We start from the raw sequence: 115,343 nt of genomic DNA, 5'->3' as shown, positions 1-115,343 counted from the left end.
GCTTATTCAAAATCTGTTTATACAGCGGTAACCTATACAGGAAATACAGCAATTATGAAGACTTACAGCTCTGATCCGTCATTTAATGTTCAATTGAATGAAAGGAAATTTGAATTTGATAATCAGGGTAGAATTATTAAAGTAGTTATTCCACAGGTTAATAATTCATATATGGATAAGTATTTGACCTATACTTATGATGCTTCAGGAAAGTTAACTGAGATCTTAACTCAATATCCTAATGTTCCATACGATCCGACTGATCCACAAGATTATATTCTAACCTACGTAGAAAAGTTTATTTATAATACCTCAGGAAATTTAGAAAAGGCAATTAAAACTGAAAAGCATAATAATATTGATGCTTACATTACGAATGAAATTACATTTGATAACTTTGATTCTGCACAAAATCCATTTAAGAATTTAGGTATTTTTGAAGACTATTTCTACTTTTCATTATCAAAAAATAACCCTCAAAGAAGAATTTCAAAAGAGTATCAACCTTATAGCTCCGAATTTTTTCTGGGCCAATCAAATTGGACTAATCAATATAATTCCAATGGAAGCCTGAAGCTTTTTTACTAAAGAATTATTTAAAATAAAAATGAAGACTGTCTCAAAACCGAGATGGTCTTTTTTCATTATAAGCAAAAATCAATTTTGCTTATTTCAAAATAATGTCTAACTTCGTTCCCAACTTTAGGGGTGTCTGTATCAACAGACTGAGACTTTACCCTTTGAACCTGATCTGGATCATACCAGCGTAGGGAAAAGTAGATGACTTTTGCTGTACATTCTATTGTACAATAACGGCCATTCCTAAAGTATATTTAAAATATTAGGAATGGAACTTATAATCAACCACACCCGAAAAACATTTGATGTACTTCCTGCCAACCTGGAAGCATTACTGGCTATTGAGCTGCCCGGAAAAAAGAAAGGCATTGCTGTAGCCCTCAATAATCGCATTATTCCCCTGTCAGTCTGGGCGGAAACCATTCTCAACAACAACGATTCAGTTTTAATCATTACTGCCACTCAGGGCGGTTAATTCTCATATTTAATACCAAAAACTTATGGCTCACTCCATTACATGTTCGCCATTTCCGAACTCAAAGAAAATCTATATTGAAGGTACATTACATCCTATCAGTGTAGCAATGCGTGAAATACAGCTTAGCCCCACAAAACTGACCAATGGCGGCTTTGAACATAATGCTCCGGTAACGATCTATGATACTTCAGGACCTTATACTGATGAAAATGCAGTTATTGACATTCAGAAAGGACTTCCAAGAATCAGAGAACAATGGATTCTGGACAGAAATGATGTGAATATTCTGGAAGGCATCACTTCAGAATACGGAAAAGCCCGTTTAGCCGATCCACGTCTGGATGAATTAAGGTTCTCTTACGATCATAAACCTAAAGTAGCACAGGAAGGAAAAGAAGTTACACAGCTTTACTACGCCAGGCAGGGAATCATCACTCCCGAAATGGAATATGTGGCGATCAGGGAAAATCAAAGAATAGAACAGCTTGATTCTGTATCTAAAGAAATGGCCTTTCAACATCCCGGCCATAGCTTTGGAGCGAATACTCCTAAAAGTAAAATCACTCCGGAATTTGTAAGGGATGAAATTGCTGCCGGAAGAGCTATTATTCCTAATAACATCAACCACCCGGAAAGTGAACCGATGATCATCGGAAGAAATTTCCTTGTAAAAATCAATGCCAATATCGGAAACAGTGCTGTTTCATCAAGTATTGATGAAGAAGTGGAGAAAGCAGTATGGGCCTGCCGATGGGGAGCGGATACCATTATGGATCTTTCCACCGGGAAAAATATTCACGAAACAAGAGAGTGGATCATCAGAAACAGTCCGGTTCCAATTGGTACTGTTCCTATTTATCAGGCTCTGGAAAAAGTGAAAGGTGTTCCGGAAGATCTGACATGGGAAATTTTCAGAGATACCCTGATTGAACAGGCAGAACAGGGAGTTTCTTACTTTACGATCCACGCAGGAGTTTTATTGAGATACATTCATTTAACCGCAAAAAGAGTGACCGGAATTGTTTCTAGAGGAGGATCTATTATGGCGAAATGGTGTTTATTCCATCATAAAGAAAGTTTCCTGTACACCCATTTTGAGGAGATCTGCGAGATCATGAAAAAGTATGACGTTGCGTTCTCTCTTGGTGATGGTCTTCGTCCGGGATCCATTGCAGATGCCAATGATGCGGCTCAGTTTGCAGAACTGGAAACTTTAGGTGAACTGACAAAAATTGCATGGAAACATAATGTACAGGTCATGATTGAGGGCCCGGGACACGTTCCGATGCATATGATCAAAGAAAATATGGAAAAGCAATTGGAAGAATGTCATGAAGCTCCGTTTTATACCTTAGGCCCATTGACTACTGATATTGCGCCTGGTTATGATCATATCACTTCTGGAATCGGGGCGGCAATGATCGGATGGTTTGGCTGTGCAATGCTTTGCTATGTAACACCAAAGGAACATTTAGGGCTTCCGAATAAAGATGATGTAAAAGTTGGGGTAATAACCTATAAACTGGCTGCTCATGCCGCAGATTTGGCAAAAGGTCATCCGGGAGCACAGTACAGGGACAATGCATTGAGTAAAGCCAGATTTGAATTCAGATGGGAAGATCAGTTCAATCTTTCATTAGATCCTGAAACGGCAAGAGCTTATCACGATGAAACCCTACCGGCAGAAGGAGCGAAAATTGCCCATTTCTGTTCTATGTGCGGGCCAAAATTCTGTTCCATGAAAATTACACAGGAAATCCGTGAATCTGCAGAACAGGGAATGCTGGATAAATCACAGGAATTCATTGAGAAAGGCAAAGAAATTTATATATGATCCTCGTTATCACTCCTGAGCTGATGGTTCCAAAGGAAACTGATCATATCAATCACATGTTTCAGGAAGGGCTTGATTTGCTTCATATCCGAAAACCATGGATCAGCAGAAATGAAATGACTGAATTTATTACCCAGATTGATGAAGATTTCTATCCACAGCTGGTACTGCATACGCATTACGATCTCGGAAAGGAATATAATATTTCAAGATTTCATTTCAGAGAGATTGACCGAGAGCAAGGGAAATATAAATCTTTTGCAGGAGAAAATAATATTTCAACTTCAGTACATGATATCACAACCTACAATACGTTGGATAAAGAATGGGAATATGCATTTATAAGCCCGTTCTTTCCAAGTATATCAAAGAAAGGTTATGGATTGAATTCAACCATTCAGGAAGAAATAAAACATCGGAACAATCCGGATGTGAAATTGATTGCTCTTGGAGGAATTGATCAGGATAATATTCATGAAGTTTTCGAAGCAAATGTAGACGGAGCAGCTTTATTAGGTGCCATTTGGGAAAGTGAAGAACCTTTAAAAGTATTTAAAAAATGCAGGACCGCCCTTATGTCATAAGTATAGCAGGCTTTGATCCAAGTGGTGGAGCAGGTTTATTATCAGATTGTAAAACCTTTGAACAGTCGAAAGTGATGGGGCTGGGAGTATGTACAGCACTAACATTGCAAACCGCTTCTCAATGTATTAGTCTTGAATGGCGTCTATTGGATGAAGTGATAAAAGCAATTCAGGTGTTGATGGAAAATTATCCTGTTTCAGCAGTGAAAATCGGAATTGTGAAAGATGCAGAGTTTCTGGATGAAATTATAAAAACGGTAAAGAATAACGATCCTGAAGTAAAAATAGTTTGGGATCCTGTTCTTAAAAGCACTTCCGAATTCACTTTTTTTGACCTTGAAACCCTTCCTCAATTAAAACCGGTTGTTAATAAACTCAGCTTGATAACTCCCAATTACAATGAATACAGTGTTTTAAAGGAAAATAATCTGTTACCGGATACCAATAAATGTTCATTGCTGATCAAAGGAGGACATAGAGAAGATCATTTAGGAACGGATATTTTAGTTGAAAATGAAAAAGAAACTCTTTTACTTCCAGTAGAAGACTGTCAACTACTTTTCCCTAAACATGGATCGGGCTGTGTTTTATCATCAGCCATTACAGCAGAACTCGCCAAAGGTGAGAATATGGAAACTGCCTGCCGGAATGGGAAATTATACATCGAAAAATTTTTAAAAAGCAATCCCTCTTTGCTGGGAACGCATTCATAGAAAACATGGAAAAATTACAATACATATCACAGGGAAACACAATACAGGAACAGGAATTTCATATCCGAAAAGCCCTTGATAACGGAATCAAATGGGTGCAGGTAAGATGGAAAAATGCACCTGAAAACGAATTAATCAACCTTTGTGAAATATCAAAACAACTTTGTTCAGAATATCAGTCGGTTTGCATCATCAATGATCATGTACAAATAGCGAAAGAAATTGACGCGGATGGTGTGCATTTAGGATTGAACGACAGTGCCATCGAAGAAGCAAGATTGATCTTGGGAGAAAATAAAATCATTGGTGGAACAGCGAATACCCTTTCAGACGTTATCCGGAGAATTAATGAATCTTGTGATTATATCGGATTGGGACCATTGAGATTTACTACAACCAAAGAAAAACTAAGTCCTGTTCTAGGGTTTGAAGGATATCAGAAAATCATAAATGGGCTAAGAGAGCAATCAATTGACATTCCTAAAATAGTTGCAATCGGAAGTGTTGGCCTTGAAGATATTTTGCCGTTACAGGAAATTGGAATTTATGGTGTTGCCGTTTCCGGGCTCATTACAAAGCAACCATCAATTATTAATGAATTAAAAAAAGTAATGATATGAACCATCAGAAATTAGAAATAGCAGGAAGAATCTTTGAATCAAGACTGTTTTTAGGAACAGGAAAATTCGGAAGTATGAGTGATATGGTACAATCTGTCATCGCATCTGAAACCAATATGGTAACGATGGCGCTAAAAAGAATTGATGCACAATCCAATGAAGACAACCTGCTTGACTCATTAAGAGAAACCCATGTTCACCTTCTGCCTAATACCTCCGGAGCGAGAACAGCAAAAGAAGCTGTATTGGCAGCACAATTAGCGAGAGAAGCACTGGAAACAAACTGGGTAAAACTGGAAATTCATCCGGACCCTAAATATTTACTGCCGGATCCTATTGAAACTTTATATGCAACTGAAGAATTGGCCAAACTGGGATTTGTTGTCATGCCTTACATCCATGCCGATCCTGTTTTGTGCAAACGTCTTGAAGATGCCGGAACAGCTGTGGTAATGCCTTTGGGAGCACCCATCGGAACAAATAAAGGATTAAGAACCCAGGACTTTCTGGAAATAATCATCAGTCAGAGTAATGTTCCTGTAGTGGTAGATGCGGGAATCGGGGCGCCATCAGATGCTGCAAAAGCCATGGAAATGGGAGCAGATGCCGTTCTGGTGAATACAGCCATTGCCGTTGCTGGTAATCCGCTGAATATGGCTTTAGCTTTTAAAGAAGGTGTCATTGCAGGAAGAAGAGCTTTTGAATCAGGACTGGGAGCAATTGCTAACCATGCCGAAGCTTCAAGCCCGCTTACTTCGTTTTTGTTTGAATAAATCAAAATTATGAAAAGCTTTAAAGATGTTTTTGAACGTTATCAATGGGATGAAGTAAAGAATAAGCTTGAAAAAGTAAGCCTGGCTGATGTAAGAAACAGTCTTCAGAAAAAGACTAAAACCCTTGATGACTTTCTGAATTTGCTTTCACCAGCCGCTTCCTATGAACTGGAACTCATGGCGAGAATGACGCAGATGCTTACCCAAAAGAGATTTGGAAAAACCATTCAGCTGTATGCACCATTGTATCTCAGCAATGAATGTCAGAATATCTGTACCTATTGCGGATTCAGTTTGGACAATCAATTGAAAAGGAAAACACTTTCCGATACGGAGCTTATGATAGAAGCATCAGTATTGAAATCAATGGGAGTGAATCATGTATTGCTGGTAAGTGGTGAAGCCAATAAGATCGTGGGAGTTCCTTACTTTCAGAATGCTGTCCGTAAGTTAAAACCTCATTTCTCTAATATTTCCATTGAAGTTCAGCCCTTAATGGAAGAAGAATACAGATTGCTGCATGAGGAAGGAGTGCATTCCGTATTGGTATACCAGGAAACCTATCATCAGGATGTTTACAGAGAATATCATCCGAAAGGTAAAAAATCAAATTTCCATTTTCGGCTGGAGACTCCGGACAGAATAGGACGAGCTGGAATTCATAAAATCGGATTAGGAGTCCTTCTTGGGCTTGAAGATTGGAGAGTGGATAGTTTTTTCAATGCCTTACACATAGATTATCTTCAGAAACAGTACTGGAAAAGTAAATTCTCTGTTTCCTTTCCAAGGCTAAGACCAGCAGAAGGAATCATTGAACCCAATTTTATTATGGAAGATAAAGACCTTCTTCAACTCATTTGTGCTTACAGAATCTGGAATGAAGATCTTGAAATTTCCATTTCTACCAGAGAAAATGAAGTCTTCAGAAATAATATAGTATCTCTGGGGGCTACAGCGATGAGTGCAGGCTCAAAAACAAACCCGGGAGGCTATGCTGTAGATAAAGAATCTTTGGAACAGTTTGAAACCAGTGATGAACGAAGCATGGAAGAGATTAAAATCATGATCAAAAAAGCAGGCTACGATCCTGTTATGAAAGATTGGGATTCCGTGTACAGTGGATTTTAAATTTTTTAAACCATTAAGGACTTAAAGAATTGAAGTTTAATTAAGATAAAATCAAAGATTCCTAAGATAACATCTTTTTAAAGCGAGGCTTAACTTTCCTCAAAGACTTAAAGAATCTTAATGGTTCAATTATCATAAAGTATGAAAAAAGAAGATCATTTTTCACGGTACAGCCGGCAGATATTTATTGAAGAAATAGGATTGGAAGGGCAGAAGAAAATATTAGCTTCAAAAGTTCTAGTCATAGGAGCCGGGGGCTTGGGAAGTCCCATTATTCAATATCTGGCCGCCGCAGGGGTAGGAACTTTGGGAATTGCAGATTTTGATGAGGTTGAACTTCATAACCTGAACCGACAGATTATTCATACTGAAAAGACAGTTGGGCTCTCAAAAGTGAAGAGTGCTAAAATATTTGTAGAAAATCTTAATCATCAGATTTCACTGAATGAGATTGAGGGAAAAATAAATGAAATAAATGCTGAGGAAATAATTTCTCAGTACGATGTAATCGTGGATGGATCAGACAACTTTTCTACAAGATATCTGGTAAATGATACCTGTGTGGAACTCAATAAGACTTTAGTTTACGGAAGCATCTTAGGATTTTCGGGACAAGTGGCAGTTTTTAATTATAAAGGAAGTAAAAATTTGCGGGATATTTTCCCTGAACCACCTTTCGATGAAGACATGCCGGATTGTGACAGTCTTGGCGTACTGGGAGCTCTTCCCGGAATAATAGGCAGCATGATGGCTCTTCAGGCATTAAAAATTATCACAGATCTTCCGGTGAGTGTGAATCAGCTTACCTTAGTAGATACGATGAACTGGAGATTTCAGACAATAGATTTTTGATCTAAACACTAATATCACAAATTTTTTCACAAATAACACCATTTTACTATCAATAGGAACGGGCTTTAGTCCGTTTTAATTTTTATTCATCCATTGGCTTTAGCCAAAACCTAAAAAAAAAACAGGCGGTAAAAATGATTACCACCTGTTTTATTTCTATTGTAAAAAAAAATTATTGTGCCTGCTGCATTACGCCACCGTTATCCTCTTTTTTAGTCTGGTTAAGGATATTCGGATCCTCTTTTGCCAGTTTATTTCTTGTCGGAATTTTGTAGTTGATAGAAAATCCGAAATTTCTTGTATCATATTTACTGCTGATCATTACAGGAGTTCCTGATGGAGGATTAGAACGTACCTGCATCATCTGTCCGTTGAAAATATCATTCGCAAAAACAGAAAGCGTCAGACGGTTGTTCATAAACTTTTTCGTCAACGTAATATCAAGTGAGTTGTTGAACGGTTTTTCTGCCGTAAAGTAGAAATATCCTGCTTTGGGTGTCAGATAGCTGTAATTGGCTGTCATTTTGATGTCCTTAGGCAAAAGAATCTGTGTCATGATATTGAAGATCCAGAACCCTTTATTATTCAGATTGTCGATTTCATGCTTCTGATAACCGGCATACAAGTACATGAAGTTAATTTTATCAGGGTTGAAATCAAACTTCATAATCTCACTCATAGGCTTACTGAAAATCATGAAAGGAACAGGCAATCCCACGTTGAAGTTGTGAATTTTCATGTTTGAAATATTCACCTGCTCGTTGTAGAGTTTTCTTCCGTCTTTTCTGATAATCTGTGCCACCTGATTATTTGCTGAACTTACACTATACCCGATAAATGCATAATCAAAAGCTGAAATTTTCAATTCATAATTATCAAAAATAGTAGGCTGTAGATTCGGGTTACCGTTTACTTCTGTACTGGGTCCGGAAAATGTTACGTTATTCGGGTTCAGAGCAGAAATACTTGGCAGACTGATTTTTCTGTTGTAATTCGCCGCAATATAAACCTGATTCATCATGTTATACTGCACGCTTGCATTAGGGAAAAATTTAAACTTATTGAAAGGGATCAAATTAGCCTCAACCAGTTTTGCATCTTTATCAAAATATCTTGTTACCCCGGAAATATCATAGTTTTCAGCACGGGAACCCAATGTGAAATCAAATTTTTTCAATTTAGCCTGAAACTCTAAGTAGGTAGAAGCTGTCTGTCTCTGATATTCCAGATTGGTCAGTCCAAAACTTTTTGTATCATAATCCTGTCTTTCATATAAACCACCAAAACTTACTTTTCCGCCGTCAAGAAGTTTGATAGGCTGGGCATAATCTACTTTCAAATTCGCGATATTCATCACAGATTTATTGTTCAGAATATCTTTTAATCCGTTGGTAGGGCTATCAAGAGGTTCATTGGGATAGTTTACAAATGTTCCATCCTGAAAGTAATTATCCTGAGAAAACTTGCTGTCTGATTTTGTATACCCAAACTGGAAATCAAGTTTTTGAGATTTATCAGCAAAACGTTTCTGATACGTTACCACGGCTTCCTGTCTCAAAGTATTGGTATGGGCAACATCCGAAGAAGTATAAAAAGCTTCTCTTAGATCCTTCAGATTTCTCTTGAAAGGCAAATCTCCGTGTCCGTCACTTAAAGTATAGTTATCATTATTATTGTGATAAATATCGTAGTTTAATAATAGTCTGTCCTGTCCAAGATCAAAAGTCAATCCGGATTTTGCAAAATATCCGCGGGCATATCTATCGGTATGGCTGCTCAAAAGTTCATCTTGTTGGCCATTAAGCATACTTTCACGGTAGTTCTGTCCCACATTCAGCTGCCATCCGAAATATTTATTTCTGGCATTTAAATTAACGGAATTTGTAGTTCTGCTTCTATACTTGTCATAATTTGTGAAAGAATAATTTCCCGAATAGGTAGCCGTTAAATACTTATTGGCATTTTTATTAGTGATGATATTCATAATTGCACCTCCGGAAGTGGCCGGAAACTCAGCACCGGGCTGAGTGATCACTTCAATCCTTTCTACAGAATTGGCAGGCATTCCTTCCAGGAAGGAGTTCAATTCATTGGACGTAATGTTCAAAGGTCTTCCGTTAAGATATACTTCCAGCATTTTTCCCTGATACATCATCCCTGCGATGTCGGTAGATACAAGCCCCGGTAGTTTTTTAATTCCTTCCAGAACGTTTCCGTTATTGAGCTGAGGTTGTTCAGAAAAATCAAAAATAGTACGGTCCGCCTTTTGTTCAACGGCTTTTTTAGTTTTGGTGATTACTACACCTTCAATTTGTTTCTCTTTAGAAGTGCTATTGGTCTTTTCCTGAGAGAAAACCAGCATAGAACTTACCAGAGATAAAGCGAATATAGTTTTTTTCATAATGTTTTTACTACTATCCGGTTAGACGATGAAAAATAAATTTTGTTACAGTCAGCACAGTAATTTATTTATTTTAATGAAGAAAATTCAATAAAATCATATTCTGCAGAAGAAGTAAAAAGTTGTCTTAATACTGCCGCATGACCATTTCCTGCAATAACAAGAATTCTGTCTTCATTGTTATGAGGAATGTTTTGAATATTCCGGAACATTCTCAGATTCCTGCTGTACCAATAGAGAGCAAGCATATCTGCACCATCATATTCTCTCAGCTTAAAATCTCCGCTCAGATAAGCCCCATATCCATATTGATGGCTCTCCTTGGAATTCATATAAATAAAAGTGTCTAAGAGCGATTTGAAATTCTTAGGTTCAGAACTCTTGAAAAAACTGTTAAACTGTTGAGAAATCGCATCATCACTTCTAAAATCATACTCTTTGCTGAGGGTATTAAAAAATGTAGAATCGCTTTTTCCAAACTGCTTCTGAAGGTCATCCCAAATGGATTCCGCATCAATGCTGAACAGTTCTTTTATTTTAAGTTCCCTGGCGATTCTCATAGCGAGCTGATAACGCTCGTCTCTTTTGTCCCTGTGTTTGCCGTCATTGTATTCCTTAAGCTTTTCATTAGCATTCCAGCTTGGCCAGGCCTCAATTGCAATTTTTGTTGGCTTAAATCTTTTGATATATTCTACGAGCTCGGTGACTTCATGTGAAGTTTTAGGAGAAAGTACATCTATCTGATCTTCTGTATTGGTTTTATTGGCATCAAGATTGGGGTAGTCAAAATGAAATGATCCGACAACCAAAACTTTTGTCTTTGGATTTTTAAAATAATCGGAGGGCTTTTTTTGAGCAAACACTGATGTAGACATGCATACAAGAAAAATATAAATTAAAGTTTTCATGAGTTTATTTTTTTTAATTACTATTACATTATTATTGTGCACGGTTTTTTTCTTCGAAATTCACCGGTCTGTTTTTCGATTTGAGTTTCTGATTCCCCAAATTATAGGTGACGCTGAGTGTTAATCTTCTTGCATCCCAATAGTTGTTGAAGGACTGCGTATTATCTGTAAAATACATATCTGCCTTAAAACCAGACTGCCTGAAAATATCACTCACTGAAACGTTGACCTGAACCGCCTTTTGCGCAAAACTCATCTTCACTCCTGCATCCAGGCTTGCCATGCTCTTCACGGAAGAATATCCGTCACGGGAAGGCAGATTGTTCCAGTAGTTAACAAATAGCATGAATGTTTTCGCCTTGTTAAGCTGAAAAGTATTATTAAGGGAATAATAAAACGACTGCCCGTTTTTAGGAACCAGATTGAACTTTGTAATCTGAGTTTCATTAAAGCTGAACGAAGTTGATATATTACTTTCCCAGATTTTGAAATAGGTATCTGTGTAATTCAAATTGATGCCATAAACACTCTGGTTGTAATAATTTTCATACGTGCTGACAAGCTTAATCCCATTGAGAAATGAAATCTGATCAAAATTATTCATGGTTCTCTGATAATAAAGATTAGCAGAAAATTTACTTTTAAAAATATAATTGAGTTCGATATTATGATTGAATGATGGCTGCAGGCTTGGATTTCCGGTATAATACGTGTTAGGATTAGAATACCATCGGAAAGGATCTAATGCCCGGAAATAAGGACGGTTGATTCTTCGGGAATAATTAATGCTGAACTGATTATTTTCATTGGCTTTATAAGATACATAGGCTGTTGGAAAAAATTTCCCGTAATTATTTTCGGAATTCGACAGTGTAGTAGCGGAGAAACCGCTGGTTTGCGAATATTCATAACGGAGTCCTGCCTTTAGAGACCATTTTTTGCCAAGATCTTTGCTGGCACTGATATAAGCTGCATAATTCTTTTCATCATAATCAAAAAGATTACTCTTTGCCGGATCTATGATATAATTCCCATTGGTGAAATTAAAATATTCTATATCCGAATTATTAGAAAACCGGCTATACTTCACTCCGGTTTCCAATTGAATTTTTTTGAAATTTAAAGTTAAATCTGCCTGCCCTGAATAGATTTTATAATCTACCGAAGAAATATTTCTAACGATTTGAGCTGCATTGCTGGCGACATTTTTTGTTGTAAAATTAACTTCCGTATCCGGTAAATTCCCATAATAATTGGCTCCAAAACTGAGTGTATGTTCGCCCAATTTCTGATCAAAATAGAGATTAAGCATCTGGGTTGTAAAAGGAGAACGATGCTTTGAATCCGTCACTGTTTCTAAAGTAGAAATACCCTCTGTAAAGTAAGTTTGTGTTGAACGGATATCCATATTGGTATGCCCCTTTGTAATATCATAAACCAATCCGATATTGGAGTTTTTAGAAAGTGAATAATCAAAACTGGTATTCAGACCCAGTCCGTCATTCATATCCCTTCTGTCATCCTTGCTTACAGAAGAACTTTGGCCGATAATATTATATTTTTCTACCGATCTTTTATCTGCGTCATACCCTATCAGTTTTACAGAAGCTTTTATTTTTTCATTTTGATAATGTATTCCGGCAGCACTGCTGAAACCAGCATATGTTTTTTGAGTATAAGTGGTCGTGAGATAACCGCTCCATCCCAGATTCTGGTTCTTTTTAAGAACGATATTAATAATTCCGCTGTTTCCCTGCGCTTCATATTTGGCTGGTGGGGTGGTGATCACCTCAATTTTCAGGATGTTTTCAGAACGGATATTTCTGAGATAATTGATCAGTTCGGATCCGGAAAGATGCAGCATCCGGTCGTTCACCATCACAGAAACACCATTTTTACCTGCAATGGAAAGAAGTCCTTTATTTTCATCAACCTGTAATAAAGGAGTGGCAGCCAGAACTTCCGTCCCTGAGCTCCCCTGTGAAAGCATGGAATTTTGAACATTATAAACAAGACGGTCCACTTTACGTTCTACCAAAACTTTTTTGCCGTTCACCGTAACTGCTTCAATCTTTTTGATAGCAATAGTGTCTTTAGTTTGAGCAGCCGTTAAAGAACAAATCAGAGTGGCTATAAATAAAATATGTTTTTTCATGGTAGAGATATAATAGATTAATTGACTATTGTGTTGAAATTTCTCTGACAAAAGTATAAGAGGAGCCTTCAATTGGAAATAGCATTTAGACGAATCAAAAGATTATACATATCAAAATAGTTTCGTCGGAAAAAAACAGGTTTTTATCGAAAAGAGTTAATGAATTATGCCTGCATAGATTTATATTTGAATATGAATAAAAAGCAAATTATCTGGCTGCAGGTTTTGTATTGGAGTTTCAATTTTATTGGAAATAACATAACGCCTTACTTCTTTTTTCCTGAGAGGAGGGGACTTGAAACGTATGTGCTGAACTTTACTTATTTTATTACAGAAATCTCTACCTTTTATCTTTTATATCTGGTTATTATTCCCAAGGTGTTTAGCCTTGAAAAACTTTATTCTGCAGTTTTTGTTTTTTTGATCTCAATTTTAAGTTTTGGAGTCATCCGGTATGGAATAGAAGAGGTTCTACTTCCTGCCACCCTTGGATTCAGAAATTATAATAAAGATACCGGACTTCTATATTACCTGACAGATAATATTTACAATGCTTCTCTGACAGTTTTTATCGCTGGGATTCTATGGATTCTTGAAAAGTATGGAGTCGCTGAAAATGATAAGAAGCAGCTTCTGATCGAAAAAAAACAGGCAGAACTGCAAGCCTTGAAAACCCAGATCAATCCTCATTTTATTTTTAATTCGTTGAATAATATCTACTCCCTGGTTTATCAGAAATCTGATAAAGCGCTTCCAGCTATTGAAGAGCTGGGACAATTGTTGAGGTACAGCACAAAAGACCTTGAAGAAGATTCTATTTCTCTGGATAAAGAAATTGGATATATCGACAGCCTCATTGCATTGGAGAAGCTTAGAATCAGAAGTCCTGAACTGTTGAGTATACAAAAAGATATTCAGCATCCTCATCTTAAGATCTCACCCATGCTGTTGGTTCCTTTTGTTGAGAATGCCTTTAAACATGGAGACTTCCGGGATAAAGGTTTTGAAATGAAAATCTCGGATCATGATAAGATTCTGCATTTTTATCTTTTAAATTTTAAAACACAGAAAATGAAAGATACTGTATCAGGAATAGGAATTCAGAATGTGAAGAAAAGACTGGAAATTTTGTATCCCAGACATCAGCTCGAGATAAAAGATTCAGAAACGGAATTTATTGTAGATTTAAAAATTGATTTAAGGGATGAATAAGATCAAATGCATTATTGTGGATGATGAGCCGCTGGCTATCTCTCTTCTGGAACATTATGTAGAAAAAATACCTTTTCTGGAGCTGGTTTTCTCAACAGAAAACCCCATTCATGCCCTTGAATACCTTCAGAAAAATGATTCGGATCTTATCTTTCTGGATATACAGATGCCGGAACTTACTGGAATCAATTTTATGAAGATTGTAGGAGCCCATCAGAAGTATATTTTAACAACCGCTTATTCCGAGTATGCATTGGAAGGCTATGAACATAATATTGTTGATTATCTTCTAAAACCCATTTCTTTCGAAAGGTTTCTAAAGAGCGCATTGAAGGCTCAGGAACGATTTTCTTTTCCCCAGGAAGAAGACACTCATTTCTTTGTTAAATCTTCAGGGCAAAGACATCGAATTGGTTTCCATGAGATACTGTATATTGAGAGTATCAAAGATTATGTCAATATCCGAACAGAAAATGATGAATATATCGTTCTGGATACTCTTAAATCGATGGAAAGCCAGCTTTCTGAAAAATTTGTTAGAATTCATAAATCTTTTATTGTCAATCTGGATAAAATCAAAACTATCGGGGCAAAAAAAGTAATTCTTCCTGAGTTTGAAATTCCTATCGGAGAAAGCTATAGAGCAGGTCTTTTGGATAGATTAAAGTGATGGAATATTATGATATTCATTTGAGAGGTAAACCTTACAGGTTTCTAAAACCTGTAAGGTTTGGAATAGTTACCAAAGTTCAACAAAGAATATTTCAATACGGGTAAAAAAAAGACGACTTCAATTGAAGCCGCCTTTCTATTAATTAATCTAACAATTAATCTTATTTTTCCTGTTGTTTGATCAGGTTAAGCGCTGAACCAGCCTTAAACCAATCAATCTGCTGATCATTGTAAGTGTGGTTAGCCATAATGATATCCTTAGTTCCATCAGTATGAATGAATTCTAAAGTCAGCTGTTTCCCTGGAGCAAACTGATCAAGATCTAAGAAGTTCACAACATCGTCTTCAAGAATCTTGTCATAGTCTGCTTCATTAGCGAATGTAATTCCAAGCATTCCCTGTTTTTTAAGGTTAGTTTCGTGGATTCTCGCGAATGATTTTACCAAAACAGCTTTTACACCAAGGTGTCTGGGCTCCATGGCAGCGTGTTCTCTTGAAGAACCTTCACCATAATTCTGGTCTCCTACAACGATGGTCGGAATACCTGCCGCTTTATAAGCTCTTTGTACAGCCGGAACTTCACCGTATTCACCGGTTAATTCGTTTTTAACTTTATTGGTTTCCATGTTGTAAGCATTCACAGCTCCAATCAACATGTTGTTTGAGATATTGTCTAGGTGACCTCTGTATTTCAACCATGGTCCAGCCATTGAAATGTGGTCGGTAGTACATTTTCCGAAAGCTTTGATCAATACTCTTGCTCCAGTAATGTTTTTACCATCCCATGCAGGGAATTCTTCCAATAACTGAAGCCTGTCTGAAGTTGGGCTTACGTTAACAACAACGCTTGAACCATCTTCTGATGGAGCCTGATATCCGTTGTCATCTACAGCAAATCCTTTTGATGGAAGTTCGAAACCTTTTGGTTCGTTAAGTTTTACCTGTTCACCCGCTTCGTTAGTTAAAGTATCTGTAATTGGGTTAAAGTCCAGTCTACCTGAAATTGCTACGGCAGCAACCATTTCCGGAGAAGCTACGAATGCGTGGGTATTCGGGTTACCGTCAGCTCTTTTGGCGAAGTTTCTGTTGAAAGAATGGATAATAGAGTTTTTCTCTCCTTTATCTGCTCCTTCTCTATCCCATTGTCCGATACATGGTCCACAAGCATTGGTAAAGATTCTTGCGTTTTCAAATTTTCTGAAGGAATCTAAGAAACCGTCTCTTTCCGCTGTGAATTTCACCTGCTCAGAACCAGGGTTGATTCCTAAGATTGCTTTAGGTTTTACCCCTTTTGATACTGCATCCTCTACAATGGAAGCTGCTCTTGATAAATCTTCATAAGAAGAGTTGGTACAAGAACCGATAAGCGCCCATTCAACTTCTAAAGGCCATCCGTTAGCCTCAGCTTTAGCTCTGAATTCAGCAACTGGAGTCGCTAAATCCGGAGTGAAAGGTCCGTTTAAGTGAGGTGTCAGTTCAGAAAGGTTGATTTCTATTAATTGGTCGAAATATTGTTCAGGGTTAGCATATACTTCAGCGTCACCTGTTAAGTGTTCAGCAATTTTATCAGCAGCATCTACAACATCCTGTCTTCCTGTTGCGGAAAGATATCTTCTCATAGAATCATCATATCCGAAAGTAGAAGTGGTAGCTCCGATTTCAGCACCCATGTTACAGATGGTACCTTTACCTGTTGCAGAAAGAGATTGTGCACCTTCACCGAAATATTCTACGATGCATCCGGTTCCTCCTTTTACGGTAAGAATTCCGGCTACTTTTAAGATAACGTCTTTTGCGGAAGTCCATCCGTTCATTTTACCGGTTAATTTTACTCCGATAAGTTTTGGCATTTTAAGCTCCCAGGCCATTCCTGCCATTACGTCTACTGCATCAGCTCCTCCTACACCAATAGCTACCATTCCTAATCCTCCTGCATTTACCGTGTGCGAGTCTGTACCGATCATCATTCCTCCAGGGAAGGCATAATTTTCCAGTACAACCTGGTGAATGATACCAGCTCCCGGTTTCCAGAACCCGATTCCGTATTTATCACATACAGAACTTAAGAAGTTGAATACTTCGGAGTTTTTGTTGATACCTTCCTGTAAATCTTTGTCAGCACCTACTTTAGCCTGGATCAGGTGATCCGCGTGTGCAGTTGATGGAACCGCTACCTTAGATTTTCCTGCCTGCATGAACTGTAAAAGAGCCATCTGTGCTGTGGCATCCTGCATCGCGACTCTGTCCGGTGCGAAGTCTACATAAGAATTTCCTCTTTCATATGCCTGTGTAGCATTTCCTTCCCAAAGGTGGGTGTAAAGAATTTTTTCTGAAAGGGTAAGAGGTTTTCCCACGATTTGTCTTGCTGCTGCAATTCTTTCAGGGTAACGCTCGTACACTTTTTTGATCATATCAATATCAAAAGTCATATCGTATTTTAATTTTGTTCTTTTTCCGTTAACGCTTCTTTTTCTTCTCTCTGAAAAGAAAAATCACTTTTTTATTATATCAAAAAACGTTCCTATAATCCATAAAAAGGGGTGTTTTTGACTTCAAAATCAATAGATTTTATAACTTTCAATTTAAGAAAAATTAGAATTTGTTTCCCAGATTTTATCGAAAAAAAAACGTAACTATCTTAAAATAGAAACGTTCTAAACAAAAAATTGGAAGATCTTAAATCCTAAAGGACCAAAATCTTCCAATTATATAGTTTTTTAATAAGTCTTTCGACGTATTTGTTACCCTCTTAGTGAGCGCTTGTACTTGTTAATTCTTTAATAGAAGGTACAAAAGTAGTAAGGTCAATGCCTTCCACTGCAGCTTTGTACTCATCAATACTAGGAATTCTTCCGATAATCGCAGAAAGAACAACAACCGGAGTTGAAGCAAGCAGAGATTCTCCTTTTTTACGTTCAGAATCTTCCACCACTCTTCCCTGGAAAAGACGCGTAGAAGTAGCTAAAACAGTATCTCCTTTAGCAGCTTTTTCCTGGTTACCCATACAAAGGTTACATCCCGGACGCTCAAGGTACATTACGTTTTTGTATTCAACACGAGCTTCTCCTTTTGGAGCATTATCATCAAATTCAAAAGCTGAATATTTTTCTAATAATTCCCAGTCTCCTTCTGCCTTTAGCTCATCAATGATATTGTAAGTAGGAGCTGCTACTACAAGAGGAGCGCTAAATTCTACTTTACCTTGTTGCTTTTCAATGTTTCTAAGCATTTGAGAAACGATCTTAAGGTCTCCTTTGTGAACCATACAAGATCCTACAAAACCAAGGTCTACTTTTTTCTCACCACCATAATAAGAAAGGTCTCTGATGGTATCGTGAGTATATCTTTTAGATACGTCGTCGTTGTTTACATCCGGGTCAGCAATCATAGGTTCTACAATTACATCAAGATCTACAACTACTTCAGCATAATATTTAGCATTTGAATCCGGAGTCAAAGCAGGTTTTTCTCCTGATCTGATCTCTTCAATTCTCTTATTTGCTTTATCAATTAATCCCTGAAGAACTTTATTGTGGTTATCCATACCCTTGTCGATCATGATCTGGATTCTGCCTTTTGCAATTTCCAGTGATTCAATCAAAGTATTATCTTCAGAAATGTTGATAGAAGCTTTTGCTTTCATCTCAGCTGTCCAGTCTGTAAAGGTAAATGCCTGGTCAGCAGGAAGCGTTCCGATGTGAACCTCAATGATTCTACCCTGGAATACGTTTTCTCCTCCAAACTGCTTCAACATCTGAGCTTGTGTTGCATGAACCACATCACGGAAATCCATATGCTCTTTCATGTTTCCTTTGAAGGTTACTTTTACAGATTCCGGAATTGGCATTGATGCTTCACCTGTCGCCAATGCAAGAGCAACCGTTCCCGAGTCAGCTCCGAAAGCTACCCCTTTAGACATTCTTGTGTGAGAGTCTCCACCGATAATGATAGCCCACTCATCTACTGTAATATCGTTAAGAACTTTGTGGATAACGTCTGTCATTGCGTGGTATTCACCTTTCGGGTCACGGGCTGTAATCAAACCGAACTCATTCATGAACTTCATTAGCTTAGGAATGTTAGCCTGAGCTTTTTTATCCCAAACAGAAGCGGTGTGACATCCTGACTGGTAAGCGCCATCAACGATTGGAGAAATCACTGTTGCTGCCATAGATTCCAATTCCTGAGAAGTCATAAGACCTGTTGTATCCTGAGATCCAACAATATTCACCTGTACACGAACATCAGAACCTGCATGTAATACTTTTCCTGGAGTTGTTCCAACAGCATTTCTGTTGAAAATCTTTTCTACAGCAGTAAGCCCTTGTCCTTCGTGAGAAATTTCTTTTGATGGAGCAAAAACAGCCGGAGCCTCAATTCCTAAAAGCTGAGCGGCAAATGTCTGTAGTTTTTTACCAAATACGATCGCGTAAGATCCACCTGCTTTGATGAATTCCATCTTTTGCGGAGTGAAAGATTTGGTAAGGTCGATCAATTCTTTATCGCCGTTATATAATTTCTTTTCTTTTGTATTAATCGTTAAAACAGTACCTGTTGCAACTGAATACGCTTCTTCAAGAACGATATCACCGTTTTCATTACGAACAGGGTTTCCATTTTCGTCAACTTTCTTTACCCAGTTTTTAAGGTCGATACCAATACCTCCGGTAACGTCTACTGTTGTAAGGAAGATCGGAGAAATACCGTTTGTTCCTCCTACAATTGGAGCAATATTTACGAATGGTACATATGGACTGGCCTGTTTTCCTGTCCAAAGAGCAACGTTATTTACTCCGGACATTCTTGATGAACCTACACCCATTGTTCCTTTTTCAGCGATCAGCATAACGCTTGCATCAGGATGTTTTGCCTGTAAAGCTTTGATTTCTTCCTGAGCTTCAGGAGTGATCATGCATTTACCATGAAGTTCACGGTCTGATCTTGAGTGGGCCTGGTTACCCGGAGAAAGTAAATCTGTAGAAATGTCTCCTTCACCAGCAATAAATGTTACTACTTTAATTTCTTCAGCAACTTCAGGAAGTTTTGTGAAAAACTCTGCTTTTGCGTAGCTTTCAAGGATTTCTTTTGCAATTTCGTTACCGCTGTTGAATGCTTCTTTCAGACGGTTGGTATCTGCTTCATAAAGGAAAACCTGAGTTTTAAGAACGTTGGCAGCTTCTTTAGCAGTAGCTGCATCATTACCTAAAGCAAGGTCCAGCAACACCTCAATAGAAGGTCCGCCTTTCATATGAGATAACAGTTCAAAGGCGAAAGCCGGGGAAATTTCTTCTACTATGGATTCACCCAGAATAATTTCTTTTAAAAATTTTGCTTTCACTCCCGCTGCACTTGTTGTTCCGGGTAGTGTGTTATAAATGAAAAATTGAAGAGAATCTTTTCGGTCAGCATTACCTGAATCTTTAATTTGCGTAATGATTTCGCTTAGTAATTCAGCACCATCAATTGGCTTTGGATGAAGCCCCTGGGTTTTTCTTTCTTCAATCTCTTTGATGTAATCCTTATAAATACTCATAATAGAAGGTCTTTCAAAATTAAAGGTAGGCCTGCTTTTTCTTTACCGGTGTGTATAAATACAATTAATGACATTTTGAGTTCTCGCATTTTGATGCAACATTAACCGAATAAAGTCAGCATAATCTACACTTTTCCAAAAGTTTTTTAAAATTATCAAACATTTCAAAATGTTCCCAAAATTACGAAATTTTACAATTTTATAAGAATGAAATTATTTAGATTCTTTATAAATATGAATTTTATAATATCTATTTTTGGTCGTATTTTTGTAAACAAATGGAGAATATGAAAAATATCCTGAATGTTTTATGTGTTTTTATTTCGATTTTCGTTTTCTCGCAGACCAGATCTGTGAAGAAAATCCCTGCGAAGAAAGGAACAAAAACCATCGTTAAAAAAGGAACTTCAGCCAGCAAACCTAATGCTGATCTGGTAGTGATCAATAAAGATCTTCCTGTCCTGATTCCTAAGAAGAAAGGAGATCAGTTCGGCTATGTCAATCAAAACGGGAAATTTATTATTCAGCCGGAATATCATATTGCCGTATTTTTTTATGAAGACTGCAATCTTCTGAATTCACCCAATGAAAAAGTGAGAAAATTTGGAACAAAAGACTATGCAACAGTAGAGAAAAATATGATTTCTTACCGTATAGATCAGTCTGGAAAGCGAGTATATCAGTTCAAAGATACCGATTTTGGAAAATGTAAATTCGAAGAATATAAACAACAGTTATTCCAGGCTTATATCCTCAATGGTTTTTACGGAATCATTGAAAAGTCAAAATTTGTAAATGCAGCCGACTACAGACAATATCAGATCTATCCTCAATATCAGTATCTGTTTATTCTTGAGGGTGATGATGTGGCCAATCCGATGATTGTTGCTTCCAATAATGATAAATTCGGAATCATTGATGTTAACAATAAAATTATCATTCCGTTTGAATATTCCAATATTAAAAGAAACTTCAGCTGGAAACTGGGGAAGATGTTTGAAGTGACAAAAGACGGCTCGAATTACTACTATATTGACGCCAACAACAAAACGTACTAGGAAATATAAATGATAAATGATAAATGATAATTGATGATTGATGATTGATGATTGATGATTGATGATTGATGATTGATGATTGATGATTGATGATTGATGATTGATACATCTGATAATTCCCGTTTTTTCATGGTATTTTTATCCCGCAGCCCAATATCCCGCACTCCGCACCTCGATATCATATATTTTTTGTAATTTTGCGGCTGAAATAAAGGGGTGCTTTAACAGGCTGAGATTATACCCAATGAACCTGGAACAGGTAATGCTGTTTAGGGAACCATTTAAATAATTGATGGATGAGTAACGATCAGTGATCGATAAACATCAGTCGTCATTTGCTATTTATCAATTATCTCATAATCACCCCTTTTATTCATTAAATGTTAAAGATTTATAGAATGAAAGGATTATTTTTTTTAGGGCTTAGCGTAGGCTCAGTAGCTTTTATACAGGCTCAGAATAAAGATTCCCTAAAGATCAGGGAAATTGAGGCCGTCAGCTTTACCAAAAGACTGCCGGTAGCAAAGGAGATCATCAATGTGCAGAAAGATCTGGACAGTAAAAATCTGGGACAGGATCTTCCTATTCTTTTGAAAAATCAAACCTCTGTTATTTCTACTTCCGATGCAGGAAACGGAGTAGGATATACCGGTTTCAGAATCCGTGGTGTTTCGGGAAGTGCCATCAATGTGATGATGAATGGTGTTCCTTATAACGACTCTGAAAGCCAGGGAACATTTTTTGTCAACGTTCCGGATTTAACAAGTTCTGCGTCGCAGATTGTCATTCAGAGAGGAGTAGGAACTTCCAATAATGGGGTTTCTGCCTTTGGGGCAAGTATTAATGTACTTTCTAAAGATCCGGAAGAGAAGTTTTATTTTAAAACAGACGACAGCTACGGATCATTCAATACCTATAAATATTCAGCAGAAATAGGCTCAGGGAAATTCTGGAAAAACCGTCTTTCCGTGATGGGAAGATATACCCATATTCACTCTGATGGGTATATAGACAGGGCTTCATCCAACTTACATTCTTATAACTTTACCGCTTTATTTGAAGAAGGGAATACGAAATTACGTTTAATGGCTTTCGGTGGAAAAGAAAAAACGTATCAGGCATGGAACGGAATAGACCGTAAGACGTGGGAAACTGATCCTAAATTCAATATTTCAGGAGCGATCTATGATGCCAATTGGGAAAATATTGTAAGTTTCTATGATAATGAAACGGATAACTACAGACAGAATCACTATCAGTTGCTTTGGGAACAGAAATTCAGTGACCGCTGGAATCTTGAAACTACATTCCATTATACAAAAGGAAAAGGATATTACGAAAATTACAAGCAGGGAGATCCTTTTTCAAGATATAACCTTCCCAATATAACAGAAGGAGGACAAACGATAAAATCTTCAGACTTTATCAGAAAAAAATGGCTGAATAATGATTTCTACGGAATGGTTTCTACATTATACGGAAAGTTTGAAAATTTAGATCTGAACTTTGGTGCCGTTGTGAATCAGTATTACGGAAGACATTACGGAAATGTAACGGGAGTATTTTTTCCTCAGATTGATGAAAGCGAATATTACAGAAACCGCTCTGTGAAGAATGAGGTGTCTGGTTTTGCGAAAGCTTTATTAAGAGTAGATAATTTTGAATTCTTTGGTGATTTACAGCTTAGAAAAATCAATTACAATACAAAAATTCTGACGGCTGGTGATGATGAAGGGGCAGATTTAAGTAAAAACTGGCTGTTCTTTAATCCTAAAGCAGGAATGAATTACAGAATTGACGGAGGTAAAATATTCCTTTCCTATGCCCACGCTCACCGTGAACCCAACAGAGACGACCTGATGGCGAATAATGATGTGAAAGCCGAAAAACTTCACGACATTGAAGCCGGTTTTGAAAAACAGTTCGGGATCGTATCTTTTACTGCGAATGTTTATTATATGTATTATGTGAATCAGTTGGTTTTGAACGGTGAACTTAATAATGTAGGAGCATTTATCAGAACAAACTCAGGGAAAAGCTACAGAAGAGGTATTGAGGTTGGTGCTTTGGCAAAACTATCCAAGCAATGGGAGGTTTCCGGTAATGTAACCTTAAGCCAGAACAGAAACCAGGATTTCAATATTCAGAATGGCGATGTGCCTAAAAGTCTTGGAAATACCCAGATTTCATTCTCTCCGAATGTAATTGCCAATGTAGGCTTGAAATTCAATCCTACAAAAAATTTCCAGTTTGCTTTAATGAACCAGTATGTTGGAAAACAATATCTGGATAATACCGAAGATGCCAATCTGCAGCTTAAAGATTATTTCCTGACAGATTTCAATGCTCAGTACCAATTTAAAATTGCCAATAATGAAATTGCTTTAAAGCTACTGTTGAATAACCTTTTCAACAGGAAATATGTGAATAACGGATCTGTTTATGATGGGCAGCCTTATTATTTTTCACAGGCAGGAACGAATTTTATGTTTGGGGTGAGTTGGAAAATTCAATAATTGACAAATCGGTCTTTTTGATTTTTTAACAGTTTTGACGTTTTTAAGATTAATAAAAGCAGTTTGAATAACAGTATATCTATTTTACTGCAGAATAAGTAAAAGACTGTTTCGGCAGTCTTTTTTATATCCGTTAAATATTACAAAAAGTCATGAAAAAGTTATAAATTTGCTGCCAAATGAATATTTCAGCATATATTTTAGAATACTTAAAACAATTTGGAACTGCCACAGTTCCAGGCTTTGGGGTGTTTTCACTGAAAAATTCTAAGGCAATTATTAATTCTGAAAACGGTAGCATTCTGCCTCCGGCCAGTCAGATTGAGTTTACAATTGACTACGAAGTACAGGCTGAAGACCTTACTGCTTTTATTGCAGAACAAAAACAGATGTCTCTGGAAGCTTCAAGAAGCGATCTTAAAATTCAGACTGATTTTTGGAAGAAAAAACTTCAGGCCGAACAGGTTCTTGAAATTCAAAACCTTGGAACAGTCTTCATTGAAGAAGGGCATACTCATTTCAAGGGCAAAAGAATAGAATCCGGACGTCCGGACTTTTATGGGTTGGAAGAAATCAGATTTTCAGATATCAACAACGGAGAAAAAGTAAATGCCTCGGTGAATCGTGAAAAAGATTTTAAATTCAAAAAAACAATTCTTTGGATTTTCCTTCTAATTATTCCGGTTCTTGGAATTTTATACCTGGCGTTTACCCAGCAGGAACTTCTCTTTGGAAAAAAATCTTTCAATAATGTTTCTGTACAGACCTCTACCCATAGAATTGTAAAAGATACGGTGAAGGTGATGGTACATACTCCGGAAACCCCCGTTTCAGATTCTTTGAAAAAAGATTCATTAGTAAAACCTGCCGGAAAAGGAGTAAAAACTGCTCCGGCTGTTCCAAACAACACTAAGACTAGATGGCAAAAATAAAAAAAGCGTCAGAATCTCTGACTATTATGACCAATATCGTTCTTCCGAACGAAACCAACTCTCTAAGAAACCTTTTCGGTGGTGAGCTTTTAGCAAAAATGGACCGTTGTGCGTCTATTTCTGCAGCAAGACATTGCGAAAGAAGAGTAGTAACTGCTTCTGTAAACCACGTATCTTTCAACCATCCGATCCCGGAAGGCGGTGTTGTGGTGTTGGAATCCAAAGTATCCAGAGCATTTTCCACTTCCATGGAAGTGTATGTAGATGTATGGTTGGATGATCCTATCAATCAGAAGAAAGTTCATACAAATGCGGGGATTTATACTTTTGTTGCAGTAGATGAGTTCAACCGTCCGATTCCTATTCCGGAAATGATTCCTGAAACAGAAGAGGAGAAAGAAAGATTTGCCGCAGCATTCCGTAGAAAAGAACTTTCATTAATTCTTTCCGGAAGAATGAAACCGTTGGAATCTGTAGAACTGAAAAAGTTATTCCAGGAGCCGCAGGAGCCTAAGAAAGATAAAAAGTAATACTTAAACACAAAAAACACAAATGGCTGGCACAAATTTTCACAAATGGTTGTGCTCAGTCAGATGAAAAAAAATAACCAAAATGGATATTTCAGAAAATGATATATCAAAAATTGTTTACGAAGCTGGATATATAGTCCATAAAGCATTAGGACCGGGACTTTTGGAAAGTGCTTATGAAGAATGCCTGTTTTATGAATTAAATAAACATGATATTCTTGTAGAAAGACAAAAACCGATGCCATTAATCTATGATGAGATTAAAATGGATGTGGGGTACAGGCTTGACTTTTTGATTGAAGAAAAATTTGTGCTGGAAATAAAATCTGTAGAATCTTTGCATGATATTCATCTGGCGCAGATACTCACTTACCTTCGTTTAAGCAATTGTAAGCTTGGTATGTTGATCAACTTTAATACAATCCAGTTTAAAAATGGAGTAAAAAGAGTTATTAACGGTACCTTATAACTTGTGTTATTTGTGAAATAAATTAGTGTCATTTGTGTTTAAACTATGAAAATACTTCTTTTAGATAAAAATCATCCTCTTATTACTGAACAGCTTTTGGCTCAGAATTTTATTTTGGAAGAGGATTTCACGTCGTCCTATGATGAGGTTTGTGATAAAATTGAAAATTACGACGGAATTATCATCAGAAGCCGTATTCCATTAGATCAGAATTTTTTGGAAAAAGGTAAAAACCTGAAGTTCATTGCCAGAGTAGGAGCCGGAATGGAGAATATTGATATTCCTGTTGCAGAAAAGCTGGGAATTCAACTGATCAATTCTCCGGAGGGAAACAGAGATTCCGTAGCAGAACACGTTGTGGGAATGCTTTTAGTGATCATGAACAGACTTTTTATTGCTTCTCAGGAAGTGAAAAACGGAATCTGGAAACGTGAAGAAAACAGAGGAGACGAGTTGTTGGGAAAAACAGTAGGATTGATTGGCTATGGAAATATGGGAAAAGCTACTGCAAAAAGGCTTTCAGGGTTTGGATGTAAAGTGATTTTCCATGATATTCTTCCCGGTCTTTCTGATGAATATGCAACACATGTTTCATTGGATGAATTGAAGCAATCTGCAGAGGTTGTAAGCTTACACATTCCTTTAACTTCGGAGACCCATTATCTTATAGATGAAACATTCATTGCAGAAATGAAAAATGAATTTTATTTTGTCAATACGGCAAGAGGAAAGAATGTTGAAACTAAAAGTTTAGTACAAGCATTGAAATCAGGAAAAGTGAAAGGTGCATGCCTGGATGTTTTGGAATATGAAAAGTCTTCCTTTGAGAATATTGAATCCGAAAATGAAGATTTAAAATATCTTCTTGATTCCGAAAAAGCTATTGTTACACCTCATATTGCCGGGTGGACCCATCAAAGCAAAGAAAAACTGGCTCAGTTTATTGTTGATAAAATTGTAACTTCACACTGTTAGATAAATATTGTGGAAAACATAAAGATAAAAAAGACGAATTTGCAAAAAGTGAATTCGTCTTTTTTTTATTAATTTCGGATTAATAACTTGTATACAAATATGATCTGGACACCAATATCCATTGAAGAAATTTTTGAAAAAATTTACTCTACAGAAAAAGACTTAAATGGAAATCTTTTAAACTTCTGGGATTTAATCAAAATATACCCTGAAAAATGGTACGAAGAAGAGTATGGACAAGAAGGAGGAGGTTTTTGGGTAGTAGGATTAATGGGTAGAAGAGTAATTTATTATAACGACATTGAAGAAGGATTTAATATTTCAGAGTATACAGCATATGGAACCATTGATAATTATTATTGTAACCAGGATGATTTGAATATTACAATTTTAAATCTGTATAGTCTTATTACATTTGGAGGAAGAATAACCGGGCAGGCGGGGCCTCCTATTGGATTCTAAAAAGAAGTTTACTTTCTCTTTAATTTTTTTTAATCTTTTTGCGGTTTAGCGATTCCATATTTTTACATAGCCACTCATTTATGTTAAATAATTCATAATGTCCACCTCTTGTTTATTATTTATTTTGAGTTTTATTAAATTGCCGCTCATTTTTGAATCTCATGACGACGCGTAATTTTCTACTTATCTTAACTGTTTTATTATCGATATTTTCCTGTAAAAAAAAGGATGAAGCTAAAGAAGCCTCTGCTGAAAATGCAACCAACCTGCCCAACTATGGAAATGTAGATCTGGGTGATATTTTTACAAAAGGAGACGGACAGCTTCTGAACAGACAGACTACTGTAAGCTATATAGACCAGTATTACAAAAAAATATGGGAAGGAGGAGATCTTAGCGGTGGAATCCTTGTTGCCAAGGGTGATGAAATCCTATACGAAAATTACAGAGGTTTCGGAAGAGCGGGAAACCAGATGCCAATCGATAAAAATACACCGTTACATGTTGCTTCAGTTTCCAAGACTTTAACGGCAATGGCTATGATGAAGCTGATAGAGGCAGGGAAAATAAAATTTACGGATCACCTTACTCAGTTTTTCCCAGGATTTCCCTACCCGAATGTTACCGTTCAGACTTTACTGGATCAGAGGAGTGGTCTTCCGAAATATGAATATTTTATCACCAAAATACAACCAGCTCCGGCAGAACTTTCAAAACCTTTTATTACCAATGAAGATATTTTGAATATGATCATCAAATATAAACCAGATCTGGCAAGAGATACGGATACAGGATTTATGTATTGCAATACAAACTTTGCTTTATTGGCCTTAATAATTGAAAAAGTGACCAAAACTCCTTTCCCTCAGGCGATGAAAGAAATGGTTTTCACACCATTGAAAATGAATAACACATACATCTTCCAGGAAAAAGATATTCCAACTGCTTCCCAGTCTTTTTATTACGGAGGAAGCAAGCTTTATCCACTAGATAGGCTTGATCTTATTTACGGAGATAAAAATGTGTACACAACACCAAGAGATTTGTACAACTTTTCAAAAGCAATGTTTTCAAAAAATTTCCTGAAACCCGAACTGATGCAGATGGTATTTACTCCCTACAGCAACGAAAAAGCAGGAATGAATAATTACGGATTAGGATTCAGAATGAAAATATTCGATAATGGTGAAAAACTGACTTATCACAATGGATGGTGGCATGGCACAAACTCAGTTTTTGCCCACCTTTTAAAATCTAAGGTTACGATTGTAGCTATCGGTAACAAATATTCAACGAAAGTTTATACCGCTCTTGCATTATCGGGATTATTTGAAGATTTCCCTTTACAAAAGGAGAAGCTGCATACCGTGATGCATGACAATAAAGATACTTTAAATTCCGGACAGGAAGTTTTTGGAGAATAATGTTTACTTTTGCCTAAACATTTTCATGAAAAGGTTTCTTTTATTACTCGTTATCTGTTTTCTTGTACATTCGTGTGCAAGAGTAGGATCTCCTGTTGGTGGGCCTAAAGATACTCTGGCACCAAAGTTTTTAAGTTCAAACATTGATACAACAAGGATTAATGTCAAAAGAGATATTCACCAGCTCCGTCTGGACTTTGATGAATATGTGACATTGAAAGATATCAATAAAAACCTGATTATTTCACCTCCCATTAAAGGGATAACGAGGATTCTTCCTTCCAATATTGCCAATAAGTTTGTTCTGATTCAATGGTCAGATACCCTTCAGGCTAATACAACGTATAATTTCAATTTTGGAAATTCAATTGTTGATAATAATGAATCCAATATATTAAGGTATTTCAATTTTGCTTTTTCTACAGGTGATAAATTGGATGACCTTTATATCAGTGGTGAAATAAAAGATGCACTGGATACTAAAAAGAAAACAGGAACTATATCCACTGAAAATAAGCTTGTGGTGGGATTGTATCAGGTAAAGGATACAATGGATTACAAGAAAAAACCGTACTATATCACGAAGGTAGATGAAGATGGATATTACGAATTAAACTATCTGACTCCCGGAAAATATAAAATTATTGCTTTTGAAGACGAGAACGGAAATTCTATGTATGATCCGGGAAAAGAAAAGGTAGGATTCCAGAAAGATCCCATCAATTTTGAGAAATCTATTTCAGGATTAAATTTAAAAGTGTACCCTTCCAAAAAACCTGTGAAATACCAGGAAATGAAAGAAATTGCAGGAGGAATTTTAATGACCTTTGAAGGAAATCCTGATGAGGTGAAAGTTCAGTCCCTGAATGAAAAACTAAAGGATATAAAAATAACCCATAATCCGAAATCAGACTCTGTGAGAATCTGGTTTGATGCTGTAAAGGATAATGTAGGGCAGGAAGCCAATGAAAAACTCATATTCACCCATAATAAAGGTCCGAAAAAAGACAGTGCGTACAGTGTATCTTTATTTTACAGATACAATAAAAAGAATGTGATGGACATTAACAGTGATAATGGCGGTGAATCATTAGCTCCAAAGTCAGATTTTAAAATTTCTTCCAATTATATCGTTGATAAAATTGATCCTTCAAAATGGACACTCAAGATGAAAGGAGACAGTTTAACAACATTACCATTTACCGCTAAAATTTCAGAAACAAATCCATACCAGATTCAGGTTCAGTCAGATTTTGTAATGGGTAAAAGTTACGAACTTACTGTACCTAAAGAGACGATATCCTCATTCTACGCAAAAAATACTCAGTCTAAGCGTTTCGATTTTGACGTTGACAAAGTAGACCAGTATGGAAATGTTGAGTTCTCCATTTCAAATGCACCTGAAACAAATTATTGGATTCAGCTGATAGATTCTTCAGATAAAATTGCCTATCAGAGGTATATAAAAGGAAATAAAGTGAAATTTGATATCCTGAAACCTGGAGAATATATTGTGAGAATTCTGGTAGACAATAACGGGAATAAATATTGGGATGAAGCAGATTTTGCGAATGATGTTTTTGCTGAAGATGCATATGTTTTCTATAAAAAAGTGATCGTTAGAGGTCTATGGGAAACCAGAGAAGAATGGGATCTGAAAGATACCAGAACACTTGATAGTCCGAAGTCAGCAACAGTAACCCCGGCTGTAACTCCAGCAGTACAGACGCCACCAGCTGCGACTGAAGTGAAAGAAGAAGCCAAGAAAGAATTAAAATCTTCCAACGCCGTTTTAACCCCGGTAAAGTAAGCTGATGAAAATGGCTAAGAAAATAGTATTTTGGACATTGGTGGCATTTGCCCTGGTTCAGTTCTTTCCTATTGACAGAACCAATAAACCTGTTGATTCTGCAGTAAATTTTGTTGAGGCAAGGAAATCACCGGCAAAGATCAGAACCCTGCTTAAAAATGCATGTTATGACTGTCATTCCAATGAGACGGTGTATCCGAAATATGCTTTTATTGCCCCTGTGTCATGGTCTGTAAAAAGTCACGTGAATGAAGGGAGGGAACATCTTAATTTTTCTACCTGGCAGACTTATAATAAGGATTTGAAGGAAAATATGCTGACTAAATCCATCCAGACCATTCAGAACAAAACAATGCCGATGCCTGGTTATATTGTGTATCATAAAGAAGCTAATCTTTCAGAAGCAGAAAGAGTATTGCTGATTCAGTATTTTGAAGAAATGCTGAAGTCTAAAACCTATTAGTTTCTACCATAAAAAACTCCCGCAGATTTCGCAAATCCAGCAGATGAATGTGTTGTACCGTCTGCTTAACCTGCAAAATCTACGGGAGAATATTTTACAAAAATTATTTCTTTAAATAGCTCTCGAAAAATCTCTTCTGAGAATCAAAAGCGATATCTTCAAGATCCAGATCCTGTAAAGGAATCCAGACCGCCTCCGAGATTTCGGAGAGTTCAAGATTGACCTCAAATTTTTCCGAAACATTGTATTCATAAAAGAGATCGATCGTATTGTAATCAATTTCCTTATATTGATAGATGTTAGGAAGGCTGGTAAGGTATTTCAGGTTAGAAATATCGATATCAAGCTGAAGTTCTTCAAAAAGTTCTCTTTTACAGGTTTCCTCTGCACTTTCTTTGGGATCAACAAATCCTCCGGCCAGGTCTAGTTTCCCTTTTTTAGGGTCTCTGTTTCTTCTGGTAAGATACATTTCGTCTCCACATCTGATGACAACTGCTACAGCACCTGCCACATTATTATACAAAGTAAAACCACATTCCGGACAGCTCCATTTCTTTTCACCATCCCAGTGTAAGGACTCTTTGCCACAGCTTGGACAATATTTCAATAGTTTCATTGAGTAATATTAATATTTCTAGGGTGATAACTCAAAATAACATCCCTTAATTCCTCCGTTTTCAGGTGCGTATAGATCTCCGTTGTTGTAATACTGGAATGTCCCAGCATTTCCTGAATATACCGTAGATCTGCTCCATTCTGTAATAAATGGGTAGCAAATGAATGTCTGAATGTGTGTGGTGATATTTTTTTGTTAACCCCTGCTTTATCTGTAAGTTCTTTAATAATAAGAAATACGATTACTCTGGACATAGAAGTCCCACGGCTGTTCAAAAACAGAGTATCTTCATATTTCTTATTGATTTTACCTTTAGAACGAACCTCTTTGATATAACTTTCAAGCAGATCTGCAGTATAATCAGCTAAAGGAACAAAACGGGTTTTATTTCCTTTTCCGTGTACCTTGATGTATTGCTCTTTAAAGTTGATATTGGAGATTTTCAGGTCTATCAGTTCGGAAACACGAAGTCCGCAGCCATATAGTACTTCTATAATGCATTGGTTTCTTTTTCCAAGATCTGTATTCACCTCAATAGCAGCAATAATTTTGTTGATATCAGGCAGGCTTAAAGTATCAGGTAGATATAATCCCAGTTTAGGGCCTTCAAGTAACGCCGCAGGATTGTCTTCACGATATTCATCTTCCAGCAGAAATTTGAAGAAAGCTTTGATGGAAGATATCCATCTTGCCTGTGATCTCTCACTGAATTTCTGTTTGGAAAGATTGAAAATGTATTCCTGCAGGTTTTCGTAACCGATGGAGTCTGGACCGACATTTTCCAGATCCTCTTCTGCGTAATCTTTTAATTTCTTAATGTCCCGAACATAGGCGTCGAGTGTGTTTTCTGAAAAATTTCTTTCGAAACGAAGAAATATTTCAAAATCTTTGATCTTTTCATCCCAAGTCATTTGTGCTTATTTTTTTAGTTCACAGTCCGATATTTGTTCTATTTCAATGTTATGGTTCCTCAGGAACGATATTCCATCGTCATCCGAATACTCATTAATATACACCAGTCTCGTAATCCCTGCCTGCAGAATCAGCTTGCTGCATTCTTTACAGGGCGACAGCGTTAAATATAACGTTGCTCCTTTTGCAGATTGGGTAGAGGCCGCCAGCTTTAATATAGCATTGGCTTCCGCATGCAATACGTACCAGTGTGTTTTCCCTTCTCCATCTTCACAGCAGTTTTCGAATCCCGAAGGAGTCCCGTTGTAACCATCTGAAATAATCATCCTATCTTTTACGATAAGAGCTCCTACCTGTTTTCTCTTACAGTAGGAGAGTTTTGCCCATTCCTGGGCCATTTTTAGATAAGCTTTATCAAACTTATTCATACCGCAGCATTGTTTTTTTTCGAAATAATTTGGATTAAAATCTTTTAGAAAGATTTAGAAGTTAGGCTTTCTCTTCTCTAGAAACGCAGTAACTCCTTCTTTCTTATCTTCCATTTCAAAAAGTTCTCCGAAATATGTAATTTCAGCCTCAAAACCTTTCTCCGTATCAGATAAATTCACGGCGTTTATAGCCTTGGATATTGCCATTGGTGAATTGTAGGCAATCGTGTTTGCTAATTCTTTCGTTTTGGTTAATAATTCTTCAATAGGGTATACTTCGTTCACCAGTCCGATCTCTTTTGCTTTTTGAGCAAGGATCATTTTGGCAGAGAAGATCATTTCGTTGGCAATACCTTTTCCTACAAGCTTGGGAAGCCTCTGAGTTCCTCCATATCCCGGAATTAATCCAAGTGTTACTTCAGGAAGCCCTAATCTGGCGTTTTCCGATGCATATCTGATGTGGCATGCCATAGCAAGCTCCAAACCTCCTCCTAGTGCAAAACCGTTTACGGCTGCAATGACAGGTTTAGACATGTTTTCAATTTTATTGAATAATGTATTTTGTCCGTTTCTTGCAAGTTCTTCAGCTCTTTCCTGTCCAAAGTCACTGAATTCCTTGATATCAGCTCCCGCTACAAAAGATTTTTCTCCACTTCCGGTAAGGATAATTACTCTGCATGAAGTGTCAGCATTAAGCTCATCCAGTGCGGTACTGATTTCCTGAATTGTTTTTGCATTTAAAGCATTTAAACTCTCAGGTCTGTTTATGGTAATGATAGATAATTTATCTTCTTTTTTTAATAATATGTTCTCGTAACTCATTTTTCCACTTTAAAATATCATCCTTTGCAAATTATGAATTTTTTACAAAAAAAAGGAAAAAATATTATTTTTTTTTCCTTTTTTTTAATTTATCATTCAATATGATTATTTGGAATGATTCATCATATTTGCATCAATATTGACGTTTAGTTGAGATGCCACTTTCATGCCAAGCTCAATGTTAGCACGGAAAAAGTGACATAACTGTCGGTTGATAATCTCGTCTTTCTTTGGTCCGGTAATACCGTTCATACTGCCTACAATATTTTTAATCAGATGATCTCTGTCCTCTGCATTCATTGCTTTTGAATATAAAAGTCCGGGTTGGGTATAATGATCACTGTCGTTGTCATTTCTATTGTAACTGGCAACATGAGCACTGTCCAGCTCATATTCGTAATTTTGGTAAGCTGGATCCGGTTTGATATCATCGAAACTGTTCGGATGATAATTCGGTTTGTCCTGATAGTGGCTTGAATCTGCCATAAAGCCGTCTCTCTGATAATTGTTGACAGCAAAAGGACATCTGTTTACTTCCAGCTGATGAGCATTGACTCCCACTCTGTAACGGTGAGCATCAGGATAAGAGAATAACCTTCCCTGAAGCATTTTGTCCGGTGAGAAGCTGATTCCGTTAATTAAACTGCTAGGTGAAAAAGTAGACTGTTCCACATGGGCAAAATAATTAACAGGCACTTCGTTCAGCTCCATTTCTCCTACTTCAATCAGAGGAAAATCATCATGAAACCATACTTTGGTTACATCAAACGGATTCCATCTGAAATCCTTTGCCTGTTCTTCTGTCATCACCTGAATGTACATCGTCCATTTAGGAAAATTGCCATTTTCAATTGCATTGCAAAGATCTTCCTGAGCAAAATCCGGATTTTCTCCAGCCATTTTTACAGCTTCTTCATCCGTGAAATTTTTGACACCCTGTTTTGTTTTAAAATGGAATTTCACCCATACTCTTTCATTTTTATCATTGATCATGGAAAACGTATGAGATCCGAAACCATGCATATGTCGGTAACCATAAGGTGTTCCTCTGTCAGACATTAATATAAGAACCTGATGAAGTGATTCCGGGTTTAAACTCCAGAAATCCCACATCATGGTGGCGCTTTTTAAGTTTGTTTTCGGCACTCTTTTCTGGGTGTGGATAAAATCCGGGAACTTTTTTGCATCCTTAATAAAGAATACAGGAGTATTATTTCCTACCAGGTCCCAGTTCCCATCTTCAGTATAAAATTTTAAGGCAAATCCTCTTGGGTCCCTTGCCGTATCTGCACTTCCTTTTTCACCTCCCACAGTGGAAAATCTGGCAAACATTCTGCATGAGTTGCCTACTTTTGAAAACAGTTTTGCTTTTGTGTATTGGCTGATGTCGTGTGTTACAGTGAACGTTCCGTAAGCTCCGGTTCCTTTGGCATGCACAATCCTTTCAGGAATTCTTTCCCTAACGAAATGTGCAAGATTTTCCTGAAGGATAAAGTCCTGCAGCAATACCGGGCCTCTTGGTCCTACCGTCTGTGAATCCTGATGCTCAAAATAAGGTGCGCCGTTACTTAACGTTAATTTTTTAGAATCCATATCATTAATGATTTGTATAAATGTTTTTTGTTTTTCTAAATCCAAGTGTAAAGGTAATGAATATCAAATTTACTTGAATTTTTAATTGCTAATAGCAAAAACGTTATATCTTTGTAATAGATAATATTAATCAAATGAACATTCAGCAACTGGAGTATCTTATCGCTGTAGATAAGTATAAACATTTTGGTAAGGCCGCTCAGGCGTGTTTTATTACCCAACCTACGTTAAGTGCCATGATACAGAAATTTGAGGATGAACTGGATGTAAAGGTTTTCGACAGAACTACCCACCCGATTCGTACCACGGATGTAGGTCTTCAGATTATTGATCAGGCAAAGGTAATTATTGAGTCTGTCAATGAGCTGAAAAACAAAGCCAATCTTTTGAATAATATTTTAGGAGGGACTATTAATCTGGGAATCATTCCTACTGTATCTTCTTTCATTCTGCCAACAGAAATCTTCAAATTTCTGGAGGATAACCCGAAGATTCAGATGAATGTAAAAGAAATGACAACAGATAATATTATTAAAGCGCTGAAAGCAGGAGAGCTGGATGCGGGAATTATTTCTACACCTTACGATACTGCTGATGAGTTCTACCAGGATTTTCTGTTCAACGAGGAGCTGATGATTTATAGTTCCAATACAGAAGCCAACAAAAAGAATTCCTACATCATTCCGGAAGATCTGAATGTAGAAAAAGTATGGCTGCTTGAAGAAGGAAACTGTCTGAGAAATCAGTTTGAAAATATCTGCCACCTGAAAGAAAATACGCTGAAGCCTAAAAATTTAGATTTCTTAGCTTCCAATATCCAGACTTTGGTTCACATGGTGGATAAAGTAGGGGGAATCAGTATTCTGCCGGAACTGGCACTGAGTCAGCTTTCAGAAGAGCAGAAGAAAAATGTTTTCAGATTTAAAAAACCTTTCCCTTATCGAGAAATCAGTATTATTTACTATAAACCAACTTTTAAGCAAAAAATTATTGATGAATTATCACATTCTATCAAAACTTCTTTAGAACTTAAGCTGAATTATCACGAAAGTCCGAAAGAATTTGTAAGCATTAAGCCTCAGTAATGAAAATGCTTTAAAGTGATAGAAATCATCAATTTAAATAAAATAATAATTAATAAACAAAATTTTTGAGTATTACGAAAATAGTACTTAAATTTGCTGACGTTTATTACGAGGAAAAATTTGACCTGATTGCAACCTCTATAAAAAAATGCTAAAACAGTATTCTTTTTTCTGGGCAATTTCATTCATATTTTTCGCAAACACTATTTTAAATCTTTAAAAACAAAAGAATTATATGTCTTATTTATTTACATCTGAATCAGTTTCAGAAGGACATCCGGATAAAATTGCCGATCAAATTTCCGATGCATTAATCGACCATTTCTTAGCATATGATAAAGATTCAAAAGTAGCATGTGAAACTCTTGTAACTACCGGACAGGTGGTATTGGCTGGAGAAGTAAAATCAGATGCTTACCTTGATGTACAGACCATTGCCAGAGAAGTAATCAATGGGATCGGGTACACGAAAGGAGAATATATGTTCAATGGAGATTCTTGTGGAGTAATCTCTGCAATCCATGAGCAGTCACCTGATATCAACCAGGGAGTTGACAGAGCGGTAAATGACGAGTCTTTTGAAGCTAAGGCAAATGCACAGGGTGCCGGAGACCAGGGAATGATGTTTGGGTATGCTACCAATGAAACAGCTAATTATATGCCTCTTGCATTGGACCTTGCTCACACGATCCTGAAAGAACTTTCTGCTATCAGAAGAGAAAATAAGGAGATCACTTATCTTCGTCCTGATGCAAAAAGCCAGGTTACGATTGAGTATTCTGATGATCATAAGCCTATCAGAATTGATTCTATTGTGGTTTCTACCCAGCATGATGACTTTGGAAGTGAAGAAGAAATGCTGAACAAGATCCGTGAGGATATCAAAAATATTCTGGTTCCAAGAGTGGTTGCACAGCAAACAGAAGAAATCAAAGCTTTATTTAACGATCAGATCAAATATCATATCAATCCTACAGGGAAATTCGTAATCGGAGGACCTCACGGAGATACAGGTCTTACAGGTAGAAAAATCATCGTGGATACTTACGGTGGTAAAGGAGCTCACGGAGGTGGTGCTTTCTCTGGAAAAGATCCTTCTAAAGTAGACAGAAGTGCAGCTTATGCAACAAGACATATTGCTAAAAATTTAGTAGCTGCAGGAGTGGCTGATGAAGTTTTGGTGCAGGTTTCTTATGCTATTGGGGTAGCTGAGCCTTGTGGTTTATATATCAATACTTATGGAACTGCAAAAGTGGATCTTCATGATGGAGATATCGCGAAAAAAGTTTCTGCTATTTTCGATTTAAGGCCTTATGCTATTGAGCAGAACTTAAAATTAAGAAACCCTATTTATCAGGAAACAGCTTCTTACGGACATATGGGTAAAGAGCATTATGTAGCTGATAAAACTTTCAATAAAGGTCATAAGAATGAGATTACGCTAAAAGATCTTGAGTTCTTTACCTGGGAAAAACTTGACAAAGTAGAGGAGATTAAATCCGCTTTTGGAATTTAATTTCTCTTTAAAGAATAATAATGAACTGCTTTATCTTTGGATAAGGCAGTTTTTTTTAATTTTACACCTTAATAATATAGAAAGATGATGAATTTTCGAACTGTAGTTGCCGCCCTGTCTCTGTTTTTGCTAAGTACATTAGTAAAAGCTCAATATACCATGCATAAAATGATCAGTGTGGGATATACCTATCAGAACCAGAGTTTCGGAGAAGTAGGAGGTAAATTGCTTTTTCTTAAAAATGATGATGTAATTTACAGATTGGGAGGATCGGCGATGATGGGATCTGTGGATTCCAGGTTTGCTATCATGCCGAAACTGCAGGCTGATGTACTTCTTAATTTTGAAAAAAATGTGGACTTCTATCACTCCTATTACTTTTTAGCCGGAGTTGAAGGAACCAATAAATATATTGCCCCTAAAATAGGAGTCACTTTATTTGGGATGCTTGATCTTACAGGAGGGTATGCTTTTCCCATCGGAGATACCCGTTTGAACGGAAAAGAGATGAAAGGACTTAATATTAATTTTACATTAAATATCCCTACCGTATTCATTCATGATATGTTTAAATGATTTTTTTTAGATTTTTCTCTATAAAATTTAATAATAGGTTAACAGTTATTAAAAAATTATTATATTTACATCATAATAATTGTACTACCGCCTATAGAAGAGACTCTACTCTAGAACTGTTTTGTTTATACAGCAAAGACCAGAAGAAATATCTGGTAGAATACCTGTCTGCAAATATTTATATTGAGAAGAGTTATGAAATCAAAATCGGATAGTTTACTAATTTCCCTTTACCAAAAAGGAGACGAGGGTGCATTGTCAACCCTTATTCATCGACATCAGAGAGAACTGTTTACATTCATTTTTTACAAAATTAATGATGAAGATTTAGCAAATGATATCTTTCAGGATACATTCATGAAGATTATTGTGATGCTTAAAGAAGGGCGCTATAATGAAGAAGGTAAATTTATTCTTTGGGCAAAAAGAATTTCTCACAATTTAATCATCGATCATTTCAGGTCAAAATCAAAGAATATTAAAGTTTCAGAAACTACCTTTGAAACGGATGAATATTCTATTTTTGATTTAATCAGAGAGCCTTCAGAAAATATTGAAGATCAGCTGGTGACCAATCAGATCCAGGAAGATCTCCTGAGAATGTTACAGTTTTTACCACAAAACCAGCAGGAGGTAATCAAACTGAGGTTTTTTGATGGTCTAAGTTTCAAAGAAATTGCAGATCATACAGAGATGAGCATCAACACCACGCTAGGAAGAGTGAGGTATGCACTGATAAACCTGAGAAAAATCATGGATGAAAATAATATAATATTAACAAGATAGATAATATTTCCGAAAAATTCACGTTTTAAAGAAAACATACTTCGCCTATGAAAAAAAATGATTCTTTAAAAGTGAAAACTTTGAAACCTAAGAAACAAACAATTGATTTTTTGCTGAATTTTTCTAAAAGTCTTGAGATTGTGAAAAGCAAGAGCAAAAATTATCCTATTACAAAAAATTAAAATTATTAACTTTGTGCTGTATGAAAATGCAGCACGTTTTTTTTGACCTGGACAATACACTCTGGGATCACCGCAGAAATGCCTATCTTACCATCAAAGATCTTTTTGAAAAACAGGATATTTCTTCAAAGTACAATATTGACTTTGAAGAGTTTCATTCCGTATATCACGATATCAACGAAGAGTTGTGGGAAAAGATCAGAGACGGAATAATCGGCAAAGAGTACTTGAGAGAACACCGTTTTTATGATGCATTCAAACATTTTGGAGTAGATAATAAAGAGCTTGCCCTTTATTTTGAAGAACACTTCCTTGATAATATTGTAAGCCATAACGAACTGGTGGAAGGAGCAGAGGATGTTTTAGAATATCTGAAAGCTAAAAACTATACATTACACATTATTTCCAATGGATTTCAGGAAGTGACGGAAAGAAAATGTACCCTTTCCGGAATTGCTCCTTATTTTAAAACCATTACAAGTGCAGATGCTGTAGGAGTGAGAAAACCCAATCCAAGGATTTTTGAATATTCACTGGGACTTTCTGAAGCCAGAAAAGAAGAAAGTATCCTGATTGGTGACGACTGGATTGCAGATGCCATGGGAGCTACAGATTTTGGTATGGATGCGATATTCTTTGATGTTTATAAAGAAGATAAGCAGAAAGAAGGTTTAAAAGCCATTACCCATCTCCAGCAGATCAAAGAGTATCTATAAACAGATCATAAAATCTAATAAAGGAGCCGCTAAGTTCAACTTAGTGGCTCTTTTATTTTTCAGGACTAATCATACATTTTGAAAAATCAACGCAAACATCTGTGGTCATCTGTGCCAATCTGTGGTTAAATTAAATATTCCCCACCAAAATCATTTTTCCCAATTCTTTCCCAAATTGATTAAGAACTTTGTTCCATAATAATAACAGAAAAATGTAATAGTATGAAAAATGTAAAGAAAATCACAGGTGTCTTAATGATTATTTTTTTATTAATTGGAGGCTTGGTTTCTGCACAGGACAGAGCAATCAATGCTAATCAGTTACCGAAAACAGCTAAAAACTTTCTTGCGGTTCATTTTAAAGGTATTCCTGTAAACTCAGCCATCGAAGACAGAGAAATCTATGGAGTAGATGAGTATAAAGTATATCTGAATAATGGAATGAAAATGGAGTTTGACAGCAATGGAAACTGGAAAGAAGTGGATGGCAAACATCAGAAAATTCCTTATGGCTTCATTCCTGCTTCAATCAGAAATTACAGTACAAAGAATTTTCCTAATACTTATATCATTAAGATTGAAAAGAAAAGATGGTCTTATAAGGCAGAACTTTCCAATGGATTGGAGCTTGAATTTGACAGAAACGGAAATTTTAAAAGAATTGATGATTAACACGTAACCGGATACAAACACTAAATAGTAATAATATGGTCAACTGGAATATAATAAACAGCAACGAAAGAAAGATGTCTTCTGCTCAGATTAGAAAGAATATGGTATCATTTATGACAAGGAATCATCCTTGCAGCATCATTGATTCTATTGAAAGAAAATACAATGCTTACAAAATTCATTTGATGAATGGCCTGTGTCTTATTTTTGATGCAGATGGCCGGAATGTTAAATCAAATTAGATTCTTATGAAAAAGAACCTGAGGGAATCCGGCAGAGAGCATTTCCATTTTGTAGATTTATTATCGGTAATTTATCATATAACCCTTATACTGATCATATTATCGTAGACTTTCGGATGTGTATTCCTTTCTCCAGCTTCCCTCCTTATAATTTCCCTATATTTGATATAAGTTAATCGCGCAGCAGAGCATAGAGACCCAGTGGTATGAAGATTTTAATAGTAGAAGATGAACCCGAACTGAAGGATACCGTACAGAAATTTCTGGAAGCAGAGCATTTTATTGTAGAATATGCAGAAAATTACAGTGGCGGGCTCGAGAAAATTATTTCTTACGAATATGACTGTATTTTGCTGGACATTATGCTGCCTGACGGAAACGGAATAGATCTCCTGAAAGAGATCAAAAAAATGCATAAGAAAGATCCTGTAATCATTCTTTCAGCCAAAGATTCTGTGGACGATAAGGTGGCCGGGCTGGAAATAGGAGCAGATGATTATCTAGCGAAACCTTTCCATCTTGCAGAACTGATGGCAAGAATCAAGTCTGTGATCAGAAGAAAAAATCAGGATGGTGAAAATATCATCCGATACAAAAATATCAGCATTGATCCGGAAAACAGAACAGTGAAAGTAGGTGATGAAGAGCTTGTGCTTAACCGTAAAGAATATGACCTTCTGTATTATTTTGTAATTCATCCGGAGAAGACTTTACAGAAAACTACACTGGCTGAAGCCATCTGGGGAGATTATATTGATCAGGCAGACAGCCTGGATTTTATTTATTCCCAGATCAAAAATCTTCGTAAAAAACTGAAAACCCTTGATGCAGAAGCTGATTTTCAGGCTGTATACGGAATAGGATATAAATTCATCTGATGAAGACTTCATTAAAATATTACACGATAAAATATCTGATCATGATCCTGCTGTTGATTATAGCAGTGTGGGCAGGTCTTTTTTATGCCTATATCCTGGATGAAGTGCATGATAATGTAGATGATGGATTGAGAGACAGAAAAATACAGATTATTAAAGCTGTTTATCTCAATCCACAGCTTTTGAAGAATAATGAGTTTGGATTCAATGAATTTAAAATCAATCCCATCAAAGCTGGAGATTATCAAAACAAAAGCAGACTGTACAATAAGATGTACTATATGGAATATGATGACAAAGATCAGCCTTACAGAGTTCTTGAGGCCGACTTTATCGATCAGTTCAAAGGTCACCAGCGGCTTGTCATCAGAACATCCACGGTAGAAGAAGATGAGTTGATATACGATCTCACAACAGCTCTGATTGTGCTTTATATCCTTCTGGTGATAAGTATTGTAGCTGTTAACGGATATTTGTTGAATAAAGCAATGAGACCGTTCTATCAGATTTTGGATAAGCTTAAAAAATATCAGTTCGGAATTCCTTTTTCTCAGGAAAAACAGAATTATAAGATCACTGAATTTGAAGAATTAAATGTGGAAATCAACGAAATGATTGAACGTAATGAACTCGTTTTCTATCAGCAGAAACAGTTTATTGAAAATGCTTCCCATGAACTTCAGACTCCATTGGCTATCGTGATTAATAAAATTGATTTGATGATCCAGAATGATGATCTTGATAAAAAGAATCTGACCTTTCTTACTGAAGTGAAGAATGATCTGCGAAGAATGGTAGGCTTAAACAAATCTTTATTGATGCTTTCCAAAATTGAGAACAGCCAGTTTAATAAAACTTCAGATGTTGATTTTAACGGAATGATCACCCAGCTTGTTCAGAATTATGAAGATTTTATTGCCTTTAAAAAAGTAGAGGTCAGTATTATCGAAAAAGGAAAATTTGTAGCGGATTTCAATCAGGATCTTGCCGATATTCTTTTGTCTAACCTTCTTAAAAATGCAGTGAAATATAACAACGAAGAAGGCACTCTGAACATTATCATTGAAAATAACAGAATTGCATTTCAAAACAGTGGAAATCCTGCGTCCTTAGATCAATCAAGGATCTTTAAACGCTTTTATAAACAAGGTTCAGATCATACTTCAACCGGATTGGGATTGTCTATCATTAAAACCATAATCAAACAATATCCCGGCTGGGACATCAATTACGAATATGGAGATCAGATGCATTATTTTATCCTGACAAAGAATAATACCCATTATTGATATCAAAAGAAAAAGCCTTTCAAACGAAAGGCTTTCTTATGTTTACAACTCAGTATTAAAATCCTAAGCTTGTTCTTACTCTTTTCAGCGTTTCCAGTGCAATAGGTCTGGTTTTCTCAGCTCCTTGCTGAAGTTTTGCTTCAAGTTCATCAAGATTGTTCATATAATAAGCGAACGTTTCTCTTTCTTTCTCAAAACGTACCAGAATAAGATCCAGTAATTCTTTCTTAGCGTGTCCGTATCCGAAGTTTCCGGCAAGATATTTTGCTCTTAATTCTTCAGTCTGTTCAGGTGTAGCAATAAGCTGATAAATCTGGAATGTTTTATCCGTTTCAGGATCCTTAGGCTCTTCCAAAGATTTTGAATCCGATTCAATACTCATCACCTGTTTTTTCAGCTCCTTTTCAGGTAAGAAAATATTAATGATATTTCCCCTTGATTTTGACATTTTCTGACCGTCTGTTCCGGGAACATATTTAGTATCTTCCTGAAGTTCAGATTGTGGAAGGACAAGAATTTCACCCATCTGGTTGTTGAACCTTGACGCGACGTCTCTTGCAAATTCCAGGTGCTGAAGCTGATCTTTTCCTACAGGTACAATTTCAGCATCATACAGTAAAATATCTGCAGCCATCAGAATAGGGTAGGTAAACAGACCGGCATTTACATCCTGAAGTCTGTCTGCTTTATCCTTAAATGAATGGGCCAATGTTAATCTTTGGTATGGGAAAAAACATGATAAATGCCAAGAAAGTTCACAGGTTTCAGCGATATCACTTTGTCTGTAGAAATATGTTTTTTCAGTATCTAATCCACAAGCAAGCCAAGCCGCAGCAATCTCGTAGGTATTTTGTCTTAAAGTCTGCGCATCCTTAATCTGTGTAAGCGTATGAAGATTCGCAATAAATAAAAATGATTCATTTCCTTCCTGCTTGGATAGTTCGATAGCAGGAATAATAGCCCCTAATAAATTTCCAAGATGGGGTGTTCCGGTGGCTTGAATGCCGGTAAGAATTCTTGACATTTGTTTAAAATTTATATTTAAAAATTAATGAATAGCAAATTTACGAGGTTTGCCGGGAATAACGAAAGATAAAAGATAAAAGATAAAAGATAAAAGATAAAAGATAAAAGATAAAAGATGTAGCTATTAAAATTCAATAGCTGGGTTTTAACCCAGCCAACGATAAATCACCCTTCCACTGGCTTCAGCCAAAACCTATCACCCTTCAATAATTTATATCTCTTTACGCATCATCCGTGAAAATCTGTGCAATCCGTAGGAAAAACATTAAGGAATAACAATCTTCTCTCCTCCAAATTTCGGTTCCACACCAAAAAGAAGATCCCAATAGGCTTTAGCTTTCGCAAAATACTCTCTCAAATTGGTCTTTAAGCCCGCATACTTATTCACATCTGCTGCATTATATCCAAAGGCTTCCATACCGTTTTTTCTGGCCAGAAAAACAGCTCTTTCATTGTGGAATTTCTGAGAGATGATGATCAGCTTTGTCTGGCTGAAAATATCTTTTGCTCTTACCACAGAATCCAGCGTTCTGAACCCGGCATGGTCTAAAATAATTTTATCCTGTGGAATTCCCTCCTGCATCAGGGCAAGCTGCATATCTTCAGGCTCATTATAATCTTTGGTACTGTTATCACCACTAACGATGATGTATTGAATTTTTCCGCTTTTGTATAAATCGGCAGCAGCTTTAATTCTGTTGTAGAAATAAGCATTTGGAGTACCATTGCTCAGAAGTTTTCCGGTTCCCAGTAATAATGCTGTTTTTGATTCCGGGACATCACTGATATTGTAGGAAATAAATGGTGCACTGTCACTTTTGATGCTGTAATTCGTCCAGGCAATAAAAATAATTCCTGCAATCATAAGAAGCAGGAAAAATTTAAAAATATTTTTGATTATTTTTTTCATCTGAAAATAGATCGTTTAAAACTCCAGACCGTTCGGGAAAGCTTTTTTTCTGAATATTAGTAAGAATGCAGCTCCCACCGTGATCGCAGAATCGGCAACATTGAAAATATATTTGAAGAACTCAATATGTTTTCCGCCAATTAAAGGCCAGCTTTCAGGAACGTACCAGTCTACCACAGGAAAATGAAGCATATCTACTACACATCCTTTCATAAAGGTAGAGTATCCATGTCCGAAAGGAACAAGTTTGGAAATCCCGCCATAACCAATCCATCGGTCAGTGCTGGCATCATAAACAGTTCCGCTGTCGAAGATCATTCCATAGAACATTCCGTCAATAAGGTTTCCGATAGCGCCCGCAAAAATGATCGCCATTGGAACTAAAAGATAATTAGAAGCTCCGTCTTTCAACCATTTTCTGAACATGTATATCATTCCGCCGATCAGGAAAACTCTCAGGATGACCAGAAAATACTTCCCGATGATTCCTCCGAAGTGAAATCCATAGGCCATTCCAGGGTTTTCAACAAAAGTTTTGTTAAAGAAACCATTGATGACAGGAATACTCTCATTCAGTTCAAAATGGGTTTTGATATAAATTTTTGAAGCCTGGTCAATGAACAACACTAAAAATGTTATTGCTAAGATCTTTTTCATTACTGTCCTTTAGGTTTTGAGGGCTTTGATGCCGGCTTTATATTTTTGTTATCGCTTGCTTTCTTGACCACTTTCTGTCCATTGAATGAGCTCTTAACATGAGCTTTTTCAAATTTAATGTTCATTTCCTTCAGGACACTTTTCAGTGCACTCAGCTCCATTGAATTTTTAGGATGTACTATGATAGATTCCATTTCTTATATTTTATTTTTTTACATTTTGGACAGCTCATCAAGTCTTTTCCTGTCTTTCTCAGACAGATCATTGACTCCATTTTTGCCCATCTTACTCAAAAGTCTGTCGATTTCTTTCTCCCGTTCACGTTTATCAGAATTGAATTGATCATCAATGGTGTAATTTTTCTTCTGATCAGGAAAAAATCTGGTTTTGATCCATTCTCTGTTGAAAAATAACACAACTAAAGTGATGATAACTCCCAAAATTACTAATTCGCTCATGGGTATACATTAAAAATTAGGTTTATAAAGTATCCGTAAATACAATATAAACCCAATGTTATTTTACAAACCTTACGGTTATTTTTGCATGTTTTTCGCCTCGATGCTCAACGTAGCGTGAGGAACGGCTAAAAGTCTTTCCTTAGGAATCAGTTTTCCTGTTACTCTGCAAACACCGTACGTTTTATTTTCGATTCTGATCAAAGCGTTTTTAAGATCACGCACGAATTTTTCCTGTCTTCCTGCCAAAATAGAATTCTGTTCTTTGCTCAGCGTTTCTGCTCCTTCCTCAAAAGCCTTGAAAGTAGGAGAGGTATCATCAGTACCATTATTCTGGTCATTGATAAAACTTTCTCTGATAAGCTGAAGATCTTTTTCTGCTTTTTCTATTTTTTCTTTAATGATCGCTTTAAATTCCTGTAAATCAGCATCGCTGTATCTAACTCTTTCGTCTGACATATTCTTTCTCTTTTTTAATAAAATTATGAAATGGAATTTGAAATATAATAACTACATGTTAATTTTTTTCAACATTTATCTTAAAATTAACCTCATCTATTTCGATTTCGTTAAAATTTGAAAGTGAAGATACAATTTCTATTTTATTTGACAAGACTTCAGAAGAAATATATTCCTCATTTTTCTTAATCTCATTCAGGAAAGGAGAACTTTCTTCTAATGTGATTGAAATTCTGTCTGTCAGTTCAAAGTCTTTATCTTTTCGCAGGTTTTGAATTCTGTTGATGAATTCTCTTGCGATACCTTCAGATTTTAATTCATCGGTTAACGTCAAATCTAATGCCACAGTTGTTTTTCCATCAGAAGTAACTGTCCATCCCGGGATATCTTTTGTAGAAATTTCCACATCATCAAGGGTGATCTCATATCCCTGAACATCCAGTTTCCCTTCTTTTTCAAGAGCGGAAATCTGTTCTGCGGTAAGATTGCTAATCTCAGCACCTACTACTTTCATATCTTTTCCTAATTTAGGACCAAGAGCTTTGAAGTTAGGTTTTATCTGTTTTACAATTAAATGTGAAGCTTCTTCAGCATTAATCAACTGTAATTCTTTCACGTTTACTTCCTGTTTGATAAGGTCTGCCACAGCAAGAATCTGCTCTTCTGCCTTAGAATCCAATACAGGAACCAATACTTTTTGTAACGGCTGACGAACTTTTACATTTTCTTTCTTTCTCAAAGAGAAAACCATACTTGTAATGTTCTGAGCCAGATGAGTCTTTTCAACCAGATCCTGATCGATTAAGCTTTCATCAGCTACCGGGAAGTCTGTAAGGTGTACAGATTCACAGTTTTCTTTACCTGTTACTTTGTTCAAGTCCTGATATAACTGATCCATAAAGAACGGAGCAATAGGAGCGGATAGTTTTGCCACTACTTCAAGACATGTGTATAGAGTCTGGTAAGCAGAGATCTTGTCATCAGAGTAATCTCCTTTCCAGAAACGTCTTCTGCACAATCTTACATACCAGTTACTTAAGTTATCATTCACGAAGTTGCTGATTGCTCTTGCTACTCTTGTCGGCTCATAATCTTCATAGAAAGCTTTCACTTCCTTGATCAGAAGATTCAGCTCGGAAAGAATCCATCTGTCGATTTCAGGACGGTTTTCCACTTCTTTTTCTGAATAGTTGAAGCCGTCAACATTCGCATACAAAGCAAAGAATGAATACGTATTGTAAAGTGTTCCGAAGAACTTTCTTCTTACCTCGTCAATTCCTTCAATGTCAAACTTCAGGTTTTCCCAAGGATTTGCATTGGAAATCATATACCAACGGGTAGCATCCGGTCCGTATACTGCAAGTGTTTCGAACGGATCTACTGCATTTCCTAAACGTTTTGACATCTTTTGTCCGTTCTTATCCAGAACAAGACCGTTACTCATTACATTTTTATAAGCAACAGAATCAAACACAGCTGTTCCGATTGCGTGAAGTGTGTAAAACCATCCACGGGTCTGGTCAACACCTTCTGCGATAAAATCAGCAGGGAATGCTTTATTGTTGTCGATTAATTCTTTATTTTCAAAAGGATAATGCAATTGGGCATAAGGCATAGAACCTGAATCGAACCAAACGTCGATCAGGTCGCTCTCACGCTTCATTGCTTTTCCTGAATCAGAAACCAATACCACTTTGTCTACTACGTTTTTATGAAGATCCACAAGTTCATAGTTAGACTCAGACATATTTCCGATGATGAAACCTTTGAACGGGTTTTCAGTCATCAGTCCGGCTGCAATTGATTTTTCGATTTCGTTGTATAATTCTTCTACAGAACCGATGATCTTTTCTTCTTTCAGATCCTCTGTTCTCCAGATCGGCAACGGAATTCCCCAATATCTTGAGCGGGATAAGTTCCAGTCGTTTACATTTTCCAACCAGTTGGCAAAACGTCCTTCTCCGGTAGCTTTTGGTTTCCAGTTGATTTCTTTGTTCAGATTAACCAGTCTGTCTTTTACAGCAGTCATTTTCACAAACCAGGAATCAAGCGGGTAGTACAATACCGGTTTGTCTGTTCTCCAGCAGTGTGGATAGGAGTGGACATATTTCTCTACTTTGAAAGCCTTGTTTTCTGTTTTTAACAAGATCGCAAGTTCTACATCCCATGATTTCTCAGGAGCAGTTCCTTCATCGTAGTATTCATTTTTGATATAAGTTCCGGAAAATACCGCCGGAACATTTTCTCCTTTGATAAATTTTCCCTGTAGATCTACCAATGGTACAAGGTTGTCATTTTCATCTTTTACCAACATTGGCGGGATCTCAGGCTGAGCCATTTTAGCAACTCTTGCATCATCAGCACCAAAAGTAGGCGCTGTGTGAACGATACCAGTACCATCCTCAGTTGTTACGAAATCCCCTAAGATTACTCTGAATGCATTTTCAGGGTTGTCATTTGGCGTAAACCAAGGAACTAATTGTTCATATCTGGTATCAACAAGTTTTTCTCCTGTAAACTCTTTTAAGATCTTGAAAGGAATTACCTTCGTTTCCGGGGTGTAATTGGCAAAATCTTCATCTGTACCCTCTGTATATTTCTTACCGAAAACTTTAGGTAAAAGAACGCTTGATAAAACTACTGTTACCGGTTCAAATGTATATTGATTGAAAGTTTTAACTACAACATATTCAATATCTCTACCTACCGTAAGAGCAGTATTGGATGGAAGCGTCCATGGAGTTGTCGTCCAGGCAAGGATATGTACATCTCCGTCAACATCATTGAATAATGCTGAAGAGTCTTTTTTTACCTTAAACTGAGCAACAACCGTTGTGTCCGAAACATCACGATAGGTACCAGGCTGATTCAGCTCGTGAGAAGAAAGTCCTGTTCCTGCTTTCGGCGAGTAAGGCTGGATGGTGTAACCTTTGTACAATAAGCTTTTATCATACAACTGCTTCAACAACCACCAAACGGTTTCCATATATTTTGACTTGTATGTGATGTACGGATCATCAAGATCTACCCAATATCCGATTTTTTCTGTAAGGTTATTCCAAACATCGGTATAACGCATTACTGCTTCACGACAAGCTTTGTTATAGTCTTCAATAGAGATTTTTTTGCCAATATCTTCTTTCGTAATTCCTAATTCTTTTTCTACACCCAGTTCCACAGGAAGACCATGCGTATCCCAACCCGCTTTACGGAAAACCTGTTTCCCGTTCTGCGTCTGGTAACGGCAGAAAATATCTTTCAATGCTCTTGCCATTACGTGGTGAATTCCAGGCATACCGTTTGCTGAAGGCGGACCTTCATAAAAAACAAACTCAGGATTTCCCTGACGAATCTCAACACTCTTATTGAAAGTTTTATTTTGTTTCCAAAATTCTGCTACATTCTCTGCTACGTCAATAAGGTTGAGGTTTTTGTATTCTTTAAATTGGCTCATTGTAAATATCTCAATATCGTTGATTAATTAAGTCTGCAAATTTACTAAAATTTGTCGGTTTATAATATATGTTTTATTTTGATATCATCTATTAAAAAGTTCAATTTCAGAAATATAATAAAGAAAGTGGGAGAAAGTGAATGGTGAATAGTGAATAAGTGAATTTTTAGTGACAACTTTTATGTGAAAATTCACGAAAATATTCAATAGGAGTGGGCTTTAGCCCACATGATTACTCCTTATCCATCGGCTTTAGCCGAAACTAAAAAGTATTTCTCGAATCTAAAGCATAAACATCTGCGAAAATCCGTGTGATTTGTGGTTAAAAATAAACCATCTCAAACTTTGAGTAAAAATACATATACGGTTACTGAAAATTCGTATATTTAAATAGACCTAAACCCAAATGCTGTATGAAAATCTTCTCCAAACTGGTGCTTATTATTTGTTTCATTAATAATATCATCACATACGCTCAAAATTACCCTCAGAATTATTTCAGAAATCCACTCAACATTCCCATGCAGCTGGCTGCTAATTTTGGTGTGATCCGTACAAATCATTTTCACATGGGGCTGGATCTGAGAACCAATAGCCAGGAAAATCTGCCTGTTATTGCAGCTGCAGAAGGTTATGTCAGCAGGATAAAAGTAGAGCGGTACGGATTTGGAAATGCTGTCTATATCACTCATCCCAACGGCTATACCACAGTCTATGCCCATTTGAACAGATACTTCAGTAAACTTGATGAATATGTAAAGGAGAGACAATACAAAGATGAAAAGTGGGAACAGGACATCACTTTTCAACCCGGGCAGTTTCCGGTGGAGAAAGGACAACAGATTGCACTGAGTGGAAACACCGGAGGATCAGCGGGCCCGCATCTGCACTTCGAAATAAGAGATACCAAAACTGAAGAATGTCTCAATCCATTACTTTTCGGTTTTTCAATTCCGGATACCATAGCACCGATTATTAGCGGGTTATATTGGTATGACCGCCGTTTCAGTACCTACGAACCTGGCGCGGACGGAACTGCAGTGAAAAAAGCAGGGAATGTCTATACTGCGAATCTGATTCAGGTTAATTCTCCGGAAATAAGTTTTGGTATTAAGGCAGTAGATAAGGCCAATCAAGGATTTAATCTTGGGATTTATAATGCAGATTTATTAATGGATGGAAAGTTGATTTACAGTTTTAAAATTGATAAAATCCATTATGATGATACCCGATACATCAACGGTTGTATAGATTATCCCAAGTTCATCAGAGATAAAATGGGAATTCAGCATTTATCCGATTTGCCGGGAATGAAACTTCAGAATTATAGCCTTCCAAACCTAACCGGGATAATCAATCTGCAGGATGAACAGATTCATAACATTGAAATAGTCCTGAAAGATACAAAGGGAAATACAAGTCGGTTAACAACAAAAATTCAGTTAAGCAAAACATCAGAAAAAATACCTTCTACGGCAAAAACGATAATGGCTAACGAAGGAAAAACGGTTACCACTGAAAGTGCAGAGATCAGTTTCAGTAAAAATGCTGTTTATGATGCCGTCAATTTCAATGCATATGAAAAACCGGATACAAATCCGAATGCAGCTTCAAATGCTATTGTTTTGCAGAATCCATATATTCCCGTTCAGGATGAATATACTTTGAAAATAAAACCGAATAGAAAATTAACCAATGCAGAAAAAGATAAAGCTGTTATTCTTCTTGATTATGGCAGCGATAAAACCGTTGTCAAAGTAAAATGGAATGGTGATTGGGCAGAAGGAAAATTTAATAGATTGGGTACAGCGAAATTATTGACAGACAATAGTCTTCCATCTGTTTCATCGGGCTGGGCAGAAGGAGCATTGGTGAACAGCAGTTCTTTACTCTTAAAAGGAGCAACAAACGTAGGAGATATTATTTCATTCCGGGCTGAGCTTGATGGGAAATGGCTTCGTTTTGCGCGGGTAAAAGACAATTTTGTCTACACTTTTGATGAAAAATGTCTTAAAGGATCAGGGGCTCACACTTTAAAAGTAACCACAATCAATACTGCCGGAAATACAAACACACAAACTTTTACCTTTCGGAGATAGATAATCTTTTAATGTTTTTAATCTTTCAATCTTGTAATTTTAAATAAATTTGCTTTTTAAAAATTAAAATCATTGGAATTTCATCCGTCAATCGAGAAAGCAGGGATTCAGGAAATCAAAATATTTCAGGAAGAAAAACTTCGTGAGCTTTTGATCTATCTTGAAACTCATTCACCCTTTTATCAGAAACTGTTCAAAGAAAATAATATCAATATTGCAGACATCCGTACGTTGGAAGATCTTCAGAAGATTCCTACCACTACAAAGAATGATCTCCAGCAGTATAATCATGATTTTTTCTGCATAACACCCGATAAAATTGTTGATTACAGTACCACTTCCGGAACATTGGGAGATCCGGTTACTTTCGGATTGTCAGATAGTGATCTTGAAAGGCTTGCATATAATGAAGCGATATCGTTCGCCTGTGCAGGAATTCAGAAAGGAGATGTCGTTCAGATGATTACCACCATAGATAAACGGTTTATGGCTGGGCTTGCTTATTTTCTGGGTTTAAGAAAAATGGGTGCGAGTGTGGTGAGAATGGGTCCTGGAATTCCGGAACTGCAGTGGGATTCTATATTCAGATACAAACCCAAATATTTGATTACCGTACCTTCTTTTCTGCTGAAAATGATTGATTATGCCGAAAAACATGGGCTAGATTATAAAAATTCCAGTGTGTATGGGGCTGTATGTATTGGCGAAAGTATCAAAAATCAGGATTTTACAGATAATATTCTTTCACAGAAGATCAAGGAAAAATGGGACATCAAACTATTTTCCACCTATGCTTCTACTGAAATGAGCACTGCTTTCACAGAATGTGAATATCAGATCGGAGGACATCACCATCCTGAACTGATCATTACAGAAATCCTGGATGACGACGGAAATCCTGTAAAAGAAGGAGAAAGTGGTGAACTTACCATTACAACATTGGGTGTTGAAGCTATTCCTTTGTTGAGGTTTAAAACCGGAGATCTTGTAAAAGCTCATTATGAAGCATGTCAGTGCGGAAGAAATACGATGAGGTTAGGACCTGTAGTAGGACGGAAACAACAGATGATCAAATATAAAGGGACAACACTGTATCCGCCGGCTATGAATGATATTTTAAATGATTTCAACAATATCTTATGTTACCAGATCGTGATTCAGGCTAACGAAATCGGGCTTGACGAAATTATTATCAAACTAAGTACTGAAGCGGAACACGAAGGGTTTGTAAATGAAGTAAGAGACCACTTCCGTGCAAAATTAAGAGTAAGTCCGAAAATTGAAATTATAGCATTCGACATTTTGTCTAAAACTGTCTTTAATCCAAACAGCAGAAAGCCAATTACTTTTATAGATTTAAGATAAAATTAAAAAATAAAGAGTCAATAGAAACTTCCTTTTATAATATCTTTGGACTCTTAAAATAAAAAGCTAATACCATATGAAAAAATTATTTTTGCTGCTTTTTTTAGCAATCACAACCACGAGCTTTGCTCAAAATAAAATTAATATTGAATCAGGAAATTTTGATTTTCTGAAAGATCAGACTGAGGTAAATGTTCAGTTTAAATTTGAAAATCCTCTTTTTCAGGCAGATAATTATACCGAAGCCCAATATCTTGAAAGGAGAAAGACTGAGACGTTAGCTAAGAAAGGCGGGGAATCCTGGAAAGAATGGGAGGAAGAGTGGCAAAAGCATAAAGAATCTGTTTTTTTTGATAAGTTTATTGAAGGAATAAACGGTAAGGCGAAAAAAATAAAATTCAGTAAAGGTGCTTCGGCAAAGTACACCTTAATACTGGATACAAAGTGGATTTATGCCGGATGGACAGGATTTGTAACACAGCCTGCTAAATTATCCTCAGAGCTGATATTTGTTGAAACTGAAAACCCATCTAAAGTATTAGCTAAAGTTCAAGGTGATAAGATTGAAGGGATAGGAAGTAAAGGCAGCTATCGTATGGAATACGGAAGAATATCTGCAGCATATGAGAAAACGGGAAAAGAATTAGGAAAAGCTATTAAGGATGCTTTAAAATAAAACAAAAAACGGTCTGAATTTTCAGACCGTTTTTTTATGCTTGATTTTGCTGTTCCTGTTTTTCTGATTTGATCAGGTTGGCAAGATTTTTAATCGCGGTATCATGCTTTTTTACAAAAGGATTGTCTTTATTCCAGACATATCCGGCTAAAACAGCACAGATCTTTTTCTTTACATCCGGGTTTTCCGGTTGGTGGAAGAATAATTCCTGAAGATTTCCGGTATACCACTCTTTTACATAGGTTGTAAAAACGTCAACACCATATAAAATATAATCCGTGTATTCCTTCTGCCAGTTGATTTTTTCTCCGTTTAATTGTCTTAATGCCAGTTTTGCGGCCAGCATTCCGGATTCTGTGGCAAAAGCCATTCCTGAAGAGAAAACCGGGTCAAGGAATTCTGATGCATTCCCCGTTAAAGCAAATCCGTCTCCGAATAAACTTTTTACCGAGCAAGAGTAATCTTTCAGATGTCTTGGTTCAAAAAGGAATTCTACATCCCCAAAACGTTTTACATAATAATCAGAAAGAGAAATAGCTTTTCTCAAAGCTTCTGTTGTATCTCCGTTTTCAGATAATTTATCAATATATTCAGTAGGGCCTACAATTCCTAAACTTGTATTTCCGTTGGAAAAAGGAATTACCCAAAGCCATACTTCTGTTTCAATGATGTCAAAAGAAATTAAAGTTCCTTCTTCGCCCGGCTCCCTGTTGATATCGTCTACATGAGAGAAAATTGCAGAGTGAGGGGAAAGTTTTGAAGGTTTTTCAAGGTCCAGCAGACGGGGAAGTACTCTTCCATAGCCGCTGGAATCAATAACGAACTTAGCATGGATCTCTTTCGTTTCTCCATCTTTCGTTTTTACTGTAGTTACAGAATCTGTTCCGTCAAATTGTATGTCGATAACTTCAGTCTCAAATTCAAGATCCACACCTTTATTAATGACTTCCTGAGCAAGAGTATTATCAAAATCAGCTCTCGGAACCTGCCAGGTCCAGTCCCAGCCTTCCCCGAATTTGTTGCTGAAATCAAAAATGCAGACTTCCTCACCACGAAGGAAACGGGCCCCAAGCTTTTTTTCAAAGCCCATTTTGTCTAATGCAGGGAAAAGTCCGGCCTCCTCAAAGTGATCCATTACCCTTGGGATTAAGCTTTCTCCGACAACCAGTCTGGGGAATTTTGTCTTTTCGACTACTTTTACGCTGACGTTATTATTCTTTAAGTACGAAGAAGACACGCATCCGGAAGGTCCAGCTCCGATTACAAGAACGTCAACAAATTCTTTGCTCATCTTTGATTTTTTATTTTAATAATAACTTTTATCTTTGCCGCAAAATTAGTGACAAATAATTAATATTTTACAAAATTATCAACTATTACTTTTAATTGATGAAAATAAATAACTTTTTAGAACTGAAAGACTTTCAAAAAATTATCATTGAGAATGAAAAAATAGAACTGGATGAATCACTTTTATCAAGAGTGGATAAAAGTTTTCAGTTTTTAAAAGAGTTTTCAAAAAATAAAGTAATATATGGTGTGAACACCGGTTTTGGGCCCATGGCTCAGTTTAAAATCAGTGATGAAGATACACACCAGCTTCAGTATAATCTGATCAGAAGCCATTCTTCAGGAATTGGAAATCCTTTACCTGCAGAAGAAGTAAAAGCGTGTATGCTGGCAAGACTGAATACCTTATCATTAGGGAATTCAGGAGTGCACCAGTCTGTTATCTATCTTCTTCAGGAGCTGATCAACAGAGATATTACTCCGCTGATCTTTGAACATGGAGGTGTAGGAGCAAGTGGTGACCTTGTTCAGCTGGCTCATCTTGCTTTGGTATTGATTGGAGAAGGAGAAGTTTTTTATAAAGGAGAAAGAAAAGCTACCAAAGAAGTTTTTGAAACTGAAGGCTTAGAACCGATAAAAGTAGAGATCCGCGAAGGGCTTGCTTTGATGAACGGAACTTCCGTAATGTCAGGAATCGGTATTGTGAACGCTTATAAAGCAAATCAGCTTACAGATATTTCCCTTAGACTTTCTTGTGCCATCAATGAAATTGTACAGGCTTATGATGATCACTTGTCAGAAGCTTTGAACGGAACGAAAAAACATTACGGTCAGCAGAAAGTGGCCGAAAGAATGCGTGCTCACCTGGCAGACAGTAAACTGATCAGAAAAAGAGAAGATCATCTTTATACTCATTTTGAAGAGCAGGAGAAAGTATTCAAGGAAAAAGTTCAGGAATACTATTCTTTAAGATGTGTACCCCAGATTTTAGGTCCGGTATTAGATACGTTGGAATATACAGAGAAAGTTCTTGAAAATGAGATCAATTCAGCTAATGATAATCCGATTATCAATGTTGAAGACCAGCATGTTTACCATGGAGGAAACTTCCACGGTGACTATATCTCTCTGGAAATGGACAAGCTGAAAATTGTGGTAACCAAACTGACAATGCTTGCAGAAAGACAGCTAAACTATCTTCTGAATGCTAAAATCAATGAAATCTTGCCTCCTTTTGTAAATTTAGGTAAATTAGGTTTCAATTTCGGGATGCAGGGAGTGCAGTTTACGGCAACTTCTACTACGGCAGAAAGCCAGATGCTGTCGAATTCTATGTATGTTCACAGTATTCCAAACAATAATGATAATCAGGACATCGTTAGTATGGGAACAAACGCTGCCGTGATCTGTAGAAAAGTCATTGAAAATGCCTTTGAAGTATTGGCCATTGAAGCTATTACGATCATCCAGGCTGTTGAATATCTTGGGTTTCAGGATAAGGTTTCATCATCTACAAAAGAGCTGTATGACGAAATCAGAAAAATTATTCCTGCTTTCTCAGACGATATGGTCATGTATCCGTATCTGGAGGAAGTAAAGAAATATCTGAAAGGAATGTAACTATTGGTTGCCGTGAATTGTCTTTTAAAGAGAAGCATCCAACATCAACTAAAAAAAACTAAAAACGATATAAACACTAACGCATGAAATGTGCAATTGTAACAGGTGGCTCCAGAGGAATCGGGAGAGCAATCTGTATAAAACTGGCAGAAGAGAAAAACTATCACATCCTTATCAACTACGCTTCAAACGAAACGGCAGCCAACGAAACCTTGGCTAAAGTGAAAGAATTGGGTGCTACCGGAGAAATCCTTAAATTTGATGTAGGAAATACCGAAGAAACACAAGCGGTTTTAACGGAATGGCAGGAGGGAAATCCTGATGCCGTGGTAGAAGTGATCGTTAACAATGCCGGAATCACAAGAGACGGTCTTTTTATGTGGATGCAGAAAGAAGACTGGAACAGTGTGATCAATACAAGTCTTGACGGATTCTTCAATGTAACCAATTTCTTTATCCAAAAGCTGCTTCGTAACAAATACGGAAGAATTATCAATATGGTTTCTGTATCCGGAGTAAAAGGAACAGCCGGGCAGACGAATTATTCCGCTGCAAAAGGTGCATTGGTAGGCGCTACAAAAGCTCTTGCCCAGGAAGTTGCCAAAAGAAATGTTACCGTAAATGCCGTAGCGCCTGGTTTTATCAAAACAGATATGACTCAGGAATTCAATGAAGACGAACTGAAAGCAATGATTCCTGCCAACAGATTCGGAGAAGCAGAAGAAGTGGCGGATCTTGTAGCATTTTTAGCATCTAAAAAATCTTCCTACATTACAGGAGAAGTGATTAATATTAACGGGGGAATTTATTCATAACATGGAAAATAGGGTTGTAATTACCGGAATGGGAATTTATTCCTGCATCGGGACGTCTTTAGAAGAGGTCAGGGAATCCCTATATCAAGGAAAATCGGGTATTGTTTTAGACCAGGACAGAAAAGAATTTGGTTTCAGGTCCGGCCTTACAGGAGTAGTTCCGAAACCCGATCTGAAAAACCTTCTAAACAGACGCCAGCGTGTCAGCATGGGAGAAGAAAGTGAGTACGCTTATCTTGCGACTATGGATGCTTTAAAACAGGCAAATCTGGACGAAGAGTTCTTAGATGCTCATGAAGTGGGGATTTTATACGGAAATGACAGCGTTTCCCAGGCAGTCGTAGAATCTATTGATATTGCAAGGGAAAAGAAAGATACAACATTGATGGGATCGGGAGCGATCTTCAAATCAATGAATTCAACGGTAACGATGAACCTTTCTACGATTTTTAAACTGAAAGGAATCAATCTTACCATAAGCGCAGCATGTGCAAGCGGTTCCCATTCATTGGGACTGGCTTATATGATGATTAAAAATGGTTTTCAGGAAATGATTATCTGCGGCGGAGCTCAGGAGACCAATAAATATTCCATGGCGAGCTTTGACGGACTGGGAGTATTCTCAGCCAGAGAAGATGAGCCTGCAAAGGCATCCAGACCTTTCGATGCAGAAAGAGACGGATTGATTCCAAGTGGTGGAGCAGCCAGTCTGATTGTTGAAAGCTTAGAATCTGCACAAAGAAGAGGAGCACCTATCATCGCAGAAATTATCGGGTATGGTTTCTCTTCAAACGGAGGTCACATTTCAACACCCAATGTAGATGGACCGGCTCTGGCAATGGACAGGGCATTAAAACAATCAGGATTAAAAGCTTCAGATATCGATTATATCAATGCTCATGCTACTTCTACTCCGATTGGGGATGCGAATGAGGCAAAAGCCATTTATGAGATCTTCGGCAGCGAAGTTCCGGTAAGTTCTACCAAATCTATGACCGGACATGAGTGCTGGATGGCAGGTGCAAGTGAAGTGATCTACTCCATTCTGATGATGCAGAACAATTTTGTTGCTCCCAATATTAATCTGGAAAACCCTGATAGTGAAGCACAAAAGATAAATTTAGTCGCAAAAACAAAAAATCAAAAAATTGATGTATTTTTGTCAAATTCTTTTGGGTTTGGGGGAACCAATTCTGCACTAATAGTTAAAAAATTTGATTAAAAACATGGAAAGGGAAAAAATTGTTGCTATCGTTAATGATTTTCTGGTAAACGAATTCGAGGTAGACGGAGACGAAATCAGTAATGATGCCAACCTTAAAAATACACTGGGCTTAGACAGCCTGGATTATATCGACATGGTAGTCGTGATTGAATCCAATTTCGGGGTGAAATTAGGAGAAGCAGATTTCAAAAAAATGGTAACATTTGATGATTTCTATACAACGATTGAAAACAAGATTGCTGAAAAAAACGCATAGTTATTGAGTAAATCTTTATTCTATAAAAATGAGCCAATGTAATAATATCACGGTGATCCGGTAATGGACACTTAAAAAAGATATTATTACATTGGTTCTCTGCTATATTAAATTCTATATATGAACAAGTGGAAAGGTAAATCTAAAGGAACAGTACTCGGATACAGGATATTCGTTTGGTGTATTAGAAATATCGGGATCAGAAGTTCATATGGGGTGCTGTATTTTGTCGCAGCCTATTATTCACTGTTTCAGAAGAAAAGTAACCAATATATCCGTTATTATTTTCAAAAAAGACTGAACTACGGATACTGGAAATCCAAAGCTTCTATCTTTAAAAGCTACTTTACTTTCGGAAAAGTTCTGATTGATAAAACTGCAATTTCTGCCGGGCTCAGAGAAAAATATACCTATGAATTTGACGGTATTGAGAATCTGAGAGATCTTTTAGCCGCTAAAAAAGGTGGCGTACTGATCAGTGCCCATATCGGTAATTTTGAGATTGCGGAACATTTCTTTGCAGATATTGATTTTGAATGTCAGATCAATCTTGTGACCACCGATCAGGAAGTTACCGTAATCAAAGAATATCTGGAAAGTGTTGCTGTAAAAAAGAGCAATATCAAGTTCATCTATGTAAAAGAAGACATGTCTCATATCTTTGAAATCAATCAGGCTTTGTCCAATAATGAACTGATCTGTTTTACTGGAGACCGTTATTTTGAAGGTTCCAAATACCTGGAAGCCAAACTGCTGGGAAAAAGTGCAAAATTTCCGGCTGGTCCGTTTTTGATCGCTTCTAGATTAGGTGTTCCGGTAGTATATGTTTATGTGATGAAAGAGAATAATCTTCATTACCATCTGTATGCAAGAGTGGCACAGAATATAAAGAATCGTGATTCACAGGGGCTTTTACAGTCTTATGTTGACAATCTTGAAACCATGGTTAAAAAATACCCGCTTCAATGGTTTAATTATTTTGATTTTTGGGATGATGTTGATTAATTTTTCTATTTTTATCCCATAAAAACGAATAAAAACTAAAAACCATTAAGATGTACCGTGATTTAAGAGAACCGATAAAATTTCTATGCTTACTTTACTGAAATAAGCTTTAAATATCTTAAATTCCTGTTTCTTAATTATTAAAAGCACATTCTCTTTTGAAGAAAGCATACGACATACTTGTAATCGGCAGCGGATTGGGAGGTCTTGTTTCAGCTCTTATTTTAGCGAAAGAAGGTCTGAAAGTGTGCGTTCTCGAGAAAAATAATCAATACGGAGGAAATTTACAGACCTTTTCACGTGACAAACTGATTTTTGATACCGGAGTCCATTATCTTGGAGGGTTATCCCAGGGGCAGAATCTAAACCAGTTCTTTTCCTATCTTGAAATCATGGATGATCTTGAACTTCAGCTGATGGATGAAGACGGCTATGACAGAATCAGTTTCGGAGAGGATGAAATAGAATATCCGCATGCTCAGGGCTACCAGAATTTTGTAGAACAGCTTTCAAAGTATTTTCCTGAAGAAAAAGAAAACCTTGAAAATTACTGTGAAGAAATTCAATACGTATGCAGTCAGTTTCCAAGGTATCATGTGGTGGGAAAAGATAATTACAACGAAGAAATCCTCCATCTTAATACCAAAAGATTCATTGAATCTGTTACTCAGAATAAAAGGCTTCAGTCGGTTTTACTGGGTTCGAATTTTTTATATGCCGGAGATTCCGAGAATGTTCCTTTTTATGTACATGCTTTGACGGTAAATTCTTATATCCAAAGCGCTTACAAATGTGTGAAAGGAGGAAGCCAGATCTCTAAACTTTTAATCAGAAAACTTCGGGAATATGGAGCAGAGGTCCATAAGCACTCGGAAGTTTCCGAATTTGTTTTTAATGAAAATAATACACTGGTCTCCGTAAAAACAAAAACAGGAAAAGAATATACTGCCAAACAGTTTATTTCAAATATAGAAATCCGTTCTACTATTAAGCTTATCGGAGAGGAAAGACTTAAGAAATCCTTTCTGAACAGGGTGCTGAGCTGGAAGCCGGTTTCATCGTGCTTTAGTATTTATCTTGTTTTAAAACCTCAGTATCTTCCGAATTTTAATTACAACAGATATCACTATTCATCAGAAGATCTGGTCTGGAATGCATTCCGGTACCGAAAAGAAGCGTGGCCGGAAACCTATATGCTTTCTTCCACACCTTCAAAGCACCATCCTGAATTTGCCGAAAGTCTCACCGCAATATCTTACATGGATTTTGATGAGGTTAAAGAATGGGAGAATACTTTCAATACTGTTGCCGATGAGCATGAAAGAGGAAATGCCTATGAAAGATTTAAGCTTGAAAAAACAGAAAAAATGCTTGACGCTCTGGAAAAGAAAATTCCGAATATAAGGCATGCCATTAAAACCATATATACTTCTTCTCCGCTATCCTACAGGGACTATATCGGGAATTGTGAAGGAAATATGTACGGATACATGAAAAGCTCGGAAAACCCTCTTAAAACCATGGTTTCTCCCCGTACCAAAATTGACAATCTTTTTCTTACCGGACAATCCGTGAATATGCATGGGATCTTAGGCGTTACGATCGGAGCTTTTAATACCTGTGCCGAAATTATTGGAAAGGAAAAGATAGACATGCGGCTGACCCAAATGATTAATAAAAACTAACGTGAAAAAAGCTAAAACCATATATTCATCTTACAAAAGAATTTTTCTTTATCTCACCTTTTGTGTTTTCCTCACATCCTGTGGAATCTCAAAGTCTATCAAACATATTCCTGAGGTAAAGCAATATGCTCTGGAGATCCCGAAAGTAAACCAGATCAATGACAGTACTTTTAGTTACAATCAGAATTATCTTACCAAAAACAAACAGCAGCTCTGGGAACTTTATATTAAAGGAAATCCGCTGCAGCTGGGATATAATAGTGGTGCGTTGACCCAAAGCTTAATGCAGAAGCAGGAAGGCATTTTCTTTTCAAAAGTGGAAAGTTTTGTGCCATCAAAATTCAAACAAGGACTGCTGAGAGGCTTTTTAAAATGGTACAACAGAAAAATGTACCTCAATGTAAGAGAAGACTATCAGGCAGAATTATATGGCTTGTCACAGTATTCATCTGATCAGTATGATTTTATTGCGCCTAAATATTTAAGAAACCTTTATCTGCACGGAGCTCATGATATAGGACATGCAATGCAGGATCTTGCTATGGTAGGCTGTACCTCTCTTGCGGTATGGAATGAAAATACTGAAGATGGAGATCTGCTGATCGGTAGAAATTTTGATTTTTATGTGGGCGATGATTTTGCTAAAAATAAGTTGGTAGAATTTGTTCAGCCCGAAGAAGGAATTCCATACATGTCAGTAAGCTGGCCCGGAATGATTGGTGTAGTGTCCGGAATGAATAAAGAAGGAATTACAGTGACGATTAACGCCGGGAAATCAAAAATTCCTTTAACGGCAAAGACTCCTATTTCCCTTGTTACAAGAGAGATTTTACAGTATGCTAAAAATATAGAAGAAGCCATTGCCATTGCTCAAAAAAGAAAGGTATTTGTTTCAGAATCTATCCTTGTAGGAAGTGCGGCTGATAAAAATGCAGTTATTATTGAAGTTTCACCTAAGAATTTCGGGGTATACAGAGTACAAAATATAAGCAGAGTACTTTGTACCAATCATTTCCAGTCTGAAGCTTATAAAGATGACAAAAGGAATCAGAAACAGATTGAAGAAAGCCACTCAGAATACCGTTATGAAAAACTTCAGGAGCTTTTGGAGGAAGAAAAAAAAATCACTCCGGAAAAGATGGCTTCTATTTTAAGAAATAAATCCGGCCTGAAAGATCAAAGTATCGGTTATGGAAATGAAAAAGCACTTAATCAGCTATTGGCTCACCATGCCGTTATATTTTCACCTCAGAAAAAATTGGTTTGGGTTTCTTCCAATCCTTATCAGCTGGGAGAATTTGTTTGTTATGACCTTAATGAGATTTTTTCCGGTAAGCCATTATCACAAAGTCTGCTGGCTAAAACAGATTTGAATATTGCAAGAGATCCATTTGCCGACTCTGAAGAATTTCAAAACTATGAACTGTCCAAAATGTACGGTAAAGAAATCACTGAAGCAGCTGACGATAAAAAGACGTTGTTGACAGATGATGTCATCCAATCCTATAAGGCTATGAACCCTGATTTTTGGCTGGTCTATTATCAATCCGGAAAATACTATTTTAGCAAAAAAGAATATTCAAACGCGAAAATTGAATTTGAGAAAGCTTTGGCTAAAGAAATAACGACGGTTCCCGATAGAAAAAATGTTGAAAAATACCTGAAGAAAACTTTAAAGAAACTGAAATGATCCCCAGATATATAAAACTGCTGTTTTGCATTCCCTTTGTTATTATCATCTGCCATTCAGTATACTTGTGTACAGTTTATAGTTCAATTCCTGACATTATCCCTATTCACGGGTACGGAAATATGAAAGATATTGATGGAAGTAAAATATTTGTAGTGTTTCCTGTACTGATGAATTTAGCTGTACTTATTTTTATCTGGCTGATCATCAGAAGACCGGATAAAATAAAGTTTACTTTTGAAATCAGCGACGAAGAAAAAGAAAAAATATACCATATCACCCAGTTGGCTCTTGTAATTATTGCGATATTTGTTACCATAATGATGACGCCACTATCATTTTATGATGTGGTTTATAAATAATTGATTATGAAAAAACTTTTAACCTTATTATTTACTTTACACGCTCTGTTATCATTTTCCCAGGACAGAAAAGAAATCGGAAATGCTTTCATTAAAGCTTTGCTTATAGATAAAAATGCGGAAAAAGCACACTCTTATTTCGATCCTTCCGTAGCCGGACAAATTCCTGTGGATCAGCTTAAAGCCATTCCAGAGCAGCTTCAGGGCCAGGTTGGAGGTCTAAAAAATATCCTTGAAGTAAATAATGAAGGAAATATCTATTATTACTATTCTGAATTTGAAAAAGAAAAACTGGATATTCAACTAACTTTTGGAGACAATAATAAAATGCTGGGCTTCTTTTTAGTTCCGCATAAAACATTTGAAAAAAGAGATGATAAAACAGAACTCAAAATAAAGAGTGATGCCGTTGAACTTAATGGGACGCTTTTGGTTCCACCTTCCAATAATAAAAAGAGACTGGTGATTTTCGTTCACGGTTCCGGAGCGCATGACAGAGACGAAACCATTGGGGAAAACAAGCCGTTTAAAGACATAGCAGAATACCTTTTAGCCAACGGAATTGCTTCCTACCGATATGATAAAAGAACCTATTCTTATCCTGAGACATTTAATGAAAAATCTACTGTAGAGGAGGAAACCATTAATGATGCCGTAAACGCAGCTCTTTATTTTAAAAATAATACTGATTATAAAGGCTATCAGATTATCATTCTGGGACACAGTCAGGGAGCATATATGATGCCGAAAATTGCAGAAAAAGCTCAGGTTTCGAAATATATTTTTATGGCTGGAAATGCAAGACCATTACAGGATATATTGGTGGAGCAGTATGAGTACCTTCATTCTTTAGATCCGGCTAAAGTACCTGCTGAGGCTGTTCAGGAAGTAAAAAAACAGGTAGCATTTTTAAATTCATCTAAATTTAATGTAAGCTCACCCTCATCAGAACTTCCTTTGGGACAATCTGCTGCCTACTGGAAATATTTAAAAGATTACAATCAGCTTAACGAGGTTAAAAAAGTAAAAGCTCCCATGTTTTTTGCACAAGGAGGAAGAGATTATCAGGTGACTGAAAAAGATTTTAATCTTTGGAAAGAAACATTAAAAAATGATAAGACAGCCGTATTTAAGTTGTATCCTGCATTAAGCCACTTATTCATTGCCGGTTCCGGTAAGCCATCTCCAAAAGATTATGAAACAAAAGGAAAAGTGGACGAACAGTTTTTAAAAGATTTGCTTCAGTTTATTTCGCAATAAGACTTAATATTCTTTTAATCAGCAGTATTATCCTGTTGATCTTTATAAATAAATTAAATAGACGTTTAGATTTTAATAAATAAACCACTAATTATAGAGTTATTGTGTTTTTTTTACATTGTTGAAATTTTGAAATTCTCTGTATTTTTAATTTTTTTTTAATCATTTATATTAAAATACTCCATTTGTTTATGTAATATTTGTTTTGTCCGTCTTTTTCTTGTTTTTATATATGCTATATTTTTTATTGCGTGTATTAAATATGAAGCAATGAAAAAAACAAAATTTACTCTTAAACTTTTAGTATTGGGTTTCTTTTCAGGATTTGGAATGATCTCAGCACAAAAGTACGAACAGATTATTACCAACTATTTCAACTCCGAGAAAACGTCTTTTCAAAGAATAGATGAAAAGTTGAAGACGTTTACTGTCATCAATGTAGATCCTTCAAAAAGTTTGAAAGGTGATATTGTAGGAATACAGCAAACCGTTAATGGAATTCCTGTTTTTGGAAGCTCTGCTAATGTATTAATCAGGGATGGAAAAGTATTCAGCCTTGCTGATACGTTTATTAAAGTGTATCCAACCTCCGTTAAAGGAAAAGAGAATGACAAAAAAGAACTGTTAGTTGCAGAAACCATTAAAAAACTTAATGGGAAGCATACTGTAAAAGATGTTGATGGAAAAGAAAAACCAACTCATATAAAGACAGTTTACGTTGCAAAAGGTGGTGAGCTGGTTCTGGGATATCAGTTCTATGTTGAAGAAAAAGAGTCCAGTAATGTATGGAACACTATCGTCAGTACAGAAGATGGTACTATCTTGTATCAGGAAAATACTACTTTATCATGCCGTTTTCACGACGAAGCTTATGATCACCACTCCGAATCACAGCTAGAGCATCTTCCACCAGTTCTTTCCTCTGCTGAAGTTGCTGCAAACCTGCAGAAACCTGCCAACTTTGTATTAACACCAGATAATGCTACTTATAACGTATTTGCATTCCCTGCAGAAGCCCCCACATTCGGTAGCAGAACACTTCTTACTAATCCCTGGGATCTGAACGCTTCACCCGAAGGCTGGCACTCTGATGGCACTAATCATTACACGATTACAAGAGGTAATAATTCATTTGCCTATACCGATGAGAACAACCTCAATACACCACAGTTTTATCCGGATGGAGGAACAAACCGAGCATTTGACTTTCCATTGGATGTAACAGCACCCCATACTACTTATACGTCGGCAGCTGTGACTAATTTATTCTATAATACAAATAAAATGCATGACGTATTTTATAAATTTGGTTTTACAGAATCTGCAAGAAATTACCAGGTAAACAATTTTGGAAACGGAGGTGCCGGTAACGACCCTGTTCTGGCAGAATCAAGAGATGGAGGTGGTACTAATAATGCCAACTTTAGCGCGGGAGCTGATGGTACAAGCGGAAGAATGCAGATGTACCTTTTCTCGCCTAGTGGAGGGATAAGATATCTTTATTATAATGCACCATCAACATATACCTCCAGAACTCCGGCTGCTACTACTGCAAGTTTTGGACCTCAGATTATGGGTAATCCTCCTGTAACAGGAGATCTTGCCCTTTCAACGCCGGCTGACGCATGTACCGCAGTCACCCCGGGAAGTCTTACAGGAAAGATCGCTGTGGTAAATGCTGCAGGATGTGCTTTTACTATCAAAACAAAGAATTTGCAAAATGCAGGAGCAGTAGGGGTTATACAATACCACCCGTATAGCAATACTCCGATAACAATGTCAGGAACGGATACTACGATTACAATTCCAACCATTATGGTGGGGATGACAGAAGGCCAGTTTCTGGTAAATGATCTGACTAACGGTATTGTTGGCAATGCAACAATCAAAACCACCGCAGTTTATAAAGATGGAAGCTTAGACAACGGAGTCATCAGCCACGAATTTGGACATGGTATTTCTAACCGACTTACCGGAACAGGAGATTCGTGCTTGTATTTTGTTTCATCAAATGAACAAATGGGGGAAGGATGGTCTGATTTCTTTGCTTTGATGATGACAACCAGACCTGGAGATACTTCTTCTATAGCCAGAGGTATAGGAACTTTTGTTTCAGGACAAGCTACCACCGCAGGAGGAATCAGACCTGCAAAATATTCCCCTGATTTTGCAATCAATAATTATACTTACGGGCGTACAAACGGCATGAAAATAAACTCAAATGTCTCGGGAACCCCTATTACAATACCAGATGTTCATAGTATTGGATTTATCTGGGCAAGTATGCTCTGGGATCTTAACTGGAAGTATGTAGAGAAGTATGGGTATAACAGTAATGTTCTGGCAGATCCTAACAGCGGAAGTGCAAGAGTTTTACAGCTGGTAGTGGATGCTCTTAAATTACAGCCGTGTAACCCAACGTTTGTTCAGGGCAGAGATGCTATTCTTGCCGCTGATCAGGCTTCCACAGGAGGAGAAAATAAATGTATGATCTGGAATACATTCGCTAAAAGAGGGTTAGGAGTTAATGCATCTGCAGGGGCCCTTAATGGTTTAGCAATGGGTTCAAATCAACCTTTACCGGAAATGAGTGATCAGGTAGAAGACTTTACAGTTCCTGCAGAATGTGCATTGGCCGTAAAAGAAACTGATAATTCTAAAGGAATATCGATCTATCCGAATCCTGTAAGAAATGAATTCATGATAAAAACCCCATCCGATATGAAACTATCAGGAATTACTACGGTTTCTATCTTTGACTTTACAGGAAAGCTTATCTCTAAAGAAAATATCAATCTTAACAAGCAAAATACCGTCAATGTACAAAAACTAATCAATGGAGCTTATATTGTGAAAGTGAGCAATAACTCAATTGATTACTCTCAAAAGATAATTGTTTCTAAATAGGACTAATTTATTGTGTGATAAGCCTGGAACATTGTCCGGGCTTTTTTAGTTGTTTTCCGGGCTTACTTTATTCAAAAACAAAAAAGAAGCTATACCTGCAAGAGCAGAAAGTGTAATACTTAAAATAAAACTACCGATTACATATTGGAGAAGATTGTTCTTAATGAGCTCAAAGTTTAAATCCTGACTTAAAATATCACTGTTACCGCTTACAAACGGTGCTCCCAGAAAAAGAGAAGCCGCAATAATAAAGGGAATAAAAGGTGGAAGACTTACATTGGATGCTACAAAAGCTAGTACTTTGTTGAGTTTGAAAAGTACAGATAAACTGATAACCAGAAGCGTCTGGAATCCCCAGAAAGGCGAAAGTCCTATAAAAACTCCCAGTGCTATAGAAAATGCTTTGGTACGGTTGCTCCCGTCACTTTCTAAGACATCTTCCTGTATGAATCTCTTAAAGCTTTTTTTTTTGAAATTATTCACGAAGTTTCTCGGAATAATATAAAATAAAGTAATCGTTACCAGAATTGTATTCAGAATACTGATCCTTGTAAAATCTTTGAAAGGTCTGAAATGTGAAACACGTTCTGCCGGATCATACAAAACCTTGATCGGAACATTTTTTACCGGAACATGTCTCCATGCGGTTCTTACAATGATCTCGATCTCAAATTCAAACTTTGGGGTAAAATATTTCTTTGGAATTTTATGTAAAGGATAAAGTCTGTAGCCGGATTGTGTATCTTCCAGCTTGATTCCGGTTTCAAACCAGAACCAGAAATTGGAAAAACGGTTTCCAAAACTGCTTTTCTTAGGAATACCATCCTGAGACATATTTCTGTTTCCGATCAGAAGAACGTCCTCCTTTTCCTGAAGAAGAGCTTCTACAAATACCGGAATATCATCCGGATAATGCTGGCCATCCGAATCAATAGTGATGGCATAATCATATCCTGACTTCTTTGCTGCTCTAAAACCTGTTTTAAGACCGTTTCCTTTTCCTTTGTTCTCCGGAAGGGAAATAACCATAATCTGAGGATATTGAGAAAGAATCTGTAACGTAGAATCTGTGGAACCGTCATTCACCACAATAATACTTTCGGTGTAATCGAGAACACCGTCAATAACCCTTTTCAGAGTTTTTTCATTATTGTAGGTAGGTATTAAAATGCATATCTTCTTTTCAGAAATAGCATTTTGTACTGCAGCAAGGAACATTTTTTTATTTTAAAGTGGCTTTTTCTGCCTCTGTCATGGTTTTAGATTGTGTTGCAAACCTTTTGATATAGCCTTTCAGGGCTGTATTCTGTTTGCTGTAATTATTCAACAGGAAAGCTTTATCATCCTTCAGGCTTCCACGGTATCCCACAATCTTTGGAATATTTTCCTGAACACTCATTCTTATCAGACGAAGTTCTGCATTATTAGGATTACTTTTGATAACCGCTTCAAGACTTGTAGCTCCTGTTTTTACAAGAGATTTTCTATTACTTTTAGCAATTTTTGCCTCCATAATCTTTGCTGCTGCTTTATATCCTACAGTTACTACATCAGAACCGGATTGCTTTTCTGCAGTATCAATAAAGTTTTGAGTATTGCTGTTAGATTCATTGGCTTTAGCATAGCTGTTTCTCAGGGTTTCAAGATCAGACTGAAAGAGAAAAACAAATGCTGCAAAGAATGATAAGATTAGTTTCATGAGGGTAATTTTTTATAGCTTACAGACATTTTCAATGCAATAGTCTCGCCAAAAGAAGTGGTATTCTTTACTTTAACATCTTCTTCATTTTCAGCAATATCAAGATGCAGTATCAGATCAGGGGTTTCAAAAGGATTGATAATCGCCATGAATTTTACATTGGATGCTGTTTTCAGAAACAATTTTGAACCTGTAAATTCTTCAGTGAGCTCCTTAATAATCTGCATCATGCAAACACCGGGAGTTACCGGATTTCCGGGGAAATGTCCTTTGAAAATATCATGGTCCTTATTAAGATGAATATGAGCAGTAAACTTTCCGTCTTCTGTCTTATCGTATGATGTTAAAGTATAAAAGTCTGTAAGAATGGTTTGCATGATCTTATTTTTTAAGATTAAATGTACAATACACTTCGGTTGAAAACAATATTTGTACGTTGTACAGTCTTTCCTGTCGGAAATTACTCTGTTTCGGTTATTTGAAATAGTTTTATATTGATCTTAAAATCTTTGTGCTGTAAGTTTAAGCTATCCGCGAAGATAGGTTTTTTTGCATCAAAAGTAAAATCGATTTTTTCCTTATTATTTTTCGTGTAAATGATCTGTTTCAGTAAACCGTTTTCCTTGTTGAAGAATAAATAATAGCTTTTATTCTCAATTTTGGAAAGAAAGATTTTAGCATTGTCATTCTCAAAACTTTCGCTTACCGGGTATTGTCTTTTCAAAAGCTGCTGGAAGTCGTTTTTCAGGAAGTTGATGACTATTTTTTTATCCAGATCAGGAAGTACATAATTCAGCTTGAAATTATTGTCAGAAACTTCAAAATCAATCAGTTTATTCCCAAAATCTGAAGTTAATGCCACACGATGCGTTGTTTCATTCAGTTTTTTGATGATCAGAATACCACTTATATGGTTTTTATAAATATCCATCTGACATTTGTAAACGTAATCTTCACCGGAGGAGAAGTATAAGTTTTCCACCAGCTTTTCAGAAGAGGAAACAGGTTGTACTTCCGTTAACTTATACGTTTTACAGGAAACAGCCAGGATCAGAATCAGGCTATAAAGTAAACTCTGACGCAGGAATGGAAGCATTGATCTTGGTATTTTTGAAAACAATATTGGTTGTATCTCCGGAAGCTTCAGTCATATTCACCTGTGAAACCGTTGATTGGTTCTTTGGGAAAAACAGCTCAATCTGTTTGATGTATTTCAACAGCTGGGAAGTTTTGGGAATAAACTTTGCCACATTGTAATTTCCGCTCTTAAAATAGGTTACGGTAAACTCGGGATCATTGAACATGGTTCCGTTTGAGCTTCCTACAATCAGCTTATTGATTTTTTCAAATGTTTTACTCTTGGCATCTACAGAAGATTTTTTCCCCTGATCATTGATGAAAATTTTATTACTTTTAAAAACGATGCTGTACTGATATGGTTTGGTGTATTTCCAGCTCAGCATATTGGGTGTCTGCAAAGACATTTTTCCATAGGTAACAATACTTTTATCCAGAAAATCCATTTTTTTGGTCTGGGTAAAATCACTCTGCAACGTTTTAATTTCTTTCGTTTCTGAAGAAACCTTTGATACAAATGCTTTGGCTTCAGCTCCTGACATAGGTGTGCTTTGTGCAAAAAAGAAACCGGAAACCAGTAAGAACACTCCGAAAGCTATATTTTTAATCATTTCTATTTGAATTTATCACTGTATCAACAGTAAAGGTTGTATATTTTTTATCCTTCAAAAATACTAATAAATTGGCCAGCACACGAAACGTCTTTTCCGAGGTATCGTGAAGGAGGATAATACTTCCTTTTTTCAGGCCTTTGGTTACTCTGTTGTATATTTTATTTTCATCGTCAATGATGGTATCCAATGATCTTACATTCCATCCGATACTGTCTTTATTGGTCTTTTTGATTGCTTTTGCAATATTGGGATTTGTCACCCCAAAAGGTGGTCTGTAGAGATTGGTCTTAATATTTCCCACATTTTTCATGATCTTATCACACTTTTCAATCTCCTCAATCATTTTTAAAGTTGATAAAAATCCGGTAGAATTAGAATGTGATAAGGTATGATTACCAATTATATGCCCTTCTGCAATAATTCTCTGAAATGTCTCAGGATATTTTTCAATCTGTTTCCCGATACAGAAAAAGGTTGCCTTTATGTGATGCTCTTTAAGCAGGTCTAAAAACTTTGGTGTAAATTCAGTGGGACCGTCATCAAACGTAAGAGCCACTTCCTTGATTTTAGTACGTTTATGAGTAATGCTGTTAACAAAATATCCCAGTTCAATATCAAATGAACCCCAGACAACCACTGCAGAAAAAGCGAAAAAACAAAACAGATACACCCAAACACTTCCGTGGAACGCATAAATAAAAACGTTGCAGAAAATATAGAACAGGATGAAGGGATAATGTTTCATTGCTGATTGTTTTTTATTGTTAAACTTCTTGAATTTATACCCATTTTGTCATTTTGAGTGTAGCGAAGCGAAATGAAAAATCTGTCATATAAAAAGCAGAGATTCTTCCTTCGTCAGAATGACAGCAGCACTGTTTTTATTACTTCTCTTTAATTAAGCTTTTTCCAGTAATACCAGACTATGATCATCACCCGCCAGATGGTTGTAAAGAAGTACATTCTTTATACTTTCCTTTTTCTCAGCATTGATCATCATTACTTCCGGAATCTGCTGTTCCTTCAGGATATGGCAGGCTATGAAAGTTGAGAAACCACTTGCTGTGTTGAATTCACCACTTAAATGTTTATAGTACAGCTGTGCGGAATCCGGAAAGATATCCATTGCTTCTTTATAGTAAATATCTGAATCGGTATCTCCGCTGAATCCTAAAATAACAGCATCAATATCATGGTTTGAAAGGTTATTACTGACTAAGAAATTCTGGATAAAATCCTTTACTTCATTCAATTCAACCTTATTGCTGATATGGATATTTTTAAGCCTGGCGTAAGACTTTTCGGTCTTATCTTTTCCTACAACGAAAAAACTGGCACCTTCACCCCAGATGACTCCGTTGGTTTTGGAATTCAGATAATCTGCAGGAAGATCTGCTTCTTTTTTTATGGTATTATTTAAGCAGTAAAGCTCCATTGTTCTGTCCGTCTGCTCATCTGTGGAACCTACCAGAACATTTTCTGCTTCTCCGTCATTGATCTGAAGCTGAGCGTCCAGTAATGAAAACTCCAGTGAAGAAGAAGTGTTTACATAGGTAAAGTTGTACGCATGGCATTGTAATCCCAGAGCAATCTGTCCTGCTACCGTATTGTGGGTAGACTGGATAAAAAAGGTAGGAGTAAGAAATTCTTCATGATTGTCAATCACGTTTTTCAGAAACTTTTCAGAATCCTGTGAACAGCCCATTCCTGTTCCTACAATGATAGCGTCAGGTTTTTCAACTCCTGCTTCTTTTAATGCGTGGTGTGATGCGACAGAGCTCATTTTTACCGTTTTGGACATTCTTCTGATCATGGCTGGCGGAATGAACTCTTTGTAATTAGGTTCTATTGCTTTAATAATGTTTGAAGAATTCTCAAAACGAAGGTTCTGAAGAATATTTTCGTTTAAAGTGTCCTGAACAGAGATACAGGATGCACTGTTGATGTATACTGCACTCATGATTTTGAGAAAATTAAGGTGGAACAGTTTCCTCCAAATCCAAATGAGTTGGAAAGTACATGATTGATGTTTTTCTCTTTCAATTCGGTAACAGGAGTAAGGTCGAACTCTTCCATTTTTGTTTTAAAATTCAGGTTTGGGAAGATGACACTGTTTTGCATGGCTAAAACTGAAAATACAGCTTCAATTCCTGCTGCTGCGGCCAGAGTATGTCCTGTAAATGCTTTTGTAGAGCTGAATTCAGGAACTTTGTTTTCCCCGAAGATTCTTATCATTGCAATTCCCTCAGATAAATCATTATTAGGAGTAGCAGTTCCGTGAACGTTGATATAATCTATATTTTCTTTTTCCAGTCCGGAAATTTTCAGGGCTTGCTGCATTGCTAAAAATGCACCCTGTCCGTTGTCTGACGATGCCGTCTGATGGTGTGCATCATTGGCATTCCCATATCCGGAAAGATAGGCAAGAACTTTTTTATTTTCTTTTTTGACCATTTCTTCAGATTCAAGAACTAAGAAAGCCGCAGCTTCCCCAAGATTCAGTCCTTTTCTGTTGTTGTCAAAAGGAGTGTTATAGGAATCTGTAAGAATCATCAGAGTATTGAAACCGTTCAAAGTAAATTTTGAAAGAGAATCTGTTCCCCCGACAATCACACGATCCAAAACTCCGTTTTTAATCAGTTTTGCACCCATCATAATAGCATTGGCTGCCGAAGAACAGGCTGTACTGATGGTAGAAACCATGCCTTTTAGTCCCAGATAACCGGCAATAGCCAGTGAAGAATTTCCGGCATCATGGGCGTCAATATATTTTTGCTTTTCAGGAAAGTCTTCGTAAGAGTAGAAGTACTTTTCAGTGATATCCATTCCGCCTACACTGGTAGAAGAGATCAATCCGGTTCTGTATCCATTGATATCTGAAATTCCTGCACTTTCTACAGCTTCTTTTGCAGCAATCATTCCCAATAAAGAAGTTCTTGTCACATTATTGTCTTCATCAAGCTGAAGTTTCTCTGCAAGTTCTTCGTTGGATAATTTTATTTCACCCGTTTTAATGGCTCCCGTATGACGGGTTTCAAACATTTCTATATCTGAAATTCCATGTTTTCCGGATCGTAGTGAAATAAAATTTTCCTCCACATTGTTTCCGATGGAGGAAATGATGCCCATTCCCGTTATGGCAATTTTTTGACTCATGGTATTAAATCATAAAACAGTGTAGCAATGTGATAATTGATTAGTAATTACCACATTGCTATATAGTTAGATTGTTGTATTTATTTTGTTCTGTTATCCTCGATGAATTTAGCCATCGTATCGATAGACTGGAAAATCTCTTTTCCTTTTTTAGGATCTGCTAACTTTATTCCATAGTCTTTATCCAAAAGAACAATCAATTCCAAAGCGTCGATAGAATCTAATCCTAATCCTCCTCCGAACAATGGATCAGTATCTTTGATTTCTTCTACAGATACGTCTTCAAGATTAAGAACTTCGATAATTTTGTGTTTCAATTCTGTTTTTAAGTTTTCCATAATTAAGTTGGTTTATCAGTGCTTCGGCATATCATAAAGATCATTACATCATTGCACTGTTATATTGTTACATTTTTATAAGGTTAGCAAATATACAAAAGCTTTATAATTTTCCTGATACAATTCTACCCAGCCACACAATACTTTATCAGCCTTCCCGGACAGCAGGATTTGTTCAGAATAATCGTTTAAAAAATTTTCATCAAATTCATCTAAAACAAAAAAAGCATTTTCGGTCTGCATTTTATGCTTAATGCTGATTTCGCCTACACAGATGTTGGGTAGAGTATAGACAAAAACGGCAGGACTCGGATAAAAGTTATCCTGATCGTTGATACTTTCCTGATATTTGAAATCGGTGTCCAGACTGGAAGATCTGTTGGCAAAAACAATAGCTGTTCTGCTGTGATCATCATCTTTCAGAATGGTTTCAGCGGAAAGAAAAGCCAGTTTACTCAAATGATCCATTTTATGAAATTTAGGATAGCTGAGATCTAAACTTTTATAAGCTTCTTTGGCAAATTCCTGAAAGGTTTCGGCAGGGCTTTCAAAAATAAGATTTCCGTCAACGGTTATTTTTGAATGTTCTATGGTGCAGCTGCTTATCTTCTTCATCGCTTTCATTTTAACATTTTTCAAGTACAACTGCTGCATTACATCCTCCAAAACCGGAAGCGGTCTTTAGAATATATTTTATATCTGCAGTTTTGTTTTCTTTAATGATATTCAAAGGCTGGGTTACTCCTGTTTCCTCAAAATTCTTTGAAGGAAGCAAAGTGCTGTGAAGAGCGCTCTCCATAGAAATAATGCTTTCAAGAAGTCCGGATGCACCCAGGCAGTGTCCATAATATCCTTTCATACTGTTGAGCGGAATATGTTGAAGATCCATTCTGTTGAAGGCAATAGCTTCCATTTCATCGTTATATAAAGTAGCTGTTCCGTGGGCAGAAATAAAATCAATCTGTTCAGCAGAAACATTCGCTTCTGTCATGGCACTTTTGATACTGGCATATAAACCGTCACCCGTTCTTGAAGGTCCGGAAATGTGATTGGCATCATTGACAGCAGAGTCTCCCAGAACCTTGAATCTGAATTTCCCGTTTTGTGAGATTCTTCCTTCGTCAGAATGACAGCTGGTTATATAGACTGCAGCCGCGGCTTCACCAATATTGATACCGTCTCTGCTTTTATCATAAGGCTTGCATGGTCCGGATCCTATAGCCTGAAATGAGTTGAATCCTGAAATAACAAATTCAGAAAGCTCATCTCCTGCAATAACGAAAGCATCTTTGTATTTTCCTGCCCGAATCATATTTTTCGCTACAGCAATTGCCATTACTCCTGAAACACAGGCATTGGAAACTACAATTGGTTTTGTTTTGAATCCGAAAAAATCTGCAATTTTTTCTGCTAATTTTGATAAATATACGCCTTGCGGCAGGTCAGACTGGTTTTTTAACAGGCTGATATTTCCTTTTGTTGTAGAAAGGATAAAAGCCGTGTCTTCTGATATAGTATATTTCTCTACAAGAGGCTGTAAACTTAAAAGAAGCATCTTTTCCAGCCTGGTGAAATTATGAATATCATTCTGAGTGTAGTCGAAGAATCTGTTGAATTCTTCATTCAGTTTGTCAGAATCAATCATGGAAGCGTAAAAAGCATCCTGATTGTCGATGATTTTGTGCAAATCAACTCCAGATTTTCCTTCTACAAGAGCATTCCAGTTGGCATCAACATTGAAACCTAACGGAGTTACACAATTGTAGTCTGTGATGTAAATTTCTTTCCTCATGACAATCCCATTTTATCTTTCCAGTTTTGAAAAAATTCCGGATTATACAAACATAAGCTTCCGTTACTATCAAGAAACACCTGAATGGTTTCACCGCTGCATACCAATTGATTTTCCTGATTGAAGATCTCATATCGGTAGATAAGTTTGGCTGAAACAGAATTGATAAAAGTAGTTACAATTTTGAATGTTTCTCCATATTTTAGAGGAAGAAAATGCTCACAGGTACTTTTTACAATTGGTGTTACAAATCCTGCATTCTGAATATCGAGATAAGTTAAACCGTGCTGACGTCCGAAAGCTTCCCTTCCGTCTTCAAAATATACGATATAATGACCATGCCAGACAATTCCCAGCGGATCTGTTTCATTAAAGCGTACTCTTACTTCTTCAGTACAGGTTAATATATTTTCTTTAGACTGCATTTTGTTTTCTTTCATAAAATATGGAAATAGCTACAGTGGCAATATAGAATAAGAAGAGGAAAACCAGTTCTTTGGCAATCCCGCCAATTCCGCTGTTTCTTAAAATAATATCATAATAGGCATTCAATCCCCAGTTCATAGGGGAGAATTTGGCTACGGTCTGCATGAATTCCGGCATTAAAAATACAGGAACCCAGATTCCGCCGATAGCTGCCAAAACAACTACAGAGGTCGCTCCAAAGGGGGCAGACTGCTCCTGTGTATCGGCAATAGTTCCCAATAGAACTCCAAATCCAATTGCGGCCAAGCCTGCAAACAGAGTTACTACTATGAGCTGAAACATTTTTCCGGATACATCAAAAGCCGGAAGATCCATATAAGGAAAAAGATAAATACCTACTGCAACCATCAGTAAAAACTGAATAAGACAGATGATAAGATAGGTAAATGTTTTTCCTAAAATATGTACAAAATAAGGCGTAGGGCTTATTCTTGCTCGTACACTTGTGCCCTGACTTTTTTCCTTTACAAGGTTGATGGATAAAGGAACTACAATAAAGAAGATTGCAAAAAGAGTCCATGCAGGAACGTTATGCTGAACGGAATTCGGCATCACATCCATTTCTCCTTTTTTGGGAGTGATCTCTTTAAAGCTGATCAGGTTTTTATTTTCGTCAAGATTTTCAGTTGTTCCCAGCTGTTCCTGAAATGCCTTGTAAATCTTTTTATTTTCAATCTCAAAAACCATTTTATTCACAGAATTCATCACGGAGTTTTTGAATCCGGCATTGGTAGCGGGATCAAAATACAAATGAATTTCTTTCGCCTTAGGAGCAGCTGTTTTTACTTTTGCTGAATCTCCTTCCAGTCCGAATGAACTTACAATGGTCTGAACTTTAGAATCAATATTGGAATTTAAATCTTTCGTTAAATTATCAGGAATGACGATCGCCATCTGATAATCTCCCGAAAAAACAGCATCCTGAGCGGATTTTTCATTGAAATTGGTCAGCAGCTGAAATGTTTTGCTGTTTTCCAGCTCTGCTTTTATATTTTTTGAAACCTCAGATTTGTCATTATCAATAAAAATAATCGGAATCTTTGATCCTTCAAGGTTTTTAAAGGTAGAATCCTGAATAAGGGTAATAGTGACGATCAAAAGCAAAGGCATCACAAAGATGATGACAATTCCTCCGATATCTCTTTTCAGCAGCAGGATTTCTTTAGTAAAGCTTCTCCACAGTTTATACAACAACATCTCTTAATTCTTTTCCGGTTAATGAAATGAAAACATCTTCAAGGTTTTCAGCGCTGGCTACTCTGTTCACCAATTCTTCAGGAGTTCCTACAGCGTGGATTTTTCCATGATCGATGATGGCAATTTTAGTACAGAACTCTTCCGCTTCTGAAAGGTGATGAGAAGTATAAATAATGCAGGTGCCCTGTTTATTTAAATCTAACAGATAATCAATAATGGCTTTTTTAGACTGAACATCTACTCCTACGGTTGGCTCATCCAGAAAGAGAACTTTAGGATTGTGAAGGGTGCCGGCGATGAGGTTGCAGCGGCGTTTCATTCCTCCTGAAAACTGTCCTACCTGTTTGTTGGCAAATTTTGAAAGACCCATAATTTCCAGGGATTCATCAATAGCTTTTTTAAGCTGGTTATGCTTTAAACCATACAGGCTTCCGAAGAACATCAGGTTTTCTTTGGCTGTAAGCGTTGGATATAAAGCATATTCCTGAGGGACAATTCCGATAATCTGTCTGATTTTGAAACCATCCTTCTGAGGAGATAAACCATTGATGGTAAACTGCCCTGAAGTAGGTTTTATCAGTCCCGAAAGCATGGAAATCAATGTCGTTTTTCCGGCTCCGTTGGGTCCGAGAATTCCGTAGATTTCATTTTGGCTGATGCTCAAAGAAATATCATTTACAGAAAACTCATCAGAATTTTTGTATTTCTTGTATAAGTTTTTGATCTCAATCATATTTTCTGCCATATCAGATCGCTTTTCTCAGTTTTTTATAGAAAGCTTCCTCCAGATCTGCAATGTGCAGCATCGTTTTTGAAAGTTCGTTATAGATATTGCTTTTTGAGTTCCTGTTCTTATACACTCTGGCAATATCCACGGCAAAATCTCTCCAAAGGTCACCAATCGAAGTAATTTCTTTTGATAATTCTTTTAATTCATCATTTTTAAGAATAACAGATGCTTCCTGAAGAAATGCACCATAGATAAATCTGAAGCCTCCACCTCCGGTTCCAATTTCTTCCTGCATTCTGATCAACTGTCCCAAATAATGGTTGGTTACCTTTGTTCCTTTCTTTTCTGCCCATTTAGGGATGCTTTTGGCAACCCATCTCATGGCTTTTACGCCGATAAGCGGTACGGGAGCCAGCATATTTTTACAGGTATCTTTGATCCCTTTTTTGATAGCTTCCTCAAGGTTTACATTTTCCGGAACATAAACAGGGTAGTACATATGTCCTTTCGGAGGAAGTGCTCCTTTGGCATATCTTACTTTTTCCAGTTCGGCTTCGGAAAGAGAGGTTGTATAGTCCATTACCGGATCACTGATCAGAAATTTTCCGTCTTCTTTTCCGTAGACCACAAGGTTGTGGGCGTTGAAGTGGAATTTGTACTCTTCAGGGAAATAGGTAAGGTTGAAAACTCCTACCTGAAGTCCTGTAGGAATATTTTGTTCCAGATTTCTTTCAAGCGCTTTTTGAGCATCTTGAGGATTTGAGAATTTTTCTCTTTTGATTTTAATTCCTAATCTTTTGGCTGCTTTACTGAAAATAGCACCCGGCATCGGACGATAGCTGAAGCCCGGAGCAAAATTCACCTTTAAAAAAGGAAGATAGACAAAAAACAGTCCTGAACCGATCCCGAAGATCATAGGCTCACTTAGTTTAAGTCCTTTGTTAAGCAGTAAATTAGAAGCAACACCGTTTTCGCAATGCGCAGTCTGATGGTGTTCAAAGTTTAATTTCATTTGCTGATTGTATCTTTTCATGGGTTAAAAAAGGATCCGGCATTACACTGCCTGGTCTCATTTATTTCCCGTTGAAGTTCTTTAATTCATCCACTGAAATTCCGAATGCATCGGCATATTTTTTCAGTGCATTTTCGCTTAGTGTTTTGAATACTTTGGGTTTAAAATGTCTTTTTACCCTCCATTGCCACATTCCTACATAAGAAGCAAGAACACCAAGGTCCATTTTATTCAGTTCCATAAAATAGGCAATAGGACTTGCTACATTATTGGCAACATTTTGTTTTGCTTCCTCAATTCTCTCATAAATAAGTTCCATAGATTCATCCAGAGCAGCTTTCTTGGCATCCCAGCCTGTACTGTTTGCTGTCGTGTAATTGTCGTTCTCATCCGTTACATACAGAACTTCAGTCATGTTGGCGGATTTCAGGTTACTTTCGTCTTGAGGCAGGTCTTGTTTTTTCATCTAAATAATGTTTATATTTTTAGATTCCAGATGAAATATGGCTCACCTGTTTTTGATTGTTTTAATCAGGTGGCTAAAATAGTGAAAATACATTATATGTAAATCATATTAAATTTGAGGGAGTTATTGTTGTAAGATAAAGGATATACCTTCAATAAGCCTACCATATTTTAATATATCCTGAATTTTCTTGTCACTGTTTAAAAGGAAGCTTTTAACTAATCATATTGAAAAGAATCTTAAAAGAATCCTAAGGCTTATTATTCTGCTTGTAACAGTTCTCTTGTAACAAGTGTTAAGATAAATAAGACTAATGTCTGGAAATTGGTTTGAAAATAATATTAAATAACTACTATGAAGAAAATCTTTATTTCGGTTTCGCTTTTCTGTATGATAAGCGCAATGGCACAAAAATTTGAGACCCAAAAGCTTACAGATGCTCAAGGGTATACCTATGAAACAGTAAAGAACGATCAGGCTGGTGTACGTATATATACCCTGAAAAATGGTTTGAAGGTGTATCTGGCAAAAAATGATGATGCCCCAAGAATCCAGACTTATATTCCCGTAAGAACTGGATCTAATAATGACCCAAGTGATAATACAGGTTTAGCGCACTACCTGGAACATATGGTTTTCAAAGGAACTTCGCATCTGGGAACCCAGGACTGGGCAAAAGAAAAAGTTTTATTACAGCAGATCTCTGATCTTTATGAGCAGCATAAAGCAGAAAAAGATCCTGAAAAAAAGAAAGAACTTTATAAAAAAATTGACGAAGTTTCCCAGGAAGCCTCCAAATATGCTATCGCTAATGAGTATGATAAAGCGATTTCGTCATTAGGAGCTACAGGAACAAATGCTCATACATCTCTTGATGAAACGGTTTATAAAAACAATATTCCTTCCAATGAACTGGAAAAATGGTTAAGAGTGGAAAAAGAACGTTTTTCAGAACTGGTTTTACGTCTTTTCCATACAGAGCTTGAAGCGGTGTATGAAGAGTACAACAGAGCGCAGGATAATGACAGCCGTCTTGTTTTCTATTCATTGATGCAGGCTCTTTTCCCAAAACATCCGAACGGGCAGCAAACGACAATCGGAACTTCTGAACATTTGAAGAGCCCTTCTATGGAAGCGATCCACAAGTATTTTGATACCTATTATGTGCCTAATAATATGGCTGTAGTATTGGTAGGAGATCTGGATTATGACAAAACTATAAAATTAGTTGATCAATATTTCGGAACGTTCAAATACAAAGAACTTCCGATGAAAAAGATGGTTACAGAAGAACCAATGACCAGCATTGTTACCAGAACTGTAAAAAGTCCTACTACTCCAAGAATGACGATTGCCTGGAGAACAGATTCATATGGAACTCAGGAAGCAAGACTGGCCGATGTAGTCTCTGAAATTTTAAGTAACAGGGGAGATGCAGGGTTAATTGACCTGAATATCAACCAGAAGCAAAAAACGCTTGGAGCAGGAGCGTATGAATCTCCTTACAAAATGTATGGTACATTTGGACTGGTAGTAACTCCCAAAGAAGGGCAAAGTTTTGATGAAGCTAAAAAACTTCTGATGGATCAGCTGGATCTTGTGAAAAAAGGACAGTTCCCGGACTGGATACTTAAAGCTATCGTAAATGATAAAAAAGTTCAGCGCATGAAAAGCTGGGAAACAGCTGATGGATTAGCTACTGAGCTTTATGATTCCTATATCAATGTAAGAACCTGGGAGCAGGAGCTTGATGAGATCAATCAATATGATAAGATCACAAAAGCTGACGTGGTAAAGTTTGCCAACGATTTCTTTAAAGATAATTATGTTGTTATTTATAAGGAAAAAGGAGTGAACGATAAGCTTGTACGTGTACAAAACCCTGGAATTACCCCGATTAAACTGAACAGAGAAGCTCAGTCTCCTTTCCTTAAAGATATTCTGAATACTAAAGTGCCGGAAAGTAAGCCGGAATTTATCGATTTTAAAACAGCTATTCAGACCTCAAAGATCAAAGATAAGACGGTAAGCTTTGTGAAGAACAAGTATAATGAGGTTGCTCAGATCAGTTATGTCTTCCCTTTCGGAACAGATAATGACAAAGAACTTTCTGTTGCAGGAACTCTTTTCGAATATCTTGGAACAGATAAGTATACTCCGGAGCAGCTGAAAGAAGAGTTTTTTAAACTGGGAGTAAGCTATAGCCTGAGAACTTCCAACGATCAGATGATTATCACTTTGAGTGGTCTTGAAAGTAATATGAAAAAAGCTGCAGAGCTGATGAACCACTGGATGACGAATGTTAAAGCTGATAAAGCTATTTATGCCCAAACGGTAAAAACAATTCTGGAATCAAGAGCTTCTGCGAAGAAAGATAAAGTGAGAATTATGGCTGCTCTTTCAAACTATGCTAAATACGGTAAAAATTCAAGAATGACAGACATTGTTTCCAAAGAACGTCTTGAGAGCATTGACGCCGTAGAATTGATGAAGAAAGTGAAAACGCTGAACCAATATCCTTACCAGGTGCTTCTTTACGGACAGGATCAGGCAGGATTGGAAAAAGCGGTGAAGCCATTTATCATCAATACAAGTCTTCAGCCGGCAAAGGCAAAAGAATATGCTGAACCGGCTACTGAAGGGAAGGTATATTTCACAAACTACGACATGGTACAGATGGAAATGTCTAAAGTTGCAAAAGCCAATACTGTAAACCTTAGCAACTTCGGAAAAGCTAATGTTTTCAATGAGTATTTCGGAAGAGGGCTGTCTTCTATTGTTTTCCAGGAAATCAGAGAAAGTAAGTCGTTGGCTTATACAGCCTATGTTTCTTATGGAAATGCTTCAGAACAAGGGAAAGCGAACTATGTGACGAATTATATTGGAACGCAGTCAAACAAGCTTCCTTTAGCGGTAAATGCAATGAATGATCTGATGGTATCTTTACCACAAATTCCAGCACAGTTTGAGAATGCAAGAGGTTCAGCCTTGAAACAGATTGCTTCCAACAGAATCAACAGAACAAATATTTTCTTCAATCAGTTAGCATTGAAAAAATTAGGGGTTGACTATGATATCAGAAAAGATATTTACGCTGAAATCCAGGGATTGACATTGCCACAGCTTACAGGATTCTACAACACTGAAGTAAAACCTGTAAAATACAATACAGCGATCATCGGTAAGAAAGAAAACCTGAATATGGAATCGATCAACAAAATGGGAGAATTCCATGAAGTATCTCTTGAAGAGATCTTTGGATATTAATTCCTTTTGTTTAAAATAATGATAAAAGCGGGACAGAAATGTTCCGCTTTTTTGTTGTTTACAACTGTTTCTTCCTGACCATCAGAGTTTCACGGATTTATAAAATGTTTCACGTGAAATAATTCATCTGATGATGAGGTTTTTAATTCTGTAATGTATTGTTTATCAGTTGTTTTTAAACGTTCTGATGAATGTGTAAATAAACAAAAAAGGAACATTTTTTCGTAAAGGCATTGTAATCAATTCAATAGAAGTGGGCTTGAAAAAAAGAAAAAATCAATGGGCTTTAGCCGAAACCTATATTTTAAACACGAATAACACAAATGAATGCACGAATTTTCACAAATTCATTTAAGATAGTTTGGAATAAAAAAAGCTGTACGTTTTGTACAGCTTTTCTATATCTATGTTCAATTGATCATTACGATTTTACTTCCTGAATAAACAGGTTGATTTCTGCTCTGATCAATAACTCATCATTATTAAAGGTTTCACAGAAGATATGGCAAATGTTCTCAAACTGTGAGATAAGAGATGCTTTGGAAATAATTTTGTCATTCACTTTTGGAAGGGCAAATATTTCAATCTTCTTGATATTGGTAATGAACCCGATTACTTTTGTATCGGCTTCAGGATTTTCAAAGAAGCTTTGTCCAAGGATAGATGAACAGGTTTGAGCCAGGTTTTCGATTAAGCCTGCCTCTGCGAATTCATTGTTGTGAACGAATATATTATCTTCTTTGATTTCAAAGGAAGTCACTACTTTTTCTTTGGTCAGTTCTAGGATATAGTCTGCCATCAGCATCGGTTCACGGTGCGGTAAAAAGTTGTGTATATTGATGATATTCTCTTCCTTTATCTCCATTTCAGTTTATTTTACAGCGGTTTTCATTTGAGATTTTGCAATCACTTTACCGTTTAGTTTCGTAACAATATCTACAAGAGTTACTCCCATTACTTCATTAAGAATAGTTACTTCAGATATCAGATGATCCCCTGTTTTAGGCAGGATTTCAGCCTCAAAAGATTTGATAGCACCAATATATCCGGTAGGTGCATCTTTTCCCAACAGATAATATTTATATCCTGTATGCAGGGCAACGCTCTGTGCCTGGTGCTCTATTAAGCCTGAAGCCTGGAATAAGCCGTCCTGAATGAAAAGGTTATCTTCTTTTATTTCAAAACCGGATAAAAGATGATTTTCAGAATATTCTGACAACTCGTGCACCATTACAAAAGGAAACCTTTGTGGGATAAGGCTTTCTACAAAATCTTTATCGGATGTCGGCAGTCTGTTTTCCATTAGCAAACAGTTAATAAAGCGCATGAATAAGCGAATCTTCCACTTTCAGGAACACAAAGAAGTACCTTTTCTCCTTTTTTCAAGGTTCCGGAATTCATCAGTTCTTCAAGAGCGATAAATATAGATCCTGCACCAATGTTTCCAACCTCGGAAAGGTTATAGAACCATTTTTCTGCAGGGAAGTCCATTCCTTTTTTAGCAAATTCTTCTTTCAGCCCATCTTTGAAGTAACCTGAAGAAATATGAGCCAATACGTGGTCAATTTTTTCCGGATCTAAATTGTGTTTGTCAAAAGATGATCTTAAACTTTCAGCTCCTTTTACCAGAATGTACTTATCAAGGATTTTAGTATCCTGTTTGATGGCAAAAATAGATTGCTTCAGCCATTCATCGGAAGGGTAATCCGCCCATGATTTCAGGCTTCCGTCTTCCAGTTTGTCACATCCGGCATACATACACGCTTCAATTTCGTGGGCATAAGAATAGAAATCAATGAATTCTACTTTTAAGGAAGTACTGTTTTCTCTCGGTTTATTTTCTAATAAGAAAGCACCTGCTCCGTCAGAAAGCATCCATCTCAGGAATTCTCTTTTGAAGGCAATGATAGGTCTTTCCTCCAGTAATTTTAAATTTTCAGCTTCGTGGTTGAACTTGTCAGCAGTCATCCATGCAGACATTCTTTCAGAACCTGCACATACTGCATTTTCCTGAACACCAGCTTTTACAGAAAGGAATCCATAGTTTAACGCATTCATCCCTGAATTACAAAGACCTGTTGAGGTATTAATCTCAATAGATTTTCCAATGTTCAGCTCACCATGTACCATAGAAGCGTGAGACGGCTGGATCTGGTCCGGTGAAGTAGTTCCTACGGATAATAATTTCATATCTTCCTTTTTGAAATTCTCATCAAAAAGTCCTTCAATTGCTTTTGCAGTAAGCTGCGCATTAGAGTGGGTGGGGTTTCCTTCTTTGTCTAAAGCGTAGTATCTTGTCGTGATTTTATTATTTCTTAGGATAAGTGATTTTGCTTTGGATGGCGCATCATTGATAAGCCCAAGATAAGTCTCCATTTCATCATTCGCTACCGGCTCATTGGGTAAGTATTTTGATGCTTTTGTTATAAATACGTCGTACATTCTATTTTAAATTAATTCCTTGTAAATATCTTTTTTGTTTTTGTCTTTTAAACCAAAATATAGGGGTTGTAAGCAGGTGTAAAACCAAAACGACAGGTGAGATAATCCATATCGCTGCCATCAAATATACCTTAAAGAATTTTATCAGCAATGGGCGTTTCTCTTTTTTCTTGATAATCAGGTTGGACCACACTGTAAAAATTTTGTTCCCCACCTTTTCTACGCGTACTAAAAAAGCGCGGATTTCAATCGCTCCGTTTTTCACAAGATCCGGTTGTAAATGAGTAAGGTCATTATTATTAAAATGTCTTTCAATAATCTCGCCATACTTTACCGAACCTAAGATTTCTTCATCGGAAACTCCTGCAGCAGGAAGCATTCCTGATTTTTCTTTCTGACCTGTGGTGAGCCATCGGAGAATTGTTAATACACTGGTATAATTGTCGTGTCTGTCTACCAAAGCGATGTTTCCTACCAGTTTAGCCTGTAAATCTCTTAAGTAAACCTTTAATTTTTCCTGGGAAAGCATCCACATATTTCTGGTTCCTGAGATCGTTACTACAGGTGTATTTTTAAGGATTTGCTTTGCATAATCACTCTTTAAGAAAGAAATAATAGGAATGGATGGTGTGAGATACCATACCTGATACCCAAACAGGATAAGGTCGTATTTTTTGTTCAGAATTTCTTCTGAAGGAGGAAGGATTTCTTTTGGAATCTGCAAATAAGACTCAGGAAAAGTGTTGAAAAAAACATCACCCGGCCAGGGAAAAGGAAAATCTTCCTTGAGCTGAATGTTGTAATACGTAATATCATAAGCCTCCTTTTTAGCTTCAAAAGGCTGGGCTATGTTTCTCACGATATCTTCGAGTTGTCCGGTTTGTGAATAATATATGACAAGTATATTTTTCTTCATTAGTTTTCTTTAGCGTTTACAAAAGTATGTTTTTCATATGTATTATTTAGTTTTAAATACTTTTAATGATTCGGAACTAAATTGTACTGTATAATTATCACTTTCAAATGAAGTGCTTTTTGTATTTACAAAAATGATTGTTTCAGGCAAATCCTGAATTTTATTCATGGTAAACTGTTCATCTGAAATCAAAAGAACATCAATCTTTTTATTAACTTCAGAAAGGTCTTTAATATACTGCAGCTTTCTTCTTTTTACCAGATAACTATGGGCAGCTGTTGCTCTTTTTTCATCATTTCGGATCAGAGAAAAAACTCTTCGGCTCGCCTGATATAAGGTTAATAAAGCATCTTTCTGTCCAAAATCATCAGCAATATGAAGAATATTGGCATCAGGAGAAATATGTTTATTCAGTTCGAAATATACTGATTTATTGGTATTAAAGTCTTCTTTTACTTCTTTTACCACTTCACTGTCTTTATACAGGTAGCTGAGGAATAATTTCTTTTTAAAATAATTCTCATCCTCAATTTCTTCACGCAGTCTGGCAAATTCTTCTCTGAAATAGGCATTGATCTTCTTTGTTCTCTCAGAATAGTTGGTGCCAAAGCTCATATCGTCTTTGCTTATTCTGTTGCCCACTTTTACCGTAATACTTCCGTCATAGATAATGAAATCTCCTTTCGGTAATACTTCAGAATTTCCATGGATATAAAGTGGGAGAATATCCAACCCGAATTGTTCAGCAAGATAAAATGCTCCTTTATGGAATCTTTTCACATCATTGGTATAAGAACGCTCTGCTTCCGGGAAAACTACCAGGGAATAGCCCTGGTCTACTTTCTCTTTCAGTTTATCCATTCCATTCTCGATTCCTTGTGAAACGGGATAAAAACCCAGCGCCCTTACCAGTTTTCCAAAAACAGGAGACTGATAAACCCAGTCATTCACCAGGTAAATGATTTTGTGGGTAGCCATTGCGATGGCCAGCGTATCCAGGAAAGAGGTATGATTGGCAATAATGACTGCAGGTTTGCTGAAATCCTCCGATGTATTTTTAATGACCTTCTTCTTTACAAATGGATTAGAATAAAGGACAGAAGTTAAAAACCTGGCTAAAATAAATTTGATAATATTCAATGCCGGGCCTTTGGAATTTTTCACAAAGAAGCTTCCGAATGCTGAAAATATAAGTCCTCCAAGTCCGTAATATAAAAATGAAAAGACTGAAATAAAAAATAATCTTAAGGTGATTGGAGAAAGTCCTTTTTTGGTTCGGTTGGTAATGAATAATCTGAACCAGAAAGGATATAGGGTAGAGGTGATCACAATGACAGAGAACATTCCTATCAAGGCTACCAACGCCAGAGAATGCAGTGCCGGGTGTTTGGCGAAAATCAGAGAGCCAATTGAAAGAATCGTAGTAAAAACGGCAAGAATAATTGAAATTCTATAGGTTGGTAATTCATTCTTTCCTGTGGTATGTTCTTTCTGCATAGCCTGAGTCAGGAAGATACTGAAGTCATCTCCAACTCCAAATACCAGCGTACACACTACGGTACTGAAAATATTTAATTCCAATCCAAGAAAATAAAGGATTCCTGCTGTAACTACTCCTGTTAAAACAATGGGAAACATCGTAAGAATTGTTAACTCAAAATTCCTGAAGAAAACAATGATCGTTAAAATGATGGCAAGAAGAGAATAATTAATCAATGTATTGAAATCTCTTTTCAGCAAACCAAGAAAATTTTCATTCATCTGCTGGCGGTCAATGGCAATAGCATCATGTTTCTTCTCAATATCCCTGATGAAAGTATCCCGTTTTTTTTCGTCCACTTTTACCACATTGGAAACCGTATAGAAACCATTTTCGTTGCTCATGAATTCTGAAATCTGAAGTGCTTTTACCTTTTGATAATCCTTCAGGCTCAACGCGGAGTAATTTTTACGCAAAGTTTCATTGAAGCTGTCAAATGCAGAACTGTTGAAACCGAATTTGTTCCCATTACTGATCAATTCAGAAGTAGTTTGATTTTTCTTCTGATCATTCCAGAAGCTATTCCATTTCTCTATCTTTTTCTGCTGATCCTTTTCTGAGAGTACTACACTTCCAATAGAGTTATAGCTTAAAATTTTGCCTTCTTTTTTCTCTTTTTCAAGAAAACTGCTTAATTCTGAATTTCGGGATAAGGCCTCTTCTTCAGAATTTCCATAAGAAATAGTATAGATAGACTTGGAAGTAATGTCTGAAAGTTTCTGAAGTTTTGCTTCGCTGATCTTTAATTCTTTTGGAATATAATTCAGATCACCGATGTCTTCATTAAAACCGACATGCCTGAAACCAAAAAGACAGGCAAGAATAATGACAGAGCATCCTATAATCAGAGGTTTGTTTTTCTCATATGGATAAGACCCGATCTTGTCAATAAAGTTGGTGTTGAGATGTTCTCCTTTTTCTTTTGGTTTATAAAGCTGAGGGACGATAATTAAAGCTGTGATTGAAGAAAGAATTACGGTAATAGCTGCAAAAAGGCCTAAGTCTTTCAATGCTTCCGAACGGACAAAAACCAGACATAAGAATGAAACGGCTGTCGTTGCACTACTTAGTATGATAGGCTGCGTAATTTCTTTGTAGAGCTCTTCAATATTATTGTTGTGCTTATAATGGGTAAGAATATGCAGGGCGTAATCAATGGTAATCCCAATCAGAATAGCTCCCACACTTAGTGAAATTGCCGAAATCTTATCTTTAATAAAATAAAGGACTAAGAGCGCAAGCAGAACTGAAAATACGGTAGGCAGAAAAACAATGACGGGGGTGAAAATATTTCTGAAATAATAAATGAGAAGGATTAAAAGAACCGTCATGGAAATCACCACAGTATTCTGAATATCTTTTTTAATCTGCTTCGCATTGGCCACTGCAATCACCGGAGAACCAAAATAGCTGATCTCTGTTTTTCCTTTGAATTGTTTGTTGATTCCGTCTTTGATGGAATTAAGCTGATCTACAAAGGCCTCATTGGCTTTCGTGTCATTACTTTTATTTTTAGGATCAATGAAAAGCAAGAGGTTCTTACCGTCTTTCGTTACAATATAGCTGTCTTCAAGTTTGAAGTCTTTACTGATGTTTAAAGCATTTAATTTTTTGATTCCCAAAAAAGTAAGCCCCAGAGGATCTTTTTTTATAAACTCTTTGGTAACAAGACTTGTGGGAGAAACCAATGATATATAATTATTTTCTACCTGTCTGGCAATGCTGTCTTTCTGAAGTTTCCTGTCAATTTCCTTATAGTCACTCTCATTAAGGAATAGAGGTAAATTCTGATTAACAAAATCAAAGGTTTCGGAGATTTCATTATCATTCACCTTACCCTGAACAGAACCGATGTATTTTTGTAAGGGTTCAATTTTTTTCAGGAAAGAATCTGCCGTTTCAGAAAGCTGGAAGCTGTCTTCGCCGGATTTGTTCTCTATAATAACAATAATCTTATCCGAAAAATTAAGCTGTTTCAGGACCTTTGCTGTAAGATCTGACTTTTCATTTTTAGGAATAATCTGATTGATGTCTTCCTCAAAATTGATCTTTGACGCAATGAAAATGCATAAAACGGCAATTCCAAGTGCTGTCAGTACAGATAGAATTTTATTTTTGGAAATCAGATAATATAAAAATATAAAAAAGCGATGCATTGCATTTAAATCAAGTCTGCAAATTTAATTTTTTAAGCATTAGTTCAAAATAGTTAGTGATAAGTTTTAACTGAAAATCAATAAAATATTCTAGGAAGAATGAAAAAATATTCTACTTTTGCAAAAGTTCCCTTTTGAAAAAATGTATTTTAAACCACCATTATTATTAAAAAAATAAGAATCTGTTTTAGATATGTTGAAAAGAAATGATGAAAAAATAAACGGATTTCTATTTGTAATAGTACTTCCGCTTCTGTTGTTTGCTATGTCTTATTACGGATTTGAATCTTCCTATACAAGACTGAAAACATCAGAAAAAACTCCCGATTTTTTATTCTCCTCGGTATATGCTTACAGAGTGATTCCTAATTATCTGAGTGTACAGATGACAGATCTGATGTATGCCCTGATCAACGGACCTCTTTCTTTCTTCAAAGATTTTTTGTCAAAAAACGGAACCCCTTTTTATCATGGGCTTTTCCTGATGAACAGTGTGTTCTTTATTTTGTGTTCTTTGATTTTGAATGCTATCTTCCGGATGAAATCAACAGGGCTTTTGTTGAACCTTCATGCAAGAAGGATTATTCACCTCCTGTCTGTGTTTTTTATTGTGATAACGCAGTATGCCCCTACAAACTGTGATACCATTGCACTCTTTTGTTATCTGTCAGGGGTATTTTTGACTCTGAAATATTTAGATACCAGAAAAAATGCTTTCTTTTTTATTCTTATTGGTCTTATTGGTATCTCTACTTTGGTGAGAGAAACGGCCTGCCTGAATATTGCTTTTTTTGCAGCAGTATTTTTCAATATAGATGACTTGAAGAAAGGAAATTATCAGGTAATCTGGAAAATTATACCACTTGTTGTTGCTTTTCTGATTCCTTATCTGGGATTGAGAGCCCTGCTTGTTCAGGATGAAACAACTTTTGTGGAAGGATTTTACATTAACAGGAACTTTTCCAGTCCTTTTAATCTTGCGGGACTGGCCTTTGCATTAATTGTGATTTATTTTATATATGGTCTCTGTACAGAAGAAGAAAACAAAAGTGTTTTTGGAAAGTATTTTTTCTTTTCCATTCCTTATCTTCTTATGATTACTTTAGTAGGACTTTTCTGGGAAGTGAGGCTTTTCCTGTCATTAATTCTGACCGGATTCATCACAGCATATCATCAGTTTAAAAAAACATCAGAGAGTTAGCATGAGTTTACTACATCCATATTATATAATTGCAATCGTCTACATGCTGTTTTTCAGTGTTCAGGAAGTGTATGGAAAGAAGGTTGATAAAAAATGGTTCTGGTTTCTTGCTATCTATTTTATTCTTATTGTCGGTTTCAGAGACAGCGTAGGTCCGGATTACGGAAGTTACAAAGGAATTTATATTTATTCTGATACCAAAAGCTACTACAGTATCTTTATGAAGATGCTCCATATGGAAGGGACGGAAACTCTGGACGTGGAATGGCTGTATACCTTGATTAATAAAGTCCTTCTCAATTTTTTTGATGCCCCTTTTTATATGCTGACACTGGTTATCGCTATTTTTGCGATGATCTTTAAAGTGGAATATACCGAAGACAATACTTTTTATCCCTTTACGTTTACCCTTTTCATGTTTATTCCCAACTTTTTTATCGGGGAAAGTGGACAGATCAGACAAAACCTGGGAACTTTTATCGTTTATTTTGCGATACGGTATATCAAAGAACGGAAGCTCTGGCATTACCTGTTTTTTATATTCATAGGATCGGGTATACACAGCGTTTGTTATTTATTCCTGCCGATGTATTGGCTGGCCCGCGTTCCGTTGAACAGAACGGTAATGCTGATTATGATTGTAGGTTCCGTCTTTTTATCTCCGTTTGAAATCTATAGGAGTTTTGGAGGTTTCTTAGATGGTATGGCCTCCAACAGTACACTTGTAGAAGGATTCAATGGATATATGGATGAAACGGTACAACGACTTAACGGAGGAATTGGAATCCCGGAGGTCATGATGGCTATCCTTACTTTCTTCCTTTTTGTTTTTGATAATAAGATGAAAGAACTGTATCCCTACTATGAATACCATAGAAACTATGCGGTGATTGGAATATGTCTTTATTTTATTTTTAGAAATAACCCTATCTTCTCATCCAGACTTGCAGGAGCGTTTATCGGGTTCTCGTACATTATTATTCCGAATGCAATGTATGTTGTTTCCGGTAGGGTTAAAAATATGATTTATGCATTTATAATTGCGCTTGTCGTCTTCAATTTTGTCGTTTTCTCTATGTTTAATAATATCACGGCTGGGCGGTTTTCGATTGATCGTTATCAAAACCATGTTCTTCCATAGAATTTTGAAAGTTAAAATATAAGGCAGCCTCAGGCTGTCTTTTTTTTTGTGTGAAAATTCCGTTAAGGTTTGTTTTGTTTATTGACTTTTATGTTAGTTTATTAATAACATAATTTATATATTGTGTTGTAATTTATAAAATAAATCACTTTTTGTTGAAGTGGGCTTAAAAATTGCATTTATTAATGACACTAAAACCTAAGGAATGAAAACATTAGCTGGAAAATTAGCGGCAGTCATCTGCCTGATATTATTTGGAATAAGTTCCAAAGGTAATATCATAGAAGATCTTCGCTCAGTTGGGCATATAAGAACAATATGGCATACTGAGAATAAAGACTCATTGAAAAGACCATTGAATGAATTAACTCCGTTGTTTGTTCCGGACTGGAAAAAAGCACCCAACAGTTACATCTTTGATCCCAGTCAGAACAGTGAAGGATTATTGGTTCCTGTAAAAAAAGCTTATGCTATGTGGGAAGGAGGCGGGTATCTTAATGGAAGTGGTATTCCGGCAGGGGCGGTAACAGCTGACGTTTTGTGGGAAGATGTTCATGGGCTTATAAAATCAGGAGTGAATTATACCCTTGAAATAACGGGAACCGGGCAGGAGGCCAAGATAAAAGTCCCTGTCAATAAAGCCAAGAAAGGAAATGCTGTGATAGCTCTCAAAGTAAACGGAGAGATCTATTGGAGCTGGCATATCTGGGTAACGGATGATCCTACCAATGGAGTTACCTATAAAAGTTTCAACAACGTCAAAAGAATGAAGTCTGACGGAACAACAGAGGTAATCCCGGACTCAGACTGGAAATGGATGGATAGAAATCTGGGAGCAATCACAAGTTCTATCACAGCCTCAGACTGGAACAGAAGTATCGGGCTTCTTTATCAATGGGGAAGGAAAGATCCTATTCCGCCTTTAGTAACAAGAGGAAATGATTTTTATGAGGCATCCGGATCTATAGGCAGGGTAAGACATCGAGGGGCAAAATATATGACTAATGCCGTAAGTATTGATGATTTCAGGAAATTTGTTCCGCTTTCCGCTGCAGAGGTTACCAATAATATCAGACTTTCTGTAAAAAATCCACTGAGTCTTATCTATGTTAATAAAGATGATAACTCAGGTCAGGCATACTACAATAATAACCTTAATCTTCCTGTTAATTGGTTTGGCAAATCAACAACTTTGCCCAATAACAGACTTTCAGAACTTAATCTGTGGTCTGATAATGCACAGGGAAAGATTGAAACCGTTTATAATACCGACGATAAAACAAAACCTTATAGAGATAAATCTCCTTATGATCCTTGCCCCAATGGGTGGCGTATCCCTTCTATGCTGGTAGCAAATCTGGCTTCACCCTCTTATGTAGATGATATCAGAATAGACTTTTCTCCTTTTGGAGTCAAAACCAATATGGCAAAAAATGTTTTTGAAACCAATAAATACCATATTATAAAACCTACTGACACAGGAGTTCCTGCCTTCATGACAGGATTTAGAATTTATCCTAATCTGGGCTTTGATCTTTCGGCGGTCGGTGGATATAATATGGGAATCTTTCCCGGAACCGGACAGCTTATCAGAGGAGCTCATTTAGGACAGTATAGTGATCAGCATCACATTGCATTGTGGACAGCTACTCTTACCCGGTTGTTCGATACTTCTCCTGCTGTTACCGTAAGAGGACTTTCCATGATTCCGGATAAAACACAACCTGATACTCCGGATGCCAATTATCCCAATATTAAAGGGCGTTTTTACTACTTTCCCATGTCCGGAATGTATACTTCAGATGCAAATGGCTGCAGATGTATCAAAGATCCGCTTTACACCATTAATGATTATGATTTTCCAACGGAATATCTGCCTGTAGCTACAGAGTACAAGGAAGGTCTCAATAATCCGAACACTTACCAGGTTGTTAAAAGCGAAACAGTTACGACCATTGAAATTCCGGTTAGTAAAGCATTCTCTGTACAAAGTCAATTACTGGATAATGCTGATATATTAAATCCTTCCAGTTTTAATAATTTAAAAGTGAATGTTCTCTGGACAACTAATACAGCTCTTATCGGGAAAATTTTAATGGTGAATCCGGCACCTTCATCACTACAGGATATCGGTAATTCTAAAATATCCATAGAAATTGCTCCTAATGAAAGTGGAAATGCTGTAGTAACATTGCATAATGGCAGTATATCTTCGCCTGTATATTGGAGCTGGCATATCTGGGTAACGGATTCTCCTGTAGGATCTTATTCCTATACTACGGAAACTCCGGCAGCCATTACAAATTACGTGAACTATGTCAATAAAGCCGATGTTGCATTGCAAACCGTTTTTATGGATCGTAATCTTGGGGCAACAGATGTTTTTCCCAACGTTGCCAATCCACAGGCACCGACAGCTGATGAACTGTTAAAAATACGTGCTGCTACAGGGATGCATTATCAATGGGGAAGGAAGGATCCTATTCCTCCATTCCAGTATGCGGATAACAGAAGTTTTTATAATGTATTTCTGGGGACTCCCGGTCCTAAAGGAACTGTTTCGTACATTACGCTTGATCAGTCTGACTATAATAATCTTTCAGGAAATTATATAGTACCTTATAACACTTATGCGTCGGCATCAAATGTACAGGTAACGGATAAGCCATCAGAAAAAATCTCCAAGATACTGTCTTATTCTGTGAAGAACCCTTTGGTATACATGATTCCAAGTACTTTCGCTCCCTATAACAGTACTACTCCCAATTATACCAACGGAACGGACTGGCTGGCACAGGAGCCTAATTTAGCTCCGGACAGATGGGGAAGAGGAGGTAAGAAATCTCCTTTTGATCCTTGTCCTGAAGGATGGAGAGTGCCGGATCTGACAAGTGTAGCTCTGGTTTCAGGTGCTGATTTCGGACAGACCCCATGGTATAAAAAAGATAAAAATGTAGCAACATCTTACAGTATTGCTACAGATTATTTAGGAATAAGAGTGAGGAATTCTGCCAATGCTACAGTAGGATATATCTTTAATAATCCCGCATATCTCATAGGGAATTACCCTGATTCCGGTTCAAGAGGATTCAGAAGTGTGACCGCCAATCAGACTGCGCAGGGAACTTTTAATACACTCAATTTCCAGTATCCTGCGGTATGGACGGCTGCTTTAAATTCAAACTACATTGGAAGATCTATTAATGTGCTGTTTGATGCAGCCTCTACAACCAACAGAATGATAGCCTTTCATGACAATAATGACCCTTACTTTGGAACAGGATGCCGATGTGTGAAAATAAAATATGATGCCAATGGTAATGAAGAAGGTCCTGCATCAGGAGCTTTGGTTGTGGCCAGCAGCTCCAGACTGATCAAAGAAACTGCGAAATCTACGGTGGTCAATAACAGGATTTCTATTTATCCGAGCCCTTTTTCCAGTGTTCTTTATATCAGAGCAGCAGAAAATAAAGAATATAATTTTCAGATATTTAATAGTCTGGGGCAACTTGTAAGATCAGGACGGTTTATCAACAACCAGACAGATCTTTCATCTTTAAGCACAGGAATTTATATAATAAGGATAAATAATTCCGAAGCGATTGTGAAAATTATAAAACAATAAATCTTACAATAGGTGCTAAAAAGCAGAATAAGGTCTCTTATTCTGCTTTTTTATAGGACACCATATTTTTTACATCTATTATGGCTGATGAAAATTTCTATATCAATCCATGCTGATAATTGTGTAACAGTCTAAAACCTATGCTACAAAGGGTTTGTTTCTCCGAAAAACCAGTGTGGAAAGAGGGTATAAAGCGCCATGATTATTAAATTAAACCTGTTTAACAAAAAGTATATAATAAAAAAGCTTTACTTTTGCAAAAATTTTTAGTTAGAATGTCGAAAAATTTAGTAATCGTAGAGTCCCCGGCAAAAGCAAAAACTATTCAGAAATATCTAGGAAAGGATTTTGACGTGAAATCCAGTTTCGGACATATCCGGGATCTTCCTAAAAAAGGAATGGGGATAGACCTTGCCACATTCAGTCCTGATTACGAAGTTTCAGCAGACAAAAAGAAATTGGTAACCGAATTAAAGGCTGCCGTAAAGAAAGCTGATATGGTATGGCTCGCTTCCGATGAGGACCGCGAAGGAGAAGCTATTGCATGGCATCTTGCGGATGAATTGAAACTGAAGCCTGAAAACAGAAAAAGAATTGTTTTCCACGAGATTACCAAAAACGCCATTCTAAAAGCAATCGACAATCCAAGAGATATTGATCAGAACTTAGTAAATGCACAGCAGGCAAGAAGAGTGCTGGACAGAATCGTAGGTTTTGAAATGTCTCCCGTTTTATGGAAAAAAGTAAAACCGGGGCTGTCTGCAGGTAGAGTACAGTCTGTAGCAGTTAGGTTAATTGTTGAAAGAGAAAAAGAAATCCGTGATTTTACACCCAAAGCAAGTTTTAAACTTGACGGAATCTTTTTAAATAAAACAGAGCAGGAAATTGCTGCCAAACTGAAAAAAGACTTTGAAAAGGAAGAAGAAGCAGAGAAATTCCTGGAGCAGGCTAAAACTACAGAATTTAAAGTTCTCAACGTTGAAACCAAGCCAGGTACGCGTTCAGCTTCAGCTCCGTTTACAACCTCTACATTACAGCAGGAAGCTTCCTCAAGACTTGGATATAATGTAACCAATACCATGCGTCTGGCACAGAGACTGTACGAAGAAGGTTTTATTACCTATATGAGAACAGACTCCGTGAACCTTTCCCAGGAAGCTATTGAAGGAGCTAAAAAACAAATCATATCAGAATACGGAGCAGAATATTCTTCTCCGAGAAACTATACTACTAAATCAGCTTCAGCACAGGAAGCTCACGAAGCTATCCGTCCTACAGATTTTGGAGTAAAAACCGTAGCTGATGTACAATTAAACAGATTATATCAATTAATTTACAGACGAACACTGGCTTCTCAGATGGCTAATGCCAAAATTGAAAAGACAGTGATTGAAATAGGAAATGCATCATTGCCACATCACTTTGAAGCACAAGGAGAGGTGATCATATTCGACGGTTTCCTGAAAGCTTACGGAATTGTAAAGACAGAAGAAGAGGATGAGGAAAATAATGACAAGTTGTTACCGAAAGTAAGCGTGGGAGAAGTCTTAAACTATAAAACCATTACTGCTACTGAAAAGTTCACCAGACCAAGTGCAAGATATACTGAAGCCGGATTGGTAAGAAAACTTGAAGAATTAGGGATTGGTAGACCATCTACTTACGCCCCTACAATTCAGACTATTCAGAACAGAGAGTATGTAGATAAAAGAGAAATCGAACCACATACCCGTGAAGTGATTAAAATGTCTTTAACAAAAGATAAGATCAAAAAAGTAGTTCTTGAAGAGAAATTCGGTGGTGATAAAAATAAATTCGTTCCTACAGACATCGGTGAAGTAGTCAATGATTTCTTAACAGATAATTTCAGAGAAATCCTTGATTACGGTTTCACGGCAAGAGTAGAAGAAAGTTTTGACGAAATTGCAAGCGGTGATCAGAAATGGAAAGAGATGATGACCAATTTCTACTCCAAATTCCACCCGAGAATTGAAGATGTAGAAGAAAATGCAGACCGTGCTACCGGAGATAGATTATTAGGAGTAGATCCAAAGACAGGTAAAAACGTTCATGCAAGAATCGGAAGATTCGGAGCGATGATCCAGATTGGAGAAACCGATGATGAGGAGAAACCAATCTTTGCTTCATTAATGACTGGACAGAATATTGCAACCATTACTTTTGAAGAAGCATTGGAGTTATTCAAATTGCCTTTCGATTTAAGTGAAGTTGACGGACAGCCAGTTTCTGTAGGTGTTGGTAGATTTGGACCTTATGTGAAATGGGGCGAAACGTATATCAGTATTCCGAAAGGTGAAGATCCGCTTTCTGTAGATCAGAAACGTGCCGAGGAAATCATCAATGAAAAGAAAATTGCTGATGCTCCTATTGCTACGTATAAAGGAGAACCGGTAACAAAAGGATCTGGCAGATTCGGACCATTTATCAAATACAAAGATATTTTCGTGAATGTTCCAAAAAGATATGATTTTGAAAATCTTTCACAAAGTGATATCAACGAACTGATTGACGCTAAATTGGAGAAAGAAGCCAACCGATATATCCAGCAGTGGGAAAAGGAAAAAATTTCCATAGAAAACGGAAGATGGGGACCTTTCATTAAGTTTGGAAAGGCCATGTTCAAAATTCCGAAAAAAGCAGATGATACAAAATATGAAGCTGAGGAATTAAAAGAACTTTCTTTGGATGAGGTTAAGAAATGGATTACAGATCAGGATCCTAAAGCCTTTGCAGAAAAGAAAAAACCAGCAGCTAAAAAAGCAGCCACTACAAAGAAAACAACTGCTGCAAAAAAACCGGCAGCTAAGAAAAAGTAAATATAAAATAATGATAATAGGCCGTTAACAGATGTTGACGGCTTTTTTTATGAACAAAAAGATCCACGTCTTACTCAGTTCCTGTGTTTTTTGTATGTTTGTTACATCAATCAATTATTACATTTTAAATTAAAATATGGATTTCGAAGACTTTATCATTTCACCAAGAAATTTCAAAACAGAAAGCTGGCAGATAGGAAATCGGATTACAAAAGATATCAGAGAAGACAGTATTGTTCTTTTGTTCGTATCAGACTATAGAGGAGCAGGCGGAGATGCGGAAGTGCAGGATTTTACGGCAGTAAGAAAAGAATTTTACAAGCTTTCACAGATGGACTTCGAAATTCCGGTTGTAGATCTTGGAGATCTGGTGTCCGGGAAATCTGTTCAGGATACCCATTATATCTTACAGGAAGTGCTGTCGGCATGTCATTATAAAAGAGCCATTCCGGTAATTATTGGCGGATCCAATGATTTTGCTTTTTCATTATTTTCAGCATTGAATTTCCATAAGAACAGTATCAATTATACCCAAATCAGTAATATTATCTCCCTTCAGCAAGGAGAGACCATTAATGAACATACTTTTTTAAGCAAAATTTTCGGAGCCAAGAATTTTTCCATTAAAAATTATCATCATCTGGGTTATCAGAAACATCTGAATGAGATGGATTCTGTAAGACTCATCAAAGAAGTGGAGTTTGATATTATCCGACTGGCTGAAATGATGAATTCTACTGAAAAGACAGAGCCTTTCTTCAGAAAAGCAGATTTGGTGACCGTAAATTGTGATGCTATTGAAAGCTTTAGTGAGCCTTTTTCAATGAATCCACAGGTAAATGGTTTGAGCAAAAGAGAAATCTGTGCCTATATGAAGGAAATCGGATTAAGCGAAAATCTTAAGTCTGTTGGTATTTTTAATTATAATATTTATTCTGAAAACCAGCTGAATCATCAGCTTTTAGCACAGATGCTCTGGTATCTGATCGAAGGAATCAATATCCAGTATTCCCATCCGAAAGAAAGACATTACGAGCTGTTTTATGTTTTGATAGATGACAGGCAGTATGCATTCAGACGTGATACTTTCAGTAATTTGTGGTATTTTGGTGATGATGAAAATATAGAAAACTGCATTCCCTGCTCCAGAAAAGATTTTGATGAAGCTAAAAAAGGCTGGCTGAATGCAAGACTGACGAAAATTTAATGTATGACAAATGTTCCCGCAAGAGTATCCATTATTGTTCCCGTCTATAATGTCGAACATTATTTGACAAAATGCCTTGACTCTTTGGTGAAGCAGAGCCTTCCCGATATTGAGGTTCTTGTAGTGAACGATGGAAGTAAAGACAACTCTGAAAAAATTATTAAAGAATTTGCACACAAATATCCTGACAAAATAAAAGCCTTTACCAAAGAAAACGGAGGTCTCAGTGATGCCCGTAATTTTGGGATTGACAGAGCTAACGGAGATTATATTGGTTTTGTAGACAGTGATGATTATGTCTCCGAAACGATGTTTGAGGAAATGCTTCTTTTAGCAGAAAAACACCAGGCAAAAATGGTAATCTGTAATATTCAGAAAGTGGATGAGAACGGGAAGATTATCCAAAAACTGACGCAGCTTCCCAATATGCCGGAGAAGATAGTGCTTGAAAAAAACTTCTCGGTATTTTCTGATATCAGCTATTTTGCATGCAATAAGCTGTTCAAAAAAGAACTTTTTAATCAGAAAAGATTTAAAAAAGGAGTTCATTTTGAAGATATTCAGCTTATTCCACAACTTTTACTGGAATGTGAAATCATTGCTCAGACTCAGAATTTCCATTACCAGTATCTTGAACGTACTGATTCTATTACAAAAACCCACACAGAAAAAGGACTGGATATATTAAAAGCTGTATCTGATGTGGAACAGATATTTAGTAAATCCCCATATTCCCACAAAAATGAAGTGCTGAAAAATTTTCAGATTTTTGAAGGGGCTTATTCATTTTTGGCCTATCTGGCGTATGTGAAAAAAGAAGAAATATTTTATAGTATGTCTGATCAGTTAGTTCTTTTTATGAAGGAAAGACAAATAAAAATTCAAGATATATTGAAGTATAGTCGTTTTGGTAAGAATTATCTTTTATCTTTGCCTTTGAAGAAAAAGATTTTTTATCTGTTGTTTTTTGCAGGACAGAAAAGATTGATAAGAAAGTTGATTTAGTAAACACAAATGTAAGTACTATTGTTTCGGTCAATAGAAAATGATAATGAAGTTCTTGTAAAGTTCTGTATTGTGGTTTTTTATTTAGGAGATACAAGTGCTGAATAAGAAAAGAATGAAAAATTTTGAATTGTTCTTAAGCGGATCGGGAATACCTATTTTCTACGTAAAAATAGGACTAGGCTTCGTGTTCTCCTTTTTAATTACATTCTTCTCTATTCCTACCATTGTCAAGATCTCAAAAAGAAAGAATCTGATGGATGAGCCTGGAATAAGAAGCTCGCACCTTAGAGAAATTCCCAACCTGGGAGGAATTGCCATCTTTTATTCAATAGGAATCTGTGCCTCTATTTTTGCCTATGAATTATTTGATCTCTATAAATTTTTATTTGCCTCATTAATTATCCTTCTCTATGTAGGAGTAATGGATGATATTGTAGTCATGAGGGCTTACAAAAAACTCGTTGCACAAATTGTTGTGTCTTCCCTGATTGTTATTGGATCTGATATCAGAATCAGAAGCTTATTCGGGATCTTTGGAATATATGAGCTGGAGTATTTCGTAAGTGTGATATTCAGTATTGTAACATTTATTATTCTGATTAATGCATTCAACCTGATTGACGGAATAGACGGGCTGGCAGGTGGTTATTCTGTTATCTGTAGTGCTTTATTTGGAATCAGTTATTATCGCTTAGGAGAATATAACTATCCGTTGGTGGTATTATCTGTTGTTATTATTGGGACTGTATTGGCATTTTTGTATTATAATCTGTCTAACTACCGTACCCGCAAAATATTTATGGGCGATACCGGTTCTATGCTCCTGGGCTTTTTGTTAGCTTTTACATCCATTTGTTTTATAGATATTTTTATAGATAAAAAGCTCATAGATGTTCCAAGATATCACCTTCAGTCTGCTCCTGTAGTGGCAGTAGCCATTCTGATTCTTCCGATTGTAGATACTTTAAATGTAATTATGATCAGGCTTTACAACAAAAAATCCCCATTTGATGCCGATAAAAACCATATTCATCATAAACTGCTGAAATTGAACCTTACCCATAGGAGATCAACTTTTTATATTATCCTGTACTACCTGATGATTGTTGGAGTGGCTTATTATTTAAGACATATTAATGTCAATCTTTTATTAGTGGTGATTATTTCAATAGGTTTTTTTGGTGCTTATTTGCCAGATTTGCTATATCGATTAAGAAATAACAAAAATTAACAATTAAATATTACTTTTGTAAACAATATTATATATATATGATGAAAAACTTTAAATATTTATTTTTAATATTCCCTCTTTTAGTTACCTCATGTATTACAACAAAGGATGTAAGATATTTACAGCCAAGTGAGAGTCTTGTAATTAATGAAGAAGGTCTTGTTCCCTATAACATTCCTGTATACAGGATTACTAAAAATGATATCCTTAATCTTAACATTGTAACAACCCCCAAAGGTGATGCTGCACAGTTTTATTCTTCTTACAATTCCTCTGGAGGAAGCGGAACCGGAGCCGGAACTGTAATAAGCCCCGCTATGTCAGGGGGTGGCTCTGTTGGAGGAGGAGTTGGTGCAACCTCTGGAGCAAGCAGAGGTGGAAATATGAATTTTTACTTTAATGGACTCAAGGTAGACTCCAATGGTGATATTAATGTTTTTGGAATCGGCTATGTAAAAGCAGAAGGGAGAACATTAGAGGATATTAGAAAAGAAATTCAGGAAAAAGTAAATGAAAATTTCCAGGAAGGTAAGTCTGAAGTACGTCTGAATACAGACGGTATCACCTATTATATTCTTGGTGATGTGGAAACTACAGGTCTTTCAGGAGAGAAAGTAGCTCATAAAAATACCCTTACCATTACTGAAGCTTTAGCTATCAATGGAGGGCTGAACAGAACGATCGACAAAAAAGAGATCGTTATTCACAGAAAACTTCCGGAAGGAATCAAAATTGCCAAAATAGATCTTACCCGGGAAGATCTTATGAACTCTCCTTTCTATTATGTTCAGAATGGTGATGAGATCTATCTGAATACAAGAGCAAAAAGCTTGAATGGTTTCGGAAAAGATCCTATTCAGACTTTAACAACAGGAGTTTCGGTCATTACTACAGCATTGTCTATTTATTTACTTCTTAAAAATCTTTAGTCATGATTCCAGAAAGAGTAACCGCTGCAGAGAAGAATAATTCTCAGAAAGAAAAGTATGGGTCATTTGCATTATTTGATTTAGAGCACTTTTTAAGAAGGATTCTTAAGAACTGGTATTGGTTTGTATTTATGTTTTTTATCGGCTATGCACTGGCATGGGGATACAGTCATTACTATGCACAAAATATTTATGCATCAGACCTGTCATTAAGTACTTCCAGTAAAGGAGCTGAGTTTTTACCAACACAGGCTAATCAATCTATCAACTTCATTTGGGGAGATACCGGAAATCAGGATGGGCTTTATCTGAAGAAAATGCTTTTATCCAGATCGCATAACGAATTTTTGGTAAAAGAACTTGACCTTTTTGTTAATTATTCTACTAAAGGACTGATAAAATCTACCTATCTGGATAAAGATGACTCACCTGTCTTTCTTCAGATCGATAAAAAACATCTTCAGCAGATTAATTATCCTATTACCCTGATACCCAAAGGAGATGGAGCCTATCAAGTAGTTTTACCCGAAGAAGGAGAATCTACCAACTTATATAATTATGAGATTGAAGGCTTCCAGAGTATCAGCGCATATAGCAGACCCGCTGATAAAATCATTAAAATCAATGAGTGGTACAATTCTCCAAACCTGAGATTCAGACTGGTTAGAAATCCTGTTCCCACTAAAATCAAGTTGGATAATATCATTGTAAACCTGAACTCAGTAAATGAGAGTGTAAATGAAATTGTCTCTACTACAGGTGTTGACTTTGATAAAGAGATCAGATCGATTATGATTATTACCAAAAAAGGATATAATCTTAATAGTACAGTTAATTTCCTTAATAAATCTGTTGCAGAATTACAAAAAAAGAGATTGGCTGATAAAAATATAGTTAATAAAAACACAGACATCTTTTTAAAAGAAAATCTGGATAATATCCGTAAAAAGCTTGATTCAAGTGCGAATGTGCTGAATTATTTAAAAACCTCAGAAAAACTCTATAATATTAAAGACAGAGATGAAAAATCTCTTGAGAAAATAAAAGAGTTGGAAGCTAAAAAAGCAGATATCATAAGCAAAATCAACTCACTTAACAATATAAAAAACACGCTGCAGTCTCAGAATTTTGATAAAATGATTGGAACCAATGCTGCAGGTTTTGAAGATGGCGTATTCTCAGCAACAGTTTCTGAACTGAAAGCTCTGTATACCAAAAAAGCAGAAATGGCTTCTATTTATAAGCCTTCATCAGAGCCGATGAGAGAAATCAACAGACTTATTGATGAAGCAAGAATGGGATCATCAAATAGCTTAAGAGGATACTATAGCAGATATTATGATGAGATCAACAAAATTGATCGTGATATTTCAGGTGCCAACTCAGATTTAGCATCTTATCCTGAAAAAGAAAGAAGATATCTGGATGCAGAGAGAGGATATAATATGATTGAGGCTACTTATAATAGTCTTCTCGGAAGACAGAGTGATACTAAGATGAGAATGGCTACCAATCAATCTGATATTACAGTAATTGACCCTGCTAAAAACCTGGGGCAAAGAGCAATCGGACCTAATGTAAAGTTGGCCAAGACTGCCATTATCTCCGGATTACTGCTGCTTCCATTACTGTTTATCTTTATAGGTGAAGTATTGGATAGTAAAATAAGAAATATTAAAGAGCTTTTAAGTGCTACGAAAATTCCGCTTCTCGGAGTAATAGGAAATAACAGCAATGAAAATATGCTTACCGTCCTGGAGCAGCCAAAATCATCCGTATCTGAGGCATTCAGGGGAATAAGAGCAAATATGAGATTCTTAATGGATAATGAAAGTGGAAAAGGTAAAGTTATTTTGATTACATCATCCATTGGAGGAGAAGGGAAAACTTATATTTCTATCAATCTGGCATCTGTAATAGGATTAAGTGATAAGAAAACAATCTTATTAGGAATGGATCTTAGAAAACCAAAAATTTTTGGAGACTTTAAGATTGATAATAAATATGGTATCTCAAATTATCTTACAGGAGAAGTTGATATCGACCAGATTATTAACAAGACCAAGATCCCTAATCTTGATGTTGCCACTTCAGGTCCTATCCCGCCAAACCCGTCTGAACTTTTAATGAGCCAGAGAAATATCAGATTTATAGAAGAACTTAAAGAAAAATATGATTTCATTATTATAGATTCTCCACCTGTAGGTCTTGTAGCTGACTCATATGAGCTTATGAAGCATTCTGACGCTAATATTTATGTAGTGCGTCATGAATACACAGAAAAGTATATGCTGAAAATGATTACTGAAAAGTATCATAATGATGAAGTTAATAATTTGGGACTTGTTTATAACGACTATAATACTAAACAAGGCTACGGATATGGCTACGGCTACGGTTATGGATATGGCTATGGTTACGGATATTTTGATGAAGATAAAAATTATAAAGAGCCATTACTGATAAGGATCAGAAATAAAGTACAGGTATTATTCAATAAAAAATAAAGCATTAAACCCTCATTTAATGGGGGTTTTTTCATATTTAAAGTATTTTCATTCTATGAAAAAAAGAATATTTTTGCCACTTTGCCGTTTACTTTATAACAAATTATGTTTTTTTGTTTATTTTTAACTAAACATTAAGATTATCATTAATATAAAAATGTTTTATATTTGCAAAAATTAAATTTTAAAATAACCATAAATCCATATTCTTTTATGAATAAAAAATTATTGTTTAGCTTCCTTGCTTTCCTTGGAATGGTAAGTGTTAAAGCACAAAGAAACGAATTGGGAGTTCGTCTAGGTATGAGTAACCTAGTGGGAGATGTAGGAAGGACAAATTATATTTTACAGAAGCCGTTGGATTTAAGCAGAGCGTCAGATTGGGGCGTGCCATTTTATGGTGGTTTATTATACAGATTTAATTTTAACCCGCATCAGACTGTCAGATTGGATTTAGGATACAACCAGATCCAGTTCAGTGATAAAGCGGCAAAGGAAGATTATAGAAGAAATAGAAACTCATACGGAAAAAATAATGTGTATGAGGCGAGTTTAATGTTTGAATATAACTTTTTCCCGGTAAATAATGAGCAGATCAGCATGCTGAGCCCTTACATCTTCGGAGGTATTGGTGCTTTGATGTTTGATGCTCCGAAAGCTACTTTGGTGAATGATTTCAGAAGAGATGCTGATGGGGTAGCACTGGCTCCGATTAATGAATTGGATTTTACCACTACCACAGATTATTCACTAGGGAAAAAAGTAACAATGCATATTCCTTTTGGAGTGGGTTTGAAGTATAAGTTCAACCATTCCTGGGCTATATTTGCAGAAGCTACATTCAGATATACATTGACGGATCAGTTGGATCATAGCAAGATCCTTTCCAAAGATGTAAAAACTTCTTTTAATGCTGATATTTTGGACCCTGCTACAGGTGGTTCATTATTACAGTCAGGAAATTATTATGCGGTTTCTAAAGAAAGAGAAGCAGAGTTTATTAAAAAGAGAAATATTGGAGATGGAAGATCCAACGACTGGATAAATACGTTCAGTTTAGGACTTACATATTCGTTCGGAAGACCTCCATGTTATTGTGAATAATATGTCGTTGATTAAAGAAAAAATAAATTCTGAGAATTTACCAAAACACGTAGCCATCATTATGGATGGTAATGGGAGATGGGCAAAATCTCGTGGCGAAGAAAGAACTTTCGGTCACAAAAATGCCATTAATGCAGTAAGAAATGCTATTAATGCTTGTAATGAGATTAATATCCCCTACTTAACATTGTATACATTCTCTTCAGAAAACTGGAATCGTCCAAGCGAAGAAGTGAATACCCTTATGAATCTGTTGGTAGAAACCTTGCTGCTGGAAGCAGAAGAAATCTTCAGCAAAGGACTGAGAATGCATGTTATAGGGAATCTTGAAAAATTGCCGGTATTAGTAAAAGAGCAGTTGGAACGTGTGGTAGAACTCACAAAAGAAAACACAAAAGGAAACCTTGTATTGGCTATTAGCTATGGCTCGCAAAATGAAATACTGGAAGCCGTAAAAAATATAAGTTCTGATGTAAAAGAAGGAAAAGTAGAGATAGAAAACATAAACGAAAGTTTATTTGAAAACTATCTTTACACAAAAGATTTTCCTCCTGTAGATTTACTGATCAGAACCAGCGGCGAAATAAGGATAAGCAACTTCCTGCTTTGGCAGATTGCTTATGCAGAATTACAGTTTTTAAATGTTCTGTGGCCGGATTTCACCAAAGATATTTTCTTTCAATGTATTGTTGATTATCAAAACAAAGAAAGAAGATATGGCTTAACCGGCGAACAGGTAAAAGGCCAATAAAATTTTAAGAAAAGAAAGACTCGATAAAATGAAGTTTAGACTATTACCCATCATTATGTTTGCTGCTTCTGCACATTTTTATGGACAAGTAACTCCACAAGACAGCACAAAAGTAAATAATGCTGTACACGCAGAAAATGAGGCAGGAACTTATACTCTTAAAGACATCGTTGTAGATGGGGTAAAAAAATATACACCAGCTCAGATCTTAAGATTTACGGGCCTTACAAAAGGAGAAAGTGTAGACATTCCAGGACAGAAAATCAGCAATGCTGTAAAAAAACTTTGGGATACCCAATCTTTTTCTGAAGTGGAAGTTTATGTTCAAAGCATTGAAGGACAGACGATCGTTCTGAAATTTCACCTGCAGGATCTGAAAGAACTTGGAGAAGTTAAATTTTCAGGAAAAGGAATCGGTAAATCTAAAAGTGAAAAACTGGCAAAGGATAACAACCTTAAACCAGGAACTAAGATTACTCAGAACTTAGTTTCAAGCCTTAAAACTCATGTCCCTAAAGACTACATCAAAAAAGGTTTTGCTGATGCTAAAATTACGATCCAGGATAAAGTAAATGCAGGAGACCCTGCTTTGGTAGACTGGACAATTAATGTAGATAAGGGTAAAAGAATTAAAATTGACCATATTGAATTTGAAGGAAACGATAATGTAACCGACAGAAAACTTAGAAATAAAGCTTTCAAAGAAACGAAACAAAAACGTTTCGGTATCGGTGGAATATTGAAATCCTCAAAATTCATTGAAGATAAATATCAGGAAGACAAGCAGAGTCTTATCAGTTATTACAACTCCCTTGGATACAGAGACGCTAAAATTGTTTCAGATTCAGTATGGAGAAACAAAAGAAATAACTACGAAATCAATGTAAAACTTAGTGAGGGTAAAAAATATTATATCGGAGATGTTACATTCACGGGTAATACGGTATACTCTACAGAATATTTACAGAGATTGTTAGGATATAAGAAAGGTGATATTTACGATGCTGTAGGTTTCAACAAAAAAGTTGGTGAAGACGGAGGTAAAGAGGATGATTCAGATATTAAATCTGTTTACATGAATAACGGTTACCTTTTCTCTAACGTAACACCGGTTGAAAAGTCAGTGTCTGGTGATGCCGTAAACCTTGAAGTTAGAATTAATGAAGGAGAACAGGCAACCTGGAATAAAGTAACATGGCAGGGGAATGTTACAACCCATGACCACGTAATTCTTAGAGCACTGAGAACAAAACCGGGAGAGCTATTCAAGAAAACAGAAATTAAGAGAACCTATTTTGATTTAGCAGGGATGTCATTCTTTGACCCTCAGCAAATCGGACAGGATATTCAGCCAAATCAGGTGGATAATACCGTAGATATCAACTGGAAACTTGTAGAAAAAGGATCGTCTCAGGTTCAGCTACAGGCAGGTTACGGTGGTAACAGTTTCATCGGTACTTTAGGATTAACATTTAATAACTTCTCATTAAAGAATTTCCTTAAGTTTAAAGATTTCAAACCAGTACCTCAGGGAGACGGACAAACGTTCTCTGTTCAGGTACAGGCAGGACAGTACTTCCAGAACTATGGAGTGTCATTCACAGAACCTTGGTTATTTGGTACAAGACCAACCGCCCTTTCTGTAAGTTTGAACAACTCAAGAGTAAGATATACAGATCAATATGGGGATGCTCAGAAATTGAATATCTTCTCGGCTTCAGTAGGTCTGAACAGACTATTAAACTGGCCGGATGACTATTTCTCCCTGTATACTGGTTTACAGTTCCAGAAGTACGACTTCAAAAACTATCCATTCCAGTTTGGGGAATCTACAGAAAATAATGGTACTGCCAATAACTTCAGTATCAACTTAGGTCTGAGCAGAAACTCAGCGGGTATTGACCCGATTTTCCCAACTATGGGATCCAATGTTGAGCTATCCGCAAAACTGACTCCTCCGTACTCATTATTTAAGAAGAAAGATTACTCTACAATGTCAGCCATTGACAAATATAAGTGGATGGAATTCTATAAAATCAAGTTTAAAGCAGATGTTTACAATGAAATCATTGGAAAACTTGTCTTGAGATCTTCTGCAGAAATGGGATTCATGGACGGATACAACAGCCAGTTGGGAGCTCCGCCATTTGAAAGATTCTATATGGGAGGTACAGGTCTTTTCGGAGGTCGATATGACGGTAGAGAATTGATCCCTTTAAGAGGTTATGAAAATGCCACTACAGAAGGAGGTCAGGCAGAAGATATTACACAGAAAGGAGGAGGTACAATCTATAACAGATTTACGTTGGAACTAAGATACCCGATCTCAATGAGCCAGACTGCAAAAATTTACGCATTGACATTTGCTGAAGGAGGTAACGTATGGAATTCATGGAGTTCTTACAGCCCATTCCAGTTGAAAAGATCAGTCGGAATTGGTGTAAGAGTTTATATGGGAGCATTTGGATTGATCGGATTCGACTTTGCACTAGGTCTTGATAAGACAATCTCAGGTGATAAGTCTGGATGGAGAAACCACTTCTTGATGAACCAAACATTATAATTACAAATATGAAGCACTTTAAAATAATTTTCACATTCGCATTCCTCTTACTTTTCGGGTTGAACAATGCCCAGAAAATAGGAGTAGTGGATACTAATGAAATTTTAAATAAATTACCTCAGTATAAAGAAGCTGAAGCAAGATTGAATTCTCAGATTGATACCTGGGAATCTGAACTTCAAAGCCTCCAGACTGAATTTGAAAGAAAAAAAGCTGCTTTTGAAAGTGAAAAAGTTTTATTGATAGGTGACCAGCTTAAACTTAGAGAAAAGGAAGTTACCGATCTTGATAAAAATATTAAAACAACAACAAGCTTACGTTTTGGAGCCAATGGTGAAATTACAAAACTGAGAACAAATCTGGTTCAGCCTTTTCAGGATCAGATCTGGGGAGCCATCAAAACAATGTCCGAAAAAAATGGCTTGGGCATAGTTCTTGATAAAAGCAATAACATTAGTGTTATTTTCCTTCAGTCTAAATATGACTACACTGAAAAAGTATTGTCTATTCTATTAAAAGGAACAGATAAGAAGGAAAAAACAAATAGCAAAGGCAAAAAATAATTAAAGAATTAACTTTTGCTATATTTTTAAATCTAAAAACAAATTAAATTATTTATTTACCAGTTATGAAAAAATTAAGTGTATTATTTGCAGCAGTAATGATGGTTGTATCTGTAGGTATGGCAAAAGCTCAAAAAATTGCTACTTTAGATGTAATGGGAGTTCTTAACGCAATGCCGGAGAAAAAGAAAGCAGATGCTGATCTTAAAACATTCTTAGATACTAAACAAGCTGAGATTAAGAAAAAAGCTGACGCAGCTCAAACTAAATATCAGCAATACCAAACTGAAGCTCCTAAGAAAACAGCTGACGAAAACACAGCAAGAGAAGCAGAAATGAAAAAATTAGCTGAAGAAATTCAGCAAATGCAGGAAAAAGCTCAAAAAGACCTACAAGGTAAGCAAGACTTAGCTTTCGCTCCTATTGAGAAAAAACTTAATGATGCAGTAGAAAAAGTAGCTAAAGCTAATGGATATGATTATATTATGGATGCCAACTCAACAGCATTCCTTTATAAAGCAGGACCAGACGCAACTGCAGCTGTGAAGAAAGAATTAGGAATTCAATAATTTCAGCAAATTAACAAAGATTTATAAAACTAACCACCTCTTTTAGAGGTGGTTTTTTTATTTTTGCGGAATGGAAAAAGAAGTATCAACTACGGTTAAAGTTAGGTTTAGTGACTGTGATCCAATCGGACATTTGAATAATGTAAAATATCTTGAGTATATGTTCAATGCCAGAGAAGATCACGTAGAAACATTTTATGGATTTACCTATGAAGAATATACCAAAAAAACCGGCTGTACCTGGATTGCTATTCAAAATGAAATAGCCTATCTGAAAGAAGTAAGATATAATACGCAGGTAGTAATTAGCAGCAAGACCATCGATGTGCAGGATAGAACGGCAAAAGTCGAAATTCTGATGAAAAGCCTTGATGAAAAAACAATTCACGCTGTACTTTGGGTGACCGTTATTTATTTTAATGTTAAAACAAGAAAATCCGAAGTTCACCCGGAAGATATCAAAGAGATTTTTGATAAATTTTATGTAGACCTTATCCAGAAAGACTTCCAGTCCAGAGTGAAGTTCTTAAGATCTCAGAATGCCAAGAACTCGTAGCCTTATTTCTTATGGAAGGTTTCAATTTAAAAATTAATAATAAATAAATGAAAAAAATAGCAGTAATAGGTAGTAACGGACAATTGGGAAACTGCATAAAGAAAATTGCCCCGGATTTTGAACATCTATATGAATTCTTATTTACAGACTCATCCACTTTAGATATTACCAATGAAGAGCAGGTGAATGATTTCTTTTATGATAACAAACCTGATTATTGCATCAATGCCTCCGCATACACTGCAGTTGATCTCGCAGAAAAGGAAAAAGAAAAAGCCTTTGCCGTTAATGCTGATGGAGTAGCTCACCTGGCTCAGGCATGTGCAGATTTTAAATCTGTTCTGATCCATGTTTCTACAGACTACGTTTTTGATGGTACCACAAATCTTCCTTACTCTGAAGATGATTTTACCAATCCTGTAGGTGTATATGGAGCATCAAAAAGAGAAGGAGAAGAACGTGCTCTGGAAATCAATCCAAAAACAATCATTCTGAGAACTTCATGGTTGTATTCCGAATTTAATAAAAACTTTGTGAAAACAATGTTAAACCTTTTCTCCCAAAAAGAAGAGTTGGGAATCGTTGCTGATCAGTTTGGACAACCTACTAATGCAAACGATTTGGCAGAAGCGATTATGAAGATTATCAGAGCACCACACAAAACCTATGGAATCTTCCACTTCTCAAACTATCCGGAGACAACCTGGTTTGAATTTGCTAAAAAAATTGCTGAATTTTCAAAGGCATCTATAAAATTAAATCCATTAACGACTGAACAGTATCCAACTCCAGCCAAAAGACCGGTAAGAAGTACCATGTCTTTAGATAAAATAGAAGAAGTTTATAAAATAGAACCCAAACATTGGGAAAACAGTCTTGAAGAATGTGTTGATATCCTTTCACACTAATACTATTATATATATGAAGAATATAGCAATCCTCTTTTCCATATTATGTATCCAGTTTTGGAGTGCGCAGAATGTTTATATGACGAGAGTTGAAAAAACAAATGATAACCCAGATAAATTCTTATTCAGAAAAGAAGCTGCTGCAGATGCTATTTATTTAGGAGAAGTAGAAGTACAGGGTTTTTCAAAAGATGATGCACTCGTATTTTCCCTGGTATATAAAAAAGCAAAAGAGATTGGTGCCAATACATTTGAATTAAAACCTTTCGAAAATGTTGATGGTACCCCTCAGCCATTCAATGCTGCCAATTATAAAATCGCCTTGTATTATACACCCAAAGAAAAATTAGCTGTTAAACATGGAGAGATGTATATATTTGCCTCTTCTGATAAAGAGCAGAAAATAAGTATCAACCGTAAAGATTATACTGTCGCTCCAAGATCTTTTTTAAAATTAAAAGTTATTCCAGAAGAAGTTTATACAATTTCAACCAGAAAACTATTAGGTTCTACAGTAAAAATTCAGCCTAAAGCTGATGACGATAATGTTTACTTCCAGATTTCATCTTTAAAAGTAAAGCCGGATAACTCCGGAGTAGGAGGTTTAAACCTTAAATCAGGAGATATTATTGGTCTGGAAAAGTCATATGCTGAATTCTTAAGCACTATCTATACAGAAATCAAACTATAAAAACCAGCTATAATAAGTGTATTGTTGGTTTTGACTTAAATAAATTCTAATTTTAGAAATTTTGTTTAAAATTTTTCACTCTGCTACCCAGCCCTTTAAGGCTTAATATTACAAAACGGTAAAATTTATGTTACATAAAGTTGCGTGGTGTGTATGAAGTTTCTATCTTTGCCCCACTGAAAAACGAAAGGATATCAGTAGCGCAGAAGAGCCTTTAGTTAGGCAGAAACAATATTACTTCAATAAGAAACGGACGAAAAAAACTTTAAAACTTTTTGTAAAAAAAAGTTGCCGGTTAAAAAAGAGTTTGTATCTTTGCAGTCCCAATTAGAGGGAGCGCAGGAGTAGAGAGATTGAGGGTTTGAGAAGGATTAAGGTTACTTAAAAAACTTTAAAATTTTCTTCAAAAACATTTGGTCATTAAGAAATAAAGTTTTACTTTTGCACTCGC

100 protein-coding genes and 1 riboswitch (1 of these 101 running past the window's edge) are annotated in these 115,343 nt (G+C 36.5%); of the genes, 61 read left to right on the top strand and 39 right to left on the bottom strand.

The annotated features are described in order from the left end of the window. The 9 genes from FB551_RS21330 to FB551_RS21290 form a co-directional block, all read left to right on the top strand. On the top strand, nucleotides 1-588 hold the 3' portion of the coding sequence (locus tag FB551_RS21330; RefSeq protein ID WP_142018860.1) for a hypothetical protein. 255 nt of this gene lie to the left of the window's left edge; 588 of the gene's 843 nt are visible here — the last part of the coding sequence; its start codon lies off the left edge, out of view; it ends in the stop codon at nucleotides 586-588. Between the two features lie 106 nt (nucleotides 589-694). After that, a riboswitch (TPP riboswitch) is annotated at nucleotides 695-790 on the top strand. Between the two features lie 57 nt (nucleotides 791-847). Then, on the top strand, nucleotides 848-1,054 hold the full coding sequence (gene thiS, locus FB551_RS21325) for a sulfur carrier protein ThiS (protein ID WP_047377339.1): 207 nt from the start codon (nucleotides 848-850) through the stop codon (nucleotides 1,052-1,054). Nucleotides 1,055-1,079: 25 nt separating this feature from the next. Then, the gene (gene thiC / locus FB551_RS21320) at nucleotides 1,080-2,891 is read left to right on the top strand and encodes a phosphomethylpyrimidine synthase ThiC (RefSeq protein WP_142018859.1); all 1,812 of its coding nucleotides are present in this window, start codon (nucleotides 1,080-1,082) and stop codon (nucleotides 2,889-2,891) included. Next, on the top strand, nucleotides 2,888-3,475 hold the full coding sequence (locus FB551_RS21315; RefSeq protein ID WP_142018858.1) for a thiamine phosphate synthase: 588 nt from the start codon (nucleotides 2,888-2,890) through the stop codon (nucleotides 3,473-3,475). Before thiC ends, FB551_RS21315 begins: the two co-directional genes overlap by 4 nt. After that, a complete protein-coding gene (locus FB551_RS21310; protein ID WP_142018857.1) occupies nucleotides 3,451-4,188 on the top strand; it encodes a hydroxymethylpyrimidine/phosphomethylpyrimidine kinase in 738 nt (245 codons plus the stop codon). The genes FB551_RS21315 and FB551_RS21310 overlap by 25 nt, the downstream gene beginning before the upstream one ends. Before the next feature lie 5 nt (nucleotides 4,189-4,193). Beyond that, nucleotides 4,194-4,808 (top strand): thiamine phosphate synthase, encoded by a 615-nt coding sequence (locus tag FB551_RS21305; RefSeq protein ID WP_142018856.1) that lies wholly within the window; start codon nucleotides 4,194-4,196, stop codon nucleotides 4,806-4,808. After that, a complete protein-coding gene (locus FB551_RS21300; RefSeq protein WP_142018855.1) occupies nucleotides 4,805-5,581 on the top strand; it encodes a thiazole synthase in 777 nt (258 codons plus the stop codon). Before FB551_RS21305 ends, FB551_RS21300 begins: the two co-directional genes overlap by 4 nt. A gap of 9 nt (nucleotides 5,582-5,590) precedes the next feature. Continuing rightward, nucleotides 5,591-6,709: a 2-iminoacetate synthase ThiH gene (gene thiH, locus FB551_RS21295; RefSeq protein ID WP_142018854.1), complete on the top strand. Its 1,119-nt coding sequence runs from the start codon at nucleotides 5,591-5,593 to the stop codon at nucleotides 6,707-6,709. A gap of 141 nt (nucleotides 6,710-6,850) precedes the next feature. Continuing rightward, the gene (locus FB551_RS21290) at nucleotides 6,851-7,561 is read left to right on the top strand and encodes a HesA/MoeB/ThiF family protein (protein ID WP_142018853.1); all 711 of its coding nucleotides are present in this window, start codon (nucleotides 6,851-6,853) and stop codon (nucleotides 7,559-7,561) included. Between the two features lie 172 nt (nucleotides 7,562-7,733). On the opposite strand, the gene FB551_RS21285 is transcribed toward FB551_RS21290, so the two are convergent. The 3 genes from FB551_RS21285 to FB551_RS21275 form a co-directional block, all read right to left on the bottom strand. Then, nucleotides 7,734-9,962: an outer membrane beta-barrel family protein gene (locus FB551_RS21285; protein ID WP_047428897.1), complete on the bottom strand. Its 2,229-nt coding sequence runs from the start codon at nucleotides 9,960-9,962 to the stop codon at nucleotides 7,734-7,736. Between the two features lie 68 nt (nucleotides 9,963-10,030). Beyond that, nucleotides 10,031-10,870, bottom strand: coding sequence for a DUF5694 domain-containing protein (locus FB551_RS21280; RefSeq protein ID WP_142018852.1), 840 nt, complete (start codon nucleotides 10,868-10,870; stop codon nucleotides 10,031-10,033). A gap of 31 nt (nucleotides 10,871-10,901) precedes the next feature. Further along, a complete protein-coding gene (locus tag FB551_RS21275) occupies nucleotides 10,902-13,025 on the bottom strand; it encodes a TonB-dependent receptor domain-containing protein (protein ID WP_142018851.1) in 2,124 nt (707 codons plus the stop codon). A 192-nt stretch (nucleotides 13,026-13,217) separates the two neighbouring features. On the opposite strand from FB551_RS21275, the gene FB551_RS21270 reads away from it, so the two are divergent. After that, nucleotides 13,218-14,237 carry a sensor histidine kinase gene (locus FB551_RS21270; RefSeq protein ID WP_142018850.1) on the top strand — a complete coding sequence of 340 codons (1,020 nt, stop codon included), beginning with the start codon at nucleotides 13,218-13,220 and terminating at the stop codon, nucleotides 14,235-14,237. Continuing rightward, a complete protein-coding gene (locus tag FB551_RS21265; protein WP_142018849.1) occupies nucleotides 14,230-14,907 on the top strand; it encodes a LytR/AlgR family response regulator transcription factor in 678 nt (225 codons plus the stop codon). The genes FB551_RS21270 and FB551_RS21265 overlap by 8 nt, the downstream gene beginning before the upstream one ends. A 163-nt stretch (nucleotides 14,908-15,070) precedes the next feature. Here the strand turns inward: FB551_RS21265 and FB551_RS21260 are convergent, their stop codons facing one another. After that, nucleotides 15,071-17,338 (bottom strand): aconitate hydratase, encoded by a 2,268-nt coding sequence (locus FB551_RS21260; RefSeq protein WP_047428908.1) that lies wholly within the window; start codon nucleotides 17,336-17,338, stop codon nucleotides 15,071-15,073. Nucleotides 17,339-17,658: 320 nt separating this feature from the next. Next, nucleotides 17,659-20,442 (bottom strand): bifunctional aconitate hydratase 2/2-methylisocitrate dehydratase, encoded by a 2,784-nt coding sequence (locus FB551_RS21255; protein ID WP_142018848.1) that lies wholly within the window; start codon nucleotides 20,440-20,442, stop codon nucleotides 17,659-17,661. 287 nt (nucleotides 20,443-20,729) lie between these two features. On the opposite strand from FB551_RS21255, the gene FB551_RS21250 reads away from it, so the two are divergent. The 10 genes from FB551_RS21250 (at nucleotide 20,730) to FB551_RS21205 (ending at nucleotide 31,081) form a co-directional block, all read left to right on the top strand. Beyond that, nucleotides 20,730-21,500: a WG repeat-containing protein gene (locus FB551_RS21250; RefSeq protein ID WP_226798758.1), complete on the top strand. Its 771-nt coding sequence runs from the start codon at nucleotides 20,730-20,732 to the stop codon at nucleotides 21,498-21,500. A 398-nt stretch (nucleotides 21,501-21,898) separates the two neighbouring features. After that, nucleotides 21,899-24,016, top strand: coding sequence for a TonB-dependent receptor (locus FB551_RS21245; protein ID WP_142018846.1), 2,118 nt, complete (start codon nucleotides 21,899-21,901; stop codon nucleotides 24,014-24,016). Nucleotides 24,017-24,195: 179 nt separating this feature from the next. Continuing rightward, nucleotides 24,196-24,948, top strand: coding sequence for a hypothetical protein (locus FB551_RS21240; protein ID WP_047428917.1), 753 nt, complete (start codon nucleotides 24,196-24,198; stop codon nucleotides 24,946-24,948). Beyond that, nucleotides 24,936-25,478, top strand: coding sequence for an acyl-CoA thioesterase (locus FB551_RS21235; protein ID WP_047428919.1), 543 nt, complete (start codon nucleotides 24,936-24,938; stop codon nucleotides 25,476-25,478). The genes FB551_RS21240 and FB551_RS21235 overlap by 13 nt, the downstream gene beginning before the upstream one ends. A gap of 82 nt (nucleotides 25,479-25,560) precedes the next feature. Beyond that, on the top strand, nucleotides 25,561-25,947 hold the full coding sequence (locus tag FB551_RS21230) for a GxxExxY protein (RefSeq protein ID WP_142018845.1): 387 nt from the start codon (nucleotides 25,561-25,563) through the stop codon (nucleotides 25,945-25,947). Nucleotides 25,948-25,992: 45 nt separating this feature from the next. Continuing rightward, a complete protein-coding gene (locus tag FB551_RS21225) occupies nucleotides 25,993-26,922 on the top strand; it encodes a 2-hydroxyacid dehydrogenase (RefSeq protein ID WP_142018844.1) in 930 nt (309 codons plus the stop codon). A 99-nt stretch (nucleotides 26,923-27,021) separates the two neighbouring features. Next, complete coding sequence (locus FB551_RS21220) at nucleotides 27,022-27,384, top strand: hypothetical protein (RefSeq protein ID WP_226798757.1); 363 nt, start codon at nucleotides 27,022-27,024, stop codon at nucleotides 27,382-27,384. A gap of 161 nt (nucleotides 27,385-27,545) precedes the next feature. Beyond that, nucleotides 27,546-28,808, top strand: a complete 1,263-nt coding sequence (locus FB551_RS21215; RefSeq protein WP_142018843.1) for a serine hydrolase domain-containing protein — start codon at nucleotides 27,546-27,548, stop codon at nucleotides 28,806-28,808. A gap of 25 nt (nucleotides 28,809-28,833) precedes the next feature. After that, complete coding sequence (locus FB551_RS21210; protein ID WP_142018842.1) at nucleotides 28,834-30,618, top strand: Ig-like domain-containing protein; 1,785 nt, start codon at nucleotides 28,834-28,836, stop codon at nucleotides 30,616-30,618. Between the two features lie 4 nt (nucleotides 30,619-30,622). Beyond that, nucleotides 30,623-31,081 (top strand): heme-binding domain-containing protein, encoded by a 459-nt coding sequence (locus tag FB551_RS21205; protein WP_142018841.1) that lies wholly within the window; start codon nucleotides 30,623-30,625, stop codon nucleotides 31,079-31,081. Nucleotides 31,082-31,184: 103 nt separating this feature from the next. Here the strand turns inward: FB551_RS21205 and FB551_RS21200 are convergent, their stop codons facing one another. From FB551_RS21200 to FB551_RS21180, 5 genes are all read right to left on the bottom strand, one after another. After that, complete coding sequence (locus FB551_RS21200) at nucleotides 31,185-31,697, bottom strand: NUDIX hydrolase (RefSeq protein ID WP_142018840.1); 513 nt, start codon at nucleotides 31,695-31,697, stop codon at nucleotides 31,185-31,187. Next, nucleotides 31,694-32,608, bottom strand: coding sequence for a site-specific tyrosine recombinase XerD (gene xerD / locus FB551_RS21195; RefSeq protein WP_047428930.1), 915 nt, complete (start codon nucleotides 32,606-32,608; stop codon nucleotides 31,694-31,696). Before xerD ends, FB551_RS21200 begins: the two co-directional genes overlap by 4 nt. A 6-nt stretch (nucleotides 32,609-32,614) precedes the next feature. Continuing rightward, nucleotides 32,615-33,037, bottom strand: a complete 423-nt coding sequence (locus FB551_RS21190; protein ID WP_034692520.1) for a deoxycytidylate deaminase — start codon at nucleotides 33,035-33,037, stop codon at nucleotides 32,615-32,617. Nucleotides 33,038-33,091: 54 nt separating this feature from the next. After that, entirely contained in the window at nucleotides 33,092-33,859 is a 768-nt protein-coding gene (locus FB551_RS21185; protein WP_047428933.1) for an enoyl-CoA hydratase/isomerase family protein, read from the bottom strand. A gap of 105 nt (nucleotides 33,860-33,964) precedes the next feature. Continuing rightward, nucleotides 33,965-35,452 carry a catalase gene (locus FB551_RS21180; protein WP_142018839.1) on the bottom strand — a complete coding sequence of 496 codons (1,488 nt, stop codon included), beginning with the start codon at nucleotides 35,450-35,452 and terminating at the stop codon, nucleotides 33,965-33,967. A 134-nt stretch (nucleotides 35,453-35,586) separates the two neighbouring features. Here FB551_RS21180 and FB551_RS21175 point away from each other — a divergent pair, with 134 nt between their 5' ends. The 9 genes from FB551_RS21175 to FB551_RS21135 all read left to right on the top strand — a co-directional run bounded on the left by FB551_RS21175 (nucleotide 35,587) and on the right by FB551_RS21135 (nucleotide 43,394). Further along, nucleotides 35,587-36,537: a LysR substrate-binding domain-containing protein gene (locus FB551_RS21175; RefSeq protein WP_047428937.1), complete on the top strand. Its 951-nt coding sequence runs from the start codon at nucleotides 35,587-35,589 to the stop codon at nucleotides 36,535-36,537. A gap of 235 nt (nucleotides 36,538-36,772) precedes the next feature. Then, nucleotides 36,773-38,053: a methionine adenosyltransferase gene (gene metK / locus FB551_RS21170; RefSeq protein ID WP_047428939.1), complete on the top strand. Its 1,281-nt coding sequence runs from the start codon at nucleotides 36,773-36,775 to the stop codon at nucleotides 38,051-38,053. 84 nt (nucleotides 38,054-38,137) lie between these two features. Further along, nucleotides 38,138-38,629: a hypothetical protein gene (locus FB551_RS21165; protein ID WP_047428941.1), complete on the top strand. Its 492-nt coding sequence runs from the start codon at nucleotides 38,138-38,140 to the stop codon at nucleotides 38,627-38,629. A gap of 195 nt (nucleotides 38,630-38,824) precedes the next feature. Further along, nucleotides 38,825-39,415 (top strand): RNA polymerase sigma factor, encoded by a 591-nt coding sequence (locus FB551_RS21160; protein ID WP_047428944.1) that lies wholly within the window; start codon nucleotides 38,825-38,827, stop codon nucleotides 39,413-39,415. A gap of 202 nt (nucleotides 39,416-39,617) precedes the next feature. Next, nucleotides 39,618-40,313 carry a YjjG family noncanonical pyrimidine nucleotidase gene (locus tag FB551_RS21155; RefSeq protein ID WP_142018838.1) on the top strand — a complete coding sequence of 232 codons (696 nt, stop codon included), beginning with the start codon at nucleotides 39,618-39,620 and terminating at the stop codon, nucleotides 40,311-40,313. A gap of 222 nt (nucleotides 40,314-40,535) precedes the next feature. After that, nucleotides 40,536-40,985: a PepSY-like domain-containing protein gene (locus FB551_RS21150; protein ID WP_226798756.1), complete on the top strand. Its 450-nt coding sequence runs from the start codon at nucleotides 40,536-40,538 to the stop codon at nucleotides 40,983-40,985. Between the two features lie 35 nt (nucleotides 40,986-41,020). Further along, the gene (locus FB551_RS23675; RefSeq protein ID WP_142018837.1) at nucleotides 41,021-41,227 is read left to right on the top strand and encodes a PepSY-like domain-containing protein; all 207 of its coding nucleotides are present in this window, start codon (nucleotides 41,021-41,023) and stop codon (nucleotides 41,225-41,227) included. A gap of 206 nt (nucleotides 41,228-41,433) precedes the next feature. Beyond that, nucleotides 41,434-42,105, top strand: coding sequence for a response regulator transcription factor (locus FB551_RS21140; protein WP_142018836.1), 672 nt, complete (start codon nucleotides 41,434-41,436; stop codon nucleotides 42,103-42,105). Then, entirely contained in the window at nucleotides 42,105-43,394 is a 1,290-nt protein-coding gene (locus FB551_RS21135) for a sensor histidine kinase (protein WP_142018835.1), read from the top strand. Before FB551_RS21140 ends, FB551_RS21135 begins: the two co-directional genes overlap by 1 nt. 55 nt (nucleotides 43,395-43,449) lie before the next feature. On the opposite strand, the gene trpS is transcribed toward FB551_RS21135, so the two are convergent. From trpS to ileS, 7 genes are all read right to left on the bottom strand, one after another. After that, nucleotides 43,450-44,418, bottom strand: coding sequence for a tryptophan--tRNA ligase (gene trpS / locus FB551_RS21130; RefSeq protein WP_142018834.1), 969 nt, complete (start codon nucleotides 44,416-44,418; stop codon nucleotides 43,450-43,452). 267 nt (nucleotides 44,419-44,685) lie between these two features. Next, nucleotides 44,686-45,330 carry a SanA/YdcF family protein gene (locus FB551_RS21125; RefSeq protein ID WP_047428955.1) on the bottom strand — a complete coding sequence of 215 codons (645 nt, stop codon included), beginning with the start codon at nucleotides 45,328-45,330 and terminating at the stop codon, nucleotides 44,686-44,688. Nucleotides 45,331-45,345: 15 nt separating this feature from the next. Further along, on the bottom strand, nucleotides 45,346-45,987 hold the full coding sequence (locus tag FB551_RS21120; protein WP_047428957.1) for a lipoprotein signal peptidase: 642 nt from the start codon (nucleotides 45,985-45,987) through the stop codon (nucleotides 45,346-45,348). Beyond that, a complete protein-coding gene (locus tag FB551_RS21115) occupies nucleotides 45,987-46,181 on the bottom strand; it encodes a DUF2683 family protein (RefSeq protein ID WP_047428959.1) in 195 nt (64 codons plus the stop codon). The genes FB551_RS21120 and FB551_RS21115 overlap by 1 nt, the downstream gene beginning before the upstream one ends. Nucleotides 46,182-46,199: 18 nt before the next feature. Beyond that, entirely contained in the window at nucleotides 46,200-46,445 is a 246-nt protein-coding gene (locus FB551_RS21110) for a DUF6576 domain-containing protein (protein ID WP_142018833.1), read from the bottom strand. A 78-nt stretch (nucleotides 46,446-46,523) separates the two neighbouring features. Beyond that, the gene (locus FB551_RS21105; RefSeq protein ID WP_002983772.1) at nucleotides 46,524-46,904 is read right to left on the bottom strand and encodes a TraR/DksA family transcriptional regulator; all 381 of its coding nucleotides are present in this window, start codon (nucleotides 46,902-46,904) and stop codon (nucleotides 46,524-46,526) included. Between the two features lie 58 nt (nucleotides 46,905-46,962). Beyond that, on the bottom strand, nucleotides 46,963-50,358 hold the full coding sequence (ileS, locus tag FB551_RS21100; RefSeq protein ID WP_142018832.1) for an isoleucine--tRNA ligase: 3,396 nt from the start codon (nucleotides 50,356-50,358) through the stop codon (nucleotides 46,963-46,965). 413 nt (nucleotides 50,359-50,771) lie between these two features. Between ileS and FB551_RS21095 the strand changes: the two genes are divergently transcribed. The 3 genes from FB551_RS21095 to FB551_RS21085 all read left to right on the top strand — a co-directional run bounded on the left by FB551_RS21095 (nucleotide 50,772) and on the right by FB551_RS21085 (nucleotide 54,498). Next, entirely contained in the window at nucleotides 50,772-52,457 is a 1,686-nt protein-coding gene (locus FB551_RS21095) for a M23 family metallopeptidase (RefSeq protein WP_142018831.1), read from the top strand. Between the two features lie 72 nt (nucleotides 52,458-52,529). Continuing rightward, the gene (locus FB551_RS21090; RefSeq protein WP_142018830.1) at nucleotides 52,530-53,822 is read left to right on the top strand and encodes a phenylacetate--CoA ligase family protein; all 1,293 of its coding nucleotides are present in this window, start codon (nucleotides 52,530-52,532) and stop codon (nucleotides 53,820-53,822) included. 76 nt (nucleotides 53,823-53,898) lie between these two features. Then, entirely contained in the window at nucleotides 53,899-54,498 is a 600-nt protein-coding gene (locus FB551_RS21085; protein ID WP_142018829.1) for a hypothetical protein, read from the top strand. 34 nt (nucleotides 54,499-54,532) lie between these two features. Here the strand turns inward: FB551_RS21085 and FB551_RS21080 are convergent, their stop codons facing one another. Next, nucleotides 54,533-55,789, bottom strand: coding sequence for an NAD(P)/FAD-dependent oxidoreductase (locus tag FB551_RS21080; protein WP_142018828.1), 1,257 nt, complete (start codon nucleotides 55,787-55,789; stop codon nucleotides 54,533-54,535). 98 nt (nucleotides 55,790-55,887) lie between these two features. On the opposite strand from FB551_RS21080, the gene FB551_RS21075 reads away from it, so the two are divergent. The 10 genes from FB551_RS21075 (at nucleotide 55,888) to FB551_RS21030 (ending at nucleotide 68,613) form a co-directional block, all read left to right on the top strand. Next, nucleotides 55,888-57,408, top strand: a complete 1,521-nt coding sequence (locus tag FB551_RS21075) for an HAL/PAL/TAL family ammonia-lyase (RefSeq protein ID WP_185150228.1) — start codon at nucleotides 55,888-55,890, stop codon at nucleotides 57,406-57,408. An 83-nt stretch (nucleotides 57,409-57,491) separates the two neighbouring features. After that, the gene (gene fabG, locus FB551_RS21070; protein WP_047428973.1) at nucleotides 57,492-58,223 is read left to right on the top strand and encodes a 3-oxoacyl-ACP reductase FabG; all 732 of its coding nucleotides are present in this window, start codon (nucleotides 57,492-57,494) and stop codon (nucleotides 58,221-58,223) included. 1 nt (nucleotide 58,224) lies between these two features. Continuing rightward, entirely contained in the window at nucleotides 58,225-59,445 is a 1,221-nt protein-coding gene (locus FB551_RS21065; RefSeq protein ID WP_047428974.1) for a beta-ketoacyl-[acyl-carrier-protein] synthase family protein, read from the top strand. 4 nt (nucleotides 59,446-59,449) lie between these two features. After that, the gene (locus FB551_RS21060; protein WP_047377388.1) at nucleotides 59,450-59,704 is read left to right on the top strand and encodes an acyl carrier protein; all 255 of its coding nucleotides are present in this window, start codon (nucleotides 59,450-59,452) and stop codon (nucleotides 59,702-59,704) included. A gap of 120 nt (nucleotides 59,705-59,824) precedes the next feature. Continuing rightward, entirely contained in the window at nucleotides 59,825-60,709 is an 885-nt protein-coding gene (locus FB551_RS21055) for an LpxL/LpxP family acyltransferase (protein WP_047428977.1), read from the top strand. 158 nt (nucleotides 60,710-60,867) lie between these two features. Beyond that, on the top strand, nucleotides 60,868-62,394 hold the full coding sequence (locus FB551_RS21050) for a phytoene desaturase family protein (RefSeq protein WP_142018826.1): 1,527 nt from the start codon (nucleotides 60,868-60,870) through the stop codon (nucleotides 62,392-62,394). Between the two features lies 1 nt (nucleotide 62,395). After that, the gene (locus tag FB551_RS21045) at nucleotides 62,396-64,084 is read left to right on the top strand and encodes a C45 family autoproteolytic acyltransferase/hydolase (RefSeq protein ID WP_142018825.1); all 1,689 of its coding nucleotides are present in this window, start codon (nucleotides 62,396-62,398) and stop codon (nucleotides 64,082-64,084) included. A gap of 122 nt (nucleotides 64,085-64,206) precedes the next feature. Next, nucleotides 64,207-64,446: a hypothetical protein gene (locus FB551_RS21040; protein ID WP_142018824.1), complete on the top strand. Its 240-nt coding sequence runs from the start codon at nucleotides 64,207-64,209 to the stop codon at nucleotides 64,444-64,446. Between the two features lie 6 nt (nucleotides 64,447-64,452). Continuing rightward, on the top strand, nucleotides 64,453-65,706 hold the full coding sequence (locus FB551_RS21035) for an alpha/beta hydrolase (protein WP_226798755.1): 1,254 nt from the start codon (nucleotides 64,453-64,455) through the stop codon (nucleotides 65,704-65,706). Nucleotides 65,707-65,976: 270 nt separating this feature from the next. Next, complete coding sequence (locus tag FB551_RS21030) at nucleotides 65,977-68,613, top strand: T9SS-dependent M36 family metallopeptidase (RefSeq protein WP_142018822.1); 2,637 nt, start codon at nucleotides 65,977-65,979, stop codon at nucleotides 68,611-68,613. 45 nt (nucleotides 68,614-68,658) lie between these two features. Here the strand turns inward: FB551_RS21030 and FB551_RS21025 are convergent, their stop codons facing one another. The 16 genes from FB551_RS21025 to FB551_RS20950 form a co-directional block, all read right to left on the bottom strand. Continuing rightward, nucleotides 68,659-69,831: a DUF2062 domain-containing protein gene (locus FB551_RS21025; RefSeq protein WP_047428986.1), complete on the bottom strand. Its 1,173-nt coding sequence runs from the start codon at nucleotides 69,829-69,831 to the stop codon at nucleotides 68,659-68,661. Nucleotides 69,832-69,835: 4 nt separating this feature from the next. Continuing rightward, nucleotides 69,836-70,312, bottom strand: a complete 477-nt coding sequence (locus FB551_RS21020) for a PE-PPE domain-containing protein (protein ID WP_142018821.1) — start codon at nucleotides 70,310-70,312, stop codon at nucleotides 69,836-69,838. Then, the gene (locus tag FB551_RS21015) at nucleotides 70,309-70,689 is read right to left on the bottom strand and encodes a 3-hydroxyacyl-ACP dehydratase (RefSeq protein WP_082001922.1); all 381 of its coding nucleotides are present in this window, start codon (nucleotides 70,687-70,689) and stop codon (nucleotides 70,309-70,311) included. Before FB551_RS21015 ends, FB551_RS21020 begins: the two co-directional genes overlap by 4 nt. An 83-nt stretch (nucleotides 70,690-70,772) precedes the next feature. Further along, nucleotides 70,773-71,408 (bottom strand): hypothetical protein, encoded by a 636-nt coding sequence (locus FB551_RS21010; protein WP_047428989.1) that lies wholly within the window; start codon nucleotides 71,406-71,408, stop codon nucleotides 70,773-70,775. After that, nucleotides 71,374-72,000, bottom strand: a complete 627-nt coding sequence (locus FB551_RS21005; protein WP_047428991.1) for a LolA family protein — start codon at nucleotides 71,998-72,000, stop codon at nucleotides 71,374-71,376. The genes FB551_RS21010 and FB551_RS21005 overlap by 35 nt, the downstream gene beginning before the upstream one ends. After that, nucleotides 71,993-72,748, bottom strand: coding sequence for a polysaccharide deacetylase family protein (locus FB551_RS21000; protein ID WP_142018820.1), 756 nt, complete (start codon nucleotides 72,746-72,748; stop codon nucleotides 71,993-71,995). Before FB551_RS21000 ends, FB551_RS21005 begins: the two co-directional genes overlap by 8 nt. A gap of 153 nt (nucleotides 72,749-72,901) precedes the next feature. Further along, a complete protein-coding gene (locus FB551_RS20995) occupies nucleotides 72,902-73,963 on the bottom strand; it encodes a beta-ketoacyl synthase N-terminal-like domain-containing protein (RefSeq protein WP_142018819.1) in 1,062 nt (353 codons plus the stop codon). Beyond that, entirely contained in the window at nucleotides 73,960-75,159 is a 1,200-nt protein-coding gene (locus FB551_RS20990; RefSeq protein WP_047428997.1) for a beta-ketoacyl-[acyl-carrier-protein] synthase family protein, read from the bottom strand. The genes FB551_RS20995 and FB551_RS20990 overlap by 4 nt, the downstream gene beginning before the upstream one ends. A gap of 80 nt (nucleotides 75,160-75,239) precedes the next feature. Continuing rightward, nucleotides 75,240-75,497 (bottom strand): phosphopantetheine-binding protein, encoded by a 258-nt coding sequence (locus FB551_RS20985; protein ID WP_034692439.1) that lies wholly within the window; start codon nucleotides 75,495-75,497, stop codon nucleotides 75,240-75,242. A 75-nt stretch (nucleotides 75,498-75,572) separates the two neighbouring features. Continuing rightward, the gene (locus FB551_RS20980; RefSeq protein WP_142018818.1) at nucleotides 75,573-76,112 is read right to left on the bottom strand and encodes a 3-oxoacyl-ACP synthase; all 540 of its coding nucleotides are present in this window, start codon (nucleotides 76,110-76,112) and stop codon (nucleotides 75,573-75,575) included. A gap of 10 nt (nucleotides 76,113-76,122) precedes the next feature. Beyond that, nucleotides 76,123-77,289 (bottom strand): beta-ketoacyl synthase N-terminal-like domain-containing protein, encoded by a 1,167-nt coding sequence (locus FB551_RS20975; RefSeq protein WP_142018817.1) that lies wholly within the window; start codon nucleotides 77,287-77,289, stop codon nucleotides 76,123-76,125. Continuing rightward, nucleotides 77,286-77,729, bottom strand: coding sequence for an acyl-CoA thioesterase (locus FB551_RS20970; protein WP_374709953.1), 444 nt, complete (start codon nucleotides 77,727-77,729; stop codon nucleotides 77,286-77,288). Before FB551_RS20970 ends, FB551_RS20975 begins: the two co-directional genes overlap by 4 nt. Then, nucleotides 77,704-78,972: an ABC transporter permease gene (locus FB551_RS20965; protein ID WP_142018816.1), complete on the bottom strand. Its 1,269-nt coding sequence runs from the start codon at nucleotides 78,970-78,972 to the stop codon at nucleotides 77,704-77,706. Before FB551_RS20965 ends, FB551_RS20970 begins: the two co-directional genes overlap by 26 nt. Beyond that, nucleotides 78,959-79,717: an ABC transporter ATP-binding protein gene (locus FB551_RS20960; protein WP_047429009.1), complete on the bottom strand. Its 759-nt coding sequence runs from the start codon at nucleotides 79,715-79,717 to the stop codon at nucleotides 78,959-78,961. The genes FB551_RS20965 and FB551_RS20960 overlap by 14 nt, the downstream gene beginning before the upstream one ends. A 1-nt stretch (nucleotide 79,718) precedes the next feature. Further along, nucleotides 79,719-80,714, bottom strand: coding sequence for a BtrH N-terminal domain-containing protein (locus tag FB551_RS20955; protein ID WP_047429056.1), 996 nt, complete (start codon nucleotides 80,712-80,714; stop codon nucleotides 79,719-79,721). A gap of 61 nt (nucleotides 80,715-80,775) precedes the next feature. Then, nucleotides 80,776-81,180, bottom strand: coding sequence for a hypothetical protein (locus tag FB551_RS20950; RefSeq protein ID WP_142018815.1), 405 nt, complete (start codon nucleotides 81,178-81,180; stop codon nucleotides 80,776-80,778). A gap of 354 nt (nucleotides 81,181-81,534) precedes the next feature. Between FB551_RS20950 and FB551_RS20945 the strand changes: the two genes are divergently transcribed. Next, nucleotides 81,535-84,447 (top strand): M16 family metallopeptidase, encoded by a 2,913-nt coding sequence (locus FB551_RS20945; RefSeq protein WP_142018814.1) that lies wholly within the window; start codon nucleotides 81,535-81,537, stop codon nucleotides 84,445-84,447. Nucleotides 84,448-84,868: 421 nt separating this feature from the next. Here FB551_RS20945 and FB551_RS20940 read toward each other — a convergent pair whose 3' ends face one another. The 5 genes from FB551_RS20940 to FB551_RS20920 are packed head-to-tail and all read right to left on the bottom strand — an operon-like array spanning nucleotide 84,869 to nucleotide 91,501. Further along, nucleotides 84,869-85,312 (bottom strand): ABC transporter permease, encoded by a 444-nt coding sequence (locus FB551_RS20940; RefSeq protein ID WP_079243425.1) that lies wholly within the window; start codon nucleotides 85,310-85,312, stop codon nucleotides 84,869-84,871. A gap of 6 nt (nucleotides 85,313-85,318) precedes the next feature. After that, nucleotides 85,319-85,750 (bottom strand): hypothetical protein, encoded by a 432-nt coding sequence (locus tag FB551_RS20935; protein ID WP_047429012.1) that lies wholly within the window; start codon nucleotides 85,748-85,750, stop codon nucleotides 85,319-85,321. After that, nucleotides 85,750-86,889, bottom strand: coding sequence for a beta-ketoacyl-ACP synthase III (locus tag FB551_RS20930; protein ID WP_047424825.1), 1,140 nt, complete (start codon nucleotides 86,887-86,889; stop codon nucleotides 85,750-85,752). Before FB551_RS20930 ends, FB551_RS20935 begins: the two co-directional genes overlap by 1 nt. A 1-nt stretch (nucleotide 86,890) precedes the next feature. Then, nucleotides 86,891-87,805 (bottom strand): dialkylrecorsinol condensing enzyme DarA, encoded by a 915-nt coding sequence (locus tag FB551_RS20925; protein ID WP_142018813.1) that lies wholly within the window; start codon nucleotides 87,803-87,805, stop codon nucleotides 86,891-86,893. A 42-nt stretch (nucleotides 87,806-87,847) separates the two neighbouring features. Then, nucleotides 87,848-91,501, bottom strand: a complete 3,654-nt coding sequence (locus FB551_RS20920; protein WP_142018812.1) for an MMPL family transporter — start codon at nucleotides 91,499-91,501, stop codon at nucleotides 87,848-87,850. A gap of 193 nt (nucleotides 91,502-91,694) precedes the next feature. On the opposite strand from FB551_RS20920, the gene FB551_RS20915 reads away from it, so the two are divergent. The 17 genes from FB551_RS20915 to FB551_RS20835 all read left to right on the top strand — a co-directional run bounded on the left by FB551_RS20915 (nucleotide 91,695) and on the right by FB551_RS20835 (nucleotide 114,892). Beyond that, nucleotides 91,695-92,702 carry a hypothetical protein gene (locus FB551_RS20915; RefSeq protein ID WP_142018811.1) on the top strand — a complete coding sequence of 336 codons (1,008 nt, stop codon included), beginning with the start codon at nucleotides 91,695-91,697 and terminating at the stop codon, nucleotides 92,700-92,702. A 1-nt stretch (nucleotide 92,703) separates the two neighbouring features. Continuing rightward, nucleotides 92,704-93,843 (top strand): EpsG family protein, encoded by a 1,140-nt coding sequence (locus FB551_RS20910; protein ID WP_226798754.1) that lies wholly within the window; start codon nucleotides 92,704-92,706, stop codon nucleotides 93,841-93,843. 205 nt (nucleotides 93,844-94,048) lie between these two features. After that, entirely contained in the window at nucleotides 94,049-97,468 is a 3,420-nt protein-coding gene (locus FB551_RS20905; protein ID WP_142018810.1) for a T9SS type A sorting domain-containing protein, read from the top strand. A gap of 275 nt (nucleotides 97,469-97,743) precedes the next feature. Continuing rightward, nucleotides 97,744-100,305, top strand: a complete 2,562-nt coding sequence (gene topA / locus FB551_RS20900) for a type I DNA topoisomerase (protein WP_142018809.1) — start codon at nucleotides 97,744-97,746, stop codon at nucleotides 100,303-100,305. 136 nt (nucleotides 100,306-100,441) lie between these two features. Then, nucleotides 100,442-101,512, top strand: a complete 1,071-nt coding sequence (locus FB551_RS20895; RefSeq protein ID WP_142018808.1) for a formimidoylglutamase — start codon at nucleotides 100,442-100,444, stop codon at nucleotides 101,510-101,512. Between the two features lie 3 nt (nucleotides 101,513-101,515). Then, nucleotides 101,516-102,517, top strand: coding sequence for a glycosyltransferase family 2 protein (locus FB551_RS20890; protein WP_142018807.1), 1,002 nt, complete (start codon nucleotides 101,516-101,518; stop codon nucleotides 102,515-102,517). Between the two features lie 115 nt (nucleotides 102,518-102,632). Next, nucleotides 102,633-103,751, top strand: a complete 1,119-nt coding sequence (locus FB551_RS20885) for a glycosyltransferase family 4 protein (RefSeq protein WP_142018806.1) — start codon at nucleotides 102,633-102,635, stop codon at nucleotides 103,749-103,751. A 38-nt stretch (nucleotides 103,752-103,789) separates the two neighbouring features. After that, a complete protein-coding gene (locus tag FB551_RS20880) occupies nucleotides 103,790-104,680 on the top strand; it encodes a polysaccharide biosynthesis/export family protein (protein ID WP_047429020.1) in 891 nt (296 codons plus the stop codon). Between the two features lie 2 nt (nucleotides 104,681-104,682). Continuing rightward, on the top strand, nucleotides 104,683-107,187 hold the full coding sequence (locus FB551_RS20875) for a polysaccharide biosynthesis tyrosine autokinase (RefSeq protein WP_047429022.1): 2,505 nt from the start codon (nucleotides 104,683-104,685) through the stop codon (nucleotides 107,185-107,187). Nucleotides 107,188-107,400: 213 nt separating this feature from the next. Further along, complete coding sequence (porG, locus tag FB551_RS20870; RefSeq protein WP_047429025.1) at nucleotides 107,401-108,291, top strand: type IX secretion system protein PorG; 891 nt, start codon at nucleotides 107,401-107,403, stop codon at nucleotides 108,289-108,291. A 1-nt stretch (nucleotide 108,292) separates the two neighbouring features. Further along, entirely contained in the window at nucleotides 108,293-109,042 is a 750-nt protein-coding gene (locus FB551_RS20865) for an isoprenyl transferase (protein ID WP_047429027.1), read from the top strand. Between the two features lie 28 nt (nucleotides 109,043-109,070). Next, complete coding sequence (gene bamA / locus FB551_RS20860; protein WP_047429029.1) at nucleotides 109,071-111,605, top strand: outer membrane protein assembly factor BamA; 2,535 nt, start codon at nucleotides 109,071-109,073, stop codon at nucleotides 111,603-111,605. Between the two features lie 8 nt (nucleotides 111,606-111,613). After that, on the top strand, nucleotides 111,614-112,168 hold the full coding sequence (locus FB551_RS20855; protein WP_047429065.1) for an OmpH family outer membrane protein: 555 nt from the start codon (nucleotides 111,614-111,616) through the stop codon (nucleotides 112,166-112,168). A 65-nt stretch (nucleotides 112,169-112,233) separates the two neighbouring features. Next, a complete protein-coding gene (locus tag FB551_RS20850) occupies nucleotides 112,234-112,737 on the top strand; it encodes an OmpH family outer membrane protein (protein WP_047429031.1) in 504 nt (167 codons plus the stop codon). A gap of 70 nt (nucleotides 112,738-112,807) precedes the next feature. Then, on the top strand, nucleotides 112,808-113,293 hold the full coding sequence (locus tag FB551_RS20845; RefSeq protein ID WP_047429032.1) for an acyl-CoA thioesterase: 486 nt from the start codon (nucleotides 112,808-112,810) through the stop codon (nucleotides 113,291-113,293). 47 nt (nucleotides 113,294-113,340) lie between these two features. Continuing rightward, the gene (gene rfbD / locus FB551_RS20840) at nucleotides 113,341-114,201 is read left to right on the top strand and encodes a dTDP-4-dehydrorhamnose reductase (RefSeq protein ID WP_142018805.1); all 861 of its coding nucleotides are present in this window, start codon (nucleotides 113,341-113,343) and stop codon (nucleotides 114,199-114,201) included. 13 nt (nucleotides 114,202-114,214) lie between these two features. Then, nucleotides 114,215-114,892, top strand: a complete 678-nt coding sequence (locus FB551_RS20835; protein ID WP_142018804.1) for a hypothetical protein — start codon at nucleotides 114,215-114,217, stop codon at nucleotides 114,890-114,892. The last annotated feature ends 451 nt before the right edge of the window (nucleotides 114,893-115,343 follow it).

This window comes from Chryseobacterium aquifrigidense (assembly GCF_006716485.1).
Classification (GTDB): domain Bacteria; phylum Bacteroidota; class Bacteroidia; order Flavobacteriales; family Weeksellaceae; genus Chryseobacterium; species Chryseobacterium vietnamense.
Note: the sequence above shows the minus strand (reverse complement) of the source record. Positions and strands in the feature narration are given on the sequence as shown.

What these genes read in the sequence shown, in the direction of transcription:
- thiS (WP_047377339.1), top strand. Translation starts at nt 848, where the DNA reads ATGGAACTTATAATCAACCACACCCGAAAAACATTTGATGTACTTCCT.
- thiC (WP_142018859.1), top strand. Translation starts at nt 1,080, where the DNA reads ATGGCTCACTCCATTACATGTTCGCCATTTCCGAACTCAAAGAAAATC.
- FB551_RS21315 (WP_142018858.1), top strand. Translation starts at nt 2,888, where the DNA reads ATGATCCTCGTTATCACTCCTGAGCTGATGGTTCCAAAGGAAACTGAT.
- FB551_RS21310 (WP_142018857.1), top strand. Translation starts at nt 3,451, where the DNA reads ATGCAGGACCGCCCTTATGTCATAAGTATAGCAGGCTTTGATCCAAGT.
- FB551_RS21305 (WP_142018856.1), top strand. Translation starts at nt 4,194, where the DNA reads ATGGAAAAATTACAATACATATCACAGGGAAACACAATACAGGAACAG.
- FB551_RS21300 (WP_142018855.1), top strand. Translation starts at nt 4,805, where the DNA reads ATGAACCATCAGAAATTAGAAATAGCAGGAAGAATCTTTGAATCAAGA.
- thiH (WP_142018854.1), top strand. Translation starts at nt 5,591, where the DNA reads ATGAAAAGCTTTAAAGATGTTTTTGAACGTTATCAATGGGATGAAGTA.
- FB551_RS21290 (WP_142018853.1), top strand. Translation starts at nt 6,851, where the DNA reads ATGAAAAAAGAAGATCATTTTTCACGGTACAGCCGGCAGATATTTATT.
- FB551_RS21285 (WP_047428897.1), bottom strand. Translation starts at nt 9,962, where the DNA reads ATGAAAAAAACTATATTCGCTTTATCTCTGGTAAGTTCTATGCTGGTT.
- FB551_RS21280 (WP_142018852.1), bottom strand. Translation starts at nt 10,870, where the DNA reads ATGAAAACTTTAATTTATATTTTTCTTGTATGCATGTCTACATCAGTG.
- FB551_RS21275 (WP_142018851.1), bottom strand. Translation starts at nt 13,025, where the DNA reads ATGAAAAAACATATTTTATTTATAGCCACTCTGATTTGTTCTTTAACG.
- FB551_RS21270 (WP_142018850.1), top strand. Translation starts at nt 13,218, where the DNA reads ATGAATAAAAAGCAAATTATCTGGCTGCAGGTTTTGTATTGGAGTTTC.
- FB551_RS21265 (WP_142018849.1), top strand. Translation starts at nt 14,230, where the DNA reads ATGAATAAGATCAAATGCATTATTGTGGATGATGAGCCGCTGGCTATC.
- FB551_RS21260 (WP_047428908.1), bottom strand. Translation starts at nt 17,338, where the DNA reads ATGACTTTTGATATTGATATGATCAAAAAAGTGTACGAGCGTTACCCT.
- FB551_RS21255 (WP_142018848.1), bottom strand. Translation starts at nt 20,442, where the DNA reads ATGAGTATTTATAAGGATTACATCAAAGAGATTGAAGAAAGAAAAACC.
- FB551_RS21250 (WP_226798758.1), top strand. Translation starts at nt 20,730, where the DNA reads ATGAAAAATATCCTGAATGTTTTATGTGTTTTTATTTCGATTTTCGTT.
- FB551_RS21245 (WP_142018846.1), top strand. Translation starts at nt 21,899, where the DNA reads ATGAAAGGATTATTTTTTTTAGGGCTTAGCGTAGGCTCAGTAGCTTTT.
- FB551_RS21240 (WP_047428917.1), top strand. Translation starts at nt 24,196, where the DNA reads ATGAATATTTCAGCATATATTTTAGAATACTTAAAACAATTTGGAACT.
- FB551_RS21235 (WP_047428919.1), top strand. Translation starts at nt 24,936, where the DNA reads ATGGCAAAAATAAAAAAAGCGTCAGAATCTCTGACTATTATGACCAAT.
- FB551_RS21230 (WP_142018845.1), top strand. Translation starts at nt 25,561, where the DNA reads ATGGATATTTCAGAAAATGATATATCAAAAATTGTTTACGAAGCTGGA.
- FB551_RS21225 (WP_142018844.1), top strand. Translation starts at nt 25,993, where the DNA reads ATGAAAATACTTCTTTTAGATAAAAATCATCCTCTTATTACTGAACAG.
- FB551_RS21220 (WP_226798757.1), top strand. Translation starts at nt 27,022, where the DNA reads ATGATCTGGACACCAATATCCATTGAAGAAATTTTTGAAAAAATTTAC.
- FB551_RS21215 (WP_142018843.1), top strand. Translation starts at nt 27,546, where the DNA reads ATGACGACGCGTAATTTTCTACTTATCTTAACTGTTTTATTATCGATA.
- FB551_RS21210 (WP_142018842.1), top strand. Translation starts at nt 28,834, where the DNA reads ATGAAAAGGTTTCTTTTATTACTCGTTATCTGTTTTCTTGTACATTCG.
- FB551_RS21205 (WP_142018841.1), top strand. Translation starts at nt 30,623, where the DNA reads ATGAAAATGGCTAAGAAAATAGTATTTTGGACATTGGTGGCATTTGCC.
- FB551_RS21200 (WP_142018840.1), bottom strand. Translation starts at nt 31,697, where the DNA reads ATGAAACTATTGAAATATTGTCCAAGCTGTGGCAAAGAGTCCTTACAC.
- xerD (WP_047428930.1), bottom strand. Translation starts at nt 32,608, where the DNA reads ATGACTTGGGATGAAAAGATCAAAGATTTTGAAATATTTCTTCGTTTC.
- FB551_RS21190 (WP_034692520.1), bottom strand. Translation starts at nt 33,037, where the DNA reads ATGAATAAGTTTGATAAAGCTTATCTAAAAATGGCCCAGGAATGGGCA.
- FB551_RS21185 (WP_047428933.1), bottom strand. Translation starts at nt 33,859, where the DNA reads ATGAGTTACGAGAACATATTATTAAAAAAAGAAGATAAATTATCTATC.
- FB551_RS21180 (WP_142018839.1), bottom strand. Translation starts at nt 35,452, where the DNA reads ATGGATTCTAAAAAATTAACGTTAAGTAACGGCGCACCTTATTTTGAG.
- FB551_RS21175 (WP_047428937.1), top strand. Translation starts at nt 35,587, where the DNA reads ATGAACATTCAGCAACTGGAGTATCTTATCGCTGTAGATAAGTATAAA.
- metK (WP_047428939.1), top strand. Translation starts at nt 36,773, where the DNA reads ATGTCTTATTTATTTACATCTGAATCAGTTTCAGAAGGACATCCGGAT.
- FB551_RS21165 (WP_047428941.1), top strand. Translation starts at nt 38,138, where the DNA reads ATGATGAATTTTCGAACTGTAGTTGCCGCCCTGTCTCTGTTTTTGCTA.
- FB551_RS21160 (WP_047428944.1), top strand. Translation starts at nt 38,825, where the DNA reads ATGAAATCAAAATCGGATAGTTTACTAATTTCCCTTTACCAAAAAGGA.
- FB551_RS21155 (WP_142018838.1), top strand. Translation starts at nt 39,618, where the DNA reads ATGAAAATGCAGCACGTTTTTTTTGACCTGGACAATACACTCTGGGAT.
- FB551_RS21150 (WP_226798756.1), top strand. Translation starts at nt 40,536, where the DNA reads ATGAAAAATGTAAAGAAAATCACAGGTGTCTTAATGATTATTTTTTTA.
- FB551_RS23675 (WP_142018837.1), top strand. Translation starts at nt 41,021, where the DNA reads ATGGTCAACTGGAATATAATAAACAGCAACGAAAGAAAGATGTCTTCT.
- FB551_RS21140 (WP_142018836.1), top strand. Translation starts at nt 41,434, where the DNA reads ATGAAGATTTTAATAGTAGAAGATGAACCCGAACTGAAGGATACCGTA.
- FB551_RS21135 (WP_142018835.1), top strand. Translation starts at nt 42,105, where the DNA reads ATGAAGACTTCATTAAAATATTACACGATAAAATATCTGATCATGATC.
- trpS (WP_142018834.1), bottom strand. Translation starts at nt 44,418, where the DNA reads ATGTCAAGAATTCTTACCGGCATTCAAGCCACCGGAACACCCCATCTT.
- FB551_RS21125 (WP_047428955.1), bottom strand. Translation starts at nt 45,330, where the DNA reads ATGAAAAAAATAATCAAAAATATTTTTAAATTTTTCCTGCTTCTTATG.
- FB551_RS21120 (WP_047428957.1), bottom strand. Translation starts at nt 45,987, where the DNA reads ATGAAAAAGATCTTAGCAATAACATTTTTAGTGTTGTTCATTGACCAG.
- FB551_RS21115 (WP_047428959.1), bottom strand. Translation starts at nt 46,181, where the DNA reads ATGGAATCTATCATAGTACATCCTAAAAATTCAATGGAGCTGAGTGCA.
- FB551_RS21110 (WP_142018833.1), bottom strand. Translation starts at nt 46,445, where the DNA reads ATGAGCGAATTAGTAATTTTGGGAGTTATCATCACTTTAGTTGTGTTA.
- FB551_RS21105 (WP_002983772.1), bottom strand. Translation starts at nt 46,904, where the DNA reads ATGTCAGACGAAAGAGTTAGATACAGCGATGCTGATTTACAGGAATTT.
- ileS (WP_142018832.1), bottom strand. Translation starts at nt 50,358, where the DNA reads ATGAGCCAATTTAAAGAATACAAAAACCTCAACCTTATTGACGTAGCA.
- FB551_RS21095 (WP_142018831.1), top strand. Translation starts at nt 50,772, where the DNA reads ATGAAAATCTTCTCCAAACTGGTGCTTATTATTTGTTTCATTAATAAT.
- FB551_RS21085 (WP_142018829.1), top strand. Translation starts at nt 53,899, where the DNA reads ATGAAAAAATTATTTTTGCTGCTTTTTTTAGCAATCACAACCACGAGC.
- FB551_RS21080 (WP_142018828.1), bottom strand. Translation starts at nt 55,789, where the DNA reads ATGAGCAAAGAATTTGTTGACGTTCTTGTAATCGGAGCTGGACCTTCC.
- FB551_RS21075 (WP_185150228.1), top strand. Translation starts at nt 55,888, where the DNA reads ATGAAAATAAATAACTTTTTAGAACTGAAAGACTTTCAAAAAATTATC.
- fabG (WP_047428973.1), top strand. Translation starts at nt 57,492, where the DNA reads ATGAAATGTGCAATTGTAACAGGTGGCTCCAGAGGAATCGGGAGAGCA.
- FB551_RS21065 (WP_047428974.1), top strand. Translation starts at nt 58,225, where the DNA reads ATGGAAAATAGGGTTGTAATTACCGGAATGGGAATTTATTCCTGCATC.
- FB551_RS21060 (WP_047377388.1), top strand. Translation starts at nt 59,450, where the DNA reads ATGGAAAGGGAAAAAATTGTTGCTATCGTTAATGATTTTCTGGTAAAC.
- FB551_RS21055 (WP_047428977.1), top strand. Translation starts at nt 59,825, where the DNA reads ATGAACAAGTGGAAAGGTAAATCTAAAGGAACAGTACTCGGATACAGG.
- FB551_RS21040 (WP_142018824.1), top strand. Translation starts at nt 64,207, where the DNA reads ATGAAAGATATTGATGGAAGTAAAATATTTGTAGTGTTTCCTGTACTG.
- FB551_RS21035 (WP_226798755.1), top strand. Translation starts at nt 64,453, where the DNA reads ATGAAAAAACTTTTAACCTTATTATTTACTTTACACGCTCTGTTATCA.
- FB551_RS21030 (WP_142018822.1), top strand. Translation starts at nt 65,977, where the DNA reads ATGAAAAAAACAAAATTTACTCTTAAACTTTTAGTATTGGGTTTCTTT.
- FB551_RS21025 (WP_047428986.1), bottom strand. Translation starts at nt 69,831, where the DNA reads ATGTTCCTTGCTGCAGTACAAAATGCTATTTCTGAAAAGAAGATATGC.
- FB551_RS21020 (WP_142018821.1), bottom strand. Translation starts at nt 70,312, where the DNA reads ATGAAACTAATCTTATCATTCTTTGCAGCATTTGTTTTTCTCTTTCAG.
- FB551_RS21015 (WP_082001922.1), bottom strand. Translation starts at nt 70,689, where the DNA reads ATGCAAACCATTCTTACAGACTTTTATACTTTAACATCATACGATAAG.
- FB551_RS21010 (WP_047428989.1), bottom strand. Translation starts at nt 71,408, where the DNA reads ATGCTTCCATTCCTGCGTCAGAGTTTACTTTATAGCCTGATTCTGATC.
- FB551_RS21005 (WP_047428991.1), bottom strand. Translation starts at nt 72,000, where the DNA reads ATGATTAAAAATATAGCTTTCGGAGTGTTCTTACTGGTTTCCGGTTTC.
- FB551_RS21000 (WP_142018820.1), bottom strand. Translation starts at nt 72,748, where the DNA reads ATGAAACATTATCCCTTCATCCTGTTCTATATTTTCTGCAACGTTTTT.
- FB551_RS20995 (WP_142018819.1), bottom strand. Translation starts at nt 73,963, where the DNA reads ATGAGTGCAGTATACATCAACAGTGCATCCTGTATCTCTGTTCAGGAC.
- FB551_RS20990 (WP_047428997.1), bottom strand. Translation starts at nt 75,159, where the DNA reads ATGAGTCAAAAAATTGCCATAACGGGAATGGGCATCATTTCCTCCATC.
- FB551_RS20985 (WP_034692439.1), bottom strand. Translation starts at nt 75,497, where the DNA reads ATGGAAAACTTAAAAACAGAATTGAAACACAAAATTATCGAAGTTCTT.
- FB551_RS20980 (WP_142018818.1), bottom strand. Translation starts at nt 76,112, where the DNA reads ATGAAGAAGATAAGCAGCTGCACCATAGAACATTCAAAAATAACCGTT.
- FB551_RS20975 (WP_142018817.1), bottom strand. Translation starts at nt 77,289, where the DNA reads ATGAGGAAAGAAATTTACATCACAGACTACAATTGTGTAACTCCGTTA.
- FB551_RS20970 (WP_374709953.1), bottom strand. Translation starts at nt 77,729, where the DNA reads ATGAAAGAAAACAAAATGCAGTCTAAAGAAAATATATTAACCTGTACT.
- FB551_RS20965 (WP_142018816.1), bottom strand. Translation starts at nt 78,972, where the DNA reads ATGTTGTTGTATAAACTGTGGAGAAGCTTTACTAAAGAAATCCTGCTG.
- FB551_RS20960 (WP_047429009.1), bottom strand. Translation starts at nt 79,717, where the DNA reads ATGGCAGAAAATATGATTGAGATCAAAAACTTATACAAGAAATACAAA.
- FB551_RS20955 (WP_047429056.1), bottom strand. Translation starts at nt 80,714, where the DNA reads ATGAAATTAAACTTTGAACACCATCAGACTGCGCATTGCGAAAACGGT.
- FB551_RS20950 (WP_142018815.1), bottom strand. Translation starts at nt 81,180, where the DNA reads ATGAAAAAACAAGACCTGCCTCAAGACGAAAGTAACCTGAAATCCGCC.
- FB551_RS20945 (WP_142018814.1), top strand. Translation starts at nt 81,535, where the DNA reads ATGAAGAAAATCTTTATTTCGGTTTCGCTTTTCTGTATGATAAGCGCA.
- FB551_RS20940 (WP_079243425.1), bottom strand. Translation starts at nt 85,312, where the DNA reads ATGGAGATAAAGGAAGAGAATATCATCAATATACACAACTTTTTACCG.
- FB551_RS20935 (WP_047429012.1), bottom strand. Translation starts at nt 85,750, where the DNA reads ATGGAAAACAGACTGCCGACATCCGATAAAGATTTTGTAGAAAGCCTT.
- FB551_RS20930 (WP_047424825.1), bottom strand. Translation starts at nt 86,889, where the DNA reads ATGTACGACGTATTTATAACAAAAGCATCAAAATACTTACCCAATGAG.
- FB551_RS20925 (WP_142018813.1), bottom strand. Translation starts at nt 87,805, where the DNA reads ATGAAGAAAAATATACTTGTCATATATTATTCACAAACCGGACAACTC.
- FB551_RS20920 (WP_142018812.1), bottom strand. Translation starts at nt 91,501, where the DNA reads ATGCATCGCTTTTTTATATTTTTATATTATCTGATTTCCAAAAATAAA.
- FB551_RS20915 (WP_142018811.1), top strand. Translation starts at nt 91,695, where the DNA reads ATGTTGAAAAGAAATGATGAAAAAATAAACGGATTTCTATTTGTAATA.
- FB551_RS20910 (WP_226798754.1), top strand. Translation starts at nt 92,704, where the DNA reads ATGAGTTTACTACATCCATATTATATAATTGCAATCGTCTACATGCTG.
- FB551_RS20905 (WP_142018810.1), top strand. Translation starts at nt 94,049, where the DNA reads ATGAAAACATTAGCTGGAAAATTAGCGGCAGTCATCTGCCTGATATTA.
- topA (WP_142018809.1), top strand. Translation starts at nt 97,744, where the DNA reads ATGTCGAAAAATTTAGTAATCGTAGAGTCCCCGGCAAAAGCAAAAACT.
- FB551_RS20895 (WP_142018808.1), top strand. Translation starts at nt 100,442, where the DNA reads ATGGATTTCGAAGACTTTATCATTTCACCAAGAAATTTCAAAACAGAA.
- FB551_RS20890 (WP_142018807.1), top strand. Translation starts at nt 101,516, where the DNA reads ATGACAAATGTTCCCGCAAGAGTATCCATTATTGTTCCCGTCTATAAT.
- FB551_RS20885 (WP_142018806.1), top strand. Translation starts at nt 102,633, where the DNA reads ATGAAAAATTTTGAATTGTTCTTAAGCGGATCGGGAATACCTATTTTC.
- FB551_RS20880 (WP_047429020.1), top strand. Translation starts at nt 103,790, where the DNA reads ATGATGAAAAACTTTAAATATTTATTTTTAATATTCCCTCTTTTAGTT.
- FB551_RS20875 (WP_047429022.1), top strand. Translation starts at nt 104,683, where the DNA reads ATGATTCCAGAAAGAGTAACCGCTGCAGAGAAGAATAATTCTCAGAAA.
- porG (WP_047429025.1), top strand. Translation starts at nt 107,401, where the DNA reads ATGAATAAAAAATTATTGTTTAGCTTCCTTGCTTTCCTTGGAATGGTA.
- FB551_RS20865 (WP_047429027.1), top strand. Translation starts at nt 108,293, where the DNA reads ATGTCGTTGATTAAAGAAAAAATAAATTCTGAGAATTTACCAAAACAC.
- bamA (WP_047429029.1), top strand. Translation starts at nt 109,071, where the DNA reads ATGAAGTTTAGACTATTACCCATCATTATGTTTGCTGCTTCTGCACAT.
- FB551_RS20855 (WP_047429065.1), top strand. Translation starts at nt 111,614, where the DNA reads ATGAAGCACTTTAAAATAATTTTCACATTCGCATTCCTCTTACTTTTC.
- FB551_RS20850 (WP_047429031.1), top strand. Translation starts at nt 112,234, where the DNA reads ATGAAAAAATTAAGTGTATTATTTGCAGCAGTAATGATGGTTGTATCT.
- FB551_RS20845 (WP_047429032.1), top strand. Translation starts at nt 112,808, where the DNA reads ATGGAAAAAGAAGTATCAACTACGGTTAAAGTTAGGTTTAGTGACTGT.
- rfbD (WP_142018805.1), top strand. Translation starts at nt 113,341, where the DNA reads ATGAAAAAAATAGCAGTAATAGGTAGTAACGGACAATTGGGAAACTGC.
- FB551_RS20835 (WP_142018804.1), top strand. Translation starts at nt 114,215, where the DNA reads ATGAAGAATATAGCAATCCTCTTTTCCATATTATGTATCCAGTTTTGG.